Genomic DNA, 114,115 nt, shown 5'->3' on the forward strand with positions numbered 1-114,115 from the left:
CCGGCCGGCTGCAGCAGCACCCGCCGCACGTGGTCGGTGAACCGTTCCCCGGTGACGGTGGCGAGCACCTCGGCGAGGACGAGGTAGCCGAGGTTGGAGTAGCGCGCCGGCGCCCCGGCGGGCCGCGTGGGGCGGTCGTGCCGCGCCGACACCCGCCGGACGACGGCGTCGACCTCGGCCTCCGGAGCGTCGGCCGGCAGCACCCAGCGCACCGGCAGGGGGTTGCCCGCCCCGGCCGTGTGGTCGAGCAGCTGGCGCACCCGCGGCTGCTCCCCCGACCGGGCCGCGAACCGGGGCACCAGGTCGCACACCGGGGCGTCGAGGTCCAGCCGATCCTCGTCGGCCAGCCGCATCGCCACGGTCGCGGTGGCGATCTTCGACATCGAGAACCACGGGTACCCGGTGTCGGCGGTGGCCGGCCGCCGGGTGGCCAGGTCGGCGTACCCGTAGCCCCGGGCGGCCAGCAGCCGGTCGGGGCCGGTGACGGCGACGGTGAGACCCGGCACGCGGTGGCGGGTCATCAGCTCGGTGACGGTGCCCCGGACGTCGTCGAGCACGGTGGGCTCAGCGGGGCGGGTGGACGAGGTCGGGGACATCTCGGGTGCCTTCCTGCCGTCGTGATCGGACGAAGTCGACGTAGGCGCGGACGTGCGCCTCCTCGGCAGCTGTCAGCGGGGGGCCCGCGTAGGTGAGCCGGGCGGTGGTCTCCGGTGCCGCGGTCGCCACGGTGTAGGGCCGCGGGTCCAGGCCGCCGACCTCGCGCAGGGCGGCGTCCATCCGCTGCAGGGCGGCCCGCTGCCTCGGCTCGTCCGGGCCGAGCGCGGCGGCGAGCGCGCGAGTGGCGGCGAAGAAGGTCTCCGCGGCGCGCGCGTGGGCCTCCTCCCCGGCCGGGGTCAGTGCGAGCAGCCGGGACCGGCCGTCGGCGGGGTTGGGCCGCTGCTCCACGTGCCCGCGCTGCTGCAGCCGGCGGACCTGCGTGGAGATCGTCGTCGGGCGCATCGCGGTCCAGCGGGCTACCTGCGTCGCCGTCGTCGGACCGAAGCGGCGGAGCAGGGAGTAGAAGCCGAACTCCTCCCCGGACAGGCCGCCCTCCTCGGTGAGGACGTCGTCCAGCGCTCCGGAGACGAGGTGGTTGACGAGCCAGAGGTCGAAGAGCACCGACATCTGCGGTGTGCCGGTGGGAGCCTCCTGCGACATGACGCAGACCGTACGACTTCGCACCACTTCCGTGCAAGTCCGTACTGGATCGTTGGGCGCCGCGTCACCCGATGGACAGTGCGGTGCAGCGCCAGTGCCCGCCGACGCCCTCCAGGCGTGCCGCGACCGCGTGCGCCCGACCCGCCCGGCGCGCCACCGCGCTGACCTCGGCCACGCCGTCGACCGGCTCGCAGACGTGCACCGGCCCGAGCAGCACCGGCGTCGTCCCCCCGGCGCACCACGCCGGGCGCCGTCCCGCCAGCAGGGCGCCGTGCACGCCGGGCGCGGTCAGCCGCTGGACCTGGGACAGTGGCCGCCGCCCCGCCAGCGCCTCGAGCACGGTGGTGAACAGCAGCCGTCCGGCGGCGCGCGGGTCCGGCAGCCGGGCGCGCGCGGACCAGGCCGGGCCGAGCAGATCGGCCCGGCGGCCGCCGTCGGCGGCCGGCCGGGGTCCGGGGCGGTGCGGCGGCCGCGGCGGCGGGGTGGTCGGGTCGACCAGCGCCACGACCGGGCCGCGCAGTGGTGGGTGGAGCGCGGGGACGATGGTCAGCCGCGGAGCGAGGTCGGCGGTGGGCGCGGCGGTGCGCGGCGAGGCGGTCACGGGGGCTCCCGGGGGGTCGGGTCGGTGGCGGTCGGCGCGGGCCGGGGGAGCGGCCGTGGGTGCTGCGGTGCTGTCGGGGTCGGGCCGGCGGCGCCGGGCCGGTGGGGTCAGGCCGGTGGGCGCAGAACCTGCCCGGGCAGCAGCAGGTCGGGGTCGTCGCCGATGACGGCGGCGTTGACGGTGCGCCAGCGGTCGACGGCGGTGAGGACCTCGGCCTCGGTCGGGTGCCGGCCGGTGCGCGCCTGCAGGTCGGCCCCGGCGATGGACCACAGGCACTCGCCGCGCAGCACGACGTGGTCGGCCGGAGTCGGTCCGGGCCGGTCGGGGGCGGCGGGCCCGGGCGGTGCCGGCCAGTCGGGGACCGTGGCGGCCGGGGCCCGGGTGGGCCAGTCGGGCACGGACGGCGCCCGGGTGTCGGCCGCCGCCACGACCACCGGGGCGCCGGCCGCGGTGGTGCAGGCGGTCAGCGTCGGCGCCGTCACCAGGCCGATGCCCAGGGCCAGGGCGGCCGCGCGCCGCCCCGAGGCGGGCAGCAGCCCGCGCAGCAGCACCCGGGCGGCCGCGCCGGCGAGGCCGGGCAGGGCCGACAGCGCGGTGAGGGCCAACCCGAGGGCGCCCCAGGTCCACACCAGCCAGGCGACCGCGGCGACCCCGGTGAGCAGCACGGTCTCCGGGCCGGCGGCGTCGACGACGCGCTGCAGGTCGAGTCCGTGGGCGGGGAGAGCCGGCAGGTCGGGCGTGAGCGCCCCCAGCCCGGCCGCGACCGCGGCCATCACCGCCGTCGTGACGACGAGTCGACGACCCGACATCTGACCTCCTCTCCATGCGTCGACGCACCAAAGCAGACAAACGCAAGCAAACGCAAGGGTTTGAGTGGAGCTAGGCTCGCGGTCATGCGCTGGCAGCAGCTGTTCGCCGACCTGCAGGCGGAGTTCGACGAGGCCACCGCGGCCGAGGAGCGCGCCCAGCTGCCGTCCCGGTCGCGGGCGGAGACGGGGGCGGTCCGGCTGACGGAACGGCTCGGCGGGGCGCTGGGGGAGCGGGTGTCGCTGCGCTGCCGGGGCGCCGGCGAGGTGGCCGGCCGGCTGGAGGAGGTGGGGCCGGACTGGGCGCTGCTCACCGACGACACCGGGCGGGAGGTGCTGGCGGCGCTGCCGGCCGTCGTGGCGGTGTCCGGCCTGCTGCGGTCGACGGCGGCCGCCGAGCCGGCGTCACCGGTGCGGGCGGCGCTGGACCTGCGGCGAGCGCTGCGCGGGCTGGCGCGCGACCGCAGCGCCGTGGCGGTGCTGTGCGACGACGGCGGGGTGCTGACCGGGACCGTCGACCGGGTCGGTGCCGACTTCGTGGAGCTGGCCGAGCACGCGCCCGACGAGTTCCGGCGGCCCGGGGCCGTGCGGTCGGTGCGGGCGGTGGTGCTCGGGGCGGTGGCGGTGGTGCGGACGCTGACGCCCGGCGCCGCCTGAGCTCAGCCGCGGGAGCGGCGGCCCCGGGGGGGCGCGGAGCCGGCCGGCGCCTCGGCCGGCGCGTCGGGGTCGGCCGTGGCGGAGTCGTCGGCGGGAGGCACGGCACCGGCGCGCGCCTCGGCGTACTTCTGCTGGATGAACCGCTCGAGCTCGTCGGTCTCCACCCGCCACTGGCCGCGGCCGCCGATCTGGATGGCGATCAGCTCGCGGCGCCGTACGAGCGCGTAGACCTGCGCCCACGAGACGTTGAGGATCTCGGCGACGTCGTCGAGGGTCAGGAAGCGCGGTGTGGGCATGGCTCTCCGTCCGGTCGCGCACCAGTCTGGCAGCAACGCACTCACCCGTGCGCATCTCGTCCACACCCGAACGTGTGGACAGCCGGTGCACGCAACCGCGTCCGTATCGCATCATCTGCGTCCGACCGCGCGCTGACCGCCGGTCGCGTCCGTGTCCGCCGGGAGGCGGACCGCCCGGGCCGTCCCGGACGACCACGAGGAGGAGTGCCCGGTGAGCGCTGCCACGCGCACGGCGCCGGTGGCGGGGGAGACGGCGACCGGGCCGGTGCCGCGGCGCGTGCGCCCGCCGCGGTGGCTGGACCTGCGGCTGGTGCTCGGCGTGCTGCTCGTCCTCGGGTCGGTGCTGCTCGGTGCGCGTGTGGTGAGCGCCGCCGACGCCACCGTGCCCGTCTGGTCGGTGGCCGGGGACCTGACCGCCGGGACCATCCTCGAGTCCACCGACCTCGTGGCGGTCGACGTGCGGCTGGGCGACGCGGCCGGCGCCTACCTGTCCACCGGCACCGACCCCGCCGGGCGCACGCTCGCCCGCGCGGTGCGGGCGGGGGAGCTCCTGCCGCGCACCGCGCTGGAGGAGCCGGCCGACCTGGTGCAGGTGGCGCTGCCGGTGCAGGCCGGGTACGCACCGCCGGGGCTGGCCCGCGGCCAGGTCGTCGACGTCTACGGCGTGACCGACCCCGCCGGCACGGCGACCGGCGAGGGCGTGGCGCTCGTGGTCGCCGCCGCGCCGGTGCAGGCCGTCAGCGGGCGCGCCGAGGGCGTGCTCTCCACGGCGACGACGACCGTGCAGGTGGTCATCGGGGTGCCGGCCGCCGGGGCCGCCGACGTGCTGGGCTCGATCGGCGGCCGCCCGCTGGTCGTGGTGGTGCACGGCTCCGTGGACGGCGCGGTGGACGGCGCGGTGGACGACGCGGTGGACGACGCGGTGGACGACGCGGTGGACGACGCGGCGGGCGGCGCGGTGGACGGCGCCGTGGACGGCGCGGGGGGCGGCGGCGCGTCGGCCGGTGGGTCACCGGCCACGCGGAGCACCGCACCGGGTCCCTCGTCCGACACGGCGCCGACCACCTCACCGACCACTGTGCCGACCGGGCCGACCACCGCGCCGACCGTGCCGACCGGCTCCGTCCCGGTGCCGACTGCGCCGCTCGTCCCGCCCGTCCCGCCCGTCCCGCCCGTCCCGCCCGCCGATCCCGCTGCCGGTGCCCCCGCCGGGCCGACGCTCTGATGGCACTCCAGGTCGTCACCGCGGTCACCGGCGCCGCCTGGGAGGCCGCGCTGGTCGGGGCCCTCGACCGGGCCGACCACGGGGTGACCGTGGTCCGGCGGTGCGTCGACGCCTCCGACCTGCTGGCCGCGGCCGCCACGGGCACCGCCCAGGCGGCGCTGCTGTCGGCGGACCTGCACCGGCTCGACGTCGACGCCGTCGCCCGACTCGGCGCGGCCGGGGTCGCCGTCGTCGGACTGGCCGACCCGGCCGACGAGCGGGCCGCCGAGCGGCTGCGCGCGCTGGGGGTGGCCACCGTGCTGCCCGCCGACGCCCCGCCGGAGGAGGTCGTCCGGGCGCTGCGCGAGGCCGTGACCGGACCCGCCGCCGGGCACGGCGTCGCCGACCCCCGGGCGGCCCTGCCCACGCCCCGTCGCGGTGGGGCCGGCCCGGCGGTCCGGCGCCCGTCCCGGGGTCGGGTCGTGGCGGTGTGGGGTCCCACCGGCGCGCCGGGCCGGACGACGGTCGCCGTCGGCCTCGCCGACGAGGCCGCGCGCCTGGGTGCGGCGACCCTGCTGGTCGACGCCGACGTGTACGGCGGGGTCGTGGCGCAGGTCCTCGGTCTGCTCGACGAGTCGCCGGGACTGGCGGGCGCCGCGCGGCAGGCGGCCGCCGGGGCGCTGGACGAGGCGGCGCTGCAGCGGCTGGCCTGGTCGGTGCGGCCCGACCTGTCGGTGCTGACCGGGCTGGCCCGCGCCGACCGGTGGCCCGAACTGCGCCCCCGTGCGGTCGCGGCGGTGCTCGACGAGGCGCGGCGGGTGGCCGACCTGGTCGTCGTGGACTGCGCGTTCAACCTCGAGGAGGACGAGGAACTGTCCTTCGACACCGCGGCACCCCGGCGGAACGGGGCCACCGTCACGGTGCTGCAGGCGGCCGACGACGTGCTGTGCGTGAGCGGTGCCGACCCGGTCGCACTCCACCGCACGATCCGGGCGCTGGGCCAGCTGCGCGACCTGATGCCGGACGTCGAGCCGGCCGTGGTGGTCAACCAGGTCCGCCGCGGCCCCGTGCCCGGCGACCCCCGCCAGGAGATCGGCGACGCCCTCGAGCGGTTCGCCGGCCGCGGCGTGCACGCCTTCCTACCCGCCGACCGCGGCGCCACCGACGCGGCGCTCGCCTCCGGACGGACCCTGGCCGAGGTCGCCCCCGGGTCACCCCTGCGCACCGGGCTGCGCACGATGGCCGCCGGGCTCGCTCGGGTGCCCGATCCCGCACCGGGACGGCGGCTCCTGCGCCGCCGCGCCGGCTGACCGACCGCCCGGGCGGAGGGTCCCGCCCCGCCCGGCTGGGGAGGGCGCCGGCCCCGCCGTAGCGTGGACCCCCGAGCCGGAGGAGGACGATGGCCGAGCGGCTGAGCACCCTGGACGCGTCGTACGTGTACCTCGAGGAGGCCGGCGCCCCGCTGCACGTCGCGGGCGTGCTCGTGCTCGAACCGGTCGAGGGCGGACTCGACGCCCTCGCCGAGCTCGTCGAGGCGCGGCTGCCGCTGGTCCCGCGCTACCGGCAGCGGGTCGTGCCGGTGCCCGGCCACCTGGCCAACCCGGTGTGGGTCGACGACCCGGACTTCGACGTCGCCTACCACGTGCGGCGCTCGGCGGTACCGCGGCCGGGCACGCAGGCACAGCTGCTCGACCTGGTCTCCCGGGTGACGTCGCGGCCGCTGGACCGCGCGCGGCCGCTGTGGGAGGTCTACCTCGTCGAGGGGCTGGCCGAGGGCCGGGTCGCCGTGGTGACCAAGACCCACCCCGCGCTCGTCGACGGGCTGGGCGCGGTCGACATCGCCCAGGTGCTGCTCGACACGACCCCGGACGCGCCACTGCCCGCCGTCGACGACTGGGTGCCCGCCCGCGTCCCCGGACCCGTCGAGCTGGTCCGGGACGCGCTGGCCGAGTACGTCGAGCGGCCCACCGCGGTGCTGGAGCACGCCTGGGCGGCGGCCGGTGACCTGCGGGCGACGGCGGCCCGTGTCCGCAGCGCGGCCGGGGGGCTGGTCCGCGCCGCCGGGTCGGCCGCCGTCCCGCCACCGCAGGGGCCGCTGAGCCGGACGGTCGGGAGCCAGCGGCGGGTCGCGGTCGCGCGCGCCGACCTCGACGACCTCAGGGCGATCCGCAAGGCGCACGGCGGCACGGTCAACGACGTCCTGCTCACCGTCCTCACCGGTGCGCTGCGCGACTGGCTGCTCTCGCGCGGGGAGCCGGTACTCGGCTCGACCGTCGTGCGTGCGCTCGTGCCCGTCTCGCTGCAGGGCGAGGAGCCGGGTGCCGCGGGCGGTGGTGTGTCGGCCCACCTCGTCGACCTGCCGGTCGGGGAGCCCAACCCCTGGGTGCGCCTGGCCCGGCTGGGCTACGCCATGCGCAGCGTCACCGACTCGGGGCGGTCGGTGCGGGCCAGCAGCCTCGTCGCGCTCACCGGGTTCGCCCCGCCGACGCTGCACGCGCTCGGTGCCCGCGCGGCCCGCGGTCTGTCGCGGCGGCTGTTCAGCCTGGTGGTCACCAACGTCCCCGGACCGCAGGTGCCGCTGTACGCCGCGGGCAGCCGGATGCTGGAGGTCTTCCCGGTGGTGCCGCTGCTGAGCGGTCAGGCCCTGTCGGTCGGGATGACCAGCTACGACGGGCGGGTCCACGTCGGGCTCAACGCCGACCTCGACGGCGTCGGCGACGTCGAGGTGCTCGCCGACCTCCTCGAGCAGGAGGTCGCGGCGCTCACCGAGTCCGTCCGCTGACCCGCTCGGCGCCGGCCGCCCGGCGGCGCGGGATACCGTCGCCTCCCCAACCCGAGAGGAGCGGCTGCGTGCGGATCTACCTGCCGGCGACGACCGGCGTCCTGCGCCGACTGGTCGACGAGGGCCGGATCGGCGGACCGCACACGGCCTTCGCCGTGACACCGGCCCTGCGGGACTTCTACGCCCTCAGCGACGCCGCGGCCGACGTCGAGGAGCTCGAGTACGCGGCGCTGCTCGGCGCCGCCCGGGCCAGCCTCCGCCTGCTCGACGTGGACCCCACGGCCGCCCGCCGCCGCGTGGTGCTGGCCGCCGACGTGCCCGACGCCGCGGTCACCCCGGTCGACGACGCCGACACCGACCCCGGTGCGGTCCGGGTGTCCGCCGACGTCGCCCTCGCCGACGTCGCCAGTGCGCACGTCGACGGCGCCGAGGCCGAGGACGACGTGCGGGCGGCGGTCGCGGTGGTGCTGGAGGCCGACCTCGGCAGCGACGAGGCCCAGTTCGTCGTGGACCAGGCCGAGGGGCACGAGCTGGCCTGGTACGCGACCCAGGAGATCGGCCCGGCACTCGACCTCCTCTGAGCTCACGACCCGCCCCGGTGCCGGGCGACCTGCACCCGCTGGGCCGTTCCCCCGGTGACCAGCCAGCCGGAGCCGGGCCGGGTCGGGATCGGCGCCCGGGGCAGCCGGATGCCCAGCAGGTCGGCGTCCCCGGGACCCGGGCAGAGCAGCAGGCCGCCGCGGCTGCGGCGCAGGTCGGCGACCGGTCCCCGGAACGCGCCGGAGAGCTCACCGGCGGTCCCGGCCGCGAGGACCGCGACGTCATGTTCGGTGAGCTCGGAGGCTGCCGCCGCGAGGACCGGCGCCTCGGGGAGCGTCCCCGCGTCGTCGAGCACCAGCACCCCCGGGCCGTCGGCGAGGCCGGCCAGCCAGGCCCGCCAGCCGGCGACGTCGTCGGCCGGGAGCGTGGCCGTGCCGGGGAGGGCGGGACCGGCCGCGCCGCGGCTGCGGATCAGCCGGGCGACGGGGATCCCGGCGCCGGACAGCGTGGTGGCCAGGGCCTGCAGCGTGGCCGTGCGGCCGCTGCGCGGGGGACCGACCACCAGCAGACCCCCGCCGCGGCGCAGGTCGACGTGCAGCAGGGCCCCCTCGTCACCGCCGGGCCCCAGCGGCACCGCCGTCAGCACCACCGAGGCGGTGGCCGGCAGCGCGGGGTCGGTCGGCAGCTCGGGGATCCGCAACGCCGTCGTCGCCGTGGGTGCCCGTCCCGGCCGGGGGAGCAGTGGACGGGGGAGTGCGACCTGGCACTCGAGGGCGTCCTCACCCAGGAGCGCCCGTCCCGGCGGCCGGTGCGCCGGCACCGTCCGGGCGGGCACGCCGGCCACCGCGTAGTCGGCACGGTCGGGCAGCGGGAGCACCAGGCGGGTCCCCGCCGCGGCGGCCAGCCGGCCACCCGGGACGGCGCGGTCGGCGGTCATCACGCAGGTCAGGCCCACCGACGCGCCGTCGCGCACCAGGCGCAGGAGGTCCGCGGAGCCCTGTCCGGGAACGGCCTCGTCCAGCTGGGCCAGCAGCGACTCGACGCCGTCGACCAGCAGCAGCACGACCGGGCCCGGGGCCTCCGGCGCGGCGCCGGCACGGCGGGCGGCGACCTCCTCGCCCAGTCGTGCCACCAGCCGGACGGTGCGCAGGGCGTCGGCGCCGCCGACCACGGTCCCGGCGTGCGGCAGCCCAGCCGCGGCCGCCCCGAGCGCACCTCCCGCGTGGTCGAGCACGTGGACGTGCAACCGCTCCGTCGGCAGCCGGTGGACCGCCTCGGCCAGCACCGTCCGCAGCAGGGTGGTGCGGCCGCTGCCGGGACCACCGACGGCCAGCCAGGCGCCGCCGCGGTCCAGGTCGAGCACCAGCGGCTCCCGCGCCTGCCGGTCGGGCCGGTCGACCAGACCGACGGACAGGCGCGCCCCGCAGCCGGCGCGGTCCCCGGTGGGCACCGGCAGGTCGGCGACGGTGAGGGAGTCGGGCAGCGCGGGGTGCCACGGCCGGTGCGGCCGGCGGATCCCCGACCGGGCGGCGGCGCGGGAGGTGGCCTCGGCGATGCGGGCGAGGTCGGTCGGGCCGGGTGCCGCCGGGTCGCCGCCGGGTGCGTCGGTAGCCGCCCGTGGCCAGGGCCGGCGCCGGACGGCGGGCCCCGGCGCGGCCGCGGGCCCCAGCGCCACCCGCGCGGTCTGGAACGGCACCGGGCGGCCCGAGCCCACGCGCAGCAGCCCGCCGCCGGGCCGGTCGGCCGGGATCCGCGCCGCCTCCGGACTGCCCAGGACGTCGCGGGAGTCGGCCTCGTCGGTGGTGCGCAGGCACACCCGCAGCGAGCAGTTGGCCCGGATCTCCGGTGAGACGACCCCGCCGGGGCGCTGCGTCGCCAGGACCAGGTGCACGCCCAGCGACCGGCCGCGCTGGGCGATCCCGACCAGGCCGCTCAGGAACTCCGGCAGCTCCTCCGCGAGGCCGGCGAACTCGTCGACGACGATGACCAGCCGCGCCAGGTCCGCGTCGTCGGGCAGGGCGCCGACGTCGCTGACGCCCGCCGCGGCGAGCAGCGCCTCCCGGCGGGTGAGCTCGGCGGTCAGCGAGCGCAGCGCCCGCCGGGTGGCCGCCGCGTCGAGGTCGGTCACCAGGCCCACGGTGTGCGGCAGCGCCGCGGCCTCGGCGAAGGCGGCACCGCCCTTGTAGTCGACGAGGAGGAACGCGCACCGGTCCGGCGGGTGCGCCAGCGCCAGCCCGGCGACCAGGGTCTGCAGCAGCTCGGACTTGCCCGAGCCGGTGGTGCCGGCCACCAGGGCGTGCGGCCCGTCGCGGCACAGGTCCACCGTGACGACCCCGTCGTTGCCCCGTCCGAGGGGCACGGTCAGCGACGTCCGTCCCCGCGGCCACGTCACCGGGACGCCGTCCCCGGCCGGTGCGTCCCCGGCCAGGTCCAGCAGGCGCACCGTCCGGGGCAGGGTCGCGGTGGTGCGGCCCGGGCTCAGGGCGGCGAGGTCGCGGGCCCACCGCCCCGCGACGGGCCGCGGCAGCCGGTCGACGACGAGCTCGGTGCGGGCGGTGCCGTCGCCCCGGTCGAGCACGCCCGTGTCGCCGGTCTCCCCGCCGACCTGCAGCACGGCACCGCCGGGGACCGGCAGCTCGTCGGCCCGCCCGCCGAGGGTCAGCAGGACGGCACCGGAGTCGCGGCAGCGGCGCAGGGCGTCGCGCAGGTCGGCGCCCACCGGCCGGTCGACGACGAGCAGCAGCCGACCGGGAGTGTCCCGCGGCGCCGCCGCGCGGGCCGCCTCCACCCGCCCCGCCACCCCGCCGAGCCAGGTGAGCAGCGCGTCGTCGTCCTGGCCGGCGGCCGGGGACGGGCGGACGTGGACCGCTCCGGGTGCCAGGTGCGGCAGCCACCGGGCCCACGCCCAGTCGGGCACGCGATCGGCCGTCGTGAGGACCGCGAGGTCGACGTCCCCGGGTGGGAGCAGCGTGACGACCTGGGCGAGCACCCCGGCCACCACGCCCAGCGCCGGTGCCCGCGGGCCGGTGACCCCCAGGCTCCCGGCGGGACGCAGGTCGACCGCGACGGGCAGGCCGTCCGCCGGCTCGGCCTGCCGGCGGCCCTCCTCGACCCGGACCACCCGCGTCGTCCCCGGGCCGGTGCCCAGGCGCACCACCAGGGCGTCGGCGTCCCGGCCGGTGCGCGACCACAGCGGTGCGGTCCGCCGGCGGGCCGCGGCGGCCAGGGTGGCGAGGTCGGGACAGGCGCGGTGGGCCGCCCGGACGTCGGCCAGCACCGCCTCGGCCAGCCCGACCCGGGCGGCGGTCAGTTGCACGGTGTGCGCCGCCGCCGCCCGCCGGCGGGACCGGCGGCCGGACCACCGGTCCGACGCCCACGTCCCGACCGCGACCAGCGGGGACAGCAGGGCGAAGAACAGGAACGTCGGGGTGGAGAGCAGCCACGCGAGCACCACCCCGGCCACCGCGGGCAGGAGCACCGCGACCCAGGCCAGGCGGCGGCGGGGCGGCTCGTCGGGCGCGGTGGGCAGCACGACCTCCACCTCGGGGCGCTCCACCACCGGTGCGGTCGCCGGCCGCACGAGCCACCGCCCGCCGGGCGCGGGCCGCAGCCCGACCGGGACGTCCCGCGGACCGGCGACCGTCAGGGAGGTCGCCCCCAGACGGAGCACCGCCCCCGGCCGCCAGGACACCGGGGCACCGGTCAGCTCCTCGTCGTCGAGCCTGGTGCCGTTGGTGGAGCCGAGGTCGGCGACCGTGATGCCGCCGGCGCCGACGTCGAGCCGGGCGTGCCGGCGGGAGACGCCCGGGTCGGGGAGGGGCAGCGTGGCGTCGGCGCCGCGGCCCAGGACGTGCCGGCCGCTGGTCAGGCCGACCGTCGTGCCGGCCGCGGGGCCACCGACGACGTGCAGCTCCAGCGGGCTCGACGCCGGCCGGTCGCTGCGTGGCGCGGGGCGGCCGAGACCGAGGACCGCACCGTGCGCGAGGGAGGCCGAGCTCAGCGGCAGGTCGCCCGGCAGCGCGGTGCTGCCCGACCACAGCGACGCCGGCGCGACGCCGAGGGCGGTGGTGAGGGCGGGCAGCACCCCGGCCAGCCGGTCACCGTCGGCGGCGCGGACCTCGACGTCGACGGCGCCCTCGGGACCGACCACGGTCCAGCAGCGCGGCGCGACGTCGACCGGCGGGGGAGCGGACACGCGCCGACCGTCGCGGCCCGGACCCGGTGGCGGGGCCGCGTCCCGGGGGTTGTGGACACGACCCCCGCCTGTGGACGGCTGCAGGGACGCCGTCCGCGACCGGCCCTAGCGTCCGCAGCCGATCCCGGGAGGTGCCCGGGACGGACGGGAGGACCCACGTGAAGGTCGACATCGCCACGCTGCAGTCCATGGCCGGGCAGTGCCACGCCGAGGCGGCCGAGACGACGGCGCGGCACGCCACGCTGTCGAGCAACGTCACCGCCTCGGTGCTCGACGGCTGGACCGACAGCCAGGCGGCCGTGCAGTTCAGCGCGCTCTACGAGCAGTGGCGCGCCTCGGCCCAGTCGGTCAGTGACGCCCTCACCGGGATGGGGAGCCTGCTCGGCGCGGTCGCCGCCTCCTACCAGCAGCACGAGGCCGACGTCGCCGCCCGCATCGGCGCGCTGGTCTGATCCGCACGGGCTCAGCCCGGCGGGGCGGCGGGGGCGCCGCGAGCTCCTCGCCGCCCCGACCGCCGGCGGACCTCGGCGACCAGGTCGGGGAACCGCTCCCACGGCAGGATCGACAGGATCGCCACGCAGTGCGGCAGGAAGATGATCCGCAGCCCGCCGAACACCATCAGGTGGAAGCCGAGCAGGAAGACCACCAGCGCCACCCGCGCCCGGTCGGAGCGGACCAGCAGCATCAGCGGCGCCGCGAACTCCAGCAGGATCATCGACCACTGCACGGCGGTGAGCAGGCCGGGCACGTCGAGCGTCCACTCCGACAGGACCGTGCCGCGGCGGATGACCGCGCGGGTGATGGTGGAGCCGGTCGCCCAGTCCCAGCCGCCGAAGCGCACCTTCGCCCAGGCGGCCAGGAAGTAGGTGAGCACCACGGTGACGAACACCGCGGCCATCGCCCAGCCCGCGGCCTCCGACGACCGGCGGTCCCGCCAGCGGGCCACGCCGACCGTGGGCAGCACGGCGAGCGCGACGAGGTAGGCGATGCGGTCGTGGTCGACCTTGCCGTAGCTCATCGCGATGACCATCCACTCCAGGTAGAGGAGGAACACCGCGGAACCGAGCAGGCGGGGGGCGCGACCGGTGGCGGCGGCCAGCGCGGTGGCCACCAGCGCCCACTGCACGACGTGCACGACGGTCGAGGTCGGGACCGGCAGCGGCAGCAGCTGCCCGATCACCAGGGGCTGGTAGTAGGCGGTCGGGACGTCGGCGTGCGCGCTCACCCACGCGGTGGTGAGGAAGACGTCGACCGGCACGAACAGGTAGGCGATGGTGCGGAACACCGCGATCCGTGCCAGCGGCACCGGCCGGGTCCAGAACCCGCGGAGGGCGCCGAGCACGCGGCGGCCGCCGGACGCCGCGGCCGGGGGTGCGGTGGGCAGGGTGGCGCTCACGGGCCGACCTCCAGCTCCTGCTCGACGAGGACCCGGTCGGTCCAGGCGCCGGTGGCCTCGCCGTCGACGAGCTCGAAGCGGCGCTGCACCACCTGCACCTCGACCAGCTCGGGGCCGCCGGGGTGGTGCTCGGCGTAGGTGTCGGCCAGCAGCACCAGCAGCGAGGGGTCCCCGACCAGGCGCGGGAGCTGACCCTCGAACTCGGCGCGGCGCAGACCGACCTCGCCGCCGGACAGCCGCACCTCCCGGCCGTCGCTGGTCACGCCGACGACGCGGGTGGACACGACCGGCGCGTCGTTGTCGGCGCGGGTCGAGTACATCTTGAACGGGCCGAACGGGAAGTGGGCGTCGGTGCCCCACAGCGTCCCGGCCAGCAGCAGGGCCAGGACCACGAGCGTGGCGGCCAGGCGGGTGCGGCGCCCGGCGGGGGACAGCACGACGACGTCGCCCTCCGCGGGGTCACCGGCGCGGAGCGGGTGGACCACCCCGGCATCGTAGGATCGGCGGCCGTCCAGATGGGTCACCGACGCCGCGTGGTGGGCAGCGGGCCGCACGCCGCCCGGGAGGCCCGTCGCGCGTGCGCCCGTCCCCGCCACCCCACGACGACGTCGGGAGAGCACACGTGCAGTTCGGCCGGTACTACGAGGAGTTCGAGGTCGGCGCGGTCTACAAGCACTGGCCGGGCAAGACCGTCACCGAGTACGACGACCACCTGTTCTGCCTGATCACGATGAACCACCACCCGCTGCACCTGGACAGCCACTACGCGGCGGAGACCACGGAGTTCGGGAAGAACGTCGTCGTCGGCAACTACGTGTACTCGCTGCTGCTGGGCATGAGCGTCCCCGACGTCTCGGGCAAGGCGATCGCCAATCTCGAGGTCGAGTCGCTGCGCCACGTGGCGCCGACCTTCCACGGCGACACGATCTACGGCGAGACGACGGTGCTGAACAAGACCGAGTCGCGCTCGCGCGACGACCGCGGCGTCGTGCACGTCGAGACCATCGGCTACAAGCAGGACGGCACGGTCGTGTGCGTCTTCCGCCGCAAGGTCATGGTGCCCAAGCGCTCCTACGGCGAGGCCCGCGGCGGCGAGCAGCCCGGCCGCCCGGAGCCCGCACCGCGCAGCTGAGCGGGCCGGCGCGCTGCCCGCCGGTCAGGCCGGCAGCGCGCCCCAGCCGCGCAGCGTCTCCAGCAGCCGCGGCGTGCAGGTCAGCCGTTCGAGGTCGGTCGGCCCGGCGAACACCGCCGCGTCCGCGTCGTCGCCGGGCACGGGCTCGGCCCGCGGGTCGGCGAGCGTGCACCCGAAGTCGACGACGTCGTAGACGACGCCGTCGCCGGGGATCTGCACCCGCCCGACCTCCGCGCCGACGCGGACCTGCAGCCCCGTCTCCTCGCGGACCTCCCGCGCCACCGCGGCGACCAGGGACTCACCGGGCTCCACCCGCCCGCCGGGCACCGACCACAGCCCGCGACCGGGGGCGTTGCGCCGGCGGACCAGCAGCAGCCGGCCGGCGTCGTCGAGCACCACCGCGCCCACGCAGGCCACCGTCGCGGCACCCTCCGGAGCCGGGGGAGGAGGCGCGGAGGACACCCGCGCAGGGTACGGCGGCGAGGCCCGGCACGGTCGGCCCGCGCTTGACGTGAGCCGCGCGTGACAGGACGGTGTTCTGCGATGAGCGCCTCCCCGGTCTGCCCTCGCTGTGGCGAGCCGCTGGTCGTGCGCCCCGGGGACTCCGCCGTGGCCTGGTGCCACCTGCACGGCGCGGTCACCCCGCTGCACCACACCACGCTCATCGCGCACGACGCCATCGCCGCGGTCACCGCCGACGCGCGCGTCCCCGCGTGGGTGCCGGACCCGATGCCGACGGGCTGGTCGGTCACCGGCCTGGCGTGGGGCGGGGAGCCGGGCGCGCGGGCGATCGTGGTCGGCTGCGCCGGTCCGGCGCCGCTGGGCGGGTCGGCCGAGATGGTCCTGGTCGCCGAGGAGCCGGGCATGGGCGTGGGCTGCGGCTACGCCGGCCTGCCCGGCCTCGACCCCGGCGACGTCATCACCGGGCCGTCGTCGGCGTCGGTCGAGGCCGCCGGGCAGCACGCCCCGCTGTGGGCGGTCCCCACCTCCGACGACCGGGCCGCCTTCGTCGGCGAGGCGTACGGCGTGTGGCTGTGGCTGGTGACCTGGCCGATGTCGGCCGGCTGGCTGCTCGTCGAGCCGCGGCGGCTGCTGGACCTGCGCGAACGGCTCTACCCGGACCTGCCGCTGGGCCCGCCGAGCGAGCACCTGCTGCCAGGGGAGTGAACGGCCGGCGCCGGCCCGGCGTGTCCGGCGGGCGCCGGGTGGTGCCTGTGTTACCCATGGGACCGGCCTCCGGGCCGATCCGTGCGGGCACCGCGCCGGCCGGTCCGAGCGCATCCGGAGGTGACGTGAACCTGAAGAAGGTCCTCGTCTGGCTGGCCATCGCCTTCGTCGTCTGGTACGTCATCCAGCAGCCGGAGTCCTCGGCGGAGATGGTCAAGAGCGCCGGTGAGGCGCTCGGGGAGGCCGCCTCGTCCATCGCCGCCTTCGTCACCTCGCTCGTCTAGGCGGCCGTGACCGGCCCGGCCGACGGCCGCCCGCCGCGGTGGGCCAAGGACGCCGCCAAGTACCTGCTCCCCGGCGAGCACGCCGTCGTCGCCACCCGCCGCCACTGGGCGGTGCTGCTGGCGCCGGCCGCACGGACGCTGCCGGTCCTGGTGGTCGGCGTGTGGGTGCTCACCCTCGACCCGGACAACCGGGTGTCGGCCACCGTCGGGCTGGCCGTCGTCCTCGGCGCGCTCGGCACGTTCGCCCTGCGGGCCGGCGAGTGGTGGATGCGCCACTTCATCGTCACCCGCCGCCGGGTGCTGCTGACCTCGGGGATCATCGCGCGCACCGTCACGCTGCTGCCGCTGCGCCGGATCACCGACCTGACCTGGAAGGAGACGCTGCTAGGCCAGGTGCTCGGCTACGGCACCTTCCGCTTCGAGTCCGCCGGCCAGGAGCAGGCGCTGTCCCAGATCACCTTCCTGCCACGCGCGGACCTGCTCTACCGGGAGGTCAGCGGGCTGCTGTTCGGCAGCGACTGGGGCAGCGGCGGCGACGACGAGGGCAACCCCGAACCGCCCGCCGGCGAGCGGTCGCAGCGCGACACCCAGCCGATCCCCGGCGTGCCGCGGCAGGACCCGCCCCGCTGACGCCCCCGGCGGCGGGCGCGCCGCTGGGGGAGGCTGGACGCCGATGCTGATCGACCTGCACACCCACTCGGCGGTCTCCGACGGCACCGACACCCCGGCGGCGCTGGTGGCCACCGCCGCCGCTGCCGGCCTCGACGTCGTCGCGCTCACCGACCACGACACCACCGCCGGGTGGGCGGCCGCCGCCGCGGCCCGCCCGCCCGGGCTGACCGTCGTCCCCGGCCTGGAGCTGTCCTGCCGCTGGTTCCCCGCCGACCGGCCGCCGGTCAGCGTGCACCTGCTCGCCTACCTGTTCGACCCCGGACACCTCGCGCTGGCCGACGAGCTCTCCCGGCTGCGCGCCGAACGCCTCAGCCGCGGCGAGCGGATCGTCACCGGGCTCGCCGCGGCCGGGTACCCGGTCGCGTGGGAGCGGGTGGTCGAGACCTCCGGCGGCGGGGTGGTCGGCCGGCCGCACGTGGCGCGGGCGCTGGTCGACGCCGGCGTCGTCGCGTCGGTGGACGAGGCCTTCGCCACCCTGCTGCACCACCGCAGCCCGCACCACGTGCCCAAGGCCGACACCGACGTCCTGCACGGCATCGCGCTGGTCCGCGCGGCCGGCGGCGTGCCGGTGTTCGCCCACGGCCTGGCCACCCGCCGGGGCCGGGTGGTCGACGACGCCGCGATCGCCGCGATGGCCGAGGCGGGACTGCTGGGCCTGGAGGTCGACCACCCCGACCACAGCCCCGCCGAGCGCGACCACCTGCGCGGGCTGGCGCGCGAGCTGGGCCTGCTCACCACCGGGGCCAGCGACTACCACGGCACCAACAAGACGACGCCGATCGGCGCCTGTACCACCGACCCCGGACAGTTCGAGGGGCTGCTGGCCGCCGCCACGGGGAGCGCGCCGTTCGCCGATGGGCACGGGGTCGGGCCCCCCTGCGGCTAGCGTGGCCGGCATGGGAGGCGAGCAGCTGGAGATGCCGGGCATGCCGCGGCGGCTGTTCTCCGCCACGCCGAGCAAGCTGGCGACGTTCGCCGACTGCCCGCGCCGCTACCGGCACGCCTACGTCGACCGGCCGACGCCGCCCAAGGGCCCGCCGTGGGCGCACAACACGGTCGGCTCGGCGGTGCACGCGGCGCTGCGCTCGTGGTGGGACGCACCGCGCGGGCGCCGCACCGCCGTCGCGGCGCGCCAGCTCCTCTACGGTGTCTGGTCCGACACCGGCTTCCGCGACGCCGAGCAGTCCGCGCGGTGGCGCGCCCGCGCGGCCGGCTGGCTCACCGACTACCTCGCCGGCGTCGACCCCGACGACGAGCCGGTGGGCCTGGAGCGGCAGGTCGCGGCCACCACCTCGGCGCTGGCGCTGTCGGGCCGGGTCGACCGGATCGACCAGCGGGGCGAGGAGCTCGTCGTCGTCGACTACAAGACCGGTCGGGTGCCCAGCACCGAGGACGAGGCCCGCGGCTCACCGGCGCTGGCGGTGTACGTCCTGGGCGTGCAGCGCACGCTGCGCCGGCCCTGCCGCCGCGTCGAGCTGCACCACCTGCCCTCGGGCACGGTGGCGGCGTTCGAGCACACCGAGCGGTCACTGGCCAACCACGTCCGCAGGGCCGAGGACGTCGCCGCCGACATCGGCGCCGCCACCCGGCGGCTCGAGGACGGCGTGCACCCCGACGAGGCGTTCCCGACCGTGACCGGCCGGCACTGCGGCTGGTGCGACTTCCGGCCCAGCTGCGCCGCCGGGCGGGCGGCCACGCCGGCGCGGGAGACGTGGAGCTTCCTGCCCGCCGACGAACCCGCCGACGAACCCGCCGAGGTGCCCGCCGAGGTCTAGCCTCCGCGGACGCCCTGCACGACGAGGGACACCGCCAGCAGCAGCATCACGACGGCGATGACCGCGTCGAGCACCCGCCAGGCCGCCGGGCGCGCGAACACCGGCCGCAGCAGCCGGGCGCCGTACCCGAGGGCGAGGAACCAGACGGCGCTGCCCAGCGCGGCACCCCCGGCGAACCACCACCGCAGCCGGCCCCAGGTGCCGGCCAGGGACCCCAGCAGCACCACAGTGTCGAGGTAGACGTGCGGGTTGAGCCAGGTCAGCGCCAGGCAGGTGGTCAGCGTGACCGCCAGCCCGGCGCGGCGCCCGCTCGCGTCGGGGACCAGGGCCGCCGTCCCGGCCGCGCGGCGGGCGGCGAGCAGGCCGTAGGCGGCGAGGAACGCCGCCCCGGCGAAGCACACGACGGTGAGCAACCCCGGCACCCGGCTCACCAGCGTGCCCGCCCCGGCGGTGCCGGCGGCGATGAGCACCGCGTCGGAGACCAGGCACACGGCGACGACGGCGGCCACGTGCTCGGTGCGCAGGCCCTGCCGCAGCACGAAGGCGTTCTGCGCGCCGATCGCGACGATGAGCGACAGGCCGAGGCCCAGACCGGAGACGGCAGCGAGGAGAGCGGGGGACACGACAGGCACGCTAGGCACCGGCATCCGGGAGCGCGCTTAACGATCCTGCAGGATCTGTAGCTGGTCTGATGGTCGGGTGGACCTCGACCTCGGACAGCTGCGCGCCCTCGAGGCGACCGTCACCGCCGGCACCCTGGACGGCGCCGCCCGGGCGCTGCACGTCACGCCCAGCGCGATCAGCCAGCGGCTGCGGGCGCTGGAGACCGCGACCGGCCGCGTGCTGCTGGTGCGCAGCAAGCCGGTCCGGGTCACCGACTCCGGCGAGGCGGTGCTGCGGCTCGCCCGCCAGGTGGCGCTGCTCACCGCCGACGTCACCCGGGAGCTGGTCGGGGGCGTCGAGCAGGGCCCGGTCGCCCTGCCGATCGCGGTCAACGCCGACTCCCTGGCCACCTGGGTGCTGCCCGCCCTGGCCCCGCTCGCCGGGGAGGTCACCTTCGACCTGCACCGCGAGGACCAGGAGCGCACCGCGGCGCTGCTGCGGGAGGGGCGGGTGACGGCGGCGATCACCGGGGACGCCGACCCGGTCCCCGGCTGCAGCGTCACCCGGCTGGGCAGCATGCGCTACCGGCCCGTGGCGACCGCGGCGTGCACCCGGCGGTGGTTCCCCGGCGGGTTCACGGCCGCGGCGCTGGCCCGGGCGCCGGTCGTGGTCTTCGACCGCACCGACGACCTGCAGTACCGCTACCTGCGCTCCCGCGGCGTCGACGAGCGCACGCCGCCGGTGCACCACGTGCCCGCCTCGGCCGACTACGTGACCGCGATCCGGCTGGGCTTCGGCTGGGGCATGCTCCCCGCGCAGCAGGAGCCGCCCGGCGAGCTCGTCGGCCTCGACCCGGCCGGCGCGGTCGACGTCGTCCTGCACTGGCAGCAGTGGAAGCTGCGCTCCCCGACCCTGGACCGGGTCGCCGCGGCGGTGCTGGCCGCGGCGCGCCGGGAGCTCGACCAGGCCGCCGGCGGTTAGGCGCCCAGCGCCGCCGCCGGCCCCGTCCGCTCGAAGCCGGCGCGCACGACCGGCGAGCGCCGCGCCCGCTCGGGCAGGGCCAGCAGCCCGGTGCGGAACGCCCGCAGCGCCGCCGTCGCCGCGACGTCGGTGACCGGCAGGCCCGGCAGCGAGGCCAGCCGGCGCGCCCACGGCGGCAGCGTGGCCACCGCCAGCGACGCCAGCGACCCCCATGCCGGCCGGGCGGGGGTCAGCACCTGCACCCAGCGCGGCATCGGCGGCAGCGCGATGAACCGCCACGCGTCGCGGGCGTCGGGGGTCAGCACCAGCACCGGGCGCAGCCGCTCGAAGTAGGCCGCGAGGTCCGCGACGGAGGCGGGCACCTCGCCGGCGTCGACGCCGATCAGCTCGGCGGCGACGACCTGCTCGGCCACGTAGCGGTCGGCCTCGGCGGGCGTGACGACGCCGGCCCGGCGGGCGACGTCGAGCAGTGAGTCGACCTGGCAGGCGTGCACCCACAGCAGCAGGTCGGGGTCGTCGACCCGGTAGGCGCGGCCGGTCGTCTGCTCCGTGCCGCCGAGTCGCCGGTGCATCCCGCGGACGCGGCGCACCTGCCGGATCGCCTCGCGCCGGGTGCCGAAGGTGAGCGTGTCCACGTACTCGGCGGTGCGGGTCAGCCGCTGCCACGGCGACTCGCGGAACACGGAGTTGCGGGCGACGCCGTCCATCGCCACCGGGTGCAGGGCCTGCAGCAGCAGCGCCCGCAGCCCGCCGACGCTGTAGACGGGGTCGGCGTGCACCCGCCAGGTGACGCTGTCGGGGCCGAAGAAGCCGAGCCGGTCCTCCTCCGGCGTCCAGTCCCGCGCCGAGGGCCGGGTGCCGGTCACAGCGACGTCCAGAAGCCGTCGAGGACGTCCAGCGTGTGCAGGGGGTTCTCGACGGCGGGGGAGTGGATCGCCTGCGGGACGACCTCGTGGCGGGCGCCCAGCCGCCGGGCCATGTCGGCCTGGTCGGCGGGGGACCAGGCGTCGTCGGCCTCGCCGTGGGCCACCAGCACCGGGACGCCGGTGGCGACCAGCTCGGCCACCCGGTCGGGCTCGCTCGTCATCGCCGCGGCCATGCCGCGCAGCCCGGCGGCGGTGTTGCCGAGGAAGCGGCGGGCGTAGAACCGGCGGGTCGGCTCGGGCACGGCCAGGGCACGCTCGTCGGTCATCGCCAGCTGCTCGAGCGTGGCCTGCACCAGCTCGACGCCGCCCTGGTCCAGCAGCGGCCCGAGGTGCTCCAGCAGTGCCACGCGCGGGCCGGTGAGGGCGGCCGGCCCCGAGCCGAGCAGCGTCAGCGACCGGAACGCGCCCGGGTCGGCGAGGACGGCGGCGCGGGCGACCAGGCCGCCGAAGCTGTGCCCGACCAGGTGCGGGGGGCCGGTCTCCCCGCGCAGCAGGTGCGCCACGGCGACGACGTCGGCAGCGAGCTCGGCGACGGTGTAGGCGGCGGGGTCGTCGGGCCCGGGGGACTCGTACTGCCCGCGCTGGTCGATCGCCACCACGCGGTAGCCGCGGCCGGTCAGCGGCGCCAGCAGCGGCGCGAAGTCCTCCTTGCTGCCGGTGTAGCCCGGGACCAGCAGGACGGTGCCGCGGGCTCCCTCACCGCCGGTGTCGAGCGCGGCGAGCGGTCCGGCCCGGCCGGGGAGGGTCCGCGGGGTGGCGTCGTGGCCGGCCAGCTGACGCAGGTCGTCGGAGGGGACGGCGAGGGTCACCGACGGCGGCGCGGGGTTCCCGGGCAGGACCATGCGACCAGTCAACCTCCGCTCCGGCCTCGCTGCAGCGGGGTCCTCGGATCAGGAGAAGGCGAGCACCCGGTCGGGGAGCCGGTAGACGAGCACGGGCCCGACGACGGAGGTCTGCCCGCCGGCGTCCAGCCCGCCGTCGACGGCGGCACGGCCGGTCTGGGTGCCGGTGGCCAGGTCGCGCAGCACGAAGCCGCCGGGCTCGGGCACCCACACGGCGCCGGACGCGGCGGTGCCGGCGTCGCCGCTGGGCAGCCCCTGCGCGGGCAGCTGCCAGCGCGCCTGACCGGTCGTCCCGTCCAGCGCCCACAGGGTGCCGCGGGCCCACAGAAGCGCGAGGTCGCCCGCGCCGCCCTGCAGCAGCGGCTCGGTGGCCGGGTCCCCGCCGGCGGCCGGCAGCGGCAGCTCCTGCAGCAGGGTCCCGTCGGCGGGGGAGTGCACCAGCAGGTCGTCCCCGGCGGCGACGGTGACGAGCCGGTCGGCGCCGACCAGCCGGACCGGGGCGCCCTCGGGGACGGCGAGGTCGCGGGTCCACCGCGGCTGGCCGGAGAACGGGTCGAACAGCCGCAGCTGCACCGCCGCCGTCCCGGGGCAGCGCTGCAGCAGGGCCACCCCGGCACTGCCGACGTCGGTGGCGGCCAGCCGGCAGCCCTCGCCCGCGGCCACCCGCCAGCGGACGTTGTCACCCACCGGGTCGAGCACGACGATCCCGGTGGGGCCGGCGGCGAGCACGACCTGCTCGGTGCCGGCGATCGTGGCGTCACCGCGCAGGCTGAGGTTGCGCGTCCACTGGCGCACCCCGGTGGCGGCGTCGAGCGCCAGCGCCTCGTCGCAGCGGTCGGCGGTGCGGAAGACGGCGACCACCAGCCCGTCGACGGCGGTCAGGCCGCAGAGCCGGGCGTCGGCCCGCCGGTAGTGCCAGGCCTCGTCCCCGGTGACGGCGTCGAGGGCGGTCAGGCCGCGCGTGCCGGGCACCACGACCCGCCCGCCCTCCACGACCCGGCGCGGCAGCCCGGCGTCGGCGGTGGCCGACCACGCCTGCGTCAGCTCCCCGGCGGGGGCGTCGTCAGGGACCTGCGACCGGGCCGCGGTGGTGCTGTCGGTGGCCGCGACGCTGGAGCCGCGCCAGAGCAGGACGGCGACCAGCGCCAACGCGAGCGTGGCCGCCGTCCAGATCCAGACCCGCAGCGGCGGGGGACGCAGCGCGACGGGCGGCACCGGGCGTTAGGCGGCGGACTCGGAGTCGCCGCCGTCGCCGGAGTCGCCGCCCTGGGCGGAGCGACCGGAACCGCGGCGCGAGCCGCCACGGCGGCGCCGGCGACGGCGCGGGGCGTCCTCGCCCGCCTGTCCGGCGCCGTCGGCCGCCGGGCCGGCGGTGCCGGCGTCGGTCCCGGCGTCGGTGCCGGCGTCGGCGGCGGTGTCGGGGCCGGCCGTCACGTCGACGGACTCACCGCCGCGGGTGCGGCGGCGGGAGCGCGAGCGGGCCGGGCGGTCGCCGCCCTCACGGGAGGAGTCGCGGGAGGACTCGCGGGCCGGGCCGCGGCCGGCGCCCTTGGTCTTCTTGCCGGTCTCGCCGAGGTCCTCGAGCACCTCGGCGTCGAGACCCTCGCGGGTGCGCTGCGCGCGCGGCAGCCGGCCGGTGGCGCCCTCGGGCACGTCGAGGTCGGTGTAGACCCACGGCGAGGTGGAGTAGGTCTCCGGCGGGTCCACGAACGGCAGGTCGAGCGCCTTGTTGATCAGCTGCCAGCGCGGGATGTCGTCCCAGTCGACCAGCGTGACGGCGACGCCCTCGCGGCCGGCGCGGCCGGTGCGGCCGATCCGGTGCACGTAGGTCTTCTCGTCCTCGGGGCACTGGTAGTTCACGACGTGGCTGACGCCGGTGACGTCGATGCCGCGCGCGGCGACGTCGGTCGCCACCAGGACGTCGACCTTGCCGCTGCGGAAGGCGCGCAGCGCCTGCTCGCGGGCGCCCTGGCCGAGGTCGCCGTGCACGGCGGCGGCCGCGAAGCCGCGGTCGACCAGCTCGTCGGCGACCTTCTGGGCGGTGCGCTTGGTGCGGCAGAAGACCATCGCCAGGCCGCGGCCGCGGGCCTGCAGCACGCGGGAGAGCAGCTCGGGCTTGTCCAGGTTGTGCGCCCGGTAGACGAACTGCGTGGTCTGCGGGACGGTCGAGCCCTCGTCGTTGCCGTGCGCCCGGATGTGGGTCGGCTGGGTCATGAACGACCGCGACAGCGTGACGATCGGGCCGGGCATGGTGGCCGAGAACAGCATCGTCTGCCGCTTGGCCGGGACCATGCCGAGGATCCGCTCGATGTCGGGCAGGAAGCCCAGGTCGAGCATCTCGTCGGCCTCGTCGAGGACCAGCACGCCGACCTTGCCCAGGACCAGGTGGCCCTGCTCGGCGAGGTCGAGCAGCCGGCCGGGGGTGCCGACGACGACCTCGACGCCGGCCTGCAGCGCGGAGACCTGCGGCTCGAACGCGCGGCCGCCGTAGATGGCCTGCACGCGGACGCCCCGCTTCTTGCCGGCGGTGGCGAGGTCGCGGGCGACCTGCACGCACAGCTCACGGGTGGGGACGACGACCAGCGCCTGCGGCACGCCGTCCCCGCCCTCGGCCGGCGGGACGACGCGCTGCAGCATCGGGACGCCGAAGCCGAGGGTTTTGCCGGTGCCGGTGCGGGCCTGGCCGATGAGGTCGTTGCCGGCCAGCGCCAGCGGGAGGGTGAGCTCCTGGATGGCGAAGGTCCGGGTGATGCCGACCTCGGCCAGCGCCGCGACGACGTCGGGGTGGACGTCGAAGTCGCTGAACAGCGGCGCGGTCTCCTCGACGGGGGCGCCGCCGAGGGCCTCGACGGTCTGCTCGACCTGCTCGGGGGCCGGCGCGCCGGTCTCGGCGTGCTCGAGCTCGGGGGTGGTGGGGGTGTTCTCGACGGGGGTGTTCTCGGTGGAGGTCAGTGCTCTCGCCTCTGGTCGGCTGGGGGAGCGGCCGGCGGGCGACGGCGGCGTCGTCCGGGCGCTCCGCGGTCGGGTGTCGCGGGATGCGTGTCCAGCGCCGACGCGGCCAGCGGACCGGGGTTCGATCTGCTCCCGGGCGACGGCCCGGTGTGCCCGGTCACGGGCTCCTCGGGCGTCGGCGGGCGATCGTCAGCGCACAGATACCAGCGAACCTGGCGGCTCGCCTGTTCCCATGGTAGCGCGGGCAGCGGTTAGCCTCTGTCGCCGCGCGGGGCGACCCGCACCCTGCCCGGCCCCGCGGCGGGCGCCACGGCCGGCGTCCACCGGCCCCCATCCCGCTCGGAGGTGCCCGTGACCGCGGCCGACAGCCGTGCCGTCGTCGACCTGCTCGGTGTGCTCGCCTACGCCGAGCTGACGGCGTTCGACCGGCTGGCCGAGGACGCCCGGCTGGCGCCGACGCTCGAGGGCCGGGCGGCGCTGGCCCGGATGGCGGCCGCCGAGATGGGCCACCACGACCGGCTCGCGGCGCGGCTGCGGCAGCTGGGCGCCGACCCCGCCGTCGCGATGGCCCCGTTCGTGCCGGCCCTGGACGGCTTCCACGAGGGCACCCGGCCGCGGACGTGGCTGGAGGGCCTGGTCAAGGCCTACGTCGGGGACGGGCTGGCGGCCGACTTCTACCGCGAGATCGCCGGCTTCCTGCCCGAGCCGGACCGCTCGCTGATCCTGGAAGTGCTCGCCGACACCGGGCACGCGGAGTTCGCCGTCCGCGAGGTGCGTACCGCCCTGCGCTCGCAGCGCGCGCTGGCCGGGCGGCTCGCCCTGTGGGGACGGCGGCTGGTGGGGGAGGCGATCTCGCAGTCGCAGGCGGTCATCGCCGAGCGCGAGGGGCTGGCGCAGCTGATCATGGAGGGGACCGGTGACCTCACCGGCATCGCCCGGCTGGTCGACCGGATCACCGCCGCGCACACCGAGCGGATGCGCACCCTCGGTCTCAAGCCCTGACACGACGACGGGGCGCCCCCGCGGTGCGGGGGCGCCCCGGTCGGGGTGCGGTCCTCCGTCAGGCGCCGGCGACGAAGCCCACGCGGCGCTGGTCGGCCTGGGCGATCTCGACGTAGGCGATCCGGTCGACCGGGACGAGGACGCGGCGGCCCCGCTCGTCCTCGAGGGTCAACAGCCCGTCCTTGGTGCCGCCGGACATGGCGGAAGCCACGTCGGCTGCGATCTCGTCGGGGGTCTTCGGGCTGTCGACGACCAGCTCCCGGGGGGAGTGCTGGACACCGATCTTGACTTCCACTCGGGATGCCTCCTCGGGTTGCACGGCTGCCGTCCACGCTAGTCCAGGGGCGGGAGGCGGGCCCCGTCGCGCAGCTGCGCCGTCAGCGAACGGCGCTCAGCCCGCCGGGTGCTCGCCCTCGACCCGCGGGAAGCGGGAGATGCCGCGCCAGGCCAGCGACGCCATGAGCGACACCGCCTCGTCGCGGGACACCGTGCCCTTCTGCGCCAGCCACCAGCGGGCGCTGGCCTCGGCCAGGCCGGTCAGCCCGGAGGCCAGCAGGTGCGCCTGCTGCGGGGAGCTGCCGGTGTCGCCGGCGATGACCTCGGCGATCGCCTCGACGCAGGCCCGGTTGCCGCGGTCGACCAGCGCCCGGACGTCCTCGTCGTTGCGCAGGTCGGACTCGAAGACCAGCCGGAAGGCGCCGCCCTCGGCGTCGACGAAGTCGAAGTAGGCGCCCACCGCGCCGTGGACGCGCTGCCGGTTGTCCTCGGTGCCGCCCATGGCCTCGCGCAGCCGCTGGCTGAGCTCGGTGACCTGCTGCTCGAGCAGGGCGAGGTACAGCTCCCGCTTGCCGGGGAAGTGCTGGTAGAGCACGGGCTTGCTGACGCCTGCGCGGTCGGCGATGTCGTCCATGGCGGCGGCGTGGAAGCCCTGGGCGACGAAGACCTCCTGCGCCGCCTGCAGCAACTGCAGCCGCCGGGCGCCGCGCGGCAGCCGTGACGTGCGGCGGACGGGGACCGGACGCGAGGGCTGCATGGCGCCGGGGATGTTACCGGCGGGTCACCCGGCACACGCGGCGCGGCTGCCTGATCTACCGTCGCCGGGTGCCCGAGGCCCCCCGAGCGCGCCGCCGCCGGACCCCCGCGCCCCCGGCCGTGGCGCCGTCGTCCACCGCACGGCTGTCCACGGCGGACCTGACCGTCCCGCCGGCCCCTCCGCCGGCCTGGCCCGGTGCGGAGGTGCCGGTCACCGGCGGCGCGGTGTTCGTGCGCACCACGCCGTTCGCCGGCTCCCCGGACGCCCCGCGCGAGCGGGCGCTGTACGTGCACGGGCTGGGCGGCGCCTCGACCAACTGGACCGACCTGGCCGGGCTGCTGGCGGTGCGCTGCGAGGGCTGGGCCCTGGACCTGCCCGGCTTCGGCCGCTCCCGGCCGCCGTCGTCGGGCTCCTACTCCGTCCGTGGTCACGTGCGGGCGGTCGTCGACGTCCTCGAGCACGTCGTGGCGCAGCCCGGGCCGGGGCAGGGCCGCCCGGTGCACCTGCTCGGCAACAGCCTCGGCGGGCTGGTCAGCCTGCTCGCCGCCGCCCGTCGGCCGGACCTGGTGGCCACGCTCACCCTCGTCTCGCCGGCCATGCCGGTCTACCGGGTGCCGCAGGCCCTCGGCCGGGCGCTGCTGCTCCTGCTGCTCCCCGGCGCGCCCACCCTCGCCGAGCGGCGGCTGGCGCGCGTCCCACCCGAGCAGACGGTGCGCGGCGTGCTCGCGGTCTGCTTCGGCGAGCCCGCCCGGGTGCCGCGCGAGCGGCTCGACGCCGCCGTCGAGGAGGCCCGCGAGCGCGCGGCACAGACCTGGGCCAACCGGTCGCTGGCGCTGAGCATGCGGGGCCTGATCACCTCCTACCTGCGCGTCGGGCGGGCCAACGCCTGGCGGCTGGCCCGGTCCCTTCGGGTGCCGACGCTGGTGGTCTGGGGCGACCGGGACCGGCTCGTCGACCCCCGCCTGGCGCCCCGGGTGGCCGCCGCCGTGCCCGGCGCGCGGCTGCTGGTGCTCGAGACGGTCGGGCACGTGGCGATGCTCGAGGCCCCCGAGGAGACCGCGCGGGCGGTGCTCGGCCTGCTCGAGGACGACCTGCTCGAGGACGACCTGCTCGAGGACACCGGTGGCGACGCCCGGCAGGACGCCGACGGCGGGACCCCGGGTCCGACGCAGGCCCGGGCCGGCTGAGGGCCGCACCCGACGCGCCCTCCGCCGGGACACGCCGGGAGCGCCCGGAGGACGTGAGAACCTGACCCCCGGACGTGCGCGAGGCCGCCACCCGGGGCGCCGCGCGACGGCAGGACGACCGGCGAGGAGGCGGCACCGTGACAGGTCTGCCGCCCGGTCACCTCCCCGGTCCTCGCCCCGGTCCCCGCCCCGCCCCGCCGCCCCGGCCGGGCGCGCAGCCGGCCCGTCACCGGCCGCCGGTCCCGCCGCCGGTGCCTCCGTCGGTGCCCCCGTCGAGCCGCCGTCCGCGGCCTCCCGAGGCCGCCGACCGCCCCCCACCGGGCCGGCCGTCCGGCGCGCGGCGGCCCGCTCCCCGCCGGTCCCCGCCGGGCCGGCTGCGCCGGTTCGTCGCCCGCCACGGGTGGCGCGCCTACGCCATCCCGCTGCTGACCGTGGCCACCGTCCTGGCGCTGGTCGACGTCGTCTCCGCCGGGCGGGCCACCTCCTCGGCCGCCGGGCAGGCCTCCGCGCCGACCGCCGCCGGGTCGACCGCCGCCGGGTCGATAGCCGCGGAGTCGGCCCCGCCGACCCCGGACGCATCGCCGGTGCCGACGGCCGAGGGCGACGCCGGCCCCACCGGGCTCCCGCCGACCCCCGCGACCGGGACCTACGTCGAGCAGGGTGCGGGCAGCGTGAGCGTCGTGCCCGGCTCCTCCGCCGTCTACGGCAGCGGGCCGCTGCAGCGGTTCGTCGTCGAGGTCGAGGACGGCATCGGCGTCGACGGCGCGGCCTTCGCCGCGGCGGTGGAGGCCACCCTCGGCGACCCGCGCTCGTGGGGCAGCGGCGGGCGGATGTCCTTCCAGCGCGTGGACACCACCGACCCCGACGGCTACGAGTTCCGGGTCAGCCTGGTCAGCCCGGGCAGCATGGAGCGCTACTGCCCGGGCGTGGGCACCGGCGGCTACACCTCCTGCCGGTACGGCGAGCGCGCGGTGATCAACCTGGCCCGCTGGGAGACCGCCGTCCCGCACTACGACGGCGACGTCGCCACCTACCGCCAGTACGTGGTCAACCACGAGGTCGGTCACGCGCTGGGCAACGGCCACCAGCCCTGCCCGGGCCCGGGGCAGCCCGCTCCGGTCATGCAGCAGCAGACGCTGCGCCTGGACGGCTGCACGCGGAACGCCTGGCCCTTCCCCTGACGCCGCCCTTCCCCTGACCCCGGTCGCGGTGACGAAGGACTCCCGCCCGGCCGACTGGGGGCCCTGGGCTGCACCTCGGTGCGCCGGGAAGTCTGGTCGGCAGTCGTGGTCCCTACGGCTCCGATCGGAGTGCCATGGCCCCGTCCGCCGCGCCCGCCGTCCTCCTCGACTCCCTCGGCAAGCGCTTCGGCGCCACCGAGGCGGTCGTCGACCTCTCCCTCGCCGTCCCCGCCGGCGAGGTCTTCGGTTTCCTCGGGCCCAACGGGGCCGGGAAGTCGACCACCATCCGCCTGCTGCTGGGCCTGCTGCGGCCGACCACCGGCCGCGCGGAGGTCTTCGGCGACGCGGCCGACGACGTCGAGCGGGCGCACCGCCACCTCGCGTACGTGCCGGCCGACGTCGCGCTCTGGCCGGGCCTCACCGGCCGCGAGTGCCTGGACCTGCTCGCCGGGGTGGGACCGGGCACCGACACCGCCTACCGCGACGAGCTGGTCGAGCGGTTCGGCCTGGACCCCGGCAAGCGGGCGCGCGCCTACTCCACCGGCAACCGGCAGAAGGTCGCCCTGGTCGCCGCGTTCGCCACGCGGGCGCCCCTGCTGGTGCTCGACGAGCCGACCAGCGGCCTGGACCCGCTCGTCGAGCGGGAGTTCCGGCGCTGCATCGCCGAGGCCGCCGGGCGCGGGCAGACGGTGTTCCTCAGCTCCCACCAGCTCGCCGAGGTGGAGGCGGTCTGCACGCGGGTGGGCATCCTGCGCGCGGGCCGGCTGGTCGAGGTGGCCGGGTTGGAGGAGCTGCGCCGGCTGCGCCGCTCCGAGGTGACCGTCGAGCTCGCCCGTCCCGCGCCCGGCCTCGAGCGGATCGCCGGGCTGCCCGGGGTGGCCGACGTCCGCTGGACGACGCCGCTGCAGCTCACCCTGGCGCTGACCGGCCCGCCCCGCGCGGTGCTGCGGGCCCTGGGCGAGGTCGACGTCGTGCGGCTCGACGTCCGGGAGCCCTCCCTCGAGGAGATCTTCCTCGACTACTACGGGCGGGCCGCGGCGTGACCACCCGCACGCCCCCGCGGGCCGCCGCCACCGCGCGGCCGGGCGCGCCGGCCTCCCCGGGCACCGCCGTCCGCCGCCTGACCGTGCGCCAGGTGCGGCGCGGGACCCTCGTCGTCGCGCTGCTCTGCGGCGGCCTGACCGCGTTCGTCGCGCAGCAGTACGAGCAGACGTTCAGCGGCGCGGTGGGACTCGACTCGCTGGCCGCACTCGCCGACAATCCCGCGATCCGCACCCTGTTCGGCCCGGCCCTGGCCCTCGACGACCCCGGCGGGTTCACCGTGTGGCGCACCGGCACGGTCGCGGCGGTGCTGGCGGGGATCTGGGCGGCGCTGGCCGGCACGCGGGTCACCCGGGGCGAGGAGGAGGCCGGCCGGGCCGACCTGCTGCTGGCCGGCCGGGTCCGGCCGGCCACCCTCGTCCGCACCGCGCTGGGCGTCCTGCTCACCGCCGGCGCCGTCATCGGTGCCGCCGTGGTGGCGGGGATGCTGGCCGCCGGCACCGCGGTGACCGGGGCGGTCCTGTTCGGCGCGCTGGTCGGCGGTACCGCCATGGCCGGCGGCGCGCTGGGCGTGCTGGCCGGGCAGCTGGTGACCGAGCGCCGCTCGGCCTCGGGGCTCGCCGTCGCCGTCCTGCTCGCCGGCCTGCTGGCTCGCATGGTCGGCGACGGGGTGGCGTCCCTGGCGTGGCTGCAGTGGCTGAGCCCGTTCGGGCTGCTCGGCCGGGTCGCCCCCTACGCCTTGGACCGGGCGGCCCCGCTGCTGGTGCTCGTGGTCCTGGTGGCCGTGCCGGCCGTCCTGGCCGCCGTCCTCGCCGGGGGGCGCGACGTGGGCAGCGGCCGGTGGCGGGGCCGGGACCGGGCCCGCACCCCGAGCCGGCTGCTGCGGTCCCTGCCCGGCTTCGCCGTGCACCGGGTCCGGCGGCCGACGCTGACGTGGTCGCTGGGGGTGGGCGCCTACTACCTGCTCATCGGCCTGCTGGCCACCGCGATGCTCGACTTCCTGCGGGACAACCCGGTCTTCGCGGAGCTGGCGGCCGACGCCGGCTTCGCCCGGCTGGCGTCGGTCGAGGGCTACGCGGCCTCCCTGTTCAGCCTGCTGGCGGTGCCGGTCGGCGCGTACGCCGCCGCGCGGATCGCCGCCGTGGCCGGCGACGAGGCGGCGTCGCGGCTGACGCTGCTGTACTCCCGGCCGGTCGGGCGGGTGCGCTGGGCGGGCTGGGAGGCCGTGGCGGTCGCCGTCGGCACCGTCGTCGTCGCGGCGGTCGGGGGGCTGGCCACCTGGGCGGGGGCGTCGTGGGTGGACGCCGGACTGGGCCTCGGGGGCGCACTCGGCGGCGCGCTGTCGGTGGTCCCCGTGGCGCTGCTGTGCCTCGGTGCCGCGCTGCTGGCGCTGGGCTGGTTCCCGCAGGCGGTCCTGGCCGTCGGCGTCCTGCCCGCCGCCGGCGGCTACCTGCTGCTGGTGCTCGCCGACAGCTTCGGCTGGCCGTCGTGGGTGCGCGGGCTCTCCCCGTTCGCGCACCTGGCGGCCGTGCCCGCCGACCCGGTCGACGTCGCCGGTCTGGTCGGGATGCTGGCCGTCGCGCTCGTGCTGGCCGCCGCCGGGCTCGCGGGGTACGCCCGCCGGGACCTGCGCGGCTGAGGCGCCGCCGGGGCTCGCGGAGGAGGGAACAGCGGCGGCTGGGACGCTGTTGTCCGCACGAACACCGGCCCGCGCCGGAGTCCGCGAACCCCGAGGAGCAAGCGTGTCCCTGCCGCCCCTGGTCGAGCCCGCGGCCGACCTGTCCATCGACGAGGTGCGCCGGTACAGCCGCCACCTGATCATCCCCGACGTCGGGATGGACGGGCAGAAGCGGCTCAAGAACGCCAAGGTGCTCGCCGTCGGCGCCGGTGGTCTCGGCTCCCCGGTGCTGATGTACCTGGCCGCGGCCGGCGTGGGCACGCTGGGCATCGTCGAGTTCGACGTCGTCGACGAGTCGAACCTGCAGCGGCAGATCATCCACGGGCAGTCCGACGTCGGCCGGTCGAAGGCCGAGAGCGCGCGCGACTCCATCAAGGAGATCAACCCGCTGGTCGACGTGCGGCTGCACGAGACGCGGCTGGACAGCGACAACGTCCTGGACGTCTTCAGCCAGTACGACCTCATCGTCGACGGCACCGACAACTTCGCCACGCGCTACCTGGTCAACGACGCGTGCGTGCTGCTCGGCAAGCCCTACGTGTGGGGCTCCATCTACCGCTTCGACGGTCAGGTGTCGGTCTTCTGGGCCGAGCACGGGCCGAACTACCGCGACCTCTACCCGGTGCCGCCGCCGCCCGGGATGGTGCCCTCCTGCGCCGAGGGCGGCGTGCTGGGCGTGCTGTGCGCGACCATCGGCGCCATCCAGGCCACCGAGGCGGTCAAGCTGATCACCGGCATCGGCGAGACGCTGCTGGGCCGGCTGATGGTCTACGACGCCCTGGAGATGACCTTCCGCACGATCAAGGTGCGCAAGGACCCCGAGGCCGAGCCGATCACCGGGCTCATCGACTACGAGGCCTTCTGCGGCGTCGTCTCCGACGAGGCGCAGGCGGCGGCCGCGGGCTCGACGATCACCGTCGACGAGCTCAAGGACATGATCGACGCCGGCAAGGACTTCGAGCTGATCGACGTCCGCGAGCCCAACGAGTACGAGATCGTGTCGATCCCGGGCGCGACGCTGATCCCCAAGGACGAGATCCTCTCCGGCCGGGCGCTCGCGCAGCTGCCGCAGGACCGGCCGATCGTGCTGCACTGCAAGACCGGCGTCCGCTCGGCCGAGGTGCTCGCCGCGGTCAAGAACGCCGGCTTCTCCGACGCCGTGCACGTGCAGGGCGGCGTGACGGCCTGGGCCACCCGCGTCGACAAGACCCTGCCCACGTACTAGAAGGACCCCCTCGCCCCCCGACCCTCGATCCGCTCGGGCCGGGGCCCTGCGATTGGGCCGTTCCAGTTCCTCGCCCAGGGCCCGACACCCATCCCGGGTGCCGGGCCCTCGGCGTCCGTGTTGACTGAGTGCGTGCCCGAGTCGACGCCGTCACCGACCGAGCTGCTGGAGCTCTACCAGCGCGCGCAGGCCGCCTTCACCGACCGGGTCGACGCCGTCGAGCCGGGCCAGTGGGACCTCGAGGCGCTGCCGGGCTGGACCGTCGCCGACCTCGTCGCCCACCTCGTCGGCGAGGCGCACTGGGTGCCCGGGCTGCTGGCCGGGGAGCCGTACGACGACGTCGCGGCGCGGGTGCCGCAGGGCACCGACCCGCTGCTGGCCCCCGACCCGCTCACCGCGTGGGAGGCCGCGGCCGACGAGGCGCTGGCCGCCGTCGCCACCGCCGACCTGGCCGACGGCACGGTGCACCTCTCGCGGGGGCCGACGCCGGCGTGGGAGTACGTCGACGAGCTGACCGCCGACCTCACCGTGCACTCGTGGGACCTGGCCCGCGCGACCCGCGGTGACGAGGTGCTCGACCCCGCCCTGGTCCGCGCCGCGGAGGGGATGGCCGCCCGGCTGCCGCGCGACGGCGTCCCCGGCCTGTTCGCCGCGCAGCTGGACGTGCCCTCGGACGCCCCGCCGCAGGTGCGGCTGCTGGCCCGCTTCGGCCGCCGGGCCTAGCTCGTCGGTGTGTCGGCGGCGCCGGATGGGGGCCGTCGCACGCCCCGCCTCCATATCCTGCGGACCCACGTCAGCAGGAGGACGCCATGAGTCAGCCGCCCTCGGGTCAGTACCCCGACGGCCCCGGGCAGCCGCCGTACGGCCAGCCCGGTCAGCCCGGCCAGTACGGGCAGCCCGGCCAGCCCGGTCCCTACGGCCAGCCGCAGCCCTACGGGCAGCCGGGCCAGCCCGGTCCGTACGGGCAGCCCGGCCAGCCCGGCCAGCCCGGCCAGTACGGGCAGCCCGGCCAGTACGGGCAGCCCGGTCCGTACGGCCAGCCCGGCCAGTACGGGCAGCCCGGAGGGCCGGGAGGACCGGGAGGACCGGGTCGCGGGCGGCGCGGACTGGTGATCGGCCTCGTCGCGGGTCTGGTCGTCGTGATCGCCGTCGCGGTCACCCTGTTCTTCGTCCTGCGGGACGACGACCCGGCTCCGGCGGCCGACGCCACGCCCACGTCGTCGAGCGCGTCCAGCAGCACGTCGTCCCGGCCGTCCCCGAGCACGTCCTCGAGCGCGCCCCCGCCGACCACCAGCGCGCCCTCGTCGACGGGCGGGTCCGGTGGCGGCGGCCTGCTGGCCATCGTCCCGGCCGACTTCACCGACTGCACGGAGGCCGAGCTCGCCGGGGACGGCGACGTCGCGCACGCGACGTGCGGCCCGAGCACCACCCAGCCCGGCCCCCAGGCAGCCGACTTCTTCCAGTACCCCGACAAGGGGACGATGGACTCGGTCTTCACCAACGACGCCTCGGCGCAGGGCCTGTCGGACCTGCCGGAGGGCCAGGACTGCACGGCGGCGACCGGCGTCGGCTCGTGGGGCGGGGGGACCAACAGCGGCCTGGTGGCGTGCGCCATCGACGCCGAGAACGGCGCGGTCCTCATCGTCTGGACCGACGACGCGGCGCTCGTGGAGGGCGTCGTCGTGGCGCCGGGCACCACGCAGGCCGACCTCGCCGCGCTCTACACGTGGTGGTCGGCGAACAGCGACTACCAGCTGTGAGCGCGCGGGCGCCCGGGCAGCCGCGGCTCCCGGGCGCCCGCACGGCCCGCCCCGACCCCGCGGACGTCGACGAGGCGGTCTTCGACGTCGTCGAGCGGATCCCGCCGGGGCGGGTGAGCACCTACGGTGCGATCGGCCGGCTCGTCGGCGTCGGCCCCCGGCGGGTCGCCCGCGCGCTGTCCTCGGGTGGGGCGGCGGTGCCCTGGTACCGGGTGGTGCGCGCCGACGGCACCTGCGCCGAGCCGGTGCGGGTGGAGCAGCTCGCGCGCCTGGCGGCCGAGGGCGTGCCGGTGCGCGGTGGGCGGGTCGACCTCGCCGCGGTGGCCTGGCCCTGAGCCGAGCGCGGGGTGTGCACACCGCGCGGCCGGCAGGGCTCGTCGGCCGCGCTGCGTGCACATCCCGCGCGGGCGTGACCGACGGCTCCGCGACGGTGTCGGCTCCGCGTGGTGTCATCGGGAGGTGGCACTGCGGGGGGACGAGTCGGGGCCGGTGTACCGGCTGGTGCAGCCGGCGGCGCCGCCGGCGCCCCCGCCGCGGCTCGACCCGACCCAGCGGGCCGTCGTCGACCACCCCGGCGGGCCGCTGCTGGTGCTGGCCGGCCCCGGCACGGGCAAGACGACGACGATCGTCGAAGCGGTCGCGGCGCGCATCGAGCGCGGCGTCGACCCCGAGCAGGTCCTCGTCCTGACCTTCAGCCGGCGGGCCGCCGCCGAGCTGCGCGACCGCGTCACCGCGCGGGTCGCCCGCACCATCCGCGAGCCGCTGGCCCGCACCTTCCACTCCTACGCCTACGGGGTGCTGCGCCGCGCGGCGCTGCTGCGCGGGGAGGCCCCGCCCCGGCTGCTCACCGCCGCCGAGCAGGACGCCGTCGTCGCCGAGCTGCTGCGCGGTGACCTCGCCGGCGAGGGCGCGGTGCGCTGGCCGGCCTCACTGCTGCCGGCGCTGTCGACCGCCGGGTTCCGCGACGAGCTGCGCGACCTGCTGCTGCGGGCCACCGAGCGCGGGGTCGGCCCGGAGACGCTGGCCGGGTGGGCCCGCGAGACCGGCACCGAGGCCTGGCTGCACGCGGCGGCCTTCCAGGAGCAGTACGAGGCGGTCACGGCGTTCTCCACCGCCGGTGGCGGCGACGCGTCCGGCTACGACCCCGCCGAGCTGGTGCGGGCCGCGATCGCCGAGCTCGAGGACGACCCCGCGCTGCTGCGCGCCGAGCGCGACCGCGCCCGCTGGCTGTTCGTTGACGAGTACCAGGACACCGACCCCGCGCAGGTGGAGCTGCTGCAGCTGCTCGCCGGCGGCGGCGGGGACCTCGTCGTCGTGGGCGACCCCGACCAGTCGATCTACGCCTTCCGCGGCGCCGAGCCCCGCGGCATCGTCGAGTTCCCCGACCGGTTCCGCACCGTGACCGGCCGGCCCGCACCGCGGCTGTCCCTCGGCGTCTCCCGGCGCTCGGGCCCGGCGCTGCTGGCCGTCAGCCGCCGGGTGGCCGAGACGCTGCCCGGGCCCTGGGAGCACCGGCGGCTGGCCGCCGCCGAGGGCGTCGACGAGGGCGCCGCGGAGGTCCACGTGTTCGGCTCGGCGGCGGTCGAGGCGGCCTACGTCGCCGACACGCTGCGCCGGGCGCACCTCGTCGACGGCGTCGCGTGGTCGCAGATGGCTGTGGTGGTGCGCACCGCGCTGGCGATCGGGCCGCTGCGGCGCGCGCTCACCGCGGCCGGCGTCCCGGTCGAGGTCGGCAGCGACGACCTCCCGCTGGCCGCGCAGCCCGCCGTCGCGCCGCTGCTGGCCGCGCTCACCGCGCTGCTGCCCCGGCCCGGCGACGAGCCCGGCGCGCTCGCCCTCGACGAGCCCGGCGCCGAGGCGCTGCTGGCCTCCGCGCTCGGCAACGCCACCGTGCTCGACCTGCGCCGGCTGCGCCGCGCGGTGCGCATCGCCCAGGCGCAGCGCGGCGTCGACGCCGACGAGCGCGGCGCGCCGCTGGCCACCGCGCTGGCCGACGAGGCGCTGCTGGAGGAGCTGCCCGAGGCGGTCGCCCGTCCGGCCCGCCGGGTGGCCGGTGTGCTGGCCGCCGGCCGCGTCGCGCTCGCCCGCGACGGCTCGGCCGAGGACGTGCTCTGGGCGATGTGGCAGCGCAGCGGCCTGGCCGGCCGCTGGGCGAGGGCCAGCGCCGCCGGCGGGGCGGCCGGTGCGGTCGCCGACCGCGACCTCGACGCCGTCGTCGCGCTGTTCGACGCCGCCGCCGGCTTCGTCGACCGGCTGCCCTCGGCCACCGTCGCCGCGTTCGTCGAGCACCTCACCGCCCAGCAGCTGCCCGGTCTCGACGACGCCGGCCGCGGGTCGGTGGCCGACGCCGTCCGGCTGCTCACCGCGCACGCCGCCAAGGGCCTGGAGTGGGACGTCGTCTGCGTGGCCGGGGTGCAGGAGGGCATCTGGCCCGACCTGCGCGACCGCGGCACGCTGCTGGGCGCCGAGCTGCTCGTCGAGCGGGTGGCCGGCATCGACGGCGCCGTCGTCGACCGCCGGGTGCAGCTGCTGGCCGAGGAGCGGCGGCTGTTCTACGTCGCCTGCACCCGTGCCCGCCGCCGGCTGGTGGTCACCGCCGTCGAGGGCGCCCTCGACGGGCCCGACGCAGGCGCCACCGCCTCCCGCTTCCTCGACCTCGTCGCCGCCCCGCCCGAGGAGGGCCGGCCGCTGACGCCGCTGCCCCGCTCGCTCACCCTGCCCGCGCTGGTCGCCGAGCTGCGGCGCGCGGTCAGCGACCCGCAGACCGGGCCGGCCCGCCGGTCGGCCGCCGCCGCGGTCCTGCGCCGGCTGGCCGACGAGGGCGTGCCCGGCGCCTCCCCGGCCGACTGGTGGGGCCTGGCGCCGCTGTCCGACGACGCCCCGCTGGTGCCCGACGGCGAGCCGGTGCGGGTGCGCCCGTCGGCGATCGAGACCTTCCAGCGGTGCCCGCTCAAGTGGGTGCTCGGCGCGGTCGGTGCGGAGGCCTCGCCCGACAGCTCGCGCACCGTCGGCTCGGCGGTGCACGCCGTGGCGCAGCGGGTGGCCGAGGGGCTTCCCGCCGCCGAGGCGCGGGCGGCGCTGGCCGAGGAGCTCGACGCGCTCGACCTCGGCCCGGGCTGGGCCGACCAGCGGCAGCGGATGGCCGCCCGCGACATGCTCGACAACTTCCTCGGCTGGCACGCCGCCAGCCGCCGCGAGCTGCTGGCCGCCGAGGCCGACTTCGACGTCACCGTGGGCCGGGCCCGCCTGCGCGGGCAGGTCGACCGGCTCGAGCGCGACGCCGCCGGGCGGCTGGTCGTCGTCGACCTCAAGACCGGCCGCACGCCGGCCCGCGACGTCGACACCCACGGGCAGCTCGCCGCCTACCAGGTCGCCGTGGCCGCCGGCGCGTTCGGCGACCACGGCGACGCCCCCGGCGGGGCCTCGCTGCTGCAGGTCGGCTCGGGGACGAAGGCCAAGGAGCAGGCGCAGGAGCCGCTGCCGGCCGACGTGCCGCTCGCCGGTACCTGGGCCGGGCAGCTGATCGCGCAGGTCGGCGACGGCATGGGCGCGGCCACCTTCGAGGTGCGCAGCGGCAGCCACTGCGCGCGCTGCCCGGCCCGGCGCAGCTGCCCGCTGCACGAGCGCGGCCGGCAGGTCACCTCGTGAGCGAGCTCGCGACCTCACGCATCGGCACAGCAGCCCGGCGAACGCGGCCTACGAGCGCCAGCGAGGAGGTCTCGTGAGCCGTCGCACGCCGGCGCCGCCGGAGGAGCAGCTCGCCTTCGACGACGACCTCTTCGGCGCGCCGCCCGAGCCGGTCCGGCCCCGCCGGGTGCTCACCCCGGCCGAGGTCGCCGAGCGCTGCGGCCTGTCCTACGCGCCCTCCGACGAGCAGGCGCGGGTGGTGGCGGCGCCGGCCGACCGGCCGCTGGTCGTCGTCGCCGGGGCGGGGTCGGGCAAGACCGAGACGATGGCCGCGCGGGTGTGCTGGCTGGTGGCCAACGAGCTGGTCGCACCCGACGCGGTCCTGGGCCTGACCTTCACCCGCAAGGCCGCCAGCGAGCTCAACGAGCGCATCCGCATCCGGCTCGGCGCCCTGGCGCGGCACCCGGAGACCGAGCCGGAGCTGCGGGAGCGGCTGGGCGTCGCGATGCCCACGGTGTCGACCTACCACGGCTACGCCGCGTCGCTGGTCAGCGAGCACGGGCTGCGCATCGGCGTCGAGCCCGGCGCCGGCGTCCTCGGGCCTGCCATGTGCTGGGGGCAGGCGGCGTCGGTGGTGTCGGGCTGGACCGGCGACATGGACGACGTCCCGCTGAGCCCGCTGACCACCGTCGAGGACGTGCTGGCGCTGGCCGGCGAGCTCGGCGAGCACGACATCGAGCCCGACCGGCTGCGCGCGTGGACCGCGCAGCTGGAGCGGCGGATCACCGGCTACCCCGACGCGAAGGGCAAGCGCGGCCCCTACAAGACGGTGCTCGACGTGCTCGCCCGGCAGCGCGCCCGCGTGGCGCTGCTGCCGCTGGTCGAGGCGTTCGAGGCGCGCAAGCGGGCCGCCGGCGCCATCGACCACTCCGACCAGGTGGCGCTGGCGGCGAGGGTTGCGGTCAGCGCGCCGGAGGTCGGCCGCCGGGAGCGCGCCCGCTGGCGGATCGTGCTGCTCGACGAGTACCAGGACACCAGCGTCGGCCAGCTGCGCATGCTCGAGGCGCTGTTCGGCCGCACCACCGGGCACCCGGTGCTCGCCGTCGGCGACCCGCGGCAGTCCATCTACGGCTGGCGCGGCGCCTCGGCCGGGACCATCGAGCGCTTCGACCGCACCTTCCCCGGCACCCGCGGGAAGGAGGCCCAGCGGCTCACCCTGGCCACCAGCTGGCGCAACGACGGCGCCGTGCTCGCCGTCGCCAACGACGTCGCCGGGCTGCTGCCGGCACCGCCGGTGCCGCTGCCCGACCTCGCGCCCGCCCCCGGCGCCGCGCACGGGCTGGTCACGGCCGGGCTCTACTCGACCGTCGCCGAGGAGATCGAGGCGCTGGCCGACCGGCTGGCCGCCTGCTGGCGCGGGGAGGACCCCGACCTGCCCCCGCGCCCCGACGGCCGCCCCCCGACGACGGCCGTGCTGGTGCGCACCCGCAAGCAGCTGCCCGGCATCGCCGCCGCGCTGCGTGCCCGCGGCCTGCCCGTCACCGTCGCCGGCCTCGGCGGGCTGCTCGAGGTGCCCGAGGTCTCCGACGTCGTCGCCACGCTGACGGTGCTCGTCGACCCCACCGCCGGGGACGCGCTGGGCCGGCTGCTCACCGGCGCGCGCTGGCGGATCGGCCCGCACGACCTCGCCGCGCTGGAGGCCCGGGCCCGCGCGCTGGTGCACGGCCGCCGCGCCGCCCCGGAGGACGACCAGGCCCGTCGCGCCACCGAGCGCGGCAGCATCGTCGAGGCCCTCGACGACCTCGGTGACCCCTCGGCCTACTCCGCGGCCGCGTACCGCCGGCTGCGCCGCCTGGGCGCGGAGCTGGCGCACCTGCGCGGCCGGCTGGGGGAGTCGCTGCCCGACATGGTCGACGACGTCGTCCGGGTGCTGGGCCTGGAGACCGAGCTGGCCAGCGCCCCCGGCGTCAGCCCCGGCTCCGCGCGGGCGCACCTGGACGCGCTGCACGCCGTCGCCGCGGAGTTCACCGAGCTGGCCGAGCTGCCCTCGCTGCCGGCCTTCCTCGGCTACCTGAAGGACGCCGAGGAGCGCGAGCGCGGTCTCGAGCCCGGTGAGGTGGCGGTCGACCCCGAGTCGATCCAGCTGCTCACCGGCCACTCGGCCAAGGGCCTGGAGTGGGACGTCGTCGCCGTCCCCGGCATGACCGCCGACCAGTTCCCGGCCCGCACCGACACCGCCGACTCCTGGATCAAGGACCCCGGCGCGGTCCCGGTCGACCTGCGCACCACCGACCGCGCGGAGCTGCCGCAGCTGCGCCTGCCGGTGCCCGGGTCCGGCGACCAGGCCGCCGTGCGCGCCGCGCTCGAGGACTACGTCGAGGAGTGGAAGCGCTTCGGCGAGGCCGAGGAGATCCGGCTCGGCTACGTCGCGGTCACCCGGGCCCGGCACCTGCTGGTCTGCTCGGGCAGCTGGTGGCGCGAGGGCGTCAAGCCGAACGGCCCGTCGGTGCTGCTCGACGCCGTCCGCCGCGCCTGCACCGCCGGCGCCGGCGTCGTCGTCGCGTGGGCCGAGCCGCCGGAGGAGGGGGCGACCAACCCGGCGCTGGAGGAGTGGCCGGTCGGCGTGTGGCCGGCCGACCCGCTGTCCCCGCCGCGCCGCCGCGCGCTCGCCGCCGCCGCCGAGCTGGTCGCGGGCGCCGCCCCGCACCCGCTCGAGGCCGCGGCCACCCTGGGCGCCGGCGACCTCGTGGTCGAGCAGTGGGTGCGCGACGCCGACCTGCTGCTGCGGGAGCGGCGCCGCACCGCGCGGCCGAGCGTCGAGGTGCCGCTGCCCAGCCACCTGTCGGTGTCGGAGCTGGTGACCCTGCGCCGCGACCCGGCCGAGCTGGCCCGGCGGCTGCGCCGCCCGATGCCCACCGCGCCCGCGCCGCTGGCCCGCCGCGGCACCGCCTTCCACGCCTGGCTGGAGGAGCGCTTCGGCGTCGCGCGGCTGCTCGACCTCGACGAGCTGCCCGGCTCCGGCGACGAGTCCGCGGCCCCGGACGGCGCGCTGGGGGAGCTGCAGCGGGCGTTCCTGGCCGGCCCGTGGGCCGACCGGCAGCCGGTCGAGGTCGAGGTGCCCTTCGAGACGCCGCTGGGTCCGCTGACCCTGCGCGGGCGCATCGACGCGGTCTTCACCGACGGCGCCGGCGGCTTCGAGGTGATCGACTGGAAGACCGGCCCGCCGCCGTCCGGGCGGGAGCTCGCCGCCGCGGCCGTGCAGCTGGCCGCCTACCGGTTGGGCTGGTCGCGGCTGACCGGGGTCCCCGTGGAGCGGGTCAGCGCCGGTTTCCACCACGTCGCCGCCGGGGTCACCGTGCGCCCGGTCGACCTGCTCGACGAGGCCGGCCTGCTCGCCCTCGTCGCCGGGCAGGCGGTCCACGGTGACGTCCCCGAGGAGATGCTCGACGACCTGCCGCCCGAGCCCGACGACGACCTGCCGCCCCCGCCGGAGGACGACGACCTGCCGCTCCCGCTGGAGGACCCGGAACTCGGTTGACGCCGCGGCGAGCCTGACCGCGTGGCACCGGAGATCCGGGACCTGCGCGACGACGACGTCGAGGCGGTCGTGACGCTGTCGCTGCGGGCGTGGGCGCCGGTGTTCGCCTCGTTCGAGGCCGTGCTGGGTGCCGGGGTGTACCGGCACCTGTACCCCGACTGGCTCGCGTCGCAGGCGGCGGCGGTCGAGCGGGTCTGCCGGGACCCGGCGACGCGGGTGCGGCTGGCGGTCGAGGACGGCCGCCCGGTCGGCTTCGTCGCCGTCCTCGTGCACGACGAGTCGTTCGACGAGCCGGACAGCGGTGAGGTCGAGATGCTGGCGGTCGACCCCGCCGCCCAGCGCCGCGGGATCGGCCGTGCCCTGCTCGATGACGGGGTGGAGCAGCTGCGGCGGGCCGGGGTGCGGATCGTCGCCATCGGCACCGGCGGCGACCCGGGGCACGCACCGGCCCGCCGCACCTACGAGGCGGCCGGCTTCACCGCGCTGCCGCTGGTGCGCTACTACCGGCTGGCGTGACCCGACGGTGACGCCGGCCCGTCAGGTGACCGGCTCGCCTGGACCCCGGCGGGATGCTGCCGCGCCTCGCCGGGTGGCCGTCCGGGGAGGTAGGACGCCTGCCGGCCGGCGTCAGTACGGCGGTGGGGTGGTGGTGGCGGTGAGGCCGGTGGGTGTGGTGACGGTGAGGGTGCCGGCGTCGTCGACGGCGCGGTCGGCGCGCGCCCACCACCCGCCGGGGACGGTCGGGGCGGAGCGGTGGCGCACTGCCGGGTCGTCGGGCCCGGTGTCGGGTGGTGGTCCGTCCTCGTCGAGGTAGCAGGGGGCCGGCTCGGCGTCGAACTCCCCGGCCAGGATGCGGCGCTCCATCTCCTCCGACCAGCGTGCGAAGTCCTCCTCCTCGGACACAACCGCGGAAGTGCGCGCCGTTGCAGCCGGATCCGGCTCGGTGGGCTCGTTATCGGTCGGCTCGGACTCGGTCGCCGCGGTGTCGACCCGGTGGCCGGTCAGGGCGGCGAGCAGCGCGCGCACCACCTCCGCGGGGACCACCTGCCCGTCGATCTCGCACGCGGCGTCTCCGCCGAGCAGCGCCCCGGCCGGGGCGACCACGGTCAGCGTCACCTGCACCGGCGGCAGGGCGGTCCCCCCGGGGCGGAGCACCAGGTCCAGCAGGCAGTCGGCCATCTTCTGCCCGCGGCTGCGGCCATCGGCCGGGTCGGCGGGCAGCGCGGCGGCCTCCGGGGTGGTCAGCAGGCCCGACACCACGCTCATCCCATCCACCCGGTCGGGGCGGGCGGACACGCCGCGCCGTCGGACGGCGCGGGCCAGGGCGCGGGCGGCGTCGCGGGCGGCGTGCCTGAGCACCACCCGGCGCACCTTGTCGCCCAGCTGCGCCGGAGTGGTCACCGACCGGCCGCCCAGCCACGCCAGCAGCTCGCCCTCGACGCGGGCGCGCAGGACGTCGTCGGCGATCGGCGCGACGTGCTCGAGCAGGCACCACAGATGCCCCGGGTGCAGCACCCCGGACTGCAGCGCATCCAGCACCCGCGGCAGCCGGTGCACCAGCGTGAGGGAGCGGGCCAGCTCCTCCTCCGCCCGCTGGGCGGTTACGTTCAGCGCCACGACGAGCTCCGGCACCGCCCACTCGCTCACCGGGCGCAGCACCTCGGCCCGAGACGCCCACCGCTCCGCCGACATCGCACCCGCCTCACCGGGCTGCCGATCGGCCGAGGCCGGCCGCGACGCGGCAAAGGCCGCGATCGCCCGCGCCCGCAGCGCCGCCTGCCGGCCGATCTCCCGGTCGGCGGCCTGCACCGCACCCAGCGGCCCCGACGCCCAGCCGACGGGAGGACCGCCGAGCGCCGGGTCGAGGACTGCTGTCATGCAGTCGATCATACGTTCGAACAGGCGCCTCGGCAACGCCTATGAATGGAGAAAGTGCAGGTCAGTCGGTCGGAGAGCCGACGGTCGCGGCGTCGTCCCGACCGAGCGCTCAGCTGGACGCGATGCGGTCCAGGATCGCCGCGGCCAGGGCGTCGGGTGCCTCCTCGGGGATCCAGTGGCTCACGCCGGGCAATTCGACGAACCGGTAGTCGGCGCTCACGTGGGCCGAGCAGCCCTCGGCGGCGATCCGGCCGATGGCGATGTCGGCGTCGCTCCACACGAACGTGGTCGGCACCGCGACGTCGGCGACCGGGGTCGCCGAGGACATCGCCCGGTACCAGTTGAGCGCCGCGGTGAGCGCACCCGGCGCCGACAGCACCGCCACGTACTCCTCGACCGCCTCCGGGTCGACGGCGTCGCCGTACATCCGGCGCAGCCGCCGGGCGCCGTCGGCCAGCAGCACCTCCTCGGCCTTGCCCTCCTGCCAGAACAGCCGGATGTAGGAGGAGCGCTCCTTCTGCTCCGGGTCGCTGCGCCAGGCCATCGTGAACGCCGTCGGGTGCGGCACGGAGACGGCGGTCAGCGACCGCACCCGGTCGCTGGGCCACGCCGCCAGCCCCCAGGCGACGTTGGCGCCCCAGTCGTGCCCGACGACGTCGGCCACCGGCGCGCCCATGGCCGTCATCAGGTCGGCGGTGACCTGTGCGAGGTTGGTCAGCGCGTACGCGTCGACCTCCTGCGGGCGGGCGCCGGGGGAGTAGCCGAGCTGGTCGACGGCGTAGCTGCGCAGGCCCGCCTCGGTCAGCCGCGGCTGCACCGCCGCCCACGACAGCGACGTCTCGGGGAAGCCGTGCAGCAGCAGCACCGGCCGCCCGTCCTCGGGGCCGTCGGCCCGCACGTCGAAGGTCAGGTCACCGACGTCCACCCGCAACAGCTCTCCGGCCATGGCGCCGAACCTAGCGGCCGGTCCGGCCCGGGACCGGGCGCGTCGGGGACCGCCGCTACCGTCGGCGACCGTGACGAGCCCGGAACGCCACTTCGTGCTGGCCCACCTCGACGACCTGCACGCCGACCTCGACGGCTGGCTGCGCATCCCGTCGATCTCGGCCGACCCGGCGCACGCCGGCGACGTCGCGGCGAGCGCGCAGTGGCTGGCCGACGCGCTGCGCCGCACCGGCTTCCCGACCGTCGAGGTGTGGGAGACCCCCGGCGCGCCGGCGGTGTTCGCCGAGTGGCCCAGCGCCGACCCCGGCGCCCCGGTCGCGCTCGTCTACGGCCACCACGACGTGCAGCCGGTCGACCCGCCCGAGCTGTGGGTGCACCCGCCGTTCGAGCCCACCCGGGTCGAGGGCCCCGACGGCCCCGAGCTGCACGCCCGTGGCGCCATCGACGACAAGGGCAACGTCGCCTTCCACCTGCTCGGCATCCGCGCGCACCTGGCCGCCACCGGCCGCGACACCCCCGCCGTCACGGTGAAGCTGCTGGTCGAGGGGGAGGAGGAGTCCGGCTCCCCGCACTTCGCCGACCTGCTGCGCGAGCGCGCCGACCGGCTCGTCTGCGACGTCGTCGTCGTCAGCGACACCGGCATGGCCGCGCCCGACGTGCCCAGCGCCGTCGTCGCCATGCGCGGGCTGGCCGACGCCGAGATCACCCTGCGCGGCCCCGCCGTCGACCTGCACTCCGGGTCCTTCGGCGGCGCCGTGCCCAACCCGCTACACGCGATGGCGTCCCTGCTCGCCGCCCTGCACGACGAGCACGGCCGGGTCACCCTCCCCGGCTTCTACGACCGGGTGCGGCCGCTCACCGACCGCGAGCGCGAGCTCATGGCCCGGGTGCCCTTCGACGAGGCCGCCTGGCTCGCCGGCCCCGCCGCCTCCCGCGCGACCGCGGGCGAGGAGGGGTTCAGCACGCTGGAGCGGATCGGCGCCCGCCCGACCGCCGAGGTCAACGGCGTGTGGGGCGGCTACACCGGCCCCGGCCACAAGACGATCGTCCCCGCCGAGGCGCACGCCAAGCTCACCTTCCGGCTGGTCGCCGACCAGCGGCCGGAGGACGTCGGCCCGCTGCTGCGCGCGTGGGTCGACGAGCACCTGCCCGGGGGGATCGAGGCCGAGGTGCACACCCCGCCCGGCGGCGTCGCCCCGTGCGCCAGCGACCTGGACTCACCCCACATGGGTGCCCTGCTGCGCGCCATCGGGCGGGCGTTCGACACCGACCCCGCCGACGTGCTGTTCACCCGCGAGGGCGGCAGCGGCCCGGAGGCCGACCTGGTCGAGGTGCTCGGCGCCCCCCTGGTGTTCCTCGGCGCCGGCCTGCCCACCGACCGCATCCACTCGCCGAACGAGCGGGTGCTGCTCCCGATGCTGTACCGCGGGGCGGAGGCCGCCGCCCACCTGTGGCGGGAGCTGGCCGCGCGCTGACCGCACCGGCCGCCGCGTGGGTCGCCGCGCGCAGCGGCGGCCCTGATCGGCGCCCCCGCCGTCCTACCCTGACCGCGTGAGCGGACCCGGCCAGACCATCGCACCGGCGGGGTGGTACCCCGACCCCGACGGCGCCGCGGGCACGGTGCGCTGGTGGAACGGGCAGACCTGGTCCGACGTCACGACCCCGGCGGGGCCCGGCGTGGCGGTCCAGGCTCCACCGGTGGTCGCCCCGCCGCTCCCGCCGTCGGGCTGGGACGCCGGGCAGGGGAGCGGCTGGCAGGCCGGCCCGTCCTCGCCGCCGCCCCCGCGCCCGCGGACGGCGTGGTGGCTCGGGGGTGCGGTGCTCGCCGTCGTCGCCGTCGTCGTGGTGGCCCTCGTCGTCGGCTTCTCCGGTGAGGGCAGCCCCCCGGTGCCCGAGGACCCGCCGGTGTCCGCCGGCCCGTCGGGCACCCCGTTCCCGCCGGGCACCGTGCGGATCATCGACGAGGAGTCGGGCATCTCCTACCCGTTCCTCGGCAACGGCTGGTTCGAGTACGACCTCGGCCTCATGCCCGAGACCCGCACCATCGCCGGGCAGTACTTCGTCACGCAGGAGGAGATCCCCACCGGGGGCAACTTCATCGCCCAGTGCACCTCCGGCCCGGTCAGCGACGGCTACGGCTGGAACGGGCCGGGCAGCGAGCAGGCGACCGTGACGGCGCTGGCCGACAGCGTCCGCACGGCCTACTACCCGTTCCCCAACGAGCGCGAGGTGCTGCGCGACGAGGCGCTCACCGTCGACGGGCACGCCGCGCACCTCGTCGAGTTCCAGCTCACCTGGGACGTCGAGGGCTACGACTCCACCGGCGAGCGGGCGGCGCTGGTGGTCGTCGACGTCGGCCGGCCCGACCCTGCGCTGCTGTACCTCTCCATCCCGAACACCCACGCCGAGCTCTACGGCGTCATCGACCGCGTGGTCGCCGACATCGACGTGCTCTGACGCCGGGCCGCGCCCGTCGGCCGCCCGGCGCCGCGTCGTCCGACGTGGTTAGGGTCGGTCCGTGACAGCAGTCGGGGCCGATCTGACCTTGCGGCACCCGGTGGAACGCCTCTCGCTGGACAACGGGCTGCGGGTCGTCCTCGCGCCCGACCGCAGCGTGCCGGTCGTCGCCGTGACCGTCTTCTACGACGTGGGCATGCGCAACGAGCCGGAGGGCCGCACCGGGTTCGCCCACCTCTTCGAGCACGTGATGTTCCAGGGCTCGGCGCACGTGCCGAAGATGGAGCACGCCCGCCTGGTGCAGGCCGCCGGTGGCACGTTCAACGGCTCCACCCACCAGGACTACACGAACTACTACGAGGCGCTGCCGGCCGAGGCGCTCGAGCGCGCGCTGTTCCTCGAGGCCGACCGCATGGCGGCGCCGGCCATCACCGAGGAGAACCTCCGCAACCAGATCGACGTGGTGAAGGAGGAGATCCGGGTCAACGTGCTCAACCGCCCCTACGGCGCCTTCCCCTGGCTGCAGCTGCCGCAGATCGCGTTCGAGAGCTTCGCCAACACCCACGACGGCTACGGGTCCTTCGTCGACCTGGAGAGCTCCACGGTGGCCGACGCCACCGACTTCTTCTCCCGCTACTACGCACCCGGCAACGCGGTGCTGTGCATCGGCGGCGACCTCGACGTCGCGCAGACCGAGCGGCTGGTCCGCCGCTGGTTCGGCCCGGTCGAGGCCCGCGACGTGCCGCCCACGCCGCACACCGGCGAGCCCTCGCCGACGACGGTGCGCCGCGACGTCGTCGAGGACCGGCTGGCGCCGGCGCCCGCCGTGGCGCTCGGCTGGCGGGTGCCCGACCCGGTCGGAGACCTCGACACCTACCTCGGCACCGTGCTGCTCGCCGAGCTGCTCAGCGAGGGCGACGCCTCCCGCCTCGAGCGCCGGCTGGTGCACGACGACCGGCTGGCGGTGGCGCAGAGCAGCTACGTGGGCCTGTTCGGCGACCCGTTCGACGTCCGCGACGCCACGCTGCTCACCACCCAGGTGCACCACCCGGCGGCGGTCCCGGTCGACGACGTGCTCGCCGCCGTCCACGACGAGATCGGCCGGGTGGCCGGCGAGGGCGTGACGGCCGAGGAGCTGGCCCGGGTGCAGGCCCGCGCCGGCGCCCAGCTGCTGCGCCAGGCCGACTCCGTCCTCGGCCGCACGCTGGCGTTCGGCGCCGCCGAGCTCGTCCACGGCCGCGCCGAGCTCGCCGGGGAGCTGGCCGCCCGGCTCGCCGCGGTCACCCCCGACCAGGTGCAGGCCGCGGCGCGCGGACTCGATCCCGGCACCGCCGCCGTGCTGGAGCTGCGGGCCACCGGAGGTGCCCGGTGAGCGCGCCGGTCCTCGACCTGGACCTGATCCCCCCGCTGGGCGAGCCGCGTCCGCAGCCGGTCCCCGAGGTGGCGACGACGACGCTGCCGAGCGGGCTGGACGTCGTCGTCGTGCCGCGGCCCGGCGTCCCGCTGGTGGAGCTGCGGCTGCGGGTGCCCTTCGCCGCGGGCACCCCCCGCGGCGCCGCGCAGCACACCGCCCGCGCGTCGGTGCTCTCCGGCGCGGTCCTGCTCGGCACCGCCCAGCACGACGCCACCGGCATCGCCCAGGCACTGCAGGGCCACGGCGCCGAGCTGACCGTGGCCGCCGACCCCGACCGGCTGCTGTTCTCCACCACCCTGCTGGCCGAGGGCCTGGCCCCCGTGCTCGGTGTCCTGGCCGAGGTGCTCACCGCCGCCGCCTACCCGGCCGACCGGGTGGAGGCCGAGCGCGACCGGGTGGCCGAGCGCATCGCCATCGCCCGCTCCCAGCCCGGGGTCATCGCCCGGTCGGCGCTGGCCGCCCGCCGCTACGGCGCCCACCCCTACGCCGCCCAGCTGCCGGCACCGGAGCTGGTCGGCAAGGTCGGCGCCGCCGCGCTGCGCCGGCTGCACCGCGAGCGGGTGCTGCCGGCCGGCAGCACCCTGGTGCTCGTCGGCGACCTCGACGCCGCCGCGGCCACCGACGCCGTCGCCGCGGCGCTGGGGGAGTGGACCGGCGAGGGCACCGCCGTCGGTGCGCCACCGGCGCCCACGCTCGCGCCCGGGCACCTGGAGGTCGTCGACCGGCCGGGCGCGGTCCAGTCCAACATCCGCCTCGGCGGGCCGGCGCCGGGGCGCACCGACCCCGACCTGCCCGCCGTCCGGCTGGCCGGCATGGTCTTCGGCGGCTACTTCTCCTCACGGCTGGTGGAGAACATCCGGGAGCGGCGCGGCTACTCCTACAGCCCGCGCAGCGCCGTCGACCACCTGGCCGCGGCGTCGTCGTTCCTCGTCGAGGCCGACGTCGCCACCGAGGTGACCGGCCCGGCCTTCCTGGAGACCTGGGCCGAGCTGGGCCGCATGGCCCTCGCCCCGGTCACCGAGGCCGAGCTCGACGCCGCGCGCCGCTACGTCCTGGGCTCCATGGCGCTGTCCACGGCCACGCACGCCGGGCTGGCCAGCACGCTCTCGGCGCTGGCGGGGTCGGGGCTGTCGGCGGAGTGGCTGGCCGAGCACCAGCGCGCGCTCGCCGAGGTCACCGTGGACCAGGTGCAGGAGGCCGCCCGCCGGTACCTGGCGCCGGCCGCGCTGACCGGCGTCGTGGTCGGGGACGCCGAGCGGGTCACCGACGCGCTGCGCGCCCTCGGCCCGGTCGACGTCACCGCGAGCGCGGCGGCGGACCCGGCGTGAGCGTCCCGCCGGGCGGGAGCACGCCGGCCGACAACCCGCCGCCCGACGTCGTCCCGCGGGGGTCCTGGCCGGCCGGCACCCCGCGGACGACGGGCACCGTGCCGGTGCTGTCCCGTTCGGCGCACGACCGCGACCACCTCGGCCGCTCGCTGCCCGACCCCACCCGCGGCCGGCCGGTGCGGGTGCTCACCGTCGACGAGCGGCGCACCGTGCCGGTGGCCGAGGGTGCCGGCGGCCCGGCCCTGGTGTGGGACGAGCAGCCGGAGCTGCCGGTGGGCGCCGTCTACCTGGGCGAGGCCGACGGCACGCCGTACGCCGCGGTCCGCGGCGAGCGCGCGCTGACGGTCAACGGCCGCCCGGTCGACGTCTGGACCGGGCTGCGTGAGCTCGGCGCCGTCCTGGGCGACCTCGACGCCGGGCTGCTCGCCGAGGCCATCGGCATCCTCGAGTGGCACGAGCGGGCGCGGTTCAGCCCGCTGTCGGGGGCGCCGACGACCATCGAGCGGGCCGGCTGGGTGCAGCGCGACCCGGTCACCGGCACCGAGCTGTTCCCGCGCACCGACCCGGCGGTGATCATGCTGGTGCACGACGGCGGGGACCGCTGCGTGCTCGGCCGGCAGGCGGTCTGGCCGCCCGGGCGGTACTCGGTCCTCGCCGGGTTCGTCGAGCCGGGGGAGTCCGCCGAGGGCGCGGTGGCCCGCGAGGTGGCCGAGGAGGTCGGCCTCGCCGTCACCGACGTCCGCTACGTGAGCAGCCAGCCCTGGCCGTTCCCGCAGTCGCTGATGCTCGGGTTCGTCGCCCGCGCCGTGGGCGACGACACGCTGCGGCTGGACCCCACCGAGATCGAGGAGGCCCGCTGGTTCACCCGCGACGAGCTGCGCGCGGGCCGCGGTCCCGAGGCGCTGCCGCCGCCGGTCTCCATCGCCCGCCACCTCATCGACCGCTGGGTCGACGGGGAGCTCTGAGACGACGTCAGGCCCAGCGGCCCTGCAGCACGAGGGCGGGGTGCTCCGGCCGGTCGGCGAGCACGACGGCGTCGGCCAGCGCGGCCGGGTCGACCTCGTCGTCGTAGCGGTCGAACGCCGGCAGCTCCCAGGCCCGGTCCTCCGGCCAGCGCCGGCGCCGGGCGGCCGGGGCCACCCGCAGGTGGACGACGACGTCGAGGGCGAGCCCGGCGCCCTGCAGCAGCGCACCGGGCACCAGCAGCACCCCGCGCGGCGGCATCGCCTCGTAGCCGGCCCGGGCGGCGCGGTCGCGTGCGACGTCCCACAGTACCGGCAGGTACTCACCCGGACCGCCGGGACCGACCCGGTCGAGGACCTCGCGGGCGAGCGCGCCGGTGTCCACCCAGTCGGTGTAGCGCGCGTCGGGGTCGGTGCGGCCGTGCTCGAAGCGCAGCGACGCCGGCCGCAGGAACCCGGCGGCGGGGACGACGACCGCCGGGCGGCCCAGCGCCGGCAGCCGCGCGGCGACGTCACGCGCCAGCGTCTCCGGGTCGGCGACGTCGGGACCGTCGACGCCGACCCGCAGCGCGGACGCACCGGGGAGGGGCTCGGCGTCGGCGAGGAGGGCGGCCAGCCGGTCGGCCAGCGCGCGCGGGGTCAGTGGTTCCGGCGACCTCAGGGGCGGCCGTCCGCCGGGACCGAGGCGCCGGGGCGCACCGAGCCGCGCTCGACCCGCCGGGGCCCGGTCCGGCGGGGGACCGCGGCCAGCGCCGGGACGGCGTCGGCCGCCGGCTGCGGGGTGGGCTCGGTGAGCCGGTCGAGGGTGGCCATGACCTCGCGGGCGAGCTCGTGCACCGGCCGCCCGAGGGAGCGGGCCTGACCGCGCAGCACCTCGAAGGCCGACCGCGGCGCGGTGGCGTGCCGCTCGGCGAGCACGCCGATCGCCCGCTCGGTGACGACGCGGGCGGCAAGGGCGTGCTCGAGCTGGGCCACCGTCCGCTCCAGCGCGGCGATCCGGGCGTCGCGCGGGTCCTCGGCGTCGCCGTCGGCGGTCGTGCCGCGGGCGGCGCGGCGGGCGGCGCGGTCGGGCTCGGCCGGGCAGCCGAGCTCCTCGGCCACCAGGTCGGCCAGCGACAGGCCCTCGAGCAGGTCGTCGACGTCCTGGGCGCACCCGGGTGCGAACACCCGCCAGCCGCGTCCGGTGCGGGCCACGACCACCGACGGCGAGTCGGCCGCCTGGCCGGGTGCGGGGGAGGGCACGGAGTCCGAGGTCACGACAGCGGCTCCCGCGAGGTGTGCGGCCCGGTGGCCGGTGGTCGGGTGGGGGTCACGGTCGTGACCCGCGCGGCCACGATGATGCACCGCCACCGGCCGCGTCCTCGGCAGCACCCGCCGGTCAGGCCTCCGGCGACCGGTCCAGCTGCGACCTGACCTGGTCGATGCTGGGGTTGGTCAGCGCGGTGCCGTCGGCGAAGACCAGCGTGGGCACGGTGCGGTTGCCGCCGTTGGCCTGCATGACCAGGTCGGCCGCGGCGGCGTCGCGCTCGATGTCGACCTCGGCGAACGGGATGCCCTCGCGCTGCATCAGCTTCTTGAGCCGCACGCAGTACCCGCACCAGGTGGTGGTGTACATCGTCACGGCGGCGGGTGAGGCAGTCACTCGGGGTCCTCCAGGGGGTCGTCGGCTCGGGGAGCAGCGCTCCCCCGGTCAGGAACGCGTGCCGGCGGGCGGACCTTCCCGCGCGCGCCGGGGGTGTCCCGGCCCGGTGTCGGTACCGGCTGGGACACTCGGTGCTGCCCGCCCGCCCCGTTCCCCGAGGAGACCCCCCACATGCCGCGGACCGCCGACCTGCCCGGGTCCCCGGCCACCTCCGCCGGCGCCGAGGCGGTGCTGGCCGGCCTCGACGACGAGCAGCGCGAGGCGGCCTCGGCCGTCAGCGGCCCGGTCTGCATCCTCGCCGGTGCCGGCACGGGCAAGACCCGCACGATCACCCACCGCATCGCCTACGGCGTGCACGCCGGCGCGTTCGTGCCCGAGCAGGTGCTGGCGGTGACCTTCACCGCCCGCGCGGCGGGGGAGCTGCGGTCCCGGCTGGCCGGCCTCGGCGTCGGCGGGGTGCAGGCCCGCACCTTCCACGCCGCCGCCATGCGCCAGCTGCGCTACTTCGCCCCGCGCGTGCTCGGCGGTCCCATGCCGCCGCTGGTGGAGAACAAGCTGCGCCTGGTCGCCTCGGCGGCCACCCGCGCCCGGCTGAGCACCGACCGCACCAGCCTGCGCGACCTCGCCAGCGAGATCGAGTGGGCCAAGACCACCCTGGCCACCCCCGAGGACTACGCCAAGCGCGCGCAGGCCGCCGGCCGCGAGCCGCCGTTCGACGCCGCGACCGTCGCCCGGGTCTACGCCTCCTACGAGTCGGCCAAGCAGCGCGACGGCGTGCTCGACTTCGAGGACCTGCTGCTCGTCACCGCCTACGCCCTCGAGGAGCACCCCGAGGTCGCCCGGCAGGTGCGCGGCCAGTACCGGCACTTCGTCGTCGACGAGTACCAGGACGTCAACCCGCTGCAGCAGCGGCTGCTCGACGCGTGGCTGGGCGGCCGGGCCGACGTGTGCGTCGTCGGCGACCCCAACCAGACGATCTACTCCTTCACCGGCGCCGACCCCGACTACCTCCTGGGCTTCGCCGACCGCTTCCCCGACGCCGCGGTGGTCAAGCTCGAGCGCGACTACCGCTCGACGCCGCAGGTGGTGGGGCTGGCGAACAAGCTGATCGGGCAGGCGCCGGAGCGCAAGAGCGTCTTCCGGCTCAAGCTCCTCGGCCAGCGGGCCGAGGGCCCCGAGCCGCGCTTCCTGGAGCACCCCGACGAGCCCACCGAGGCCGCCGCCGTCGCCCGGGCCTGCCGGGCGATGATCGAGGCCGGGACGCCGGCGTCGGAGATCGCCGTGCTGTTCCGCATCAACGCGCAGTCGCAGGTCTACGAGTCCGCGCTGGCCGACGCCGGGGTGCCCTACGTGCTCAAGGGCGGGGAGCGGTTCTTCGAGCGGCCCGAGGTGCGCGAGGCCGTCGTCCTGCTGCGCGGCGCCGCGGCGGGCGGCAGTGAGCCGGGCGCCCTGGTGACCACCGTCCGCGACGTGCTGGCCTCCACCGGCTGGGTCGAGCACCGCCCGCCGCCGGGGGGAGCCGCGCGCGACCGCTGGCAGTCGCTGGCCGCCCTGGTCGACCTCGCCGTCGACCTCGTGGCCGAGGACCCGACCACCGACCTGCCGCGCTTCGTCGCCCACCTCGCCGAGCGGGCCGACGCCCAGCACGCGCCGACCGTCCAGGGCGTCACCCTGGCCTCGATGCACGCGGCGAAGGGCCTGGAGTGGGACGCGGTGTTCGTCGTCGGCCTGGTCGACGGCGTGCTGCCGATCGCGCAGTCGCTGTCGCGGCCCGACGCCGTCGAGGAGGAGCGGCGGCTGCTCTACGTCGCCGTCACCCGTGCCCGGGAGCAGCTGACGCTGTCGTGGTCGCTGGTCCGCAACCCCGGCGCCAAGCGGCCCCGCCCGCGCAGCCGCTTCCTCGACGGACTCGTCCCGGGGTCCACGCCCACCGCCCCGGCGCCGCCGCGGAAGGCGAAGAGGGCGAAGGTCGTCCTCGACGGCGAGGCCGGCGAGCTCTTCGAGCGGCTGCGCGCCTGGCGCAGCACCACCGCCCAGGCCGCCTCGGTGCCCGCCTACGTCGTCTTCACCGACGCCACGCTGCAGGCCATCGCGGAGGCCCGGCCGTCGAGCCTGCGCGAGCTCTCCGGGCTGCCCGGCGTCGGCGCCCGCAAGCTCGACCTCTACGGCGAGGACGTGCTGGCCACCGTCAGCGGCTGAGCGGTCACGGACCGTCCCGACGGGTCGGCCCGGGGGGAACACGCCCACCCGTCGGGCGACCCGCCCGTTAAATGCGTTGCGCCGCCCGCGCGACCTTCCCTACTGTCCTGACTGCGCCCGAGGGACCACCACGGGCGCGCCAGACCGAGCCCGGTGCGACAGCCGGGTTCCGACCCCGGGAGGAGAGGTTCCGATGATCGACACGCGCTTCGCTCTCGCCCCCGCCGGGGTCTCCGCCTGGGGCGCCCTCGACGTGCGTCCGGCCGGTACCGGCGCGGTTCCGACCGCTCGCCACCGGTACGCGGTCGTCCGTGTCCTGAAGCCGTCCGACCTGGCCGGCGGCGTCTGCACGGCGCCCGGCGCCCCGCTCCAGGGGACCGGTGTGCCCACCGTCGGCGGCACCGCCGCGCCGTTCGGCACCGACGTGATCGGCACCGAGGTCTTCGACACCGACATCTCCACGCAGCGCACCACCCTCGGGATCCACTCCCCGGGGAGACCGCAGAGCTAGCCGCTCGACCGGTCCTCCTCGAGGCCGCGGAACCCGAACCCGGGATCCGCGGCCTTCGTCTTTCTCCGCGGCACCCGGCCCCGACCACCCGGTCGGCGGGCCCCGCCGGCCGCGCAGACGACGAGTACGAGGAGGAGCGGCAGTGCTACAGACGATCGACCGCCCGACGTCCCACCGCCGAACCGGGCTCCCCCGGACCGGTGGCGCCACCCCGCGGACGCCGCACACGCCCCTGGCCCCGGCACCGGTGCGGCGACCGCTGCCGTGCCGCGGGACCGACGACCCGGACCTGTGGTTCGCCGAGAGCCCCGCGGCCCTCGAGCAGGCCAAGGTCCTGTGCGGCGACTGCCCGGTCCGCGACGCCTGCCTGGCCGGTGCGCTCGACCGCGGCGAGCCCTGGGGCGTCTGGGGCGGCGAGATCTTCGAGCGAGGTGTCGTCATCCCGCGCAAGCGACCGCGGGGTCGTCCCCGCAAGGTCGTCGCGGCGTGATGGAGGGCCCCGTCCTCCTCACCCCTCGCACGCTCGGGGTGAGCCTCGGGACGGGGCCGCGAGAAACCGGAAGAAGTTCCACCAGAGACCGTGAGGAACCGAGATGACCAGCTACGAGTACGACCTCGCCGTCACGCGGCTGACCGAGCTGCGTGCCGAGGCCGACGCCGCCGGCCGCCTGCGCCGGCTGCAGGCGGCCCGCCGCTGGGCCCGCCGCGCGGAGTACGCCAACCGGCGGGCCGCGCGGGCCAGCGCCGCGGTCCGCTGAACCCCCGACCCGTCCCGCCCGGGACGGGCCACCGCAGGGCACGGGTCCGTGCCCTCCCCGGTCGAGGCCGGGTCCCCGACGCTCCCGGTGCGTCGGGGACCCGGCCTCCTGTCCGTGCGGCTCAGCCGACGAAGCCGGGCAGCCACTCCTCGAGCACGCTGCGGTAGTCGGCGGCGGCGTCGAGCTGGCACAGCACGCCGATCGACCCGACGGTCACGCGGTGGATGAGCAGGTAGGCCGGCGGGAGGTTGAGCTGGCGCCCCAGCCGGCTGGCCTCGCTGCGGGGGTCGGCCAGGCGGGCGGCCTGCTCCTGCATCCACCGGCGGGTGAAGCGGAAGTTGTGGCTGACGATCGGCTCGAGCATCGGCCGCAGGTAGTCGAGCACCCCCGCCGCGTCGACCGCCACGCCCGGCCGGACGAAGCCCTCGGTGCGCAGGTCGGCGAGCACGTCCTCGGCCCGGCCCTCCAGCGCCCACCGCACCAGCCGGCCGATCGGCTCGGGCAGCCCGTCGGGCAGCCGGGCGGTGGCGCCGAAGTCGATGACGCCGAGCCGGTCGCCCTCGACGAGCCGGAAGTTGCCCGGGTGCGGGTCGGCGTGCAGCAGGCGGGCCCGGGAGGGCGCGGAGAAGTGCAGCACCGCCATCAGGTGGCCGGCCCGGTCCCGCTGCTCGGCGGTGCCCTCGGTGATCACCCGCGACAGCGGCAGGCCCTCGAGCCACTCGGACACGATCACCTTCGGCGCGCTGGCCACCACCCGCGGGACGACGATCTGCCCGTCACCGGCGTAGGCCGCCGCGAACTGCCGCTGCGCGTCGGCCTCCAGGCCGTAGTCGAGCTCCTCCATGACCCGCGCCCGCAGCTCGGCGATCAGCGGCTTGACGTCCAGCCCCGGGAACACCGCGGCGAACAGCCGGGCGAAGCGGGCCAGCTGGTTGAGGTCGGCCATGAGGGCGGTGCCCGCACCCGGGTACTGGATCTTGACGGCGACGTCGCGGCCGTCACGCCACGTGGCGCGGTGCACCTGGCCGATGCTGGCGGCGGCGGCCGGCTGGTCGTCGAACTCGCGGAAGCGGGTGCGCCAGGTCCCGCCGAGCTGCTGGGCGAGCACCGCGTGCACGGTGCGCACCGGCATCGGCGGTGCCTCCTCCTGCAGCTTCACCAGCGCCTCGCGGTAGGGGGCGGCCACCTCGTCGGGCACGGCCGCCTCGAACACCGACAGCGTCTGGCCGAGCTTCATCGCCCCGCCCTTGAGCTGACCGAGGACGGCGAACAGCTGCTCGGCGGTGCGCTGCTGCAGCTCCGCGCTCACCGCCTCGGACGACTGCCCCGACAGCCGCTTGCCGATGCCGAGCGTGGCGCGACCGGCGGCCCCCAGGGGGAGGGAGGCCAACCTCGCCGTGCGCGAGATCGAGCCCCGCGGGATCCCCCGTGCGTCGTCGCTCACCCACCCATTGTCCCCTGCGGGACCGACGGGCCGCTGACGGACGGCAGCCGCCCTCACCCGGGAGGGCGGGTGGCCGCGCCCGGTCCGGCGCAGCCGCAGCCCGGGTGCAGCGGCCAGGGGCGCAGCCGGGGCGCCAGGTCCGGCGGGCGCAGCTCCACCACCGCCGAGAGCGCGGCCGGGCTGCCGCTGCCGTCGAGGTAGGCCAGCGCCTGCTGCGCGGCGGCCAGCGCGGTGGCCCAGCAGGTGAGCGTCGACCCGCTCGGAGCGTCCGCGCCGCCGGTCAGCTGCGCGGCCAGCGCCGGCCACCGCGGGTCGGCGTCGCGGCGGTACAGGTCGGCGCAGCGCAGGCAGCTGGTGACGCCGGGGACCACCAGCGGCCCCACCACGCCGGTCTCGCCGCGGACCGTGGCGACGAGGTGGGCCACGCCGGTGTCCCGCAGGCCGGCGACGAGCGGGTCGGACGCCGACCACGGCCGGGACAGCACCACGAGATCGGGGGAGACGCCCTGCGGCAGGGGACGCAGGTCGGTGAGCGGGCTGGCGCGGCGGACGGCGTCGGCGGCGGCCGGTCCGCCCGGGCGCCCCTCGTCCTCGGCCGTCAGTCCGCCCACGACCGCGTCGGCCGCGCCGACGACGCCGTCGTCGTCCACGGCGACCCGGCCGACGCCGCTGGCCGCGAGCAGTGCCGCGAGCGGCACGCCCACCCGGGTGGCGCCGTGCACCACGACCGACGCCGCCCGCCGGGCGCGCCAGCGGGAGGCGCCCCGCCCGTCGCGTGCGGCCGGCAGCTCGGCGGCGGTGCGGGCCGTGGCGGCGGGGCCGGCGTCGGAGGCGAGCAGCTCGGCGGCGTCGAGGTCGAGGAGGGCCCCGGCGCCACGCAGCCCGTCGAGGAGGGCGCCGACCGGGACCGGGTCCAGGCCCGCGGCGGCGGCGTCGGCGAGGACGGCCCGCTGGGAGCGGCGACCGTCGAGCCCGCGCAGCAGCGTGGCCACGGCGGTCACGTCGGCCCCGGCGAGCACCGCGCCGTCGCCGTCGACACCGCCGACCTGCAGGGTGTCGGGCCCGCGGCGGAGCAGTGGCGTGCCGGGCGGCAGGAGCGGGTGGGCGGGATCGGGCACCGGCGCAGGGTGCCAGCCGGCGGCACGCGTCCGCTCCGGTTGTCCACAGCCCCGTCGAACGGCGACGGCGGCGCCCGCCGAGCGGACGCCGCCGTCGAGGCGGTGCGAGCGCCCTACGCCTTGCCGAGGATCCGGTTCATCTTGGTGCCGCAGACCGGGCAGGTGCCCTGGGCCATGCGGCGGCCGGACTCGCTGACCTTGACCTCGCCGTCGAAGTCCCGCTTCTCCTTGCACTTCACGCAGTAGCCGTTGTAGCTGTCCGCCACCGTGTCTCTCCCTCCGGCTGCTCGACCCCCGCTCCGGGCGCCGTCGCGGGGAACGCTACCCGGACCGCACGGTCCGCCCGCCGCGGCGGCCCGACCCCACCGGGGAGTCCACCCACAGCCTGTGGACAGGGCTGTGGGCAGTGTGGGGACCCGGCGGCGTGTCCCTGTGCGCAAGCGGGGGACGGCCTTCGGGGCCGAGCACCCGCCCGGTCCCGTCGCCGCGCCGTCACCTGCGGTGATGCCGCCGCGCGGCTGTGGACGGACGCCCTGCCGCAGGTGGCGACGGGCTGTCCACCGTCCGTGCGACTCGTACCCGAGTGGGTGGCGCCCCTGGGCGCGTCGACCCCGGCCGCTGGCTACGGTCCTGCTGTGCCCGGAACGACCCCCGACCCCTCGCCCGGCCCCGCGTCCGCGCCCGGGCCGGTCGAGGTCCGCCGCAGCGCCCGCCGACGCCGGACGGTGACCGCCTACCGCGAGTCCGGGCGCACGGTCGTGCTCATCCCGGCGGCGTTCACGCCGGCCGAGGAGCGGCGCTGGGTGGCGCAGATGGTGGCCAAGCTGCAGACCCGCGAGGAACGCCGGCGCCGGTCGATGGGCGGGGACGACGAGCTGATGGCCCGCGCCCGCACGCTGTCGCAGGCACACCTCGACGGCGCCGCGCGGCCGACCAGCGTCCGGTGGGTGGACAACCAGCAGCGCCGCTGGGGCTCGTGCACCCCGGCCGACGGCAGCATCCGACTGTCGAGCCGGCTGCGGTCCATGCCGACCTACGTCGTCGACTACGTGCTGGTCCACGAGCTGGCACACTTGCTCGAGGCCGGCCACGACGCCCGGTTCTGGGCACTGGTGGCCCGCTACCCCCGGGCCGAGCGCGCCCGCGGCTTCCTCGAGGGCATCGAGACCGCGCGGGCCGACGACGCCGAGCCCGCCGATCCGGACGAGGGCGACCTGGTCGACTAGGCCGGCGGTCGCGGCCCGAGTGGGCAGTCGTGGTCGGCGACCCGCGCCGACACGCCGTGCCGGGCAGCGACGACTGCCCACTCGGCGGGCGGGTGCCGTCAGCGGGTGGGGGTCTCCCCGTCGCCGTCGGTGCTGTCGGGGTGGGTGTCCCCGCCGCCGGTGTCCCCGCCGCCCGGCTCGTCGGCCTCGGCCGTGAGCCGCCGCAGCTCGTCGTCGGCACCCTGGCGGGCGACGAAGTCCAGCGGCTCGTCGAGGTCGTCGGAGGTGGGCAGCAGGTCGGGGTGCGACCACAGCCGGTCGCGCTCGGCGGCGCCGTACCGCTGCTCCATCGCGCCCCACACGGTGGCCGCGTCCCGCAGCCGGCGCGGCCGCAGCTGCAGGCCGACCAGGGTGGCGAAGGTCTGCTCGGCCGGGCCCCCGGAGGCGCGACGGCGGCGCATCGTCTCGGCCAGCGCCCCGTGCCCGGGCAGCCGCTCACCGGCCGCGGCCGCGACGACGGCGTCGACCCAGCCCTCGACCAGCGCCAGCAGCGTCTCCAGCCGGCGCAGCGCCATCTGCTGCTCGGGCGTCTCCTCCGGCTCGAGCAGCCCGCTGCCGAGGAGCTCCTGGATGGCCTCGGGGTTCGACGGGTCAAACCCGCCGCCCATCGACCCCATGGCGTCGTTGAGGCCCCGCTCGATGGCCTCGCGGTCGATGGTGATGCCGCGGGCGTAGGCGTGGACGGCGTCGTGCAGCTGCTGGCGCAGCCACGGCACGTGCGCGAACAACCGCAGCGACGCCGCCTCGCGCAGCGCGAGGAACAGCCGCACCTCGTCGGCGGGCCGGTCGAGCCCCTCGGCGAACGCGGCGACGTTCTGCGGCACGAGCACGCCGGAGCCGGCCGGGGCCAGCGGCAGCCCCACCTCGGTGCCGGTGAGGACCTCGCCGGCCAGCCGGCCCATCGCCTGGCCGACCTGGGCGCCGAACATCAGCCCCCCCATCCGGCCCATGATCCCGGCCAGCGGCCCGGCCATCGCCATGGCCTCCTGCGGCAGCGCGCTGGTCATCGCGGCGACGACCTTCTCCGCCAGCGGGTCGATGAGCGCCGTCCACGCCGGGAGCGTCTGCTCCACCCACTCCACCCGCGACCAGGCGACGGCGCGGTCGACACCGGAGGGCAGGTCGGTCACCTGGTCCAGCCACAGGTCGGCCAGCCGCAGCGCCTCGGTGACCGCCGCCTTCTCGGCCTCCGACGTCGGCTGGGTGCCGGTGGCCAGGGTGCTGATCGCGCCCTGCCGGGCCAGGTCCCAGTTCACCGGGCCGCCCGACCAGGTCATCAGCTTCTGCAGCTCGGCGAACAGCGGCATCTTGCCCAGCAGCTCCTCGGGCGTGCCGGCGCCCGCGCCACCGGCGCCGAAGAGGGCGCCGAAGCCGAAGGGGTCGTTCGAGCCGGGCTGGTCGCGTCGCTCGGGGTCGCGGTCGGGCAGCCCGAAGCCGAACGGCAGGTCGCTCATGGGCTCCACGGTAGACGCGTGATCACCCGGTCGCGGGCGGATCGGCACCCCGGCCGTCCGCTCTCGGCGGACGCTGCCAGCGCCACCACATACCCTGGCCGGTCGTGACCCGTCGGATCGCCGTCCTCGCCGTCGGTGTGGTGCTGCTGCTGGTCGCCGGTGTCCTCGGCGCGGCGCTGCCGGTGCCCTACGTGGCCCAGGTGCCCGGCCCCACCTTCAACACCCTCGGCGACATCGACGGCGACCCGGTCATCAGCGTCCGCGGCCGGGAGCGCAACGACGTCAGCGGCAACCTGAACCTGACCACGGTCGGTGTCGGACGGGCGGGCCTGAGCCTGGTCGAGGCCGTCCGCGGCTGGTTCGACGACGAGGTCAGCATCGTCCCGGAGGAGTCGGTGTACCCGCCGGACAAGACCGAGGACGAGATCGAGCAGGCCAACCGGCAGGCGTTCCTCACCTCGGAGGAGTCGGCCGAGGCCGCGGCGCTGGGGGAGCTGGGCTACCCGGTCAAGGTCGTCGTCCGCGGGGTGAGCGGCGAGGACTCGCCCTCGGAGGGGCTGCTGGAGGAGGGCGACGCCCTCGAGTCGGTGGCCGGACAGCCGACACCGGACTCCGCGACCCTCATGTCCGTCCTCACCGGGATCCCGGCCGGCACCGAGGTGGAGGTCGCCTACACCCGCCTCGGGCAGCCGGGCACCGCCACCGTGACGACGGCGGGCGCGCCGGACCGGGAGGGCTCGGTGCTCGGCATCGCGGTGCGCGAGCAGCCCTCGGCGCCCTTCGACGTGGACATCGACGTCGCCGACGTCGGCGGCCCCTCGGCCGGCCTGATGCTGACCCTGGGGATCCTCGACCTGGTGGGCGACACCGACCTCACCGAGGGCGCGGTCGTCGCCGGCAGCGGCACGATCCAGGCCGACGGCACGGTCGGCCCGATCGGCGGCATCCAGCTGAAGATGGTCGCCGCCGAGGACATCGGCGCCGAGCTGTTCCTCGTGCCGGCCGACAACTGCGCCGACGCGCTGGGCTCGCCGGCCACCGGGCTGACCCTGGCCCGTGTCAGCGACCTCGACGACGCCCTCACCGCCCTCGAGGACCTCCGCGCCGGCCGCACGCCCGCGGGGTGCTGAGCCTCCCGGCCGACGGCCCCGACACGGACACCCGTCCGTGGGGGAAGCTGTCGGGCAGCACGGGCCCCGCGGGAACCCGGTGCCGCGCCGGTCGTTGGTCGGGGCGGCACCTGCCTCACGACGGGCCCGTGCCGGCGTCGGCGACGACGTCCGTCCGACCGCACGCGGTCGCCCCACCGCGGCGTGGCACCTCCCGGGTGCGGCGCCGCACCTGCAACTGAAGGAGACCGCTCGTGGCCATGCGGCCCCCCGTGTCCGTGCCGACGTTGTCGCGGCGGGCGAAGGTCGTCATCGGGTCCATCGCCGTGCTGCTGGTGCTGTTCACGGCCATCGGCACCCTGACGAACGTCTACGTCGACTACCTCTGGTTCGACGAGACCGGGTTCACCGAGGTGTTCTGGACCGAGCTGCAGACCCGCGCGCTGCTGTTCGCCGTGGCCGGCGTGGCCACCGGCGGGCTCACCGCGCTGGCGGTGTACCTCGCCTACCGGTTCCGTCCCGCCTTCCGGCCGATGTCGCTGGAGCAGCAGAACCTGGAGCGCTACCGGCAGTCGCTGGAGCCGCGCCGCACCCTGGTGCTCACCGCCGTCGCCGTCGTGGTCGGCCTGTTCGCCGGCTTCACCGCGCAGGGCAGCTGGGAGACCTGGCTGACCTTCCGCAACGCGGTGCCCTTCGGGCGGGTGGACCCGCAGTTCGGCCTGGACCTGTCGTTCTTCGTCTTCGAGTACCCCTTCTACCGGCTGCTGCTGGGCTTCGCGTTCGCGATCGTCATCCTGGCGCTGATCGGCTCGCTGCTCACCCACTACGTCTTCGGCGGCCTGCGGCTGCAGACGCCGGGGCAGAAGCTCACCGGCGCGGCGATGGTGCAGCTGTCGGTGCTGCTGGGCCTGTTCGTGGCGCTCAAGGCGGTGGCCTACTGGTTCGACCGCTACGACCTCGTCTACTCCGACCGCGGTGAGCTCTTCAGCGGCGCGAGCTACACCGACGTCAACGCGCTGCTGCCGGCCAAGACGATCCTCGTGTTCGCCGCGGCGTTCTGCGCCGTCGCGTTCTTCGCCAACGTCGTCGTCCGCAACTTCCGGCTGCCGGCTGCCGCGCTGGTGCTGCTGCTGCTGTCGAGCCTGGTGATCGGCGTGGCCTACCCGGCGATCGTCCAGCAGTTCGTGGTGCGGCCCAGCGCCAACGAGCGCGAGGCCGACTACATCGAGCGGGCCATCGCCTCCACCCGCGACGCCTACGGGCTCACCGAGGTCGACTACGTCGACTTCGCCGAGGAGAACACCGGCGACGAGGTCGACACCGACGCCGCCCTGGCCGAGCTGCGCGCCGACGACGCCACCATCCCCAACGCCCGGCTGCTCGACCCCAACGTGCTGGCCGGCACGTTCACCGCGCGCCAGCAGATCCGCAACGTGTACGGCTTCCCCGAGAAGCTCGACATCGACCGGTACACCATCGACGGGGAGACCCGCGACTACGTCGTCGCCGTCCGCGAGCTCGACAGCAACAGCCTCTCGGAGAACCAGGACACCTGGATCAACCGGCACACGGTCTACACGCACGGCAACGGCTTCGTGGCCGCGCCGGCCAACCAGGTCGTCACCGGCCAGGAGGGCGGCGAGCCGAACTTCACCAGCCGTGACCTGCCGACCGTCGGCGACATCGACGTCGACCAGGCGCGCATCTACTACGGCGAGCTGATCGAGGACTACTCGGTGGTCGGCGCGCCGGAGGACGCGACCCCGCGCGAGTTCGACCGGCCCGAGGACGGCTCCGACGGCGAGGTCAACAACACCTACGACGGCGAGGGCGGCGTCGCGATCGGCAGCTTCTTCCGGCAGCTGACCTTCGCGATCTACTACCGCGAGCGCAACTTCCTGCTCTCCGGTGCGGTCAACGACGCCTCGAAGGTGCTCTACGTCCGTGACCCGCGCGAGCGGGTGGAGAAGGCCGCGCCGTTCCTCGAGGTCGACGGCGACCCGTACCCGGCGGTGATCGACGGCCGGGTCGTGTGGATCCTCGACGGCTACACGACGTCGGACGCCTACCCCTACTCCGAGCGGATGGAGCTGGGCGAGGCCGCGACCGACGCGCTCACCGGCACCGGCACGGCCGCGCTGCCCAACGAGCAGTTCAACTACATCCGCAACTCGGTCAAGGCCACCGTCGACGCCTACGACGGCACCGTGCGGCTCTACGAGTGGGACGAGCAGGACCCGGTCCTCAAGGCCTACACGGCGGCGTTCCCGGGTGTCATCGAGCCGCGGGACTCGATGAGCCAGGAGCTCGTCGAGCACGTCCGGTACCCCGAGGACCTGTTCAAGCTGCAGCGGGACATCCTCACCCGGTACCACGTGAGCAACCCGAGCGACTTCTACAGCCAGAACGACCGGTGGGCGGTGCCGGCCGACCCGACGCAGTCGCAGGAGGCGACGGCGGCCGACGAGGCACAGCCGCCGTACTACATCCTCGCTGCGCGGCCCGACGAGCCGGACGCGACGTTCCAGCTGACCAGCGCGCTGAACGCGTTCCGCCGGCAGAACCTCTCGGCGTTCATCTCCGCCTCCAGTGACCCGGACACCTACGGGCAGATCCAGGTGCTGCGGCTGCCGGGCAACACCCCGTTCCGCGGGCCGCAGCAGGTGCAGCAGTCGTTCAACACCAACGACGAGGTCGCGCGTGACCTGACGCTGTTCAACAGCGAGGACTCGCAGGCGGTGTTCGGCAACCTGCTCACCCTGCCCATCGGCGCGAACGGCCTGCTCTACGTGCAGCCGCTCTACGTCGAGGGCACCGGGGAGAACTCCTTCCCGCTGCTGCGCAAGGTGCTGGTCAACTACGGCGGGCGGGTCGGCTACGCCGACACCCTCTCCGACGCCCTGGACCAGGTCTTCGGCGCCGGTGCGGGTGACACCGCCACCGACTCCGACGACGCCGGGACCACCCCGGACACGCAGGAGCCGGCGACGCCGACCGAGCCCGCCGAGCCCACGACGCCGGCGGAGCCGACCACGCCGCCGGCCGACGGCGGCGCGACGACGCCGGAGCTCGACCAGGCGGTGCGCGACGTCGACGCGGCGCTGCAGCGTCTCGAGGACGCCCAGCGCAACGGCGACTTCGCCGCGCAGGGGCAGGCGCTGGCCGACCTGCAGGCGGCGGTGCAGGCGTACGAGGCCGCCCGGGCCGCGGCGGGCGGCGCGGCGGCGACGCCGACGGGCTGAGCGCAGGCGGGGGTGCACCGACCCGGTGCACCCCCGCCTGCGGGCCGCCGACCGGAGGGGGTATGGTGGTCTCACCGACGCGGGGTGGAGCAGCTCGGTAGCTCGCTGGGCTCATAACCCAGAGGTCGCAGGTTCGAATCCTGCCCCCGCTACCAACCGACAGGGGTCCTCACAGTGACTGTGAGGGCCCCTGCCGCGTGTGCGTGCCTTCCACCGTGGACCCGCCGGAGTGCCCGTCACGCGGTCCCGCCCCCGTCCGCCGGACGTGGGGCAGCATGCGTGGCCGTGACAGCACAGCCTCACGACGACGCCGGGCCGGCGCGGGTCTTCCTCGTCGACGACCACAGGGTGGTCCGCACCGGGCTGGCGGCCTACCTGGCGACCGAGCCGGGGATGACGGTGGTCGGGGAGGCCGACGACGGCAGGCGGGCGCTCGAGGCGCTGGCCGTCCTGGAGCGCGCCGGGGAGCTGCCCGACGTCGTGCTCATGGACCTGCAGATGCCGACGATGGACGGGGTGGCCGCCACCGCGGAGATCAAGCGGCGGTGGCCCGAGGTCGAGGTCGTGGCGGTGACCTCGTTCGTGGAGGAGGAGCGGGTCCGGGCGGCGCTGGAGGCGGGCGCCGCCGGTTACCTGCTCAAGGACGCCGACGCCGACGAGGTCGCCGCCGCCGTCCGGGCCGCCGTGGCCGGCGAGGTGCACCTCGACCCGGCCGCGGCACGTGCGCTCACCGCCGCGCTGCGGGCGCCTCGGCCAGCGGTGGACGCGCTCACCGCCCGGGAGCGGGAGGTGCTGGTCCTGCTCGCCACCGGGGGGACCAACCGGCAGATCGGCCGGCACCTCGGGGTGGCCGAGCGGACCGCGCGCACGCACGTCTCCAACATCCTCGCCAAGCTGGGGCTGGTCAGCCGCACGCAGGCGGCGATGTGGGCGGTCCGGGAGGGGCTGGTGCCCGTGGAGGGCCGGCCGTGACCGCCGCGCCCGGCCGGGACCTGCCGGCCTCGCTGCGCAGCACGTCGATGCCGGTCGAGGCGGTCGCCGAGCCGCTCCCGGTCAGCGCCGCGAGCCTCGACGCCCAGCTGCTGGACCTGGTCTTCGACCGTGCGCCGATGGGCGTGATGGTCTTCGGCGCCGACCTGCGGCTGCAGCGGATCAACAAGACCGAGGTCGGCTTCTTCGAGCACTACTTCAGGGTCCCGCCCGGCGCGATCGCCCCCGGCGCGCACGTGTACGACCTGCTCCCCGGCAGCGAGGACGTCGTCACGCCACTGTTCGAGCACGCCCTCGCCGGCCGGGTGGTGCGCCAGGCGGCGGTCCGGGTCGACGTCCCGGGCGGGGTGACGTACTGGGACGTCGTCTTCGCGCCGCTGTTCGCCGACGGCGAGGTCGTCGGCGTCGTCGACATCACCACCGACGCCACCGACCGGGTGCTGTCCCTGCAGCGGCTGGAGGACCGGATCACCGCGTTCACCGCGATCGCGGCCGGGATGACCGTCGACCAGCCGCTGGACGTCACGCTGCGCGAGGTGGTGGCGCGGGTGCTGGCGACCACCCCGGCGGTGGGGTGCTCGATCGTGTCGTGGGCCGACGACCGTGCCCCGGCGCCGGTGGCGCACGTGGGGGAGGGGGCGGCGCCGGGCCTCGGCGACGCTCTCGCCCGCACGCTGACCGCCGGCTGGGAGCGGCTCGTGGGGACGCCGGAGGAACCAGCCGTCACCCGGATCGAGCGGCGTCGCGGCTTTCGCGCGCGGGCCCTCGCCGACCCGCTGTTCGAGCCGGTGTGGCCCTTCTGGCGGGAGGCGGCGTGGGACGACCTGCTCGTGGTCCCGCTGAGCTCGTCCGGGCGCACCTTCGGCGAGCTGCACGTGGCCCTGCCCAGCGCCGCGCACCTGGACGAGGACGACGAGGCCTACCTGGTGGCGCTGGCGGACCAGGCGGCGGTCGCCGCGCAGAACGCCGCGCTGTTCGGGTCGGCGGCGCAGTCGGCAACAGTGGTGGAGCGACAGCGGCTCGCCCGCGAGCTGCACGACTCGGTCAGCCAGGCGCTGTTCTCGATGACGCTGCACGCGCGCGCCGCCGAGCGGCACCTCGCCGCTGCCGGGATCGGCGCGGGCGAACCCGTCGCCGAGCAGGTGTCCCGGCTGCGCGAGCTGACCGCCGGGGCGCTGGCGGAGATGCGGGCGCTGATCTTCGAGCTGCGGCCGGGCGCGCTGGCCGAGGAGGGGCTGGCCGCGGCGCTCGGCAAGCAGGCGGCCGCGCTGGCCGCGCGGACCGGTGTCCCCGTCGACGTCGCGGTCCCCGCCGACCGCGTGCCGGTGCCGCCGGACGCCGAGGAGCACCTGTACCGGCTGGCGCTGGAGGCGCTGAACAACGCGCTGAGGCACGCCGGTGCGACCCGGCTCGCCGTGGAGCTGACGGTCTCCGGCGGGGAGCTGCGGCTGGCCGTCGCCGACGACGGGGTCGGCTTCGACCCGGCGCTCGCGCGACCCGGGCACCTGGGCCTGTCGACGATGCGGGAGAGGGCGGCAGCAGCCGGCGGCCGGCTGGTCGTCCGCTCGGCCCCCGGCCGCGGCACCCGGGTGGAGGTCACCGTCCCGCTCGGCTGAGCGGCCGCTCTACGTCATCCGGCCGAGGCCGGGACCGGCCGGAGATCGCGGCCCTGCCCGGCCGTGCGGCCGGCGACGGGGACGCCGGCCCCGGCCAGGCTCGTCGCATGACGGCGACCCAGTGGATCCTCAACGGCGCGCTGCTCGCCTGGGTGCTGCTGCGCAACCTCGGCGCCCGCGCCGTCGGCCCGGCCACCTACCTGGTCCCGCTGCTCGTGGTGAACGTGGCGGGTCTGGTCTTCCTGCGGGACGTGCCCACCGCCGGCAACGACCCGGCGCTGGAGGCGATCGGGATCGGCGCCGGCCTCCTGCTCGGCGTCCTCGCCACCGGCCTGACCCGGGTGGGCGCCGACGCGGGGCGCACCGTCATCCGGGCCGGCGCGGCCTTCGCGGCCCTGTGGATCGCGGTGATCGGTGGCCGCGTGCTGTTCGCCGAGTGGGCGACGCACGGCGGCGCTCGAGCGGTGGGGGAGTTCTCGGTGCACCACGGCATCACCGGCGCGGACGCCTGGACAGCCGCCTTCGTGCTCATGGCGCTGGCGATGGTGGTCGGCCGCACGGTGAGCACCGGCGTGCTCGTCGCCCTCCGCACGCACCGGGCCCGACCCGCGGCCGCCCGGTGACCTCCGGCCCGCTGCGGGTGCTGGTCCTCGACGCCGACCCCCGCGTGCGCGACGGCCTGCTCCGCCTGCTGGAGACCGACCCTGGGGTGACGGCCGTTCCGCCCGGCGCCCATGCCGACGTGGCGCTGGTCGACGTCGACCGGCCCGATCGATCCGCCGCCGTCGGCCGGGTGCGCCGGCTCGCCGGCCGGGTCCCGGTCGTCGCGCTGGGCCTCGACGGCGCCGTCCGGGCCGCCACTCTCGCCGCCGGCGCGCGGGCCTTCGTCGAGAAGGACGGCGCCACCGACGACCTGCTCACCGCCTTGTCCGCCGCCGTCCCCGGGAGGAGCCCCCGATGACCGCCACCGACCTCCGCCACCCGCCCGCGTCCGCCCCGTCGGTCCGGGGACGGCACCTCGCCGTCCTGCTGGTCGCGGCCTTCGCCGGTCCCTGGCTGGTGTGGGGCTCGGCGATCGCGCAGGCGCACGGACTCCTCGGCTGGCGCCTGCCGCAGGGCCTGGCGCTGTGGACCCTTCCGCCGTCGCTGGTCGCCGTGGTGTTCGCGGTCGGCGGTACGACCGCCCTGCGGGACCTGACCGGCCGCCTGGCGCGGGTCCGCGCGGGCGCGCGGTGGTACCTGCTGGCACTCGCCGTCCCCGGGCTGGTGGGGGCGGGGGCGGTCGGGCTGGTCACGCTCGCCGGCGGGCCGACCCAGGTGGGCCACACGCTGGGGGTGACCTCGGCCCTGCTCTACCTGGTCTACGGCACCGGGCTGTTCCTGCTCACCGAGGAGGCGGTCTGGCGGGGCGCGATCCTGCCGCGGCTGCAGGCCCGGCTCGCTCCGCTGCCCGCCGCCCTGTTCCTCGGCGTCGTCTGGGCGCTGTGGCACCTGCCGCTGCTGTCGGTACCCGGTGCCGGAGACGAGGGCCTGCCGTTCCTGCCGTTCGCCGTCTGCGTGGTGGGCACCAGCGTGCTCATCTCCGCGCTGGTCAACGCCTCCGGCGGCTCCGTCGTGGTCGCCGCGGTGTTCCACGCCGCCTTCGACGCCGCCTACAGCTACGCCGGGGTGGTCGGCACCGAGCACGCCGTCCTGTGGGCCGCCGCCGGCCTCACCACCGTCGTGGCCGCCGCCGTCGCCATCGGCAGCCGCGGCCGGCTCGCCCTGCCCGCAGCCGCATGACCCCGCGACACGACCCCTGCTCGTCACCGACCGCGGCCGCACCGGCGGCCGCCAATCCGAAGGAGCATCCCGTGCAGCAGATGCCTGACCCCGCCGATGTCCTCGACCGTCTCGAGTCGGCGCTGGGAACGACCGGTGCCGTGGTCGCCGGCATCGCTCCCACCCGGTGGAACGACCCGACACCGTGCCCGGAGTGGGACGTCCGCACGCTGACCAACCACCTCGTCGGTGGCCTGCGCATCTTCACCGCCCAGCTGACCGGCGCCGACGCCGGCGGGGCGCACGAGGACGACTGGCTCGACGGACACCCGTCCGCCGCCTACCGCGACGCCGCCGACGCCGTCCTGGCCGCCTGGCGAGCCCCGGGCGCGCTGGCGCGAACGCTGACGATCTCCCTCGGCCCGGTGCCGGCGCCGCTGGGCGCGGTCATCGAGCTGACCGAGGTCGTCGTCCACGGACTCGACCTCGCCGTCGCCACCGGGCGTCTCGACCAGATCGACCAGGCGCAGGCCGAGTGGCTGCTCGCGTTGATGGAGGGCATGGGGTTCGATGCGTTCCGGCTGCCCGGGGTGTTCGGACCTGCGGTGCCCGTACCCGTGACTGCTCCGGCGCACCTGCGGCTGCTGGGCTTCCTGGGCCGCGCCCTGCCGGCCGCAGAGCCGCTGCCGGCCTGAGCCGTCCGATCTCGGGGCCCTGTGGCTGCTGGTGCTCGTCAACGTGTGGCCGACGCCGACGCCAGTCAGCTCTGACTCGCGAGAGCTCTTGGTGCTGCCGGCCATCGATCGCCCCTCGCGGTGGCGTAGCGCTTCCAGACGTATCGCCACCGAACGATCGGGGGCCTGAGCCGCCACGGGGGCCCAGCGCTGTGGCGTCCGACACCGACGGGGAACACGTCGCTGACGACGACACCGCGCTGACCGGACGGTTCGTGCCCGCCGAGAACTGCCCCTCGTGTTGCCGTGCTTCCATCGGTCCTGCAAGCAGTGGGCACGTCTCACACGGCTGTCGTGCTGGCGGCGGAGTGGTCCATCCGCAACGGGGGGACCGGGGCGGGTTCGGCCAGGTAGCGGTGCACGAAGCCGACGGCCACCGAGCCTTCGCCCACAGCACCGGCGACACGCTTGGCCGAGCCGTGCCGGATGTCACCGGCGGCGAACACCCCGGGGCGGTTGGTCTCGAACGGGTAGGGCTCCCGTGTCAGCGGCCAATCGGTCGATGCCAGGTCCCGGTCGGTGAGGACGAAGCCGCGCTCATCGAGGGCGAGAACGGGGGCGAGCCAGTCGGTGCGGGGTTCGGCGCCGATCATGACGAACACCGCCGCGGACGGCACCTCCTCGGTAATGCGGCGCTCGGCGTCCCGGAGGGTGAGGCCCTCCAGGCGCGCGGTACCGCGGCCCCCGACCACCTGGGTGCGCAGCCGGACGGTGATGTTGGGTGTCGCCTCGATCTGGCGGATCAGGTAGTCCGACATCCCGGCGGTGAGCGACGTCCCGCGCACGAGCAGAGTGGCACGGGCGGCGTACCGGGCCAGGTGCAGGGCGGCCTGTCCGGCGGAGTTGGCCCCGCCGACGACGTGGACCTCCTCGCCGACCACGGCCGGAGCCGTCACCCCGGCCGCGCCGTAGAAGACGCCGGCGCCGACCAGCTGGTCCAGCTCCGGTATGCCGAGGCGGCGGTAGGTGACGCCGCCGGCGAGGATGACCGCCCGGGCGGCGACCTGTCGGCCGTCGTCCAGGGTGAGCACCTGCCTGGCTCCGTCGGTGGCGAGCCCGGTGACGGAGTGGGTGAAGGCGAACTCGGCACCGAGCAGGGTGGCCTGCTGCCAGGCACGGTGGGCCAGCTCTCCGCCGCTGATGCCGCGCGGGAAGCCGAGGTAGTTGCGGATCATGGAGCTGGTGCCGGCCTGTCCGCCGATCGACCGCTCCTCCAGCAGCAGGGTGCGAAGGCCCTCGGAGGCGCCGTAGACACCGGCGGCCAGACCGGCCGGTCCGGCGCCGAGAACGACCAGGTCGTAATCGTCGGCGGTGGGGTGGACCTGGACGCCGTGCGAGGTCGCGAGCTCGGTCAGCGAGGGCTGGTGCAGCACGGTGCCGTCGTGCCGGATGACAGCAGGCAGCCGCACCTCGTCGACGCCGTGGTCGCGCAGGAGCCGCCGGCCGTCGTCACTGTCGGGCAGGTGGAAGGTGAAGGGCACGCCGTTCACCGTCAGGCCGTCCCGCAGGTCGTGGCAGACGGGATCCCACTGCTCACCAACGACGCGGTAGACGACGTGGCTCGGGCGGTGCGCCCGCGACCACGCGCTGAGCGCTTCCTGCACCAGCGGGTAGAACCACTCCTCGGAGTTGACCCAGCCCTTGACCATCCACGCGTCGATCTGGCCGAGCGCGCTGGCCCGCTGCAGCGCGGGCAACTCGGTGAACGGGATGCGGGTGTGGTGGATGTCCATGTCGAACAGCAGGACGCGGGCGAGGCCGCGGTACCGCGCGGCGGCCTGCACCAGGAGGTCGACGCCGTCGCCGTCGGGCAGATGGAGGTCGGCGGCGATCAGCGCCACCTGCTCGCCGGCCGGGCCCAGTCGGTCGAGATCGGCGAGCGCGGCGGCGGCCGAGCCGGCGGTGCGGACCCGGTAGTCCGGGGCGAACCGGTGCTCCAGCGCGGCGGCCGTGATCGCCACGTCGGCTGGGTCGCCGCCGACCACGAGCAGCACCGGTGCCTGCTGCCCGGCCAGCGGGGCGTCGTCGGCGGAGGCGCTCATGCCGCGGGTCCGGTCCGTCCGGGTGACGCCGTGGCCGCGGCCGGCTCGCCGTGGTCGGCGGCGGGCTCGGTCCGGTCGGTGTCGAGGCGGCGCAGGGCGGGGTTGAGCAGCATGCCCAGGGTGACCACCAGGTAGACGACGCCGAGGGCGACGATGGTGGGCACCAGGCCGGCTCCCTCGATGGTGAACCCGACGATCGCGATGACGATCGGGGCCAGCGACGCCGACAGCGACTGCAGCGCACCGAACACGCGGCCGTAGACCTCCGCCGGCGTGGTGGTCTGCACCACGCTGAAGATCAGCGGCACGATCGGGCCGGCCACGACGGCGCCGAGCAGGGCCAGCACCAGCATGAGCGCGAACGGCGGCCTCAGCGCCAGACCGCCGTAGAGCAGCACCACACCGCCCGCACCGGCGACCAGGAACACCAGTCGCCGGGGCATGCGGTGCCCGATCGCGCCGAAGACCGCGGCACCGATCAGGGCGCCTCCGCCGATGGCGGAGGTCAGCGCGCCGAAGGCGGTGGGGCTGCCCCAGATGTCGAGCGCGTAGACGGGGAGCACCACCGTGACCAGCGCGCCGTCCAGGGCGTTGGCGACCGCGACGACGGTGACGATCGACAGCAGCAGGCTGTTCGAGAACACGAACTTCAGCCCGACGAGCAGGTCGGTCCGGTAGCTGCGGCCGGTCAGCGCCTGGGCGGCCGCGCCCTCCTCGTGGCTCCGGGGGTGCACGAACAGCGCGACCAGGACCGCGGACGCGGCGAAGGTCACCGCGTCGACGTAGAGCACGTTCTCGGGGCCGAACACGGCGATGAGCACGCCGCCGACGATCGGGCCGACCAGCAGCGTGGCCTTCGCGACGGCGCGGTCGACGCCGTTGGCCCGCTCGATGGTCGTGCCCGCGCGGCGTGCCAGTCCGGGCATCAGCGCGTACCGGGCGGCGTCACCGGGTCCCTGCATGCAGGTGATCACGAAGACCAGGACGAGGATCAGCCAGAACGGCAGCGCCCCGGCGGCGTAGAGCAGTGGGATCGCGGCGACCAGCAACGCGCTGGCCACGTCGGTGAGGACGCTGAACCGCTTGAACCCGACGCGGTCGATCAGCGGGCCGCTGAGCACTCCGGAGAGCACAGCGCCGAGGGTCATCGCGGTCGCTACGAGCCCGGTGCGGGCGGCGCTACCGGTGGTCTGCAGGATGAACCACGGAACCGCCAGATTGGTCATCGCGCTGCCCAGCGCGGAGATCCCGTTGGCGCCCCACAGGGCGAACATGCCGGTCCGGTCGGCTCGGATTGCTGGGTGCGTGACGACGTCTTCGTTGGCGGTCATCAGGTCCTCCGGCCTGCATGCGGCGCGGCAGCGGGCCCGTGGGCCTGGACCCGGTGTTCACCTGGTTCTCATGAACGGGGCGCCCATGATGCCGATCCCCAACCAGTCGCAACAGGCCCTCCGGAACAGCGTCGAGAAGTCCTAGTCCTACATCGGGACGAGTCCGGTGCCGCTCCGCTGCCCTGGAGCAGCGTCGACCGGCCAGAGGCAGCGGTCCTCGTCAACGGGGCATCGGGCGCGGTGGGCAGCGCGGTGGGCAGCGCGGCGGTGCAGCTGGCCGCGCACGCCGGATGACGCGTCGCTCGCAGGGTGTCCATGTCGGTGCTCGACCACCAGGTGACCACCGGAGTCGATGGAGTGCCGGACTGCGTGGGGAGGGGAGGGCTGCCCGGGTCGGAGGGGACGGCCGACCCCGGTGCCTGCGGCACGACGTCGGGGGTCACCGGTCCTGCTCCTGCTCTGCGGTGTTGTAGGCCACCTCGACGGTGTACAGGCCGGGGGAGGGGGAGAAGTCGGCCATCCGGGCGGCGATCGCGGTGAAGTCGGGGCTGCCGACGGCGGACTGCCATGCCTCGACCGAGTCGAGTTCGGCGACGTTGACGTAGCGGAACCGGGTCTGCGGGCCGAGCGCCCTGTGCAGGCGTGTGGTGCGGTAGCCGCCCCTGCTGCGGAGCAGGTCGTCGGCCTGCCGCCACAGCTGCAGGAAGCGCTCGTCCTGCTCGGGTGCGACCTCGAAGCAGTTGATCAGGATCGCGGAGCTCACGGGGCCCTCCCCCTTGCACGGGGATCCGGGATCAGGCGGTGGAAGACGGCGTGTGCGAGCGAGCGGAGCGGGAGACGAGGTGGCCCACTGCAGCCGCCCAGGCGAGCAGGAGCACCAAGGAGACCTCGAGCACCGGCGTCAGGGCGTCGACGCCGCCCAGCGCCGCGCTGCCCACCAGCAGCAGGGGGACGAGGACGGCCGCGGTGAGCCGCAGCCAGCGGGGCGCGGCGCCGGCTCGCGCTGCGGCGGTGGTCGCGACCGCGGCGAAGGCCGCGAGCAGGGCGATCTTGAGCACGTCGACGGAGTCGATGGCGAGCAACAGCGTGCGGCTGGTCGTGGCGGCGTGCTGGCCGACCACCGCGGCAACGGCGAGGGCGAACTGCAGGAGGGACAGCACCGCAGCACCGAGGCCGATCCCGACCACGGCCCGGCGCAGCCCGCCGTGGACCGCGGTGACCCGGGCGATCCCGACCGCGAGCCCGGCGAGGGCGAGGCCGGCGGTGCCGTGCACGAGCAGCGCGGAGGACACCACGGCCGACCCGTGCTCGGCGTAGAAGCCGGCGATCTCCGCGGGCGGCGCATCGTGCCCCGGCGCGGCCGGCGCGAGCAGCAGACCGGCGACCCAGGACAGCACGTAGGCGGTAGCGGCGACCGCGGGAGCGCTGGGAGAACGCACGGCGGCGGGGGTGGGGACGGTGGTGGACACGGCAGATCTCCTCCGGGTGGGGTGTCACTGGTTCCAGACGGCGAGCAGCACGGCGTTGCCGATGGCGAGCGCGGCCACCGCAGCGGTGGCGGGCAGGCGGGCACCGAGACGCCGGAAGGCGAGGAGGCCGAGGGCCAGGGCGCCCAGTTGGGCGCCCGTCTGCACCGGCTGTGGCACGGAGGCGCCGTGCACTAGCAGCACCCAGCCGACCGCCACGGCGCCCGGGACCAGCACGACGGCGGCCAGCCGGGCCGCCCGCGACCGGACGCCTCGCCAGGAGGCGACGGCGACGACGGCCAGCAGTCCCAGCTCCAGCCCGAAGCGGACGGCGAGGTTGAGGTCCTGCGCTGCGGTGAGCATGCGGAAACGGTTGCGCCGCCGGGCCGCCGGATCGTCGGCGCGCGGGTTGGTCTTCGGCGTCCACCCGTGGGTGGAGACTGTCGCCCGTGCACGGGCAGCGGCGGTGGGTCCTCCCGGTCGGGCTCGCCGTCGTCGCGCTGGTGGTCGTCGCCAACGCCGGCAGCAGCGTCGGACTCGGGACCTCCGGCGACGCCCTGGTCGTCACGCTGGCGGTGGCGGTCTACGCAGCGGCGGCCCTGGTCTTCTTGCTGTGGTTCGACGCGCCGGTCCGGATCACCGTGGCACTGCTGCTGGTGATGGCCGTGGCCTCGGCCGCCGCCCGGCACGGGGACCCGACCGGCACCGGCGGCATCGGGCTCTACCTCGGCGTCGCCTACGCGCCGCTGCGGCTGCCGCGCGGCACGGCCGTGGCCGTCGCCGCGGTCAGCGTGCTCCTCTTCGACCTCGTGTTGGCGCTCGAGGCGCCGAATGCCGCGGTCTTCGTCACCGTGGTGACCGGCGGCGCGGCGCTGTTCTTCCTGTTCGGGTTGCTGCTGCGCAGTGAGCAGGAGCAGCGCGCGCGAGCCGACCGGCTGGTCGTGCAGCTGGAACGCAGCCGGGAGGCGGAGAAGGCCTCCGCTGCAGTCGCCGAGCGCGCCCGGATCTCGCGGGAGATGCACGACGTCCTCGCACACACGCTGTCAGCGCTGGTCCTGCAGCTGGAAGCTCTCGCCGTCCGGGCCGAGCGCGCCGCCGACCCCCTGGCCGGCGGCCTGACCCGCGCGCACGAGCTGGCGCGCGGCGGGCTGGCCGAGGCCCGGCAGGCGGTCTCCACGTTGCGCGGGGACGCCGTACCCGGACCCGACGCGCTACCGGAGCTCCTGGCGCAGCACGAGATGGCCACCGGGACGCCGTGCACCCTCGACGTCCGCGGCGACGCGGTGCCGCTGGCTCCCGAGGTGTCGCTGGCCGTCTACCGCACCGTGCAGGAGGCGCTGACCAACGCCCGCAAGCACGCGGCCGGCGCTCCGGTGCACGTCCGGCTGGACTGGCGGCCCGACGGCGCGGTGGTCGAGGTGCACGACGGCGGCGGTCGCGAGCGGGTCGCGCTGCACGAGACCGGCGGCGGGCACGGCCTGTCCGGCTTGGCCGAGCGCGCGGCCCTGCTCGGTGGGCGGCTGCAGGCCGGGCCGGCCGAGAAGGGCTTCCGGGTGCGCCTGGAGGTGCCGGCGTGATCCGCGTCCTGGTCGTCGACGACCAGCGGCTGGTGCGCGAGGGACTGACGGCGCTGCTCGAGCTGGTCGACGACCTCGAGCTCGTCGGCGTGGCCGAGGACGGCGCACAGGCGCTCGAGCTGGTCGCCGATCGGCAGCCCGACGTCGTCCTGATGGACCTGCGGATGCCGGTGGTGGACGGCGTCGAGGCCACCCGCCGGATCCGTCGGGACCACCCGGGCGTGGAGGTCGTGGTGCTGACCACGCACGCCGACGACGAGTCCGTCCTCGCCGCCCTGCGCGCCGGCGCCCGCGGCTACCTGACGAAGGACGCCGGGATGGCGGAGATCAGCCGCGCCGTCGCCGCCGCCGACGCCGGTCAGGCGCTGCTCGACCCGCAGGTGCAGGCCCGGGCGCTGCAGGGACTCACCACCGGCCACCGCCCCGGGCCGCTCACCGACCGGGAGACGGAGGTGCTCGCGCTGATCGCCCACGGGTTGTCCAACGCCGAGATCGCCACCCGGCTGGTCGTGTCCGAGGCGACGGTCAAGACGCACATCAACCGGATCTTCGCCAAGACCGCGGCGCGCGACCGCGCCCAGGCGGTCCGATGGGCCTACCGGCACGGAGTCGCCCAGCCGTAGCCGGGGGCGCAGCCGCACCGCCACACGACGCAACGGGGCGGCGGGGCAGGTGGACGTGTCGCCGCATCGGCCGGATCGCGTCGCTGTCCGCCGCTGGCGTCATGATCACCGTCGTGTCCCGGTGCTGACGGAGGGCCGGGGGACGGACCACGACGGGTGTGCAGGTGCGTGGGCACGAGGTTGCGACCTGCGGAAACAGGCGACGCCGAACACGGCCGGCAGTGGTTCGGTCGGTCCCCTTCGCTGCGTTTCGGACCGGTTCCCTGGACGCCTGGTGGCCGCCCTCATGAGCGAGGTGGTGCCCGGCCGCGACTCCCCAGGCCGCGGCCTGGGCATCGGCTTCGTGCCCGTGTTCGTCGGCGCGATGGTCGCCTGCGCGATCGGCACCGACTGCGAGCCGCCGATCCGGGCGGTCCGCTGGCGGGCTCCTCGGTCGAGCGGGACCCGCTGCAGCCGGGACCCACATCCGGGCCCCGTCCCACGCCACCGGGCGGGCGCAGCCGGACCGGCGACCTGCACCGGGTGGGTCCGGTGTGGTGGCGGCAGGCCCGCGGCCGCGGGCGGTAGCGCCGAGCGGCTACGAGGCGCAGGCCCTGATCGGGCCGCCGGGGTGGCACCGTCAGCCCGGTATCCTCGGCGCGCTCGCTCCGACAGGTGGCGGCGATCCGAGTGGTCCTGGTGCCGGGGGGGATGCGTGTCCGGCTCGCTCCCGCCGAGCACCGCGCTGCCCCCGCGCTCGGATCCCGCGTTCGAGCGGTTCGCCCGCCTGGTCCGCCGGCAACTGGACGTCCCGGTCGCGCTGGTGACGCTGGTGTCGGCCGACGAGCAGGTGTTCCCCGGCGCGGTCGGACTGCCCGAGCCGTGGCAGTCCACGCGGTGCACGCCGCTGAGCCACTCCTTCTGCCAGCACGTGGTGCGCTCCGCGGCACCGCTGGTCATCACCGATGCCCGCACCGAGCCGCTGGTCGCCGACAACCTGGCCATCCCCGACCTGCACGTCATCGCCTACGCCGGCGTGCCGATCACCGAGGCGGACGGGACGGTGGCCGGCTCGCTGTGCGCCATCGACAGCCGGCCGCGCACCTGGTCCGAGGACGACCTGGCCGTGCTGACCGACCTGGCCGGCGCCTGCAGCTCGGAGCTGCAGCTGCGTCAGGCCCAGCAGCGCGCGACCGAGACCGCCGCCCAGGCGCGGCGCCTGCTGGCCGAGCAGGAGATCGCCCGGTCCCGGTGGGCGCTGGCGCTGAGCGCCGGGCAGGTGGGGACCTTCGACATGGACCTGGCCACCGGCGAGCTCACCGTCGACGACCGGCTGCTGGAGCTCTCGGGGATGGACCGGGCCACCTTCACCGGCCGCCCCGAGGACGTCTACGCCCGTGTCCACCCCGACGACGTCACCGACGTCACGGCCCGGGTCGAGCACGCCGTCAACACCGGCGGGACCTACGCCGCGGAGTACCGCATCCTGCTCGGCGAGGGGGCCCACCGCTGGCTGGCCGCCCGGGGGGAGGTGGTCGGGGCCGCCGCCGTTCGGCGCCTGGTCGGTGTGGTGCACGACATCACCACGCAGCGGGAGCCGTACGAGCAGGCCGCGCAGATCGTCGACGAGATGGCCGTTGGGTTCCTCGCGATGGACACCGACTGGGTGATCACGCACGTCAACCGCGAGGCGGAGCGGATCGCAGGTTCCCCCCGCGAGGAGCTGCTCGGCCGCACGCTGTGGGAGGCCTTCCCGGCGACGGTGGGCACCGTGTTCGAGGAGCGCTACCGGCGTGCCGCTGACACCGGGGAGCCGGTGTCCTTCGACGCCCACTACCCCGAGCCGCTGGACGTGTGGGTCGAGGTGCGCGCGGTCCCCCGCACGACGGGAGTGGCGCTGCACTTCGTGGACATCACCGCCCGCGCGCTGGCCGCCCAGCAGGCCGAGCGAGCCGTGGAGCGGGAGCGGCTGCTGTCGCGGATCACCGAGGAGCTGTCGGCGACGCTGGACGCCGACGAGGCCGCCCGCCGGCTGTCCCGGCTGGTGGTGCCCGGGATCGCCGACTGGTGCATCGTCACGCTCATCGACGACGAGGTGGCCGGCGGCGACCGCCGTGCGCTGCGCAACGTCACCTCCTGGCACCACGACCCGCACCTGCGCCCCGTGGTGGACGCCTACGCACAGCGCCGCCTGGGCGCCCTGCGCGATGACGCCCTGTTCGTCCGGGCGATGCGCACGGGGCAGCCGCAGCTGGTGACCCAGGACGCCACGGCGCAGGGCGAGGCGATGATGCAGCCGGGCCCGGTGCGCGACCTGGTTCGGCAGTTGGCGCCGGAGTCGATCGCCGTGCTCCCGCTGCCCGGCCGCGACGGTCCGGTCGGGCTGCTCAGCCTGGTCACGGACGGCAACCGCGGTGTGTTCGACGCCGAGGACCTGGTCACCGCACGGCACATCGCCGCCCGCGCCGGGCTGGTGCTGGACAACGCCCGCCTGTTCCGTCAGCAGAGGGGCCTGGCCGAGGGGCTCCAGCGATCCCTGCTCACCCCGCCGGCGGAACCCGGCCACCTGCAGATCGCCGTCCGGTACGTGCCCGCCGGACAGGCCGCGCAGGTGGGCGGGGACTGGTACGACGCGTTCCTGCAGCCCGGCGGCGCCGCCCTGCTGGTCATCGGTGACGTCGCCGGCCACGACGTGCAGGCCGCCGCGGCGATGGGACAGATCCGCAGCATCGTGCGCACCGTCGGAGCGCTGGACCACGACGGCCCCGCCTCGGTGCTGCGCCAGGTGGAGCAGGTCATGCAGACCCTGCGATCGCAGATCCTGGCCACCACCGTGGTGGCACGGCTGGAGCAGACCGACGAGGAGAAGGCCGCCGGACTGACCCGGCTGCGCTGGTCGAACGCCGGACACCCGCCGCCGATGACGGTCACTCCCGATGGCGCGGTCACCGTCCTCGCCGCCGGACGCGCCGACCTGCTGCTGGGGGTCGACCCCACCGCACCACGCCGGGAAGCTCAGGTGACACTCGGCTGGGACACCGTCGTCGTGCTGTACACCGACGGACTCGTCGAACGCCGCACCTCCGACCTCGACGCCGGCACCGCCCGGCTGCAGGCCGTGCTGGCCGACCTCGCCGGCCGCGAACTCGACGAGCTGTGCGACGAGCTGCTGGCCCGGATGCTGCCCGACGCACCCGACGACGACGTGGCCCTCATCGCAGTCCGCCTGCACCGGCAGGACCGGCCGCGTCCGGCCGAGGCCGGCCCCGACCGGGTACCGCCGGGGTTCCCGGTCGACTGATCCGGCCGCGCCCGCCGGGTCGACCGGGCGGGTGCTCAGGTCCAGCCGGTGGTGAGGCGGACGCTGGAGCCGTCTGCGTCGCGGCGCAGCGCCACGTGGTCGCACAGCTGGCGGGCCAGCCACAGGCCCATGCCGCCGGCGGAGAGGTCCTCGCCGTGCGCCGGCCCGTACCCGGCGAACGGGTCGGTCGGGCCGGGGCCGGCGTCGCGGATGGTGCAGACCAGCCGCCCGGGCGCAGTCCACAGCCGCAGACCGACCGGCCGGCGGCCGTGCCGGGTGCCGTTCGACGTCATCTCGTCGACGGCGAGCAGGAAGTCCTCGACGACGTCGGCGGGGCCGTCGACGGCCGACAGCACCCGGCGGATGGTGTGGCGCAGGCCGATGAGGTCGGTGACGTCCTCGGCGGCCAGCGCCGGCGGAGTGCGCTCCAACGGCTCGTCGGGCACCGGCAGCCCGGCCAGGTAGGTCGCCGGGTCGACGAAGTCCGGGTTGGCCCCGCGCCCCGCGGCGGTGACCAGGTGCGGATGGCTGTCACGGGCGCCGGCGAGCACCGCGTCGGACAGGCGGCGGGTGTCGAACACGCACAGCCCCCACAGCGGTGAGGCCGCGAACGCGTGGTTGATCACCGCCTCGTACCGCTGCCACTCCGTGCGGTCAGCGGCGGTGACGCCGAAGTCGACCTCGCCGACCACGCGGACCCGCCGGCCGGGGCCGGCCTGCTCACCCAGCCCGCGGAAGGTCCTGATCGCCGTCGGCGTCCGCGAGCGGTACAGGGCGTGCTGCTCGAGCACGAGGACGAGCGGGTGGTTGCCGAGCGCCTCCCGCAGGACGGACGTGGACTCCGGGCTGACGGCGAGCACCGCACCGTCACCGGCGTCCAGGCCCTCGAGCAGGAACGGAGCGGCCACCGCGGCGAGGTCCTCGGCGGAGTCGTAGAACGAGGCGTCGTGCCGGAAGCCGGGGGTCGCGCCGTCGGCGGCGACGTCCTGGCCGCCGTCGACGTGGGTGGGACCGCGTGAGTGCAACGCTTCCGTCTCCCCGTGCCACTGGCCGTCCCTGCGAGGGCGAACGTCCTCACGGTGCCGCTCGACACCTGTGTACCCGAACCCGGGTCGGCTACGCCGTCACCGCGCGCGTGGCGTGGATCCGGACCGGCCGGTACCGCGAGCACCCGAGCGCGCGGGCCACGTTGCCGAACCCGTGGTGCTGCGCCGTGCTGTCGTCCCCGGGTCCGGTCGGCCAGGCCGGTGACGACAGCGAGGGCGTCCGGTCGGCCCAGCAGCACCGCACCGGCCTGGTCCACCCACGGGTGCGGCGACCAGGACCGCCTGGCCGGCACGAGAGCGGGGAGTGGCACGCTCCGGCGGGCTCCCACCCGGACGACCACCTCGCGAGCCCGGCCTCGTGCCGGCCGGTGCGGCGATGCGCGCGGCTCCCGTCCCTGTCGTCCGGGTGCTGCGGCTCGGGGCCGTTCAGGTGGGGCCGAGGGCGCGAACGGCGCCCTTGCCCATGGTCGGCGGCTCGATCGTGCGGCTGCGGCGCCGTGGCGCTCCCGTGCCCCACAGGTCCGCGATGCGGGCAGCATGAGGCCGCCATCGACGACCGCCGGTACTCGGCCCGGCGACGCGGACAGCAGGGAGCCGGACATGACGCGTGCGCAGCGCTCACCCTCCGAGGCAGCCGACCTCACGGCCGCGGCGGAGCCGTACCCGGCCGGGGAGTCCTCGCTGGGCTTCGAGCGGGTCGTCTTCTTCAGCGACGCCGTGTTCGCGATCGCCATCACGCTGCTGGTCCTGCCGCTGACCGCCGAGATCGAGCTGCCCGAGACCGGCCACGGGCTCGCGCGGCAGGTCTGGGAGCTGTGGCCCACCGTGCTCACCTTCGCCGTCAGCTTCCTGGTCATCGGCCAGTTCTGGATCGCCCACCACCGCACGTTCGGGCACATCCGCCGGCACGACACGGGGCTCATCTGGTGCAACCTGGTGGCCCTGCTGACGGTGGCGTTCGTGCCGTTCCCCGCAGCGCTGCTCGGCTCGCACACCACTGCGGAGGACGCCTTCCCGGTCGTCTTCTACGCCGCCAGCCTGACCCTCACCAGCACCGCCATGACCGGCACGTGGCTGTACGCGGTGCACCGGCAGCTGGTCGAGGACGCCCTCAGCGTCGACGAGCGGCGGGCGATCACCCGACGCGCCTTCGCCACGACCGCCGTGTTCGCCGCCTCCATCGGCGCCGCCTTCCTCGGCCTGGGCGCCGCGGTCGCCTGCTGGCTGGTCGTGCTACCCGTCGCGCGCCTGGTGGCCGCGCGCCGAGCGGCTGTGCCGTCGTGAGCTCCGGTGGTCCGGGCCGGTCCCCGCGGCTCGGGACCGGACCCCGGTCCTCCAGCTGGAGGACCGGGGTCCGGTGCGTCGTGGCGGGTGTTGTCGTGCCGGGTTCCCGTCAGCCGGCGGGTGCGCCGGCCCCGGCCGGGACGGCGGGCGCCTCGCCGGGCACCACGCCGAGCTGGGCGAACAGGTCGGCCGGGTTCCAGTGCAGGTGGTGCCGGACGATCCGCCCGTCCCGCACCCAGCCGAAGGCGGCGTGGGCGAGGCGGAACGGGCGGCCGGTGGCGGGGATGCCGGCCAGCGGGCCGGTGTGGGTCCCGATCAGGAGGAACTCGTCGGCGAAGACGTCCCCGTCGCCGACGACGACGGTCTTCTCGATGCGCAGGTCGTCGGCCGCCGCCATGAGGGCGGCGAGGTCCTCGCGGATCGCCGCGCGCCCGACCACGCGCCGGCCGGTGCCGTGGTTGACGACCTCGGCGTCCTCCGCGTAGAAGGCGGCGGCCCGGTCCGGGTCGTGCTGGTTGAAGACCTCCGTGACGCCGAGGATGAACGCCTTGGGGTCGACGGGCTGTCCGGTCATCGGGGGCTCCTCTCGCGAGATCTGCGGACGACGCAGAGCCTGCTCGTCCCGACGTCCCCTGACATCGGGGATCGGCGCGTACCCGCGTCGGCGCGACTACGTACGCAGGTGCCGCAGCTCGGTGCGCCGGCCCAGGCCGGTCTTGGCCAGCAGCCGCTCGACGTGCTTGTCGACGGTCCGCGGCGAGATGAACAACCGGCGCGCGATCTCGGTGCTGGTCAGGCCCTCAGCCACGAGCGCGAGGACGTCGGCCTCCCGGTCGGTGACGCCCTTCTCCGCCAGCGCCGGCGGCACCGCGCGGTGCCCGGCGTCCCGGAGCACCAGCGGAGCGCCCGCCGTGCGCAGCAGCGACCGGCAGGCCCGCTCGAGGTGCACCTGGCCGGCGGCGCGGTAGAAGCGGGCGGCCTCGGTCAGCCACTCGACCGGCGCGCCCCAGCCGCCGGCGAGCGCCGACTCGGCGACCAGGCGGTCGGCCAGGTGCCGCTGCGCCCGGCAGCCGGGCGGGTCGAGCTGCCGCCGGGCATCCGCGACCAGGCGCTCGGCCTCGTCCCGCCGCCCGGCCCGGGCCGCGGCGACCGCGTCGGCATACCCGAGCAGCGCGGCGCCGACGGTGCCCGGCGGGGTCCGCGGCCGCACCTCGGCGCGCGCTGCCGCGGCCGCCTCCTCGCCCCCGTCGAGGCTGCGCAGCAGCACCCAGTAGAACCAGAAGAAGCGCAGGTAGGGGCTGGGGACCGGCCGTGACGCCGCGACGGCGGCGTCGAAGGAGGCCAGTGCCGCGGCCCGCTCGTCGCGGACGAGGGAGTACAAGGCCCACCGGGCGTGCGCGGAGGCGTCGTGCTCGGGGAGCGGCACCCCGGCCTCGCCGATGCGGGCGAAGGCGGCCTCCATCGCCGCCCGGTCGCCGGCGATGGCGTGCAGCGCCGACTCCACCACGCACGCCTCGGCGAACGGCAGCCCCAGGCCGCTGCCCCGTGCGGTGTCCTGGCAGCGGCGGGCCGCGACCACCCCCGGCCCGACGTCCCAGCTGAGGTACCCCGAGCCGGCGATCTGCAGCTCGATGACGACCAGCGTGGACACCGCGCCGGCCCGTGCGGCCCGGTCGCGCGCCTGCCGCAGGCGCCCGACGTCGTTGCCGCGCACCAGGTCGATGGCGCCGAGCTCGTGGGCGGCGGTGATCTGCCACAGCGGCAGCGCCGCCTGCTCGGCCACCTGCAGCTGCCGGGTGAACAACTCCTCGGCGCGCTGCAGGTCCTCGTTGCGGGCGATCCGGCCCAGGACGTCGAGGGCCTCGCAGGTGGCGTCGGCCAGGCCGAGCTCCTCCGCGGCGTCCAGCGCGCGCCCGGCCGCGGCCCGCGCCTCCGCCACCCGGCCGGCGCCGATGAGCGCCCGCGCCGCGACGCCGTCCAGACGCGCCGCGGTGGCGGCGTCGGTGACCAGCGCCCGGGCGCGGGCCAGGGCCGCGGAGGCGTCGTCCCACCGGCCGGCCGCCGTCGCGGCCTCCGCCACGCGCAGCGACACCCGCGCCCCCACGGCGGGGGTGCACCACGCGAGCAGGTCGGCGCCCAGGGCCAGCGTCGCGTCGACGTCACCGGCCGCGGCGGCCACCGCCACGCGGAGCTCGTCGACCTCCTGCCGCAGGTCCGGCGCCCCGCCGCACAGCCGGGCTGCCGCTGCCGCGACCTCCCCGGCGGTGGTCAGCGCCCCCTCCTCCAGCGCCCGGCGGGCGGCCGTCAGCAGCAGCCGGGCCGCCTCGGCGCCGTCCCCGGCCGACCGGGCCAGCTCGGCGGCCACGGTGCACCAGGGGCCGGGGAGCCCGGGGTGCGCCGCCCGGACCAGATCCAGCGCCCGGCCGGCCAGCGCGGCCCGCGACGCGGGACCGAGCTGGGCGAGCACCGTGTCGCGGGTCAGCGCGTGCCGGAACCGGTAGCCCGCCTCGTCGTCCCGCACCAGCAGCTGCAGCTCGACGCACCGCTCGAGCACCTCCTCCACCCCGACGGCCGGCCGGCCGAGCAGCGCGGCCAGGAGGGCGGAGTCGACGTCGCGGCCGAGCACGGCGGCCGCGCGCGGGACGAGCCGGTCGGGCACCGGGAGCTCGGCGACCTTCCACGCGAGGGCGTCGGCGAGGCTGCGCGGGACCACCCAGGGCGCGTGCTCGGGCACCGTCCACCGGCCCGCCACGAGTTCCACGGCACCGCCACCGAGGAGCTCCTCGACCAGCAACGGCAGGCCGCCGGCGCGGGCGAGGACGGCGGACAGCCCGTCGGGGAGGGTGCCGGTGCCCAGGCAGGCGCGCGCCATGCGGGCGACGTCCTCGTCGGGGAGAGGCGCGAGCTCCACCACGCGCAGCTCGCGCCGGGCGGCCAGGGCCGCGACGACGTCCCGCCCGGGGCCGGGCTCGGGTCGCGCGGTGACGACCACCCGCAGCGCGCAGCCGGCGCCGTGGTCGGCGAGGTGCTCCAGGACGGCGAGCGACTCCCGGTCGGCCCAGTGCAGGTCCTCCAGGACCACCAGGACCCCGCAGCCGCCGTGCCGGCCGGCCGCGTCGAGCACGCGGAGCACCCCCTCGGCGACGACGACGCCGGACTCGACGCCGCCGCCGCCCTCGTCCCGCCACTGCGGGACCAGGCGCCCCAGCGCCGGCCGGAAGGGCGCCAGCCCGGCGTCCTCCGGCGGCCCGCCGCGGCGGCTCGCGGCCAGGAGCACCTCCTGCACCGGGCGGTACGGCACGGCCGCCCCGGCCGTCGCCCGGCCGCGCAGCACGAGCCAGCCACGGCCGGAGGCGGTCGCCGCCAGCTCCTCGACCAGCCGTGACTTGCCCACGCCGGCCTCGCCGACGACGGCCAGCACGTGCCCGGACGACGCCGTCAGCAGGGACCGCAGCGTCTCGAGCTCGGCGTGCCGTCCGACCAGCTCCGGGCAGAGCGCGGCGGCCATCCCGGGAGTCTGCCGGAACCGCCGCGGCGGGCGGAGGGGTCCGCGCGCGGTCCCGGCTCGGCCGGCTCCGGATCAGTCGGTCCCGGGGCCGACGAAGCCGGTCCGGTAGGCCCACACCACCGCCTGCGTGCGGTCGCGCACCCCGAGCTTGCCGAGGACGGCCTTCACGTGGGTCTTGACCGTCTCCGGCGAGAGCCACACGCGGGCGGCGATCTCGGCGTTGGACAGTCCCTCGGCCATCGCGCGCAGCACCTCGACCTCGCGCTCGGTGAGCGCGGCGGCCGCGCGCAGCCGCTCGGGGTCGGCGGGCCGGCGGGCGGCGTGGACGGCCAGCAGCCGGCGGGTCACCGCCGGGGCGACGAGCGCGTCCCCGGCGTAGACCGTGCGGATGCCGTCGACCAGCTGCTCCGGGGTGGCGCGCTTGAGCAGGAAGCCGTCCGCCCCGGCGTCGAGCGCGTCGTCGACGACCTCGTCCAGGTCGAAGGTGGTGAGCACGAGGACCCGCGGGCGTCGCGGCCAGGACACGATCTCCCGGGTGGCGGCGACCCCGTCGACCCGGGGCATCCGGACGTCCATGAGCACGACGTCGGGCCGCAGCGCCCGGGCGCGGTCGACCGCCTCCCGGCCGTCGGCCGCCTCGCCGACGACGGTGAGGTCGTCCTCGGCGTCGAGGAGCGCGCGCAGGCCGCTGCGCACCAGCCGGTCGTCGTCGGCCAGCAGCACGCGGATCACGCCGGCACCCCCGTGCCGGCCGGCAGCACCGCGTGCACGCGGAACCCGCCCTCCACCGGGCCGGCCTCCAGCTCGCCGCCCTCGAGCCGGGCCCGCTCGCGCATGTTGACCAGCCCGCGCCCCGGGACCGGGTCGGGCAGGTCGCGCCCCTCGTTCGTGACGTCGAGCAGCACCCGGTCGGCCACCCGCGAGACCTCCACCCGGATCGGCCCGGAGGGGGTGTGCCGGACGGCGTTGGTGAGGGCCTCCTGCACGATCCGGTACAGCGCCCGCGCGGCGCCGGCGGACAGCGGCCCGCCGTCGGTGTGCAGCTCGACCGGGCGGCCGGTCGCCCGGATCCGGTCGGCGAGCTCCTCCAGGTCGGCCACGGTCGGGGCGAACGGTCCGGCCCGCGCCCTGCGCTCGAGCGGCTGCAGCACGCGCAGCAGCCGGTCGAGCTCGTCGAGCGCGGAGCGCCCGGCGGACTCGATCGACCCCAGCGCCTCGCGCGCGAAGGTGGGGTTGTCGTCGAACACCCGCCGTCCCACCCCGGCCTGCATGACCATGACGTTCACCGTGTGCCCGAGGGAGTCGTGCAGCTCGCGGGCCAGCCGGCCGCGCTCCTGCAGCAGCAGCCGCTCGGCCGCCAGCGCCTGCGCCCGGCTCTCCGCCGCCTCCCGGGCGCCGGCGGCCGCCGCCAGGGCACGGCGCCGGCTGAGCTCGCCGGCGACCACCGCGACCAGCGAGGTCATCGCGATGTCGGGCAGGGCGGCGAGCGAGTCGACGCGGTCGAGGGTCACGTACCCGGCGGCGCCCAGGACGGCGACCGCGGCGGCCGCCAGCCGCAGCCGCCGCCCGCCCGCGGCGAAGCAGGTGAACAGGGCGATCCAGGCCGGCCAGGGGAGGTAGCCGATGGAGTACCCGGCCGCCGCGTTGACCACCACGACGGCGTCGGCCGCGACGAGCGACGCGAGCGGCGCGGCCTGCCGCCACAGCAGGGCCAGCGGGCCGGCCGCGGCCAGCGCGACGGCCGCGGCGTCCACCGGCCGGTAGGGCGGGCCCGCCGGCACCGCCAGGGTGACGGTGACCGTGGCGAGGACCAGCACGCCGGCGAGCGCCGCGTCCGTGCGGCTCACGGCCCCGGTCCCGGGCGCGGGGGAGGAGGACGGCGACACCTCCCATCGTCCCGCCGGCCGCGGCCCGGGGGGAGACCCGCGCGGGGGCGTCCGCCTCCCTCCCGCGAGGGAGCCGTGGTCCCTCACCCGGGTGCCGGCCGGGCGCCGCGGACCACTCCCGCGGTGCCGCACGGGACCCGCGCGGGGCTCGTGGCCGGCAGCGCGGCGGCGCCACGCTCGGGCACCGCGGCGTCGCGGGGATCGCGGCGCCCCCACTCCCGGAGGTGCACCGTGACCGACGTCCGACAGCCCACGTGGACCCCGCCCGGCCGGGCGAGCCGTGCCGGACGGGCCGTCGCGCTCGTCCTCGGCGTCCTGCTCCTGCTGCCCGGGCTGGCCCTCGGGACCGCGGGGGGAGTGCTGCTGTGGGCCGACGCGCACCGCTCCGGCGGCTTCGTCACCAGCCCCGAGGAGCGCTTCGTCTCACCCGGCTCCGCCCTGGTCAGCGACCGGATCGACCTGCGCGCCGGCCCCGACTGGCTCCCCGTCGGCTCGGCCCTGGGCACCGCCCGGATCGAGGTCACCCCGGAGACGGCCGAGGAGGTCTTCGTCGGGATCGCGCCGGCCGCGGACGCGCGGGCCTACCTCGACGGCGTCCGGCGGACCGCCGTCGACGGGCTCGGCTTCGACGGCCCGGCCGACGCCGAGGACGAGATCCCCGGCGGCCCGCCGCCCGGACCGCCCGGGGACCAGGACTTCTGGACCGCGCAGGTCGCCGGTACCGGACCGCAGCAGCTGACCTGGGACCCCGCCGACGGCGACTGGGTGTTCGTGGTGATGGACGCCGACGGCTCCGCCGGGGTCGACGTGCGCGCCCGGATCGGCGCCGAGCTGCCCGCGCTCACCGGCATCGGGTGGGCCGTCGTCGGCGCCGGCCTGGTCGTGAGCCTGCTGGCCGTGCTGCTCCTGCGCCCGGCGCTCGTCCGCCCGGTCGAGGACTGGCCGGCCGCGCGCCCGCGCCCCGCCGCGCCCCCGCCTCCGGTGGGCACGACGCCGGGCCCGTCCGGAGGAGGGCAGGCCGTGACCGGGGGCCGCGGCACGCCCGCCGGCGGCTGAGCGGTCCGGCGGGCCCCTCGCCGGGGCCCGCCGGCACCCGCGCGGGGACGTGTACAGTGGAGTCACCGACGCGGGGTGGAGCAGCTCGGTAGCTCGCTGGGCTCATAACCCAGAGGTCACAGGTTCGAATCCTGTCCCCGCTACCACCGCACGAGGGCCCCGGAGCAGACGCTCCGGGGCCCTCGTCGTCTCCGCCGCCTGGCTCCGGAACACCGCCGGCCCACGGCCGGTTGGCCCCGGGCATGGAGCCCACCGTGCACGACGCCCCCGACGCCGAGCGCTACGAGATCCGCGACGGCGACCGCCTGCTGGGCCTGGCCGCCTACCGGCGCCGCGGCGAGGAGGTGGTGTTCACCCACACCGAGGTCGACCCGCACGCCGAGGGCTCGGGGCTGGGCAGCACGCTGGTCCGCGGCGCCCTCGACGACGTCCGGTCCCGGGGCCTGCGCGCGGTGCCGCACTGCTCGTTCGTGCGCGGCTGGATCGAGCGGCACCCCGAGTACCGGGACCTGGTCGCGCGGGACTCCTGACCGGCCGGCGCCCGACCCACCCGACGCGCCCGGGTGTGTTGCCTGCCACAGGCGCGTCTCTCTAGCGTGCGGTCAACGGTGACCGTTTCGACGAGGGAGTCGCCCGTGACCATCGCAGCCGTGCCCCCGGCCGACGCCGAGCCCGCCGACGTCGACATGAGCACCGTCGACCTGTCCGACCGGGACTGGTGGACGACGCCGCCGGGGTACCGGCACGCCGCCTTCGACCGGCTGCGGCGGGAGCGGCCGTTCGCCTTCTTCGCCGAGCCCGATCTCCCCGGCATCCCGGCCGGGCCCGGCTACCACGCGGTCACCCGCTACGCCCACCTCGAGGCGATCAGCTCCCAGCCGGCGGTGTTCTGCTCCGGCAGGGGCGCGGTGTCCATGCAGGACGTCCCGGCCGAGCTGCACGAGTTCTACGGCTCGCTGATCAGCATGGACGACCCGCGGCACGCCAGGCTCCGCCGGATCGTCTCGAAGACGTTCACCCCGCGGATGCTCGAGCGGACGTTGGACTCGGTGCGCGCCGTCGTCGACGACGTCCTCGCCCGCGCCCGGGCGACGGCGGCGGCGAGCGACGGCGCGATCGACGTCGTCGCCGACATCGCCGCGCCGATCCCGCTGCGGGTCATCTGCGACATGATGGGCGTCCCCGAGCAGGACCGACCGTCGGTGCTGGCCAACTCCAACGTCATCCTCTCCGGCGGCGACCCGGAGCTCATCGAGAACGACGACCCGCTGACCGCGTTCCTCACCGCCGGCATGGAGATGGCCGCGCTGATGGAGCGGCTGGCGGCCGAGCGGCTGGCCGAGCCGCGCGACGACCTCACCACCGCGCTGGTCACCACCGAGGTCGACGGCGAGCAGCTCTCGCACCAGGAGATCGCCTCGTTCTTCATCCTGCTGCTGGTGGCGGGCAACGAGACCACCCGCAACGCCATCTCCCAGGGGCTGCTCGCGCTGTCGGAACACCCCGACCAGTGGGCGCGCTGGGCGGCCGACCCCGCGCTGGACCGCACCGGCGTCGAGGAGGTGGTCCGCTGGGTCAGCCCGGTCACCTGGATGCGGCGCACCGCCACGCAGGACGGCGAGATCGGCGGGCACCGCTTCACCGCCGGCGAGAAGTTCCTGCTGTTCTACGCCGCGGCCAACCGCGACCCGGAGGTGTTCGCCGACCCGCAGCGCTTCGACGTCGGCCGCGACCCCAACCCGCACGTCGGCTTCGGGTCCAAGGGACCGCACTTCTGCCTGGGCGCGCACCTGGCCCGCCGTGAGCTGCAGGTGACCTTCCGCGCGGTCTTCGACCAGCTGCCCGACCTCGAGGTCACCGGCCCGCCGGACCGGCTCGCGTCGTCGTTCGTCAACGGCCTCAAGCGGCTGCCGGCGCGCCTGGGCGGGGAGCGCTGATGCGGGTCACCGCCGACCGGGAGGTCTGCGTGGGCTCGGGCCAGTGCGAGCTGCTGGCCCCCGACGTCTTCGAGGTCGACGACGACGGCGCCGTCCGGGTGCTGCAGGAGCACCCCGACGCCGCCGCCGCGGTCCGGGACGCGGTGTCCCAGTGCCCGACCGGGGCGCTGTCGCTGGCCGAGTGACTCAGCCGAGGGCCTGCGCCAGGTCGGCGAGCAGGTCGTCGACGTCCTCGATGCCCACCGACAGCCGCACCAGGTCGGCCGGCACCTCCAGCGGCGAGCCGGCCGCGCTGGCGTGGGTCATCCGGTGCGGGTGCTCGATGAGCGACTCGACCCCGCCCAGGGACTCCGCCAGCGTGAACAGCCGCGCGCGCTCGCAGACCCGCAGCGCCGCCTCCTCGCCGGCGGCCAGCCGGAACGACAGCATCCCGCCGAAGCCGGACATCTGCTTGGCCGCGATGTCGTGGCCGGGGTGGTCGGGCAGGCCCGGGTAGAGGACGGCCGACACCGCGTCGTGCCCGAGCAGGAACTCGGCGATCCGCTCGGCGTTGGCCTGGTGCCGGTCCATGCGCACGCCGAGGGTCTTGATGCCGCGCAGCACCAGCCAGTCCGACAGCGGGCCGGAGACCGCCCCCATGGCGTTCTGGCTGAACACCAGCTGGGCGGCGAGCTCCTCGTCGCGCACGACCAGCGCCCCGCCGACGACGTCGGAGTGCCCGCCGAGGTACTTCGTCGTCGAGTGCACGACGACGTCGGCGCCGAGGGTCAGCGGCCGCTGCAGGTAGGGCGAGGCGAAGGTGTTGTCGACGACGAGCAGCGCGCCGGCCTCGTGGGCGACCTCCGCGGTCAGGGCGATGTCGGCGACGTTGAGCAGCGGGTTGGTCGGCGTCTCGCACCACACCACGCGGGTCGAGCCGGGCCGGATCGCGGCGCGCAGCGCGTCGGGGTCGTTGAGGTCGGCCGGCGTGTGCTCGACGCCCCAGCGGGAGACGACCTTCGAGATCAGCCGGAACGTGCCGCCGTAGGCGTCGCCGCCGAGGACGACGTGGCTGCCCGGCTCGCACACGGTGCGCAGCAGCGTGTCCTCGGCGGCCAGGCCGGAGGCGAACGCCAGGCCCGCGGTGCCCTCCTCGAGGGAGGCCAGCAGCTCCTGCAGCGCGTCGCGGGTGGGGTTGGCGCTGCGGGCGTACTCGTAGCCGTTGCGCAGCCCCCCGACGCCGTCCTGCTTGAACGTGGTGGCCAGGTGCAGCGGGACGACGACCGCGCCGGTGGCGGGGTCGGGGTCCTGCCCGGCGTGGATGGCGCGGGTGTCGAAGCCGGAGAACTCGGTCACCGGGTCACCCCCGCGAGGTGGCCGAGCACGTCCTGCCGGGTGACGACGCCGGCGGGCTTGCCGTCGACGTGCACGATCAGCGCGTCGGCCTCGCCGAACTCGGCCACCGCGGCGCTGACCGGCTCCCCGGACCCGATGATCGGCAGCGGCGCGGACATGTGCTTCTCCACCCGGTCCGACAGCGACGCCCGGCCGGCGAACAGGGCGTCGAGCAGCACCTTCTCGTCGACCGAGCCGACCACCTCGCCGGCGGTCACCGGCGGCTCGGCCTTGACGACGGGCATCTGGCTGACGCCGTACTCGCGCAGGATGTCGATGGCGTCGCGGACCGTCTCGTTCGGGTGGGTGTGCACCAGGACCGGCGTGGCGCCGCCCCCGTCCCGTGACTTCGCCTCGAGCAGCTCGCCCACCGTCTCGCCGCCGGTGGTGACGTCGAGGAAGCCGTAGTCGGCCATCCACTGGTCGTTGAAGATCTTGTTGAGGTAGCCGCGGCCGCCGTCGGGCAGCAGCACCACGACGACGTCGTCCTTCGTGAGCTTCTCCGCCGCGCGCAGCGCGCCGGCGACGGCCATCCCGCAGGAGCCGCCGACCAGCAGGCCCTCCTCGCGGGCCAGCCGGCGGGTCATGTGGAAGGAGTCGGCGTCGGACACGGGGACGATCTCGTCGGCAATCCCGCGGTCGTAGGCGTCGGGCCAGAAGTCCTCGCCGACGCCCTCCACGAGGTAGGGCCGGCCGGTGCCGCCGGAGTACACCGAGCCCTCCGGGTCGACGCCGACGACGCGGACGCGGCCGTCGGAGGCCTCCTTGAGGTAGCGGCCGATGCCGCTGATGGTGCCGCCGGTGCCGACGCCGGTGACGAAGCAGGTCACCTTCCCCTCGGTCTGCTCCCAGATCTCGGGGCCGGTGGTCTCGTAGTGCGAGCGCGGGTTGGCCGGGTTGGCGTACTGGTCGGGCTTCCACCCGCCGGGGGTCTCACGGGCCAGCCGGTCGGAGACCGAGTAGTAGGAGCGCGGGTCGGACGGGTCGACGGCGGTGGGGCAGACGTGCACCTCGGCGCCGTAGGCCCGCAGCACGTTGATCTTGTCCTGGCTGACCTTGTCGGGGCAGACGAAGACGCACCGGTACCCGCGCTGCTGGGCGACCAGCGCCAGCCCGATGCCGGTGTTGCCGCTGGTGGGCTCGACGATCGTGCCGCCGGGCTCCAGCTCACCGCTGGCCTCCGCGTCGTCGACCATGCGCACGGCGATCCGGTCCTTCACCGAGCCGCCGGGGTTGAGGTACTCGACCTTGGCCAGCACCAGGGGCGCGTCCGGCCCGAGGTCGCGGGTCACCCGCGACAGCCGGACCAGCGGCGTGCCCCCGATCAGGTCGACGACGGACTCGGCGTACTGCACTCGGACCTCCTCGGCGGTGCCCCGGGCGGGCGCTCGCCTCTCCATCCCACCACCCGGGACGGCTGCGGGCGCGCGGGCCGGTCACCGGCCGCCCGGGGACCGCGCCGCGGGTGTCGGCGCGAGGGGAGTCGGGCAGGGCAGCGGCATGACCGACGCTCTCCCCGCCGCCGCACTGACCGGCGGCGGTGCCATGCCGCTGCTCGGGTTCGGCACCTGGCAGATGACCGGTGCGACCTGCTACGACGCCGTCCGGACCGCGCTGGACGCCGGCTACCGGCACCTGGACACCGCGACGATGTACCGCAACGAGGCCGAGGTGGGCCGGGCGCTGCGCGACTCCGGCGTCGACCGCGACGAGGTGTTCGTCACCACCAAGCTGCCGCCGCGCGAGGCCGGCCGCGCCGAGCGGACGCTGACCGCGTCGCTGGACGCGCTCGGGCTCGACGCGGTCGACCTGTGGCTGGTGCACTGGCCGCCCGGCGGCGCGGGGGAGGACCTGTGGGAGCGCTTCGTCGCCGCCCGGGAGGCCGGCCGCGCCCGCGCGATCGGCGTCAGCAACTACTCGCTGGCGCAGGTCCACCGGCTGACCGCGGCCACCGGGGTGACGCCGCAGGTCAACCAGGTCAGCTGGGCGCCGGCGCTGTTCGACGCCGCCGTCGAGGCCGGGCACCGCGAGCGCGGTGTCGTCCTGGAGGGCTACAGCCCGTTCAAGAACACCGACCTGCGCGACCCGGTGCTGCGCGAGGTCGCCGACGCGCACGGCGTCACCCCGGCGCAGGTGGTGCTGCGCTGGCACGTCGAGCACGGCGTCGTCGTCATCCCCAAGTCGGCCACGCCCGAGCGGATCCGGGCCAACCTCGGGATCGGGGGCTTCGCGCTGACCGCCGACGAGGTGGCCCGCGTCGACGGGCTGTCGCGGCGCTGAGCCGGTCAGGACCGGGGGGCCACCGGCGTCCGGGGCTCGCCGGCCAGCGCGCGACGGACGTCGACCATCGGTGCGACCAGCCCCGTCGTCGGCCGGCGGACCGGGGTCGGGCGCGGCGGAGCCGTGCGGCGGCGACGGGAGCCCCGGGAGCGCAGCGCGGTCAGCAGGTCGAGCAGGGCCAGCGCCGAGGCACCGACGACGACGTTGCCCAGCCGCCGCTGCCGCTCGCCGCCGCGGTTGCCGAGGGCGACGCCCAGGGCGGCCAGGTCGACGACGTCGCCGGCGACGCGGGTCCAGGCCCAGCCGGGGCGCCCGGCGAGCAGGCCCGCGGCGTGCGCGAGCTCGCGGGCACCGACGGCGGTGAGCACCGGCAGCGCGACCGGGGAGTCGTCGACCCCGGCGAACCGGGCCACCTCCTGGGGCGAGACGAGCATCGCGGTGCCCAGACCCAGGCTGGCCAGGCCGAGCAGGCGGCCCGTGCGGCGGGGGGCGGATCGGGCGGTCATGGGTCCTCCCGGGGTCGGTGCCCGGGGCGGCTACCCGGGGAGGCGACCAGGAAACGGCGGCGGGGGACGGCGCCGGAGGCGGCCGCTGGCGGACCGGCCGACGGCGGGGCGAGGATGCGGGCATGACCTCCCCCTCCGCCGGCACCCGCACGCTCGGCCGGGACGGCCTGGTCGTCTCCGCCCTCGGCCTGGGCTGCATGGGGATGAGCCAGATGTACGGCACCGCCGACCGCGACGAGTCGATCGCGACGGTCCACCGGGCGCTCGACCTCGGGGTGACGTTCCTCGACACCGCCGACGTCTACGGGGACGGGCACAACGAGGAGCTGGTCGGCGAGGCGATCCGCGGCCGCCGCGACGAGGTGCAGCTGGCGACGAAGTTCTCGCTGCGGCGCAACGACCGCGGGGGCATGGACATCGACGGCCGGCCGGAGAACGTGCGGGCCTGCGCCGAGGCGAGCCTGCGCCGGCTGCGGGTCGACGTGATCGACCTCTACTACCAGCACCGGGTCGACCCCCGGGTGCCGATCGAGGACACCGTCGGCGCGATGGCGGAGCTGGTGGCGCAGGGGAAGGTGCGGTTCCTCGGGCTGTCGGAGGCCTCGGCCGCCTCGGTCCGCCGCGCGGTCGCCGTCCACCCGGTCGCGGCGCTGCAGAGCGAGTGGTCGCTGTGGACCCGGGACGTCGAGGCGGAGGTGCTCGGCGTCGCCCGCGAGCACGGCATCGGCGTCGTCCCGTTCAGCCCGCTGGGCCGCGGCTTCCTCACCGGCGCCATCCGCGGCCCGGAGGACTTCGCCGACGACGACTGGCGCCGCGGTCACCCCCGCTTCACCGGGGAGGCCTTCGAGGCGAACCTGCGGCTGGTCGACGCCGTCCGGGCGATGGCCGAGGAGAAGGGCTGCACGCCCGGGCAGCTGGCGCTGGCCTGGGTGCTCGCCCAGGGCGAGGACGTCGTGCCGATCCCCGGCACCAAGCGACGGCCCTACCTGGAGGAGAACGCCGGCGCGCTGGCCGTCTCGCTGTCGGCCGGCGACCTGGCCCGGCTCGGGGAGATCGCCCCGCCCGGCGTCGCGGTCGGCGGCCGCTACGTCGACTCCTCCTACGCCTACGGCGACAGCCCGGAGCGGGGCGCCGCGTGACCGCGACGACCACCACGGCGCCCCTGCGGGTGCCCGGTGCCGACGGCGTCGCGGTGGCCGTGCACCGGTGGGGGACCCCGGGCGGGCTCCCGCCGGTCTACCTGCAGCACGGCTTCGTCGCGGACACCCGGCTCAACTGGGTCGGCACCGGCACGGTCGCGGCGCTGCTGGCGGCCGGGCGCGAGGTCGTCGGGGTCGACGCCCGCGGGCACGGCCGGTCGGACAAGCCGCACGACCCCGCCGCCTACGGCGAGCTGCGCATGGCCGGCGACCTGCGCGGGGTGGCCGACGCGCTCGGCCACGACGCCTTCGACCTGGCCGGGTACTCGATGGGCGCGACGGTCGCGGTGCTGGTCGCCGCCGCCGACCGGCGGGTGCGCCGGCTGGTGGTCGGCGGCGCCGGGGCGGCGCTCGTCGAGCCCGGCGGTGCCGAGCGGCACCGCGTCCTGATGGGGGAGCTGGCCGCCGCGCTCGAGGCCGCCGACGTCGCCGACGTGCGCGACCCCGCCACCGTCCTCTTCCGCCGGATGGCCGACGCCCTCGCCGCCGACCGGCAGGCCCTCGCCGCGCACGCCCGGGCGGTGCACACCCGCGACGCCGACCTGGCGGCGATCACCGCGCCCACGCTCGTCCTCGCCGGCGACGCCGACCCGCTGGCGGCCCGCCCCGAGGCGCTCGCCGCGGCCATCCCCGGCGCCCGGGTCACCGTCGTCCCCGGCGACCACTCCACCGTGCTCCGGGCGCCGGCCTTCGCCGCGGCGCTGGTGGCGTTCCTGGGGGAGTCGTGAGCGGGGGAGTCGTGAGCGGGGGAGTCGTGAGCGACCCGGCCTGCGGCGTGGCCCACGGCGCCCCGGCCCCGGAGGCGACCGGGCGGGTGCTCGTGGCGGTGTTCGACTCGCCGGTGGCGGAGGTGCTGCTGCGGTGGGCGCCGGAGCTCGGCTTCCGCACCGTGCTGCTCGACCCCGACCCCGCCCGCGGCGCCGGGGTCACCGCTCTGGCCCACCTCACGGGGGACCTGTCCGACGCCGACGTGGTGGTCACCGACCACCACCGGCCCGAGCTCGGCGAGGTGCTGCGCGACGCGCTGGCCCGGCGGGTGCGCTGGGTCGGCGTCATGGGCAACCCCCGGCACGAGGGTCCGCACGTGGCCGCGCTGGCCGCCCTCGGCGTCCCGCCGGAGGAGGTGACGCGGGTGCACCGGCCGATCGGCCTGGACATCGGCTCCCGCACCCCGGCGGAGATCGCGCTGAGCACGCTCGCCGGGCTGCTCGCCGACCGCAACGGGCGCAGCGGCGGAGCCGCCCACCGTCCGCGGTGAGCGCCGTCCTGCTCGGCGCGGACCTGGGCACCAGCGGGCTCAAGCTCGTCGCGCTGGGCGGGGACGGCCGGCTCGTCGCGGAGGCGGAGGCCGGCTACGCGGTCGAGCAGCCGCACGAGGGCTGGGCCGAGTGCGCCGTCGGCACCTGGCGGGCCGCGCTCGACGACGCGCTGGCCCGGCTGCTGCCGCAGCTCGGGGGCCGCCCGGTGGCCGGGCTGGGCCTGGCCGGCCAGATGCACGGCACCGTCCTGGTCGACGACGCCGGTGCCGCGCTGGCGCCGGCGGTGCTGTGGCCCGACCGGCGGGCCGCCGCGGAGGTCGCCCGCTGGCGCGGGATGCCGGCCGCCGACCGCGCGGCGCTGGCCAACCCCCTCGTCCCCGGGATGACCGGTCCGGTGCTGGCCTGGCTGGCCGTCCACCGGCCGGACCTGGTCGGGCGCGCGGCCGCCGTCGTGCTGCCCAAGGACGCGCTGCGGGCCACCCTGCTGCCCGGCGCCGACCCGCGGGTCACCGACCGCAGCGACGCCTCCGCGACGCTGCTGTGGAACGTCGTCGCCGACGGCTGGTCCGACGCCGCCCTGGCCGCGGCGGGTGTGCCGGCGTCCCTGCTGCCCGCGGTGCGCCCGTCGGCGGGGGTCGCGGGAACCGCCGTGCTCGGGGGTGCTGAGGTGCCGGTCGTCGTCGGGGGTGCCGACACGCCCCTGGCGATGCTGGCCGCCGGCTCCGGCGGGGCGCTGCAGGTCAACCTCGGCACCGGTGCGCAGGTGCTGCGCCCCGGCTGGACGCCGGTGCCGGCCGACGACCCGCCCGTGCACGGCTACGCCGACACCGGCGACGGCTGGTACGCGATGGCGGCGCTGCAGAACGGCGGCTCGGCGTGGACGTGGGTGGCCGGCGTGCTCGGCGTCGCGCCCGGGGAGCTGTTCGACCTCGCCGCGACCGCGCGGCCCGGTGCAGGAGGAGCGGTGTTCCGGCCGTTCCTCACCGGCGAGCGCGGGGGCGTCGCCGGCCCCGGCGACCGCGCCGGGTGGTCCGGCCTGTCCGCCGGGACCACCCGCGCCGACCTCGCCCGCGCCGCCGTCGAGGGGGTGCTCGCGGCCGTGGCCGCCGCCGCCGGGCTGCTCGGCGGGGCGCCGCGCGAGCCGGTGGTCCTCACCGGCGGCGGGGGACGGGTGCCGCTGGTGCGGCAGCTCCTGGCCGACCTGCTCGACCGGCCGGTGACCTACCTGCCGCTGCGCAGCGCGTCGGCCGTCGGCGCCGCGGTGCTGGCCGGCCGCGGCGTCGGCCGGCCGGTGGAGCCGCAGCGGACACCGTCGCCGCCGGTGACCCCGAGGGCCTGACCGGGCCGCGGAACGGTGCCGGTCGGACGGCCGTTGACCGGGACGAGGGGCCCGGACGGGGCCCGGCGAGAGGAGGCGCACGAGATGGCGTCGGTGTTCGACAAGGTGGCCCAGTACGCCCGCAGCCCGAAGGGCCAGCAGGCGCTGAAGCAGGTGTCGGAGAAGGCCCAGCGGATGGCCAAGGACCCCAGGACCAAGGCCCGGATCGACGACGCCCGCCGCCGGTTCTCCGGCGGGCGCGGCACCGGCAGCGGCGGCGGGACCACCCCCACCGCCTGAGGAAGGGCCCCCCTGCCCCCGCCGCTCGCGAGCTCGCGGCGGGACCCTGCAGGGGGGGGCCACCCTCGTCCGTCGCTAGGCCGGGTCGGGCAGCCGCAGGCGGGACAGCGCGGCGTCGTGCAGCGCGCCGTTGGTGGCCAGCGCGCTGCCGCCGGCCGGGCCGGGGACGCCGGACAGGTCGGTGAACCGCCCGCCGGCCTCGCGGACGATGACGTCGAGGGCGGCGAGGTCCCACAGCGACACCTCGGGCTCGCAGGCGACGTCGACCGCGCCCTCCGCGAGCAGCACGTAGCTCCAGAAGTCGCCGTAGGCCCGGGTACGCCAGACCGACCGGGTGAGGTCGAGGAACCCGTCGAGCAGGCCGCGCTCCTCCCAGCCCGACAGGCTCGAGAACGACAGGCTCGCGTCGCCGAGGTCGGAGACGCCCGAGACCCGGCAGCGGGTGGCCGACTCCAGCCGCCGCCCTGTCCAGGCGCCGACGTCCTTGGCCGCCCACCAGCGGCGGTTGAGCGCGGGTGCCGACACCAGGCCGACCACCGGCTCGTCGCCGTCGAACAGCGCGATCAGCGTCGCCCAGACGGGCACGCCGCGGACGAAGTTCTTCGTCCCGTCGATGGGGTCGAGCACCCACCGCCGCGGCCCGTGGCCGGTGACGCCGAACTCCTCGCCCAGGACGGCGTCGCGGGTGCGGGCGCGGGAGAGGGTGATCCGCAGCTGCTCCTCGACGGCGCGGTCGGCGTCGGTGACCGGCGTCAGGTCGGGCTTGGTCTCGACGGTGAGGTCGAGCGCCCGGAAGCGGTCCATGCTCAGCGAGTCCGCCTGGTCGGCGAGCACGTGCGCGAGGTGCATGTCCCCCGTGTAGTCCCGGCCCGGTGTCATGGGCACCGAACCTAGCGGGGCGTCAGTCGAAGACCGCGGCGCTCACGCCGCTGGGCCCCTCGTACTCGCGGTCGTCGATCTTCTGCAGCGCCTCGATCACGTCCTTGTCGCCGCCCTTGGCGTGCTCGAGGATCTGCTCCTTCGTGGCCGGGTAGTCCATGCCCTTGAGGGCCTTCTGGATGTCGATGGGGCTCACCATGCCGTCGGCCTACCCCCGCCTGCCTGCTCCGATGCGCGGATACCGTCCTGGGGGTGCAGGCGACGACGATCGTGGGGCTGCTGGCCGACCCCACCCGGCTCAAGGTGGTGGCCGCGCTCGCCCTGGGTGCCGGGACGATCGAGGAGGTCGCCGCCGCCGGCGGCCTGCCGCTGAAGGACGTCGCGCTGGCCGCCCGCCGGCTGGCCCGCGCCGGGCTGGTGCGCCGCGACGGTCACGCCCTCGAGCTGCTCACCGAGCGCTTCGGCGCCGCCGCCCGGGCCGCGGCCGAGGCCGCCCCGCCGCCGGAGCCGCTGTCGGACGACCCCGCCGAGTCCGCCGTCCTCGCCTCCTTCATCCGCGACGGGCGGCTGACCACGATCCCCGCTCAGCTGACCAAGCGCCGCGTGGTGCTCGAGCACGTGGTGCGGGTGTTCGACGTCGGCGTCCGCTACCCCGAGCGGGAGGTCAACGCCCTGCTCGCCGTGTGGCACCCGGACACCGCCGCGCTGCGCCGCCATCTGGTCGACGAGGGGCTGCTCTCCCGCGAGGCCGGGCTGTACTGGCGCACCGGCGGCCCGGTCGACGTCGACCCCTGATACTCCTCCCGCGCGCAGTCGTGCTCTGCACACAGGTGTGTGCAGAGCACGAGTACTCGCAGGACACGTGTCGAGCTGCCGGGCCACACTGCCGGTCGTGCCCGACGCCGACGCCTTCCGCGCGCTCGCCCGCTCCTCGCCGGAGCGGTGGACGACGCTGCGCTTCACCGAGCGCCGGCGCCGCGGGTGGGCGTGGTCCGAGCCGGTCCGTGCGTGGCTGCGCCGGCCCGACCTGCTGCGCGTGGAGGACGCCACCGGCCGGGTCCACGTCCTGCGGGAGGTCGGGGCGGACCACGACCCGATGTGGCAGGACTACCGGTGGGTGGCCGAGCTGCGGCCGGTGGAGCTGGCCGACGGCCTGGCCCCGGACACCGGGGAGCTCGCGGCGGGGACGGCGGTGGAGGTCGACGGGCTGCGCGAGGTCGAGCACGCCGGCCGGCCGGCGTGGGAGGCGCTCGTCGTGCCGACCGACCGTTACGAGCCGCGCTGCGGCTGCTGCCCGCTGCTGCGCAGCCGGAGGGTCGACGAGCTCGAGTGGGGCGGCGTCCCGGAGGGTGTCGAGTACCCGTCCGCGCACCTGGTCCGGCTCGACGTCGCGACCGGGGTCTGCGTGTGGGCCGAGGCCCTCGACGGCACCTACGCGGGCGGGACGCACGACCTGCGCATCGAGGCGGTCGACGAGCCGATGGGTGAGGAGCTGTTCTCCCGGCCGCGCCAGCAGGGAGCGATCGGCTAGGAGAGCCGCACCGTCCCGTCGGGGCCGACCGACCAGCCCGGGTTGTGCGCGACCTCCCAGACCACACCGTTCGGGTCGCGCACCAGCGCGTGGAAGACGCCGCCGAACGCGCCCTCCTCGGGGGCGGTGAGCACGGTGCCGCCGGCCGCGGCCATCCGGTCGGTGAGCGCGACGACGGCGTCCCGGTCGGCCACGTTGTGCGCCAGCGTCACGCCCGACACCTCCGGGCGCGCCGGGCCGGTGCCGAGGTCGCGGGCGAAGCTCCCCGTCTCGAAGAAGGCCAGCACCGTCCCGGGCGCGACCTGGAAGAAGACGATCTCGCCCGGGACATCGAGCAGCGGCGTCCACCCGAGCCCGTCGGCGTAGAAGCGCCGCGCGGCGTCGAGGTCGGCGGTGGCGAGGGTGACGAAGTGGACCTGCTGCTCCACGAGGACTCCTGGGTGTGTGCGGGACCGGATGCCGGCGGGCGCGCCGTCAGACGGCGTTGACCGCCGGTGAGCGCGCGCCGGAGCGGGAGGTGGTGGGGGACGGGCTCCTTGACGGCCGTGCAGCACCACGGGACGGTTCGCGCGCCGACGGGCGAGGACCGGGTCGAGGAGTCGCGATGAGGCGGACCACTGCTGTCGTGTCGATCGCCGTACCCGTGGCGGCACTGCTCGTCGGTGGAACGGGTGCGGCGTCGGCAGCGCCGCCGACGGCGGCCGTCGTCCTGCCGATCGAGCTCGAGACCCCGCTCCCCGCGATGGAGACGCTGCCCGAGTGCCTCGACCCCGACGTGGGTTCGCAGCCCGGCCCCCAGACCGGTACGGAGACCCTGAGGGGACAGATCGTCGTCACCGGTTCGACCTTCACCTTCCGCGGCACCAACACGCTCGAGTACACGGTGGACCTCGGGGACACCGTGGTCACCGGCACGGCCGTCGAGCACATCACCTTCCACGCCGCCGGCGGCGGCAGGACGGTGCAGACCACGACCATCCAGGAGCGCCGGGCCGTGGTCGACGGTGACGGAGACGCCGACACCGTCACCATCCGCGCGGTGTCCCACGTCACGTACGTCGACGCCGACGGCGACGGGGTGCCGGACCCGGGGGAGTTCAGCAGCCTGGTGGACCGCTTCTCCGTGAGGTGCGGCTGACCCCGACCTGCGGCTGGCCTGGGTACGAACGGCCGGGCGTCACGTGCGGGACCGGCCGGTCCAGTAGCCGGTTCAGTAGCCGGGGCCGAGCTGGCCGACGGCGTCGAGCAACCGCCGGACGCTGGCCAGCCGCTCGGCGCGGCCGGGCGGGCCGGCGGCGGCCCAGGTGTCGAGCGCGCAGTCGGGGTCGTCGGTGGAGTGCCCGCACCCGGGCGGGCAGTCCACGGCGGCCTGCGCCAGGTCGTCGAAGGCGGCGACGACGTCGTCGGCGGTGACGTGCGCCAGGCCGAACGAGCGGATGCCCGGGGTGTCGATGACCGTGCCGCCGCCGGGCAGGTCGAACAGCACCGCCGACGACGACGTGTGCCTGCCCTTGCCCACCTTGCTGACGTCACCGGTGGCCCGGTCGGCGGCGGGCACCAGCCGGTTGACCAGCGTCGACTTGCCCACGCCGGACTGGCCGACGAACACGCTGGTGCGCCCGCCGATGCGGTCGAGCAGCGGGTCCAGCGGCGCCTCGCGCGACATCGGCACCGCGTCGACGCCGAGCCCGGCGTAGCGGTCCAGCAGCGGCTGCGGGCTGGCCAGGTCGGTCTTGGTCAGGCAGAACAGCGGCTCCAGGCCACCGGCGTAGGCGGCGACCAGGCAGCGGTCGAGGAACCCCAGCGCCGGGTCGGGGTCGGTCACCGAGGTGACGACGACGAGCAGCTCGGCGTTGGCGACGACCACCCGCTCGGTGGGGTCGGTGTCGTCGGCGGTCCGCCGCAGCGACGTCGTCCGCTCCTCGATGACGACGATCCGGGCGAGGGTGTCGGGCCGGCCGGTGGTGTCGCCGACCAGCCGCACCCGGTCACCGACGACGACGCCGTGCCGGCCGAGCTCGCGGGCGCGCATCGCGGTCACCTCGGCCGTGCCGCCGCCACGCTCCTCGACCCGCACGGTCATCCGCCCGCGGTCGACCGCGGTCACCAGCCCGGGGACGGCGTCGGCGTGGGCCGGGCGGGTGCGGGTGCGCGGGCGGGAGCCGCGCCGGTTGGGCCGGACCCGGACGTCGTCCTCGTCCGACCGGCTGTCGTGCCGGCGGCTCAGGAGCCCGCTCCCGCCGTCGCGCCGGGCACGCCGGTGCCGAGCATCCGGTCCCAGCGCTCGCGGAAGTCCGGCAGCGTCTTGGTCACCGCCTCCGGCCCGGAGACCGCCACCCCGTCGACGGCGAGGCCGAGGACGGCGGCCGCGTGCACCATGCGGTGGTCGGCGTAGGAGTCGACCAGCGCCGGGCGCAGCGGACCCGGCTCGACCACCAGCCCGTCGGGGAGCTGCTCGACCCGCGCGCCGACGGCGGTGAGCACCTCGTCGAGGGCCTGCAGCCGGTCGGTCTCGTGACCGCGCAGGTGGCCGATCCCGGTCAGCCGGGAGGTCCCGTCGGCCAGCGCGCACAGCGCGGCGAGCACCGGCGTCAGCTCGCCGACGTCGCCCAGGTCGGCCACCAGCGGTGCGATGCCGCCGGTGCCGGTGACGCGCAGCCCCTCGGGGGTGCGCTCGACCTCGGCGCCCATCGCGCCCAGCAGCCGGTCGAGCTGCGCCCCGGGCTGGGTGGTCACCGCCGGCCAGTCGGGCACGGTCACCCGGCCGCCGGTGACCAGCGCGGCGGCGAGGAAGGGTGCGGCGTTGGACAGGTCCGGCTCGACCACCCGGTCCCGCGGCGCGATCGGCCCGGGCAGGACGCGCCAGCCGCGCTCGGTGGCCACCACGTCCACCCCGTGCTCACCGAGCGCGGTCACGGTCATCTCCACGTGCGGCATCGACGGCACCCCGCCGGCCAGGGCGAGGTCGACCCCGTCGTCGAAGCGGGCGGCGGCGAGCAGCAGCCCGGAGACGATCTGGGAGGACTCGCTCGCGTCGACGGTCACCGCCCCGCCGCGCACCCCTCCGGTGCCGTGCACGGTGAACGGCGCCCGGCCGCGGCCGTCGTCGTCGACCCGCACGCCGAGGTCGCGCAGCGCGGCCAGCAGCCCGGCGTTGGGCCGCTCGCCCAGCCGCGGGTCGCCGTCGAGCCGGACCGGGCCGGTGGCCAGCGCGGCCACCGGCGGCAGGAACCGCAGCACGGTGCCGGCCAGGCCGGCGTCGACCTCGGCCGGGCCGCGCAGCGCGCCGGGGGCGACCAGCCAGTCGTCGCCGTCCTCGTCGATGCGCACGCCGAGCGCGCGCAGCCCGGCGGCCATCAGGTCGGTGTCGCGGGCGCGCAGCGGCCGCACGACCCGGCTCGGCCCGCCGGCCAGCGCGGCCAGCACCAGCGCCCGCGCGGTGAGGGACTTCGAGCCCGGCAGCGGGACGACGGCGTCGACGGGTGTGCCGTGGTGCGGCGTCGTCCAGACCGAGCTCACGGGTCCATCCTGCCCGGTCCGGACGACGCCACCGCTCCGCCTAGCCGCCGACGGGCTGCTGCGGCTTCTTGACCGGCACGGTGCGCACCAGCCGCCGGTTGGCGAACTCGAACACGGCCAGCTCGGAGAGCTCGCGGCCGTAGCCCGACCGCTTGATCCCGCCGAAGGGCAGCTCGGGGGAGGAGCCGGTGGGCTGGTTGATCCACACCATGCCGGCCTCCAGCCGCTCGGCCACCGCCCGGGCGCGGTCGAGGTCGCTGCTCATCACGGTGGCGCCCAGACCGAAGTCGCTGTCGTTGGCCAGCGCGACCGCCTCGTCGGCGTCCTTGACCTTGTAGACGACGGCCGCCGGGCCGAACAGCTCCTCGCGGTAGGCGCGCATCTCCGGGGTGACGTCGGTGAGGATCGTCGCCTCGACGAAGGCGCCGTCGTGCTCGGGCCGCTTGCCGCCGGCGACGACGGTGGCGCCCTTGTCGATCGCGTCCTGGATCTGCGCGTGCAGGTCCTGCGCGGCCCGCTCGCTCGACAGCGGGGCCAGCGACGTCGACGGGTCGGCCGGGTCGCCGGGGGAGAAGGTCGAGAAGGCCTGCTTGAGGCCCTCGACGAAGGGCTCGTAGAGCTCCTCGGTGACGATCAGCCGCTTGGAGGCGGTGCAGGCCTGGCCGGTGTTCTGCATCCGGCCCATGGTGGCGGCCTTGACGGTGGCGGCCATGTCGTCGGCGTCGAGCACGATGAACGGGTCGCTGCCGCCGAGCTCGAGCACCGACTTCTTCAGGTACTTGCCGGCCAGGGCGCCGACGGCGCTGCCGGCCCGCTCGCTGCCGGTCAGCGTCACGCCCTGGATGCGGGGGTCGGCGATGACCTGCTCGACGTCGTCGATGCGCAGGAAGGTGTTGGTGAACACGCCCTCGGGGGCGCCGGCGTCGGTGAACAGCTGCTCGATGGCGACCGCGCACTGCGGGGTGATCTCGGCGTGCTTGAGGATGACGGTGTTGCCCAGCACCAGGTTCGGGCCGGCCACGCGGACCACCTGGTAGAAGGGGTAGTTCCAGGGCTCGATGGCCAGCAGGACGCCGATCGGGCGGGTCTCGATGACCGCCTCGCCCTTGCCCATCAGCGGCTGGATGGGCTGGGGCTCGAGGAAGCCGGGGCCGTTGTCGGCGTAGTACTTCAGGATCATCGAGCACAGGTACAGCTCGCCGGTGGCCTCCTCGTGCCGCTTGCCCATCTCGGTGGTGATGAGCCTCGCGAGGTCCTCCCGGCGCTCGTCCATGAGCTCGGCGGCCCGCCGGACGACGCCGGCGCGCTCCTCGATCGGGCGCTCCCGCCACTGCTGGTAGGCGGCGTGCGCCCGCTCGACGATCCCGTCGATCGCCTCGGTCGGGGTGAAGTCGAACTCCTTCTCGACCTGGCCGGTGAAGGGGTTGACCGTCGCGTAGCGGCGCTCGCCGGAGTCGCTGGCGGTCTTCGGCTGCTCGTGCGGGGGGTTCTGGGTCGCGGTCACGCGCGTGATCCTCGTCTCTCGTCGTCAGGGGCTCCACCCCGGCCTACCCGCCGCCGCCCGGGGCACTCGCACCGTCGGCACCCCCACCTAGAGTCGGCGGCGACGGGCCCGCCGTCCGGGCCCGACAGCAGCCGGGAGGACCAGCCGTGTGTGGTCGCTACGCCGCCAGCCGCCGTCCCGAGGACCTCGTGGTCGAGTTCGAGGCGGTCCCCGCCGAGGGCCAGGAGCCGCTCCGGGCCGACTACAACGTCGCGCCGACCAAGGACGTCTACGTCGTGCGGCACAAGCGCGAGCGGGACGCCGAGGGCAGCCCGACCGGTGCCGGGCACCGGGAGCTGCGCGCCGTCCGGTGGGGGCTGGTGCCCTCCTGGGCCAAGGACGTCTCGGTGGGCAACCGGCTGCTCAACGCCCGGGTCGAGTCGCTGACCGAGAAGCCGGCCTTCCGCTCCGCGGCCCGCTCCCGGCGCTGCCTGGTGCCGGCCGACGGCTGGTACGAGTGGCAGAAGCGGCTCGACGCGCCGGCCAAGCAGCCGTTCTTCATCACCCCGGCCGACGGGTCGGTGCTGGCCATGGCCGGCCTCTACGAGGTGTGGGGCAAGGGCGAGGACCGGCTCTACACCTGCACGGTCGTCACCGCGCCCGCTGTCGGCGCGCTCACCGAGATCCACGACCGGATGCCGCTGGTGCTGCCGCGCGAGCGGTGGGCCGACTGGCTCGACCCGGCCCGCGACGACGTCGAGGCGCTGGCCGAGCCGACCCCGCCGGAGCTGGTCGAGGCGCTGGAGCTGCGCCCGGTCGGCACCGCGGTCAACAACGTCCGCAACAACGGCGCCGAGCTGCTGACCCGGGTGGAGGGCACCAGCGCCCCCGCCGACCAGCCGGCGCTCTTCTGAGGAGTCCTGCCCTGAGCGAGCGCGCGCCCGCGACCCGGCCGGCCGAGCTGCCCGCCGACCCCCCCGTCCCCGCCGGCCCGCCCGGTGCCGCGCTGCCCGGCTGGGTGGCGGCCGCGGTGACCTTCCTGTCCTCCGGCGCGGTGCTCGTGCTCGAGATCGTGGGGCTGCGGCTCATCGCGCCCTACGTCGGCATCACCCTGCAGACCAACACCGCGGTCATCGGGTTCGCGCTGGCCGCCATCGCCGTCGGCGCCTGGGCCGGTGGCGCCACGGCCGACCGCCGCGACCCCCGGCAGCTCATCGCGCCGCTGCTGGTCGCCGGCGGGGCGCTGGTGGTCGCCGTCCTGCCGCTGGTGCGCTTCACCGGGTCGCTGTTCACCGGTCCCGACGCCGGCAGCGTGCTGCTGCTGGCGGCCGTGGCGGTCGTGGTGCCGGCCGCGCTGCTCTCGGCGGTGCCGCCGATGGTGGTCAAGCTGCAGCTGGCCAGCCTGGCCGAGACCGGCTCGGTGGTCGGGAAGCTGTCGGGCATCGGCACCCTCGGCGGGATCGCGGCCACGTTCGGCACCGGCTTCCTGCTCGTCGCGGTGTTCCCGAGCAGCGGCATCCTCGTGGGCACCGGGCTGGTCACCGTCGCCGCCGGCGTCGCCGTGTGGCTGCTGCTGCGCCGCTCGCCCGGCGGCGCGGGGCGGCTGCCGACGGCGCTGCTGCTGCTCGCCGTCGCCGGGTCGCTGCTGGCCGCGGTGGCGCCCACGCCGTGCGAGGCGGAGACCTCCTACCACTGCGCCCGCGTCGTGGCCGACCCCGAGCGGGAGACCGGCCGGGTGCTGCTGCTCGACACCCTGCGGCACAGCTACGTCGACCTCGCCGACCCCACGTACCTGGAGTTCGAGTACGTGCGCGCGATCGCCGCGGTCACCGACGTCATCGCCCCGCCGGGGGAGCCGCTGTCGGCGCTGCACCTGGGCGGCGGCGGGCTCACCGTGCCGCGCTACCTCGCCGACGTGCGGCCCGGCACCACCAGCCGGGTGCTGGAGGTCGACCCGGGCGTCGTCGCGATCGACCGCGAGCAGCTCGGCCTGGAGACGTCGGAGGACCTGCAGGTGCGGGTCGGCGACGCCCGCGTGGGGCTGACCGCCGAGCCGGCGGGGGAGCGCGACCTCGTCGTCGGCGACGCCTTCGGCGGGCTGTCGGTGCCCTGGCAGCTGACCACCGTGGAGGCGCTGGAGCTGGTCGACCGGGCGCTCACCGGCGACGGCGTCTACGTCGCCAACCTCATCGACCACCCGCCGCTGGGGTTCGTCCGCGCGGAGCTGGCCACGATGCGGCGGGTGTGGCCGCACGTGCTGCTGCTGGCGCGGGCCCCGGTGCTGGCGGGGGAGGACGGCGGCAACCTGGTCGCCGTCGGCGCGCACCGGCCGCTGGACGAGGCCGCCCTCGCCGACGCGCTGCACGCCCAGGACTCGCAGTGGCGGGTCGCCTCCGGCGCCGAGGTGGCCGCCTTCGCCGGCGACGCGCGGGTGCTCACCGACGACGCCGCGCCGGTCGACCAGCTGCTGACGCCCTACGGCACCCCGGACCGCTGAGCCGGCCGCAGGTCAGCGGCCGATGGACGCCGTGCGGGCGCGGGTGAGCCGCACCAGGTCGGCCGGCGCCAGCTCCACCTGCAGCCCGCGCCGGCCGGCGCTGACCAGCACCGTGGGGAACCCCAGCGCCGACTCGTCGACGACGGTCGGGAGCGCCTTGCGCTGCCCCAGCGGGCTGATCCCGCCGACGACGTAGCCGGTGGTCCGCTCGGCGTCGGCCGGGTCGGCCATGACCGCCTTGCGCCCGCCGGCCGCGGTGGCCAGCGCCTTGAGGTCGAGGGTCCCGCTCACCGGGACGACGGCGACGGTCAGCGTGCCGTCGACGCGGGTGACCAGCGTCTTGAACACCTGCCGCGGGTCGGCGCCGAGCGCGGCCGCCGCGGCCTCGCCGTGACCCTGCTCGGCCGGGTGCGCGGGGTCGTAGGGGCGCAGGGTGTGCGCCACCCGGGCCTTCTCCAGGGCCCGCACCGCGGGGGTCGCCGCCACGGCCGGGGAGCGTAGCGACCGCCGTGGCGGGCCGCCGCCGACTTCGGGAGGCGGGGGAATGACGTCGCCGGGGGGTGCCGTTGCAGGGATCGTGACCAGCACCGTCTCCAGTGCCCGCACGCGGGCTCCGCGCCGGCGGCCCCCGGGCCGGCCCGACGCCGCGCGACTAGGATCGACCGACGTGGTGGCCCGCCTCCGGGTGCCGCAGAGAGGACGGTCGGTGCCTGAGGAGACCCCGGGCGGGGACCCCGCCGTCGAGTCGGTCGAGACCCCGCGCGAGCAGGTGGTCGGGGCGCCGGTGGAGGTGCCCGAGGCCCGTGAGGGCGGCAGCCGCACCGAGGCCGCCGAGACCCGTGCCGAGCGCGACGCCCGCTTCGAGCGCGACGCGCTGCCCTTCCTCGACCAGCTCTACCCGGCGGCGCTGCGGATGACCCGCAACCCCGCCGACGCCGAGGACCTGGTCCAGGAGACGTTCGTCAAGGCCTACTCCGCGTTCCACCAGTTCGCCGAGGGCACCAACCTCAAGGCCTGGCTGTACCGGATCCTGACCAACACCTACATCAACAGCTACCGCAAGAAGCAGCGGCAGCCGCAGCAGTACCCCACCGACCAGGTGCAGGACTGGCAGCTCTACGCGGCGGAGGAGCACAGCTCCAGCGGGCTGCGCTCGGCGGAGATCGAGGCGCTGGACCACCTGCCGGACTCCGACATCAAGGAGGCGCTGCAGCAGCTGCCCGAGGACTTCCGCCTGGCGGTCTACCTCGCCGACGTCGAGGGCTTCGCCTACAAGGAGATCGCCGAGATCATGGGCACGCCCATCGGCACGGTGATGTCCCGGCTGCACCGCGGCCGGCGGGGCCTGCAGCGGCTGCTGGCCGACTACGCCCGCGAGCGCGGCTTCGTCCGCGCCGGCGCCGGTGAGGAGGGGCGGTCGTGAGCGCGGAGCACGAGCACGCGGACTCGTGCGACGACGTCCTGTCGCACGTCTTCGAGTTCCTCGACCACGAGACCGACGACGCCCGCCGCGCCGTCATCGCCGAGCACCTCGAGGACTGCTCGTCGTGCCTGCGGCAGTTCGGCATCGAGCAGGAGTTCAAGGCGCTGGTCCGCCGCCGCTGCGGCGGTGACAAGCCGCCGCTGGGCCTGCGCGACCGGATCAAGCTGCAGCTGACCACCGTCTCCTTCGAGGAGGACGGCACGCACGTCAGCGTCGAGCAGGTGCGCACCGAGGTCGTGCGCACCGACTGGGCCGCCGACGAGGCGTAGACCCACCCGCACAGACGACGGCGCCCCGCCCCGGAGATCCGGGAGCGGGGCGCCGTCGTCTGGTCCTAGGCGTTGGGGCGCTTGCCGTGGTTGGCCTTGTTCCCCTTGCGGGAGCGACGCTTGCGTCCGCGCTTGGACATCGCTGCCCTCCTTCCCTCGTCGTCGGGTGCCGGGCGCCGGGTGTCGCCCGATGGTCTGTCCCCAGGGTCCCACAGGCGGGGGAGAGCGACCCGGCCGGTGCGGCGGGTGTCGCAGGCGGCAGGCACGATGGGGCAGGCCGGGACGACGGTGACCCGGCACGGTGGACGGGGAGGGCCGGGAGCGTGGCGCAGCACGGGATCGAGAGCGTGCTCGTGGCGGGACGCGGGCCGGCCGCGTGTGCGGTGATCACGGCCTGCTCCCGGCTCGGCGTGAAGGCCGTCGCCGTCTACTCCGACGCCGAGCGGTCGGCGCGGCACGTCCGCCTGGCCGACGACGCCGTGCTGCTCGGGCCCGCCCCGGCGGCCGAGTCCTACCTCGCCGTCGACCGGATCGTCGAGGCCGCCCGCCGCAGCGGCGCCGGCGCCGTCCTGCCCGTGCCCCCGGCGCTGGCGGGCAACGCGGCGCTGGCCGCCGAGGTGGCCGCCGCCGGCCTCACCTGGGTCGGGCCGCCGGCCGAGGTGCTCGAGCGGCTCGGTGGCGACGGCGTCGAGCCCGCCAGCGAGCACGGCCTGCTGGCGCTGGTCACCGACGAGGGCCTGCGCTACCCGACGACGGTCTCCCGCGACCGGGCCGCCGGCATCGCCCGCGTGTCCTGGACGCCCGAGCCCCCCGGCGAGATGCCCGTCGGCGCCAAGCGGCTGGCCGAGGTCGGCTGGCGCGGGCTGGTCACCGTCGGCGTCGACGCCGACGGCGAGCTCGGCGAGGTCGCGGCCGGCTTCTCCCTCGACATGGCGGTGCTCGAGCGGGCGCACCGCGTCGACGCCGTCGACCTCGCGCTCGCCGCGGCCGCCGGGGAGCGCGCACCCCGCCGTCGCACCGTCGAGGAGCACCCGCCGCGGGCCGCCGTCGCGGTGCAGCTGCGCTCCACGCTGCCGCCGGGGCAGGCGGGCCGGGTCTCCGGCCGGCTCCCCAGCGCCGGGCGGTTGCGCGGCACCGCCGGCCAGACGGAGGTGGTCGCGGTCAGCGGCTACGACCCGGGTGACCGGCTCGACCCCTGGTACGACGCGCTCCTGGCCACCGTCAGCGCCGGCGCGGCCGACACCGCCACCGCCGCCCGCGCGGCCGGCGCCGCGCTCACCGACCTGCCCGAGACCGGCGTGCCGCACGACGGCCCGGAGGTGTGCGCGGTGCTGCAGCGGCTGGCCGACGGCGACCCCGAGCCCGGCGCCTGACAGGACCGTCCCGTGCGTCTCCTGCTGGGGACGCGGCCTGCTTGGATGGGGCATCCGGCTCGAGGAGGGTGCTGCGTGAGGGTCGAGGAGATCCACGCCGAGATGGTGTCCAGCGTGTGGAAGGTCCTCGTCGCCCCGGGGGCCGAGGTCGGTGCGGGGGACACCCTGGTGATCCTCGAGTCGATGAAGATGGAGATCCCCGTGCTCACCGAGCGCGCCGGGGTCGTGCAGGAGCTGCACGTCGTCGAGGGCGAGGTGCTGCAGGAGGGCGACCTCATCGCCACCGTCGCCGACGCCTGAGCGGCGCCGGCCCGCTCAGGGCGCCCGCCGGGCCAGCGCGCCCAGCCGCCGCCCGAGGAGCTCGTAGACCTCCGGGTGGACGCTCATGCCGACGTGGCTGGAGTCGACGTGGACGTTCTCGGCCGCCGGGTCCAGGCAGGCGTGCCAGTCGACCACCCAGTCGGCGCGCGAGTACACCGAGACGTACGGGACGCCGGCGGGGAACGGCCGGTCCAGCTCGTCGGCCAGCTGGTCGGCGCAGCCGCCCTGCAGGCAGTCGTCGACGAACAGGCCCGGGACGCCGGCGCCGCCGAGGGCGGCCACCAGCCGGACCTGCGCGGCGACCAGCGGGTTGATCGCCATGTGGTCGACGTTCGGGCTGCCCAGCGTGACGATCCCGGTGACCCGGTCGGGCCGGCGTGC

General features: G+C 76.6%; 113 protein-coding genes and 2 tRNA genes (2 of these 115 only partly in view). 68 read left to right on the plus strand and 47 right to left on the minus strand.

Translation table 11 applies throughout. The annotated features are described in order from the left end of the window. The 4 genes from CHC04_RS02365 to CHC04_RS02380 all read right to left on the minus strand — a co-directional run. A protein-coding gene (locus CHC04_RS02365) for a serine hydrolase domain-containing protein (RefSeq protein ID WP_089402264.1) crosses the window boundary here: on the minus strand, positions 1-596 show its 5' portion. It extends 523 nt beyond the left edge of the window; 596 of the gene's 1,119 nt are visible here — the first part of the coding sequence; it begins with the start codon at positions 594-596; its stop codon lies off the left edge, out of view. Next, entirely contained in the window at positions 565-1,197 is a 633-nt protein-coding gene (locus CHC04_RS02370; protein WP_089402265.1) for a MarR family winged helix-turn-helix transcriptional regulator, read from the minus strand. The genes CHC04_RS02365 and CHC04_RS02370 overlap by 32 nt, the downstream gene beginning before the upstream one ends. 64 nt (positions 1,198-1,261) lie before the next feature. Beyond that, the gene (locus CHC04_RS02375) at positions 1,262-1,798 is read right to left on the minus strand and encodes an Rv3235 family protein (RefSeq protein WP_089402266.1); all 537 of its coding nucleotides are present in this window, start codon (positions 1,796-1,798) and stop codon (positions 1,262-1,264) included. A gap of 107 nt (positions 1,799-1,905) precedes the next feature. Then, the gene (locus CHC04_RS02380) at positions 1,906-2,607 is read right to left on the minus strand and encodes a LysM peptidoglycan-binding domain-containing protein (protein WP_089402267.1); all 702 of its coding nucleotides are present in this window, start codon (positions 2,605-2,607) and stop codon (positions 1,906-1,908) included. Between the two features lie 84 nt (positions 2,608-2,691). On the opposite strand from CHC04_RS02380, the gene CHC04_RS02385 reads away from it, so the two are divergent. Next, positions 2,692-3,261 (plus strand): hypothetical protein, encoded by a 570-nt coding sequence (locus CHC04_RS02385; protein ID WP_089402268.1) that lies wholly within the window; start codon positions 2,692-2,694, stop codon positions 3,259-3,261. Between the two features lie 2 nt (positions 3,262-3,263). Here CHC04_RS02385 and CHC04_RS02390 read toward each other — a convergent pair whose 3' ends face one another. Then, on the minus strand, positions 3,264-3,557 hold the full coding sequence (locus tag CHC04_RS02390; RefSeq protein WP_089402269.1) for a helix-turn-helix domain-containing protein: 294 nt from the start codon (positions 3,555-3,557) through the stop codon (positions 3,264-3,266). Between the two features lie 211 nt (positions 3,558-3,768). Between CHC04_RS02390 and CHC04_RS02395 the strand changes: the two genes are divergently transcribed. The 4 genes from CHC04_RS02395 to CHC04_RS02410 all read left to right on the plus strand — a co-directional run bounded on the left by CHC04_RS02395 (position 3,769) and on the right by CHC04_RS02410 (position 8,124). Further along, entirely contained in the window at positions 3,769-4,782 is a 1,014-nt protein-coding gene (locus CHC04_RS02395) for an SAF domain-containing protein (protein WP_141233672.1), read from the plus strand. Further along, on the plus strand, positions 4,782-6,071 hold the full coding sequence (locus CHC04_RS02400; RefSeq protein WP_089402270.1) for a CpaE/TadZ family protein: 1,290 nt from the start codon (positions 4,782-4,784) through the stop codon (positions 6,069-6,071). Before CHC04_RS02395 ends, CHC04_RS02400 begins: the two co-directional genes overlap by 1 nt. Before the next feature lie 89 nt (positions 6,072-6,160). Then, positions 6,161-7,543 (plus strand): WS/DGAT/MGAT family O-acyltransferase, encoded by a 1,383-nt coding sequence (locus CHC04_RS02405; RefSeq protein WP_089402271.1) that lies wholly within the window; start codon positions 6,161-6,163, stop codon positions 7,541-7,543. Between the two features lie 68 nt (positions 7,544-7,611). Next, positions 7,612-8,124: a DUF6912 family protein gene (locus CHC04_RS02410; protein ID WP_089402272.1), complete on the plus strand. Its 513-nt coding sequence runs from the start codon at positions 7,612-7,614 to the stop codon at positions 8,122-8,124. 2 nt (positions 8,125-8,126) lie between these two features. Here the strand turns inward: CHC04_RS02410 and CHC04_RS02415 are convergent, their stop codons facing one another. Then, entirely contained in the window at positions 8,127-12,278 is a 4,152-nt protein-coding gene (locus CHC04_RS02415; protein ID WP_089402273.1) for an FtsK/SpoIIIE domain-containing protein, read from the minus strand. 158 nt (positions 12,279-12,436) lie between these two features. Here CHC04_RS02415 and CHC04_RS02420 point away from each other — a divergent pair, with 158 nt between their 5' ends. Next, a complete protein-coding gene (locus tag CHC04_RS02420; protein ID WP_089402274.1) occupies positions 12,437-12,730 on the plus strand; it encodes a WXG100 family type VII secretion target in 294 nt (97 codons plus the stop codon). Between the two features lie 11 nt (positions 12,731-12,741). Here the strand turns inward: CHC04_RS02420 and CHC04_RS02425 are convergent, their stop codons facing one another. Together CHC04_RS02425 and CHC04_RS02430 are read right to left on the minus strand one after the other, a co-directional pair. Then, on the minus strand, positions 12,742-13,674 hold the full coding sequence (locus CHC04_RS02425) for an MFS transporter permease (RefSeq protein WP_245816927.1): 933 nt from the start codon (positions 13,672-13,674) through the stop codon (positions 12,742-12,744). Beyond that, the gene (locus tag CHC04_RS02430; protein WP_089402275.1) at positions 13,671-14,159 is read right to left on the minus strand and encodes a hypothetical protein; all 489 of its coding nucleotides are present in this window, start codon (positions 14,157-14,159) and stop codon (positions 13,671-13,673) included. The genes CHC04_RS02425 and CHC04_RS02430 overlap by 4 nt, the downstream gene beginning before the upstream one ends. A 137-nt stretch (positions 14,160-14,296) precedes the next feature. On the opposite strand from CHC04_RS02430, the gene CHC04_RS02435 reads away from it, so the two are divergent. After that, positions 14,297-14,806 carry a MaoC family dehydratase gene (locus tag CHC04_RS02435; RefSeq protein ID WP_089402276.1) on the plus strand — a complete coding sequence of 170 codons (510 nt, stop codon included), beginning with the start codon at positions 14,297-14,299 and terminating at the stop codon, positions 14,804-14,806. Between the two features lie 24 nt (positions 14,807-14,830). Here CHC04_RS02435 and CHC04_RS02440 read toward each other — a convergent pair whose 3' ends face one another. Further along, positions 14,831-15,268 carry an NUDIX hydrolase gene (locus tag CHC04_RS02440; RefSeq protein WP_217897131.1) on the minus strand — a complete coding sequence of 146 codons (438 nt, stop codon included), beginning with the start codon at positions 15,266-15,268 and terminating at the stop codon, positions 14,831-14,833. An 81-nt stretch (positions 15,269-15,349) separates the two neighbouring features. On the opposite strand from CHC04_RS02440, the gene CHC04_RS02445 reads away from it, so the two are divergent. The 5 genes from CHC04_RS02445 (at position 15,350) to CHC04_RS02460 (ending at position 18,704) form a co-directional block, all read left to right on the plus strand. Further along, a complete protein-coding gene (locus CHC04_RS02445) occupies positions 15,350-15,973 on the plus strand; it encodes a DUF6758 family protein (protein ID WP_089402278.1) in 624 nt (207 codons plus the stop codon). Between the two features lie 125 nt (positions 15,974-16,098). Further along, complete coding sequence (locus CHC04_RS23855) at positions 16,099-16,257, plus strand: hypothetical protein (RefSeq protein WP_176449796.1); 159 nt, start codon at positions 16,099-16,101, stop codon at positions 16,255-16,257. Positions 16,258-16,263: 6 nt separating this feature from the next. After that, positions 16,264-16,887: a PH domain-containing protein gene (locus CHC04_RS02450; RefSeq protein ID WP_089402279.1), complete on the plus strand. Its 624-nt coding sequence runs from the start codon at positions 16,264-16,266 to the stop codon at positions 16,885-16,887. Positions 16,888-16,930: 43 nt separating this feature from the next. Beyond that, positions 16,931-17,815: a PHP domain-containing protein gene (locus CHC04_RS02455; protein WP_089402280.1), complete on the plus strand. Its 885-nt coding sequence runs from the start codon at positions 16,931-16,933 to the stop codon at positions 17,813-17,815. Positions 17,816-17,825: 10 nt separating this feature from the next. Further along, positions 17,826-18,704: a RecB family exonuclease gene (locus CHC04_RS02460; protein ID WP_089402640.1), complete on the plus strand. Its 879-nt coding sequence runs from the start codon at positions 17,826-17,828 to the stop codon at positions 18,702-18,704. On the opposite strand, the gene CHC04_RS02465 is transcribed toward CHC04_RS02460, so the two are convergent. Next, positions 18,701-19,327 (minus strand): LysE/ArgO family amino acid transporter, encoded by a 627-nt coding sequence (locus CHC04_RS02465; protein WP_217897132.1) that lies wholly within the window; start codon positions 19,325-19,327, stop codon positions 18,701-18,703. The two genes, CHC04_RS02460 and CHC04_RS02465, sit on opposite strands and share 4 nt — an antisense overlap. Before the next feature lie 76 nt (positions 19,328-19,403). On the opposite strand from CHC04_RS02465, the gene CHC04_RS02470 reads away from it, so the two are divergent. After that, the gene (locus CHC04_RS02470) at positions 19,404-20,288 is read left to right on the plus strand and encodes a LysR family transcriptional regulator ArgP (protein WP_089402282.1); all 885 of its coding nucleotides are present in this window, start codon (positions 19,404-19,406) and stop codon (positions 20,286-20,288) included. Here CHC04_RS02470 and CHC04_RS02475 read toward each other — a convergent pair. Genes CHC04_RS02475 through CHC04_RS02490 form a run of 4 tightly spaced genes read right to left on the minus strand, consistent with a single transcriptional unit; the run spans position 20,285 to position 24,864 of the window. Beyond that, the gene (locus tag CHC04_RS02475; protein ID WP_089402283.1) at positions 20,285-21,154 is read right to left on the minus strand and encodes an oxygenase MpaB family protein; all 870 of its coding nucleotides are present in this window, start codon (positions 21,152-21,154) and stop codon (positions 20,285-20,287) included. The genes CHC04_RS02470 and CHC04_RS02475 overlap by 4 nt on opposite strands. Then, on the minus strand, positions 21,151-22,056 hold the full coding sequence (locus CHC04_RS02480; protein ID WP_089402284.1) for an alpha/beta fold hydrolase: 906 nt from the start codon (positions 22,054-22,056) through the stop codon (positions 21,151-21,153). The genes CHC04_RS02475 and CHC04_RS02480 overlap by 4 nt, the downstream gene beginning before the upstream one ends. A gap of 48 nt (positions 22,057-22,104) precedes the next feature. After that, complete coding sequence (locus CHC04_RS02485) at positions 22,105-23,271, minus strand: outer membrane protein assembly factor BamB family protein (protein WP_245816928.1); 1,167 nt, start codon at positions 23,269-23,271, stop codon at positions 22,105-22,107. A gap of 6 nt (positions 23,272-23,277) precedes the next feature. Beyond that, complete coding sequence (locus tag CHC04_RS02490) at positions 23,278-24,864, minus strand: DEAD/DEAH box helicase (protein WP_217897161.1); 1,587 nt, start codon at positions 24,862-24,864, stop codon at positions 23,278-23,280. A gap of 495 nt (positions 24,865-25,359) precedes the next feature. Here CHC04_RS02490 and CHC04_RS02495 point away from each other — a divergent pair, with 495 nt between their 5' ends. Beyond that, positions 25,360-26,010, plus strand: coding sequence for a ferritin-like fold-containing protein (locus CHC04_RS02495; protein WP_089402286.1), 651 nt, complete (start codon positions 25,360-25,362; stop codon positions 26,008-26,010). Between the two features lie 58 nt (positions 26,011-26,068). Here the strand turns inward: CHC04_RS02495 and CHC04_RS02500 are convergent, their stop codons facing one another. Continuing rightward, positions 26,069-26,305 carry a DUF3107 domain-containing protein gene (locus CHC04_RS02500; protein WP_089402287.1) on the minus strand — a complete coding sequence of 79 codons (237 nt, stop codon included), beginning with the start codon at positions 26,303-26,305 and terminating at the stop codon, positions 26,069-26,071. 96 nt (positions 26,306-26,401) lie between these two features. Continuing rightward, the gene (locus CHC04_RS02505) at positions 26,402-27,043 is read right to left on the minus strand and encodes a TetR/AcrR family transcriptional regulator (protein ID WP_089402288.1); all 642 of its coding nucleotides are present in this window, start codon (positions 27,041-27,043) and stop codon (positions 26,402-26,404) included. A 68-nt stretch (positions 27,044-27,111) separates the two neighbouring features. On the opposite strand from CHC04_RS02505, the gene CHC04_RS02510 reads away from it, so the two are divergent. The 11 genes from CHC04_RS02510 to CHC04_RS02560 all read left to right on the plus strand — a co-directional run bounded on the left by CHC04_RS02510 (position 27,112) and on the right by CHC04_RS02560 (position 42,796). Continuing rightward, positions 27,112-28,230: an alpha/beta fold hydrolase gene (locus CHC04_RS02510; protein ID WP_245816929.1), complete on the plus strand. Its 1,119-nt coding sequence runs from the start codon at positions 27,112-27,114 to the stop codon at positions 28,228-28,230. 263 nt (positions 28,231-28,493) lie between these two features. Next, positions 28,494-29,411, plus strand: coding sequence for a DUF3152 domain-containing protein (locus CHC04_RS02515; protein WP_245816930.1), 918 nt, complete (start codon positions 28,494-28,496; stop codon positions 29,409-29,411). Between the two features lie 134 nt (positions 29,412-29,545). Next, positions 29,546-30,454, plus strand: a complete 909-nt coding sequence (locus CHC04_RS02520; protein WP_089402290.1) for an ABC transporter ATP-binding protein — start codon at positions 29,546-29,548, stop codon at positions 30,452-30,454. Continuing rightward, positions 30,451-32,091 carry a polyketide antibiotic transporter gene (locus CHC04_RS02525; RefSeq protein ID WP_089402291.1) on the plus strand — a complete coding sequence of 547 codons (1,641 nt, stop codon included), beginning with the start codon at positions 30,451-30,453 and terminating at the stop codon, positions 32,089-32,091. The genes CHC04_RS02520 and CHC04_RS02525 overlap by 4 nt, the downstream gene beginning before the upstream one ends. Positions 32,092-32,194: 103 nt before the next feature. Continuing rightward, the gene (gene moeZ, locus CHC04_RS02530) at positions 32,195-33,355 is read left to right on the plus strand and encodes an adenylyltransferase/sulfurtransferase MoeZ (protein WP_089402292.1); all 1,161 of its coding nucleotides are present in this window, start codon (positions 32,195-32,197) and stop codon (positions 33,353-33,355) included. 132 nt (positions 33,356-33,487) lie between these two features. Beyond that, entirely contained in the window at positions 33,488-34,078 is a 591-nt protein-coding gene (locus tag CHC04_RS02535; RefSeq protein ID WP_089402293.1) for a TIGR03086 family metal-binding protein, read from the plus strand. A gap of 86 nt (positions 34,079-34,164) precedes the next feature. Continuing rightward, a complete protein-coding gene (locus CHC04_RS24440; RefSeq protein ID WP_217897133.1) occupies positions 34,165-35,115 on the plus strand; it encodes a hypothetical protein in 951 nt (316 codons plus the stop codon). Beyond that, positions 35,112-35,450 (plus strand): MGMT family protein, encoded by a 339-nt coding sequence (locus CHC04_RS02545; RefSeq protein WP_089402294.1) that lies wholly within the window; start codon positions 35,112-35,114, stop codon positions 35,448-35,450. The genes CHC04_RS24440 and CHC04_RS02545 overlap by 4 nt, the downstream gene beginning before the upstream one ends. Positions 35,451-35,574: 124 nt before the next feature. Continuing rightward, entirely contained in the window at positions 35,575-38,763 is a 3,189-nt protein-coding gene (locus tag CHC04_RS02550; protein ID WP_217897134.1) for an ATP-dependent helicase, read from the plus strand. A gap of 73 nt (positions 38,764-38,836) precedes the next feature. Then, positions 38,837-42,280 (plus strand): ATP-dependent helicase, encoded by a 3,444-nt coding sequence (locus CHC04_RS02555; protein ID WP_245816931.1) that lies wholly within the window; start codon positions 38,837-38,839, stop codon positions 42,278-42,280. Positions 42,281-42,301: 21 nt separating this feature from the next. Beyond that, entirely contained in the window at positions 42,302-42,796 is a 495-nt protein-coding gene (locus CHC04_RS02560; protein WP_089402295.1) for a GNAT family N-acetyltransferase, read from the plus strand. 111 nt (positions 42,797-42,907) lie between these two features. Here CHC04_RS02560 and CHC04_RS02565 read toward each other — a convergent pair whose 3' ends face one another. Together CHC04_RS02565 and CHC04_RS02570 are read right to left on the minus strand one after the other, a co-directional pair. After that, positions 42,908-44,158 carry a DUF222 domain-containing protein gene (locus tag CHC04_RS02565; protein WP_245816932.1) on the minus strand — a complete coding sequence of 417 codons (1,251 nt, stop codon included), beginning with the start codon at positions 44,156-44,158 and terminating at the stop codon, positions 42,908-42,910. A gap of 109 nt (positions 44,159-44,267) precedes the next feature. Then, positions 44,268-45,104, minus strand: a complete 837-nt coding sequence (locus tag CHC04_RS02570; protein WP_089402297.1) for an alpha/beta fold hydrolase — start codon at positions 45,102-45,104, stop codon at positions 44,268-44,270. A gap of 70 nt (positions 45,105-45,174) precedes the next feature. Here CHC04_RS02570 and CHC04_RS02575 point away from each other — a divergent pair, with 70 nt between their 5' ends. The 5 genes from CHC04_RS02575 (at position 45,175) to nudC (ending at position 51,267) form a co-directional block, all read left to right on the plus strand. Next, entirely contained in the window at positions 45,175-46,578 is a 1,404-nt protein-coding gene (locus CHC04_RS02575) for a M20/M25/M40 family metallo-hydrolase (RefSeq protein ID WP_245816933.1), read from the plus strand. A 76-nt stretch (positions 46,579-46,654) separates the two neighbouring features. After that, the gene (locus tag CHC04_RS02580; RefSeq protein ID WP_089402299.1) at positions 46,655-47,560 is read left to right on the plus strand and encodes a DUF2510 domain-containing protein; all 906 of its coding nucleotides are present in this window, start codon (positions 46,655-46,657) and stop codon (positions 47,558-47,560) included. Positions 47,561-47,621: 61 nt separating this feature from the next. Further along, positions 47,622-48,932, plus strand: coding sequence for a M16 family metallopeptidase (locus CHC04_RS02585; protein WP_089402300.1), 1,311 nt, complete (start codon positions 47,622-47,624; stop codon positions 48,930-48,932). Further along, positions 48,929-50,302, plus strand: coding sequence for a M16 family metallopeptidase (locus CHC04_RS02590; protein WP_089402301.1), 1,374 nt, complete (start codon positions 48,929-48,931; stop codon positions 50,300-50,302). Before CHC04_RS02585 ends, CHC04_RS02590 begins: the two co-directional genes overlap by 4 nt. Then, positions 50,299-51,267: an NAD(+) diphosphatase gene (gene nudC / locus CHC04_RS02595; protein ID WP_089402302.1), complete on the plus strand. Its 969-nt coding sequence runs from the start codon at positions 50,299-50,301 to the stop codon at positions 51,265-51,267. Before CHC04_RS02590 ends, nudC begins: the two co-directional genes overlap by 4 nt. Positions 51,268-51,274: 7 nt before the next feature. Here nudC and CHC04_RS24715 read toward each other — a convergent pair whose 3' ends face one another. From CHC04_RS24715 to CHC04_RS02610, 3 genes are all read right to left on the minus strand, one after another. Next, positions 51,275-51,649, minus strand: coding sequence for a nucleoside/nucleotide kinase family protein (locus CHC04_RS24715; RefSeq protein WP_245816934.1), 375 nt, complete (start codon positions 51,647-51,649; stop codon positions 51,275-51,277). Between the two features lie 272 nt (positions 51,650-51,921). After that, positions 51,922-52,521: an ANTAR domain-containing protein gene (locus CHC04_RS02605; protein ID WP_089402303.1), complete on the minus strand. Its 600-nt coding sequence runs from the start codon at positions 52,519-52,521 to the stop codon at positions 51,922-51,924. A gap of 121 nt (positions 52,522-52,642) precedes the next feature. After that, positions 52,643-52,906 carry a mycoredoxin gene (locus CHC04_RS02610; RefSeq protein ID WP_217897135.1) on the minus strand — a complete coding sequence of 88 codons (264 nt, stop codon included), beginning with the start codon at positions 52,904-52,906 and terminating at the stop codon, positions 52,643-52,645. A gap of 171 nt (positions 52,907-53,077) precedes the next feature. Between CHC04_RS02610 and CHC04_RS02615 the strand changes: the two genes are divergently transcribed. The 4 genes from CHC04_RS02615 to CHC04_RS23860 all read left to right on the plus strand — a co-directional run bounded on the left by CHC04_RS02615 (position 53,078) and on the right by CHC04_RS23860 (position 56,374). Continuing rightward, a complete protein-coding gene (locus CHC04_RS02615) occupies positions 53,078-55,105 on the plus strand; it encodes an ATP-dependent helicase (protein WP_089402305.1) in 2,028 nt (675 codons plus the stop codon). A gap of 193 nt (positions 55,106-55,298) precedes the next feature. Further along, positions 55,299-55,616, plus strand: a complete 318-nt coding sequence (locus CHC04_RS02620) for a hypothetical protein (RefSeq protein ID WP_089402306.1) — start codon at positions 55,299-55,301, stop codon at positions 55,614-55,616. Between the two features lie 247 nt (positions 55,617-55,863). Continuing rightward, the gene (locus tag CHC04_RS02625; protein ID WP_281252181.1) at positions 55,864-56,106 is read left to right on the plus strand and encodes a WhiB family transcriptional regulator; all 243 of its coding nucleotides are present in this window, start codon (positions 55,864-55,866) and stop codon (positions 56,104-56,106) included. Between the two features lie 103 nt (positions 56,107-56,209). After that, positions 56,210-56,374 (plus strand): hypothetical protein, encoded by a 165-nt coding sequence (locus CHC04_RS23860; protein ID WP_176449797.1) that lies wholly within the window; start codon positions 56,210-56,212, stop codon positions 56,372-56,374. 121 nt (positions 56,375-56,495) lie between these two features. On the opposite strand, the gene CHC04_RS02630 is transcribed toward CHC04_RS23860, so the two are convergent. The 3 genes from CHC04_RS02630 to CHC04_RS23865 form a co-directional block, all read right to left on the minus strand. Then, positions 56,496-57,818: an ABC1 kinase family protein gene (locus tag CHC04_RS02630; RefSeq protein WP_217897136.1), complete on the minus strand. Its 1,323-nt coding sequence runs from the start codon at positions 57,816-57,818 to the stop codon at positions 56,496-56,498. 53 nt (positions 57,819-57,871) lie between these two features. Beyond that, on the minus strand, positions 57,872-58,936 hold the full coding sequence (locus CHC04_RS02635; protein WP_089402308.1) for a ThiF family adenylyltransferase: 1,065 nt from the start codon (positions 58,934-58,936) through the stop codon (positions 57,872-57,874). Between the two features lie 113 nt (positions 58,937-59,049). Then, entirely contained in the window at positions 59,050-59,202 is a 153-nt protein-coding gene (locus CHC04_RS23865; RefSeq protein WP_176449798.1) for a DUF5679 domain-containing protein, read from the minus strand. 369 nt (positions 59,203-59,571) lie between these two features. Here CHC04_RS23865 and CHC04_RS02640 point away from each other — a divergent pair, with 369 nt between their 5' ends. Further along, entirely contained in the window at positions 59,572-60,162 is a 591-nt protein-coding gene (locus CHC04_RS02640) for a M48 metallopeptidase family protein (protein WP_089402309.1), read from the plus strand. 98 nt (positions 60,163-60,260) lie between these two features. On the opposite strand, the gene CHC04_RS02645 is transcribed toward CHC04_RS02640, so the two are convergent. After that, positions 60,261-61,655 carry a zinc-dependent metalloprotease gene (locus tag CHC04_RS02645; protein WP_089402310.1) on the minus strand — a complete coding sequence of 465 codons (1,395 nt, stop codon included), beginning with the start codon at positions 61,653-61,655 and terminating at the stop codon, positions 60,261-60,263. Between the two features lie 104 nt (positions 61,656-61,759). Here CHC04_RS02645 and CHC04_RS02650 point away from each other — a divergent pair, with 104 nt between their 5' ends. From CHC04_RS02650 to CHC04_RS02690, 9 genes are all read left to right on the plus strand, one after another. After that, positions 61,760-62,785, plus strand: a complete 1,026-nt coding sequence (locus CHC04_RS02650) for a YlbL family protein (protein ID WP_176449799.1) — start codon at positions 61,760-61,762, stop codon at positions 62,783-62,785. A 239-nt stretch (positions 62,786-63,024) separates the two neighbouring features. Beyond that, a complete protein-coding gene (locus CHC04_RS02655) occupies positions 63,025-66,006 on the plus strand; it encodes a UPF0182 family membrane protein (RefSeq protein WP_245816973.1) in 2,982 nt (993 codons plus the stop codon). 78 nt (positions 66,007-66,084) lie between these two features. Further along, positions 66,085-66,161: transfer RNA gene (locus CHC04_RS02660), tRNA-Met, on the plus strand. A 130-nt stretch (positions 66,162-66,291) separates the two neighbouring features. Further along, positions 66,292-66,978 carry a response regulator gene (locus tag CHC04_RS02665; RefSeq protein WP_245816935.1) on the plus strand — a complete coding sequence of 229 codons (687 nt, stop codon included), beginning with the start codon at positions 66,292-66,294 and terminating at the stop codon, positions 66,976-66,978. After that, positions 66,975-68,612 (plus strand): sensor histidine kinase, encoded by a 1,638-nt coding sequence (locus CHC04_RS02670; RefSeq protein ID WP_089402312.1) that lies wholly within the window; start codon positions 66,975-66,977, stop codon positions 68,610-68,612. The genes CHC04_RS02665 and CHC04_RS02670 overlap by 4 nt, the downstream gene beginning before the upstream one ends. A 107-nt stretch (positions 68,613-68,719) precedes the next feature. Then, entirely contained in the window at positions 68,720-69,235 is a 516-nt protein-coding gene (locus CHC04_RS02675; RefSeq protein WP_089402313.1) for a hypothetical protein, read from the plus strand. Further along, positions 69,232-69,573, plus strand: a complete 342-nt coding sequence (locus CHC04_RS02680; RefSeq protein WP_089402314.1) for a response regulator — start codon at positions 69,232-69,234, stop codon at positions 69,571-69,573. The genes CHC04_RS02675 and CHC04_RS02680 overlap by 4 nt, the downstream gene beginning before the upstream one ends. Then, positions 69,570-70,394 carry a CPBP family intramembrane glutamic endopeptidase gene (locus CHC04_RS02685; protein WP_089402315.1) on the plus strand — a complete coding sequence of 275 codons (825 nt, stop codon included), beginning with the start codon at positions 69,570-69,572 and terminating at the stop codon, positions 70,392-70,394. Before CHC04_RS02680 ends, CHC04_RS02685 begins: the two co-directional genes overlap by 4 nt. An 80-nt stretch (positions 70,395-70,474) precedes the next feature. Continuing rightward, the gene (locus CHC04_RS02690) at positions 70,475-71,068 is read left to right on the plus strand and encodes a TIGR03086 family metal-binding protein (protein ID WP_089402647.1); all 594 of its coding nucleotides are present in this window, start codon (positions 70,475-70,477) and stop codon (positions 71,066-71,068) included. Positions 71,069-71,388: 320 nt separating this feature from the next. Here CHC04_RS02690 and CHC04_RS02695 read toward each other — a convergent pair whose 3' ends face one another. The 5 genes from CHC04_RS02695 to CHC04_RS02715 all read right to left on the minus strand — a co-directional run bounded on the left by CHC04_RS02695 (position 71,389) and on the right by CHC04_RS02715 (position 76,309). Continuing rightward, positions 71,389-73,149, minus strand: a complete 1,761-nt coding sequence (locus CHC04_RS02695) for an NAD(P)/FAD-dependent oxidoreductase (protein WP_089402316.1) — start codon at positions 73,147-73,149, stop codon at positions 71,389-71,391. Next, positions 73,146-74,480, minus strand: a complete 1,335-nt coding sequence (locus tag CHC04_RS02700; RefSeq protein ID WP_089402317.1) for an MFS transporter — start codon at positions 74,478-74,480, stop codon at positions 73,146-73,148. The genes CHC04_RS02695 and CHC04_RS02700 overlap by 4 nt, the downstream gene beginning before the upstream one ends. A 439-nt stretch (positions 74,481-74,919) precedes the next feature. Then, positions 74,920-75,243, minus strand: coding sequence for an antibiotic biosynthesis monooxygenase family protein (locus CHC04_RS02705; RefSeq protein WP_176449800.1), 324 nt, complete (start codon positions 75,241-75,243; stop codon positions 74,920-74,922). 31 nt (positions 75,244-75,274) lie between these two features. Continuing rightward, a complete protein-coding gene (locus CHC04_RS02710; protein WP_089402319.1) occupies positions 75,275-75,949 on the minus strand; it encodes a hypothetical protein in 675 nt (224 codons plus the stop codon). 24 nt (positions 75,950-75,973) lie between these two features. Beyond that, positions 75,974-76,309, minus strand: a complete 336-nt coding sequence (locus CHC04_RS02715; RefSeq protein ID WP_089402320.1) for a DUF2568 domain-containing protein — start codon at positions 76,307-76,309, stop codon at positions 75,974-75,976. 86 nt (positions 76,310-76,395) lie between these two features. Between CHC04_RS02715 and CHC04_RS02720 the strand changes: the two genes are divergently transcribed. From CHC04_RS02720 to CHC04_RS02730, 3 genes are all read left to right on the plus strand, one after another. Then, positions 76,396-77,523 (plus strand): sensor histidine kinase, encoded by a 1,128-nt coding sequence (locus CHC04_RS02720; RefSeq protein ID WP_089402321.1) that lies wholly within the window; start codon positions 76,396-76,398, stop codon positions 77,521-77,523. After that, positions 77,520-78,146, plus strand: a complete 627-nt coding sequence (locus CHC04_RS02725; protein ID WP_217897138.1) for a response regulator transcription factor — start codon at positions 77,520-77,522, stop codon at positions 78,144-78,146. The genes CHC04_RS02720 and CHC04_RS02725 overlap by 4 nt, the downstream gene beginning before the upstream one ends. Before the next feature lie 694 nt (positions 78,147-78,840). Beyond that, on the plus strand, positions 78,841-81,426 hold the full coding sequence (locus CHC04_RS02730; protein WP_089402322.1) for a SpoIIE family protein phosphatase: 2,586 nt from the start codon (positions 78,841-78,843) through the stop codon (positions 81,424-81,426). A gap of 35 nt (positions 81,427-81,461) precedes the next feature. Here CHC04_RS02730 and CHC04_RS02735 read toward each other — a convergent pair whose 3' ends face one another. Further along, positions 81,462-82,451, minus strand: coding sequence for a sensor histidine kinase (locus CHC04_RS02735; protein WP_089402323.1), 990 nt, complete (start codon positions 82,449-82,451; stop codon positions 81,462-81,464). A 621-nt stretch (positions 82,452-83,072) separates the two neighbouring features. On the opposite strand from CHC04_RS02735, the gene CHC04_RS02740 reads away from it, so the two are divergent. Further along, entirely contained in the window at positions 83,073-83,756 is a 684-nt protein-coding gene (locus tag CHC04_RS02740; RefSeq protein WP_176449801.1) for a TMEM175 family protein, read from the plus strand. A 109-nt stretch (positions 83,757-83,865) separates the two neighbouring features. Here the strand turns inward: CHC04_RS02740 and CHC04_RS02745 are convergent, their stop codons facing one another. From CHC04_RS02745 to CHC04_RS24450, 4 genes are all read right to left on the minus strand, one after another. Then, positions 83,866-84,330, minus strand: a complete 465-nt coding sequence (locus tag CHC04_RS02745; protein ID WP_089402325.1) for an ester cyclase — start codon at positions 84,328-84,330, stop codon at positions 83,866-83,868. Between the two features lie 96 nt (positions 84,331-84,426). Next, a complete protein-coding gene (locus CHC04_RS02750) occupies positions 84,427-87,264 on the minus strand; it encodes an ATP-binding protein (protein ID WP_089402326.1) in 2,838 nt (945 codons plus the stop codon). 72 nt (positions 87,265-87,336) lie between these two features. Further along, a complete protein-coding gene (locus CHC04_RS24445; RefSeq protein ID WP_089402327.1) occupies positions 87,337-87,996 on the minus strand; it encodes a response regulator in 660 nt (219 codons plus the stop codon). Continuing rightward, positions 87,993-89,111 (minus strand): sensor histidine kinase, encoded by a 1,119-nt coding sequence (locus tag CHC04_RS24450; RefSeq protein WP_089402649.1) that lies wholly within the window; start codon positions 89,109-89,111, stop codon positions 87,993-87,995. The genes CHC04_RS24445 and CHC04_RS24450 overlap by 4 nt, the downstream gene beginning before the upstream one ends. Before the next feature lie 270 nt (positions 89,112-89,381). Between CHC04_RS24450 and CHC04_RS02765 the strand changes: the two genes are divergently transcribed. From CHC04_RS02765 to CHC04_RS02785, 5 genes are all read left to right on the plus strand, one after another. Then, positions 89,382-90,206 carry a hypothetical protein gene (locus tag CHC04_RS02765; RefSeq protein ID WP_089402328.1) on the plus strand — a complete coding sequence of 275 codons (825 nt, stop codon included), beginning with the start codon at positions 89,382-89,384 and terminating at the stop codon, positions 90,204-90,206. Positions 90,207-90,275: 69 nt separating this feature from the next. Then, positions 90,276-90,352, plus strand: a tRNA-Met gene (locus CHC04_RS02770). A gap of 96 nt (positions 90,353-90,448) precedes the next feature. Then, a complete protein-coding gene (locus CHC04_RS02775; RefSeq protein ID WP_089402329.1) occupies positions 90,449-90,736 on the plus strand; it encodes a GNAT family N-acetyltransferase in 288 nt (95 codons plus the stop codon). Positions 90,737-90,841: 105 nt separating this feature from the next. After that, positions 90,842-92,143: a cytochrome P450 gene (locus tag CHC04_RS02780; RefSeq protein ID WP_245816936.1), complete on the plus strand. Its 1,302-nt coding sequence runs from the start codon at positions 90,842-90,844 to the stop codon at positions 92,141-92,143. After that, positions 92,143-92,328, plus strand: coding sequence for a ferredoxin (locus CHC04_RS02785; RefSeq protein ID WP_089402330.1), 186 nt, complete (start codon positions 92,143-92,145; stop codon positions 92,326-92,328). Before CHC04_RS02780 ends, CHC04_RS02785 begins: the two co-directional genes overlap by 1 nt. A gap of 1 nt (position 92,329) precedes the next feature. On the opposite strand, the gene CHC04_RS02790 is transcribed toward CHC04_RS02785, so the two are convergent. Both CHC04_RS02790 and CHC04_RS02795 read right to left on the minus strand, forming a co-directional pair. Then, a complete protein-coding gene (locus tag CHC04_RS02790; RefSeq protein ID WP_089402331.1) occupies positions 92,330-93,478 on the minus strand; it encodes a cystathionine gamma-synthase in 1,149 nt (382 codons plus the stop codon). After that, positions 93,475-94,872: a cystathionine beta-synthase gene (locus CHC04_RS02795; RefSeq protein ID WP_089402332.1), complete on the minus strand. Its 1,398-nt coding sequence runs from the start codon at positions 94,870-94,872 to the stop codon at positions 93,475-93,477. Before CHC04_RS02795 ends, CHC04_RS02790 begins: the two co-directional genes overlap by 4 nt. 145 nt (positions 94,873-95,017) lie before the next feature. Between CHC04_RS02795 and CHC04_RS02800 the strand changes: the two genes are divergently transcribed. Beyond that, on the plus strand, positions 95,018-95,797 hold the full coding sequence (locus tag CHC04_RS02800; protein WP_089402333.1) for an aldo/keto reductase: 780 nt from the start codon (positions 95,018-95,020) through the stop codon (positions 95,795-95,797). A 5-nt stretch (positions 95,798-95,802) separates the two neighbouring features. On the opposite strand, the gene CHC04_RS02805 is transcribed toward CHC04_RS02800, so the two are convergent. Beyond that, the gene (locus tag CHC04_RS02805) at positions 95,803-96,303 is read right to left on the minus strand and encodes a hypothetical protein (RefSeq protein WP_089402334.1); all 501 of its coding nucleotides are present in this window, start codon (positions 96,301-96,303) and stop codon (positions 95,803-95,805) included. Positions 96,304-96,425: 122 nt separating this feature from the next. Between CHC04_RS02805 and CHC04_RS02810 the strand changes: the two genes are divergently transcribed. From CHC04_RS02810 to CHC04_RS02830, 5 genes are all read left to right on the plus strand, one after another. Then, complete coding sequence (locus CHC04_RS02810) at positions 96,426-97,442, plus strand: aldo/keto reductase (RefSeq protein WP_089402335.1); 1,017 nt, start codon at positions 96,426-96,428, stop codon at positions 97,440-97,442. Next, positions 97,439-98,230, plus strand: coding sequence for an alpha/beta fold hydrolase (locus CHC04_RS02815; protein ID WP_245816937.1), 792 nt, complete (start codon positions 97,439-97,441; stop codon positions 98,228-98,230). The genes CHC04_RS02810 and CHC04_RS02815 overlap by 4 nt, the downstream gene beginning before the upstream one ends. Before the next feature lie 26 nt (positions 98,231-98,256). Continuing rightward, positions 98,257-98,760, plus strand: a complete 504-nt coding sequence (locus CHC04_RS02820; protein WP_089402336.1) for an XdhC family protein — start codon at positions 98,257-98,259, stop codon at positions 98,758-98,760. Then, entirely contained in the window at positions 98,757-100,100 is a 1,344-nt protein-coding gene (locus CHC04_RS02825) for an FGGY family carbohydrate kinase (protein WP_089402337.1), read from the plus strand. The genes CHC04_RS02820 and CHC04_RS02825 overlap by 4 nt, the downstream gene beginning before the upstream one ends. Positions 100,101-100,184: 84 nt before the next feature. Further along, the gene (locus tag CHC04_RS02830) at positions 100,185-100,379 is read left to right on the plus strand and encodes a hypothetical protein (RefSeq protein WP_089402338.1); all 195 of its coding nucleotides are present in this window, start codon (positions 100,185-100,187) and stop codon (positions 100,377-100,379) included. 75 nt (positions 100,380-100,454) lie between these two features. On the opposite strand, the gene hisN is transcribed toward CHC04_RS02830, so the two are convergent. Continuing rightward, positions 100,455-101,258 carry a histidinol-phosphatase gene (gene hisN / locus CHC04_RS02835; protein ID WP_089402339.1) on the minus strand — a complete coding sequence of 268 codons (804 nt, stop codon included), beginning with the start codon at positions 101,256-101,258 and terminating at the stop codon, positions 100,455-100,457. A gap of 22 nt (positions 101,259-101,280) precedes the next feature. Beyond that, a complete protein-coding gene (locus tag CHC04_RS02840) occupies positions 101,281-101,457 on the minus strand; it encodes a DUF2795 domain-containing protein (RefSeq protein WP_089402340.1) in 177 nt (58 codons plus the stop codon). 53 nt (positions 101,458-101,510) lie between these two features. Between CHC04_RS02840 and CHC04_RS02845 the strand changes: the two genes are divergently transcribed. Together CHC04_RS02845 and CHC04_RS02850 are read left to right on the plus strand one after the other, a co-directional pair. Next, positions 101,511-102,053, plus strand: a complete 543-nt coding sequence (locus tag CHC04_RS02845) for a DUF2087 domain-containing protein (protein ID WP_089402341.1) — start codon at positions 101,511-101,513, stop codon at positions 102,051-102,053. A gap of 97 nt (positions 102,054-102,150) precedes the next feature. After that, positions 102,151-102,789: a hypothetical protein gene (locus tag CHC04_RS02850; protein WP_141233673.1), complete on the plus strand. Its 639-nt coding sequence runs from the start codon at positions 102,151-102,153 to the stop codon at positions 102,787-102,789. Here CHC04_RS02850 and CHC04_RS02855 read toward each other — a convergent pair. After that, a complete protein-coding gene (locus CHC04_RS02855; protein WP_089402343.1) occupies positions 102,786-103,217 on the minus strand; it encodes a VOC family protein in 432 nt (143 codons plus the stop codon). The two genes, CHC04_RS02850 and CHC04_RS02855, sit on opposite strands and share 4 nt — an antisense overlap. 176 nt (positions 103,218-103,393) lie before the next feature. Between CHC04_RS02855 and CHC04_RS02860 the strand changes: the two genes are divergently transcribed. Beyond that, positions 103,394-103,927 carry a hypothetical protein gene (locus CHC04_RS02860; protein ID WP_141233674.1) on the plus strand — a complete coding sequence of 178 codons (534 nt, stop codon included), beginning with the start codon at positions 103,394-103,396 and terminating at the stop codon, positions 103,925-103,927. Between the two features lie 72 nt (positions 103,928-103,999). Here CHC04_RS02860 and rsgA read toward each other — a convergent pair whose 3' ends face one another. The 3 genes from rsgA to CHC04_RS02875 form a co-directional block, all read right to left on the minus strand. Beyond that, positions 104,000-104,896, minus strand: coding sequence for a ribosome small subunit-dependent GTPase A (gene rsgA / locus CHC04_RS02865; protein WP_245816938.1), 897 nt, complete (start codon positions 104,894-104,896; stop codon positions 104,000-104,002). 116 nt (positions 104,897-105,012) lie between these two features. Then, positions 105,013-106,308, minus strand: coding sequence for a 3-phosphoshikimate 1-carboxyvinyltransferase (gene aroA / locus CHC04_RS02870; RefSeq protein ID WP_089402345.1), 1,296 nt, complete (start codon positions 106,306-106,308; stop codon positions 105,013-105,015). A gap of 40 nt (positions 106,309-106,348) precedes the next feature. Continuing rightward, on the minus strand, positions 106,349-107,812 hold the full coding sequence (locus CHC04_RS02875; RefSeq protein ID WP_089402346.1) for an NAD-dependent succinate-semialdehyde dehydrogenase: 1,464 nt from the start codon (positions 107,810-107,812) through the stop codon (positions 106,349-106,351). A 146-nt stretch (positions 107,813-107,958) separates the two neighbouring features. Here CHC04_RS02875 and CHC04_RS02880 point away from each other — a divergent pair, with 146 nt between their 5' ends. Beyond that, a complete protein-coding gene (locus tag CHC04_RS02880; protein ID WP_089402347.1) occupies positions 107,959-108,705 on the plus strand; it encodes an SOS response-associated peptidase in 747 nt (248 codons plus the stop codon). Positions 108,706-108,821: 116 nt separating this feature from the next. Next, positions 108,822-110,288: a fused MFS/spermidine synthase gene (locus CHC04_RS23875; RefSeq protein ID WP_245816939.1), complete on the plus strand. Its 1,467-nt coding sequence runs from the start codon at positions 108,822-108,824 to the stop codon at positions 110,286-110,288. 12 nt (positions 110,289-110,300) lie between these two features. Here the strand turns inward: CHC04_RS23875 and ybaK are convergent, their stop codons facing one another. Further along, a complete protein-coding gene (gene ybaK / locus CHC04_RS02890; protein ID WP_089402349.1) occupies positions 110,301-110,774 on the minus strand; it encodes a Cys-tRNA(Pro) deacylase in 474 nt (157 codons plus the stop codon). A gap of 220 nt (positions 110,775-110,994) precedes the next feature. On the opposite strand from ybaK, the gene CHC04_RS02895 reads away from it, so the two are divergent. Then, a complete protein-coding gene (locus CHC04_RS02895) occupies positions 110,995-111,711 on the plus strand; it encodes a sigma-70 family RNA polymerase sigma factor (protein WP_281252182.1) in 717 nt (238 codons plus the stop codon). After that, positions 111,708-112,040, plus strand: a complete 333-nt coding sequence (gene rsrA / locus CHC04_RS02900) for a mycothiol system anti-sigma-R factor (protein WP_089402351.1) — start codon at positions 111,708-111,710, stop codon at positions 112,038-112,040. The genes CHC04_RS02895 and rsrA overlap by 4 nt, the downstream gene beginning before the upstream one ends. A 65-nt stretch (positions 112,041-112,105) precedes the next feature. On the opposite strand, the gene CHC04_RS25465 is transcribed toward rsrA, so the two are convergent. Continuing rightward, the gene (locus CHC04_RS25465) at positions 112,106-112,180 is read right to left on the minus strand and encodes a 50S ribosomal protein bL37 (RefSeq protein WP_014377707.1); all 75 of its coding nucleotides are present in this window, start codon (positions 112,178-112,180) and stop codon (positions 112,106-112,108) included. Between the two features lie 183 nt (positions 112,181-112,363). Between CHC04_RS25465 and CHC04_RS02905 the strand changes: the two genes are divergently transcribed. Beyond that, positions 112,364-113,413, plus strand: coding sequence for a biotin carboxylase N-terminal domain-containing protein (locus CHC04_RS02905; RefSeq protein ID WP_089402352.1), 1,050 nt, complete (start codon positions 112,364-112,366; stop codon positions 113,411-113,413). 75 nt (positions 113,414-113,488) lie between these two features. Further along, positions 113,489-113,713, plus strand: a complete 225-nt coding sequence (locus tag CHC04_RS02910; protein ID WP_217897140.1) for a biotin/lipoyl-binding carrier protein — start codon at positions 113,489-113,491, stop codon at positions 113,711-113,713. 15 nt (positions 113,714-113,728) lie between these two features. Here CHC04_RS02910 and CHC04_RS02915 read toward each other — a convergent pair whose 3' ends face one another. After that, positions 113,729-114,115: the final stretch of an esterase/lipase family protein gene (locus tag CHC04_RS02915; RefSeq protein WP_141233675.1), read on the minus strand. 408 nt of this gene lie beyond the right edge of the window; the window shows 387 of its 795 coding nt (coding positions 409-795); its start codon lies beyond the right edge, outside the window — the gene reads right to left on this strand; it ends in the stop codon at positions 113,729-113,731.

Source organism: Geodermatophilus saharensis (assembly GCF_900188205.1).
In the GTDB taxonomy this organism is placed as follows: Bacteria; Actinomycetota; Actinomycetes; order Mycobacteriales; family Geodermatophilaceae; genus Geodermatophilus; species Geodermatophilus saharensis.

Coding starts and splice junctions, on each gene's coding strand:
- CHC04_RS02370 (WP_089402265.1), bottom strand. CDS start 1,197: ATGTCGCAGGAGGCTCCCACCGGCACACCGCAGATGTCGGTGCTCTTC.
- CHC04_RS02380 (WP_089402267.1), bottom strand. CDS start 2,607: ATGTCGGGTCGTCGACTCGTCGTCACGACGGCGGTGATGGCCGCGGTC.
- CHC04_RS02385 (WP_089402268.1), top strand. CDS start 2,692: ATGCGCTGGCAGCAGCTGTTCGCCGACCTGCAGGCGGAGTTCGACGAG.
- CHC04_RS02390 (WP_089402269.1), bottom strand. CDS start 3,557: ATGCCCACACCGCGCTTCCTGACCCTCGACGACGTCGCCGAGATCCTC.
- CHC04_RS02400 (WP_089402270.1), top strand. CDS start 4,782: ATGGCACTCCAGGTCGTCACCGCGGTCACCGGCGCCGCCTGGGAGGCC.
- CHC04_RS02405 (WP_089402271.1), top strand. CDS start 6,161: ATGGCCGAGCGGCTGAGCACCCTGGACGCGTCGTACGTGTACCTCGAG.
- CHC04_RS02445 (WP_089402278.1), top strand. CDS start 15,350: ATGAGCGCCTCCCCGGTCTGCCCTCGCTGTGGCGAGCCGCTGGTCGTG.
- CHC04_RS02455 (WP_089402280.1), top strand. CDS start 16,931: ATGCTGATCGACCTGCACACCCACTCGGCGGTCTCCGACGGCACCGAC.
- CHC04_RS02460 (WP_089402640.1), top strand. CDS start 17,826: ATGGGAGGCGAGCAGCTGGAGATGCCGGGCATGCCGCGGCGGCTGTTC.
- CHC04_RS02480 (WP_089402284.1), bottom strand. CDS start 22,056: ATGGTCCTGCCCGGGAACCCCGCGCCGCCGTCGGTGACCCTCGCCGTC.
- CHC04_RS02505 (WP_089402288.1), bottom strand. CDS start 27,043: ATGCAGCCCTCGCGTCCGGTCCCCGTCCGCCGCACGTCACGGCTGCCG.
- CHC04_RS02520 (WP_089402290.1), top strand. CDS start 29,546: ATGGCCCCGTCCGCCGCGCCCGCCGTCCTCCTCGACTCCCTCGGCAAG.
- CHC04_RS24440 (WP_217897133.1), top strand. CDS start 34,165: ATGAGTCAGCCGCCCTCGGGTCAGTACCCCGACGGCCCCGGGCAGCCG.
- CHC04_RS02565 (WP_245816932.1), bottom strand. CDS start 44,158: ATGACAGCAGTCCTCGACCCGGCGCTCGGCGGTCCTCCCGTCGGCTGG.
- CHC04_RS02570 (WP_089402297.1), bottom strand. CDS start 45,104: ATGGCCGGAGAGCTGTTGCGGGTGGACGTCGGTGACCTGACCTTCGAC.
- CHC04_RS02615 (WP_089402305.1), top strand. CDS start 53,078: ATGCCGCGGACCGCCGACCTGCCCGGGTCCCCGGCCACCTCCGCCGGC.
- CHC04_RS02620 (WP_089402306.1), top strand. CDS start 55,299: ATGATCGACACGCGCTTCGCTCTCGCCCCCGCCGGGGTCTCCGCCTGG.
- CHC04_RS23860 (WP_176449797.1), top strand. CDS start 56,210: ATGACCAGCTACGAGTACGACCTCGCCGTCACGCGGCTGACCGAGCTG.
- CHC04_RS02645 (WP_089402310.1), bottom strand. CDS start 61,655: ATGAGCGACCTGCCGTTCGGCTTCGGGCTGCCCGACCGCGACCCCGAG.
- CHC04_RS02655 (WP_245816973.1), top strand. CDS start 63,025: ATGCGGCCCCCCGTGTCCGTGCCGACGTTGTCGCGGCGGGCGAAGGTC.
- CHC04_RS02675 (WP_089402313.1), top strand. CDS start 68,720: ATGACGGCGACCCAGTGGATCCTCAACGGCGCGCTGCTCGCCTGGGTG.
- CHC04_RS02685 (WP_089402315.1), top strand. CDS start 69,570: ATGACCGCCACCGACCTCCGCCACCCGCCCGCGTCCGCCCCGTCGGTC.
- CHC04_RS02690 (WP_089402647.1), top strand. CDS start 70,475: ATGCCTGACCCCGCCGATGTCCTCGACCGTCTCGAGTCGGCGCTGGGA.
- CHC04_RS02695 (WP_089402316.1), bottom strand. CDS start 73,149: ATGAGCGCCTCCGCCGACGACGCCCCGCTGGCCGGGCAGCAGGCACCG.
- CHC04_RS02700 (WP_089402317.1), bottom strand. CDS start 74,480: ATGACCGCCAACGAAGACGTCGTCACGCACCCAGCAATCCGAGCCGAC.
- CHC04_RS02715 (WP_089402320.1), bottom strand. CDS start 76,309: ATGCTCACCGCAGCGCAGGACCTCAACCTCGCCGTCCGCTTCGGGCTG.
- CHC04_RS02740 (WP_176449801.1), top strand. CDS start 83,073: ATGACGCGTGCGCAGCGCTCACCCTCCGAGGCAGCCGACCTCACGGCC.
- CHC04_RS02745 (WP_089402325.1), bottom strand. CDS start 84,330: ATGACCGGACAGCCCGTCGACCCCAAGGCGTTCATCCTCGGCGTCACG.
- CHC04_RS02750 (WP_089402326.1), bottom strand. CDS start 87,264: ATGGCCGCCGCGCTCTGCCCGGAGCTGGTCGGACGGCACGCCGAGCTC.
- CHC04_RS02775 (WP_089402329.1), top strand. CDS start 90,449: ATGGAGCCCACCGTGCACGACGCCCCCGACGCCGAGCGCTACGAGATC.
- CHC04_RS02785 (WP_089402330.1), top strand. CDS start 92,143: ATGCGGGTCACCGCCGACCGGGAGGTCTGCGTGGGCTCGGGCCAGTGC.
- CHC04_RS02800 (WP_089402333.1), top strand. CDS start 95,018: ATGACCGACGCTCTCCCCGCCGCCGCACTGACCGGCGGCGGTGCCATG.
- CHC04_RS02805 (WP_089402334.1), bottom strand. CDS start 96,303: ATGACCGCCCGATCCGCCCCCCGCCGCACGGGCCGCCTGCTCGGCCTG.
- CHC04_RS02810 (WP_089402335.1), top strand. CDS start 96,426: ATGACCTCCCCCTCCGCCGGCACCCGCACGCTCGGCCGGGACGGCCTG.
- CHC04_RS02830 (WP_089402338.1), top strand. CDS start 100,185: ATGGCGTCGGTGTTCGACAAGGTGGCCCAGTACGCCCGCAGCCCGAAG.
- hisN (WP_089402339.1), bottom strand. CDS start 101,258: ATGACACCGGGCCGGGACTACACGGGGGACATGCACCTCGCGCACGTG.
- CHC04_RS02840 (WP_089402340.1), bottom strand. CDS start 101,457: ATGGTGAGCCCCATCGACATCCAGAAGGCCCTCAAGGGCATGGACTAC.
- CHC04_RS02860 (WP_141233674.1), top strand. CDS start 103,394: ATGAGGCGGACCACTGCTGTCGTGTCGATCGCCGTACCCGTGGCGGCA.